A 111,054-nucleotide genomic window follows, 5' to 3' on the forward strand; every position below is an offset into this window, starting at 1 on the left:
TGCAGAAGCTGCTCGGGGATTTCTGGGCCAGTGGCCTGGACGAAGCCGCCGTCGAGGCCGACGGTGCCAAGCCGATCGCGCCGCTGCTCAGCCGTATCGACGGGATCAAGAAGACCAAGGAAGTCCCGGCCGCGATCGCCGCCCTGCACCAGGTCGGGATCCCGGTGGCCTTCAACTTCAGCCCGGACGTGGACCTCAAGGCGCTGGACCGGCACATCGGCTACTTCATGCAGGGCGCGCTGGGCTTGCCGGACCCGGCCTACTACACCCGCACCGACACCGAGACCCGTGAGCTGCTCGGCCGCTACCGCGCCTACATCAAGCAGATCCTGGCCCTGACCGGCACGCCGGCCGACCAGCTCGATGCGCAGTCCGCCCTCGTGCTGGACCTGGAGACCCGCCTGGCCCGCGCGTCGCGCCCGCTGGACCAGCTGGCCAACCCCTTCAACAACTACGCACCGGTGGCGGTCAAGGACCTCAAGAAGCAGTATCGCAACCTGCAGCTGGACGATTTCCTGGAAGCCCAGGGGGTCAAGGACGACATGGTGTCCCTGGCCGACCCGGCCCTGTTCTCCCAGATCGACGGGCTGATCAAGAGCCTCTCGCCCGAGGAGTGGAAGGCCTACCTGCGCTGGCGCGTGGGTGATGCGATGGCGCCGTACCTGGCCAAGCCCTGGCGTGATGCCTCGTTTGCATTCCGTGGCCGCATCCTGGAAGGCAAGCAGGCGCCCGATCCGCGCTGGCTGCAGGTGCTGGACGCGATCAATACCGCGGCCGGCCCGATGCTCGGCCGCGAATACACCGCGCGTTACCTGCCCAAGGACAGCCGCGACAAGGCCGAGGCCATCGCCAGCGGCGTGCGCGAGGCGCTGGGCAGGGCGCTGGAGCGCAACGCGTGGATGAGCCCGCAGGCCAAGGCCGAAGCGAAGGCCAAGCTGGCCAAGCTGGACATCGAGATCGGCGCGCCCAAGCGCGACCTGGACTACAGCGTGCAGCCGATGGGGCGCGGCAGCTTCGGCGGCAACATGCTGATCGCCAGCACCTGGCGCCACCGCGAGGAGATGAAGCGCATCGGCAAGGGCAACGCCGAGCGTCGCTGGAACGTGCTGCCGCAACAGCCCGCCCTGGCCTACGATCTGGCCCAGAACCGCCTGATCATCACCGCCGCGGTGCTGCAGGCCCCGGTGTTCGACGTCAAGCGCGACACCTCGGCGCTGTACGGCGCCTTTGGCGGTCTGGTCGGGCACGAGCTCACCCGCGGCTTCGACGCCAAGGGCCGCATGATCGACGCGGCAGGAGAGCTGCGCGACTGGTGGACCCCGGCCGACCTGAGCGCCTGGAACGCGCTGGGCGCGCGGGTGACCAGCCAGTACAACGGCTACGCCTACCCGGGCCTGACCGCGACCAACGTCAACGGCGCCCTGACCCGCGACGAGAACCTGGCCGACCTGTCCGGCGTGGAGCTGGCCTGGGACGCCTACACCGCTTCCCAGTCGGCGCCCAACACCGGCGCCAAGCAGACCTTCTTCAACAGCTGGTCGCAGCTGTGGGGCCAGCAGGTCGCGCCGGAAGAGGCCACCATCCGCCAGGCCAGCGACACCCACGCACCGGGCCCGGTGCGCAGCAATGGGCCGCTGCAGGATCTGCCCGCATTCGCCGAGGCGTTCTCGTGCAAGGCCGGCACCCCGATGGTCCGCCCGGAGGCCGACCAGATCAGCATCTGGCGCTGATCATCGCTATCGGCAAGGCAAAAAAACGCGGCCGATGGGCCGCGTTTTTTTTGGATAACCAGAGCTTTCTAGGCTACTTCACCACCCGGAATCCCGGATTGCGGCGGCGCCCGCCGCCACGCCCGTTGCGCCCGAACGGCGGCTGCCTGCGCCAGTAGCGGATCAGCAGCCAGCCGAACAGCATCCCGCCCAGGTGCACGAAATGGGCCACGCCCGGCTGGCGACCGGTGTAAGCGAAGAACAGCTCCATCGCGCCATAGATGATCACCAGGGTCTTAGCCTTGATCTCCATCGGGATGGGGAAAATGATCATCCGATGCTCGGGGAACAGCATCCCGTAGCCCAGCAGCAGGGCGAACACCGCGCCCGAGGCGCCCAGCACCGGTGCCGGGAACTGCCCCTGGTGCAGCAGCAGCGTCCCCACGATCACCTGCAGCACATTGGCTCCCACCAGGCTCACCAGGTAATAGGTGGTGAAGCGCTTCTGTCCCCATACCGCCTCCAGCGGCGAGCCGAACATCCACAGCGCAAACATGTTGAAGAAGATGTGGCCGATGTTGGCGTGCATGAAGCCGGCGGTGACCAGCTGCCAGGGCATGAAGCCGCCACCCTGCACCATCTCTCCGCTACCGATCGGCCACAGCAGCATCGGGGTGGTCACCGCGTCGGGCAACACCATCTGCAGCAGGAACACCACCACGTTGGCGATCAGAAGGGCCTTGGTGGCCGGCTGCAATCGGGGAAACATCGTCGACAACCTCGTGCATGAAAATCGGGCTGCATCATACGTGCGGGCAGCCCAACGTCCTTGCAAGGCGCGGCTTTCGATCCTGTCAGGTGCGTGGGCGGGCCATTCCCCGGCCGGCGCGCGCCAGTCGCCGTCCTCGGCTCACTCCTGGCCCCAGATCTGCTCGTCGATCGACGCGGCGGCCTTCTGGCCGATCACCCGCCCCTTGACCACCTTGACCCCTTCGGCCCGCAGCCGCTGGCTTTGTTCACGGTAGCCGCGACTGCCCTCGGGAAAGGCCACCCGGCCGCTGGACAGCAGGATCCGGTACCAGGGCAGATCCGGCGCCCCGTACTTGCGCAGCACCTGCGCCACCAGCCGCGCCCGCCCCGGCAGCCCCGCCCGGCGCGCGATCTCCCCATACCCGGCCACCTGCCCGGCCGGCACGGCACGGATGGCCTTGAGGATGGCCGCGGCGCGGGCTTCGGGGGTGGAGAGGTCGGTGGCCATGGATGGATTCTAGGCTGGGCTTGCTTTGTTGTTCGAGCGCATCCCGATTTGTTGGCTTAGTGCAGAAGCAACGGCTTTCGCGCGGCTTCGCCGCCCGACCTACCTTCTTTGCTTGTGCAAAGAAAGCTAGGCAAAGAGGCGCTTTTCAACAGACGCACGTCTGGTCAACACACTCCGGGCGGCACGCCTGCGCTTCGCGCAGGTTCGCTACGGGCCGATGGATTTTTGGATGGGACACCCTGTCCCGTCCAAAAACGACGTGCATCCATGCACGTCGCCCTGCGGGTCTTTGCCTCGCCCCTTCGCCGTGCCTCACGGAGGATTTCAGAGCGCAAGCAAAAGCCAGAGCCCTGGCTTTTGCTTTTTAGTTTTGTGTTGCAGTTGCAGTTGCTGTTGCTGTTGCTGTTGCTTCACCTGTCTGAGCCGTAAAGCGAGCCGAGCATCGCAGAAGAAGATGGCCGCAGAGTCGCCCTGTCTGAGCGAAGCGAGTTTGGGCGACGTGCCATCTTCTTCGAGAAGCACAGGGCACCGCCGCGCAGCGGCGGCGAGTGTCCGGCGAGTAGCGGTTTTGCTTCCTTTTGCCAAGACAAAAGGAAGTCGCGCCCGCAGGGCGTGAAAGCTCTTGCCTTGCCCCCAGCATCGCCACGTCAAATGTCTAAGCCGTAAAGCATGCCGAGCACCGAAGCGAAACAGTGCCGAAGAGTCTGAGCGAAGCGAGTTTGGGCGCCGCGCCCCGCTTCGCGAGTAGCACGGAGGACCGACGCATAGCGTCGAAGCGTCTCCGCTACGAGCCGCAGTTCCGCCTCCTTTTGCTAAGACAAAAGGAAGTCGCGCCCGCAGGGCGTGAAAGCTCTTGCTCCTGCCCTATCTCGAAAAACCCAATCCCCGAATGCAGAACGGGAAGCCCCAAGGCCTCCCGTCCCAGCAATCCATCAGGCGACAAGAAGGCCTACGCCCACCCCATCACCTCCAACCCCTTCAACATCAGCCACGCAATGCCCCCCGCCGCCGGAATCGTCAGAATCCACGCCCACACGATGCGCTCGATCACGCTGACCTTCAGCGCCTTGGGATTCTTGGCATAGCCCACGCCCATGATCGCCGTGGAGATGCTGTGGGTGGTCGACACCGGCATGCCGAAGTGCGCCGCGGCGGTCAGGATGGTCGCCGAGCTGACCTCGGCAGCAAAGCCGTGGATCGGATGCAGCTTGACCATCTTGTGACCCAGCGTCTTGATGATTTTCCAGCCACCCGAAGCGGTGCCTGCCGCCATCACCACCGCGCAGGTCAGCACAATCCACAAGGCGACGTCGGCGCCACTGGCCGCCGGATCGGGATGCAGGAACGACAGCCACGACGGCAGGTCGTTCAACACCCCGCCCTGCTGGGCCCCGAACAGGGTCAGGGCGATGATGCCCATGGTCTTCTGCGCATCGTTGTGGCCGTGCGCGTAGCCCATGTAGGCGGCCGAGGCGATCTGCGCCTTGCCGAAGAACGCATTGACCCAGCGTGGCCGCGCCAGCCGGCGCAGCATGCCGCCGGCGCGACTCATGCCGGCGATGATCGCCCACAGCAGCAGCATCATCAGCACGCCCAGGATGAAGCCGGCGATGGGCGAGGTGATCATCGGCACGAAGACCTTCCACAGCAGGCCCTTGTTCTTGAACCAGCTGCCGGCGTGCTGCGACCAGATCAACGCATCCCAGTTGTTGTGCGCGGCCGCCAGCGCCGCGCCGCACAACCCGCCGATCAGGGCATGGCTGGAAGAGGAAGGCAGGCCTTTCCACCAGGTGATCAGGTTCCACACGATCCCGCCCAGCAGCGCGCACAGGATGACCTGGGAGCTGGCATCCACCACCTCAGTGTTGACGATGCCAGTGGCGATGGTGGCGGCCACCGCGGTCCCAGTCAGCGCACCGATCAGGTTCATCACCGCGGCCAGAGCGACGGCCCAGCCCGGGGCTAGCACCTTGGTGGCCACCACCGTGGCGATGGAGTTGGCCGTGTCGTGGAAGCCGTTGATGAACTCGAAGACCAACGCGGCCAGGATCACCACCAGCACGAGCGTCAGCATCGCGGCGCCTCCAGGGAGCACAGGACGCGACCCGGGAGACCCCGGCCGCAGGGGGAAAGGAGCTGCCACATGGCGATCAGGAGTTCTTCAGCACGATCTGGTACACCACCGCGCCGGCTTCCTGGCAGCGGTCGATCGCCTTCTCCAGGATCTCGAAGAACTCCTTGAGCAGGAACATTTGCAGGCTGTCCAGCCGGCCCGAGTAGATGTCCCGGTACAGCTCCAGCATCAGCCGGTCGGCCTCGTTCTCCAGCGCGCGCAGCTTTTCGTAGAGCGAGGTGACCTGGTCCAGGTTCATCTTCGGCAGCACGGTGACCATCTGCTGGACCACGCCGGCGGCCTGCTCAAGCATCGCCGCGCGCGGGGCGAAGTCGATGTGCTCCAGGTGGGTCACCGCCAGCGAGTAGCGGTCGGCGAACTTCTCCACCTGCTTGGGGATCTTGTGCAGGGCCGACCCCAGCGCCTCGATGTCCTCGCGCTCGATCGGGGTGATGAAGCTGTCCACCAGCGCCTTGCCGATCTTGTCCGACGCCTGGCGCTCGCGCTGCCTGGCCAGCTTGAAGGCATCCAGCGCCGGCTGCCGGTTGGCGCCCTTCATCATGGTGTGCAGGGCCTTGGTGCTGTCGTGCGCGGCGTCGGCCGCCTCGTCGAGCAGGGTGTAGAACTGCTGGCCGGAGCCGAAGATGGTCTGCAGGGAAAACATGCGTCGGGGCACCTGTCGCCGGACGGGGCGACGTCGAAGCCGGCAATTATGACGGTTTGATGACCCCTCGTCACAGTCTGATCGCCTGACACCCTTGCAAGCGCTTGATTCACGTGAGGTTGCCCCACACTGGGTCCTTGACGCCCGCCTTTGCTAGACTCCTCCAGCGCCCTGAACGGGGCGCATCTTATGGACGACGACCCTTACCCCCCCGCGGCCCCCTCGCGCGCCGCCCTCGCCCGGATGACCTCCGCCCCCGCCACTGACCTGGAGGGCGCTTCGTGTTCGAGCTGTTGATCGTCGTTTTCCTGATCATCCTCAATGCCTTCTTCGCCCTGTCGGAGATGGCGCTGATGACCTCGCGCAAGCTGCGCCTGAAGCAGATGGCCATCGAGAGCCGCGGCGCGCGCGTGGCCCTGGCCCTGGCCGAGCATCCGGACAACCTGCTGTCGACCGTGCAGATCGGCATCACCCTGATCGGCGTCCTGGCCGGCGTGTTCGGCGGCGACGCCATCGGCGCGATCATCGCCGGCTGGCTGGCGGGCTGGTTCCCTGGCGCGGAGCACTACACCGCGCCCATTGGCGTCGGCACCGCGGTCACCCTGATCACGGCCGGCTCGGTGATCTTCGGCGAACTGATCCCCAAGCGTCTGGCCCTGACCAACGCCGAGAAGATCGCCGCCGTGGTGGCCATCCCGCTGGACTGGCTGTCGCGCTTCGCCCGCCCGGTGGTGGCCGTGCTCGGCGCGATCAACCGGGGCGTACTGCGTTTGTTGGGCATCAAGGACGACGCGCGCCATGCAGTGACCGAGGAAGAGATCCGCATGCTGGTCAGCGAGAGCCACGAGCAGGGCGTGATCGACGACGACGAGCGCAACATGGTCAACCGCGTCCTGCGCCTGGGCGACCGCACCGCCGACAGCCTGATGACGCCGCGCAAGCGCATCGTCTGGCTGGACGTGGCCGCCCCGTATGAGAACAACCTGCAGACCATGCGCCAGGCCCAGTATTCGCGCTTCCCGGTGTTCCGCGAGAACGACCAGGACGTGGTGGGCGTGCTGGAGGTCAAGTCGCTGCTCGACCGCATCGCCGACCACTCGCCGGAGCTGTTCACCGAGCTGCGCGAACCGCTGTTCGTGTCCGAATCCACCCATGCGATGAAGCTGCTGGAGATCCTGCGCGAGGAGCAGCAGTCCCTGGCGCTGGTGGTGGACGAGTACGGCGAGATCCAGGGCATGGTGACCCTGGCTGACCTGATGAACGCGGTGATCGGCCGCTACCACCAGGCCGCCGAGAATCCCGATCCGGACGCCCTGGTGGTCACCCGCGAGGACGGCTCGCTGCTGATCGATGGCTCGCTGTCCAACGACGACCTGCGCGAGCTGATGGGCGGCGTGCAGCTGCCCGGCGCGGACGAGCGCGACTACCACACCGCCGCGGGCATGGTGATCGAGCAGTTCGGTCGCATCCCGCATACCGGCGAGCACTTCGAGTGGGCCGGCTGGCGCATCGAGGTGGTCGACCTGGACGGGGCGCGCGTGGACAAGCTGCTGCTGCAGAAACTGCAGGACGAAGACGATGACGATGACGACATCGTCGGGTGACGGTTCGGCCCAATCCCACCACGCCGAGACCACCCGCAGCCTGCTCGATGACATGGCGCGTGGCGATCCGGCCGAGCGGCTGCGCCTGGTCGACCTGCTGGCCGACCTGAAGCAGAGCGCTTTCGGGATGCTGCTGTTCATCGGCGTGCTGCCCTCCTTCATCCCCATTCCCGGCGTGGCCGGCGGCCTGAGCGGGCCGCTGGTGATGCTGGTGGGTGCGCAGCTGCTGCTGGGCCTGCGCAAGCCCTGGCTGCCGCGCTTCATCGCCATTCGCGGCCCCCAGCGCCAATCGGTCGTGCGCTTCCGCAACGCCCTGGCCAAGCCGCTGCGCTGGTTGGAGAAGGTCGTGCGCCCGCGGTGGGCGGGCATGCTGGACAGTCGTCTGGCGGGCGCGTTCACCGGCCTGCTGCTGCTGCTGCTCGGCGTGCTGCTGGCCTTGCCGATCCCCTTCACCAACTACCTGTTCGGCCTGTTGCTGCTGGTGTATGTGTTCGCCCTGCTCGAGCGCGACGGGATGCTGATGCTGGGCGCGTGGGTCCTGGGCGCGGCGGCGGTCGTGGTGTTCGGCGTCTCGCTCAAGGAGCTGGGCCAGGTCGCGCTGCACTGGCTGCAAACCAGGATGTAGCGCCGTCCCGGCGCGGCGGTTAGAGCAGCAGCTGAGCGAACTCGCTGTCGTTGAGCGGATAGCCCAGCCAGTAGCCCTGGGCCAGGTCGCAGCCGCGCTCGCGCAGCAGGTCGAACTGCCCCTGCTTCTCCACGCCTTCGGCGACCACCGCGATCCCCAGCGAGTGGGCCATGGCGATGATCGCCGTGGTCAGGGCCAGGTCGTCGGGATTGCGCTGCAGGTCGGTGATGAAGCTGCGGTCGATCTTGACCCCGTCCACCGGCACCCGGCGCAGGTGGCTCAGGCCGGAAAAGCCTGTGCCGAAATCGTCCAGCCAGACCTTCACCCCGGCGCGGTGCAGCTTGGCCAGCATCAGGCTGGCGTGGGCCTCGTCGCCGATCACCGCCGTCTCGGTCAGCTCCAGATGCAGGCGGCCGGCGGACAGGCCGGTTTCCTGTAGCACGCGCGAGACCACCTCGGGCAGGTCGCCGCTGCGCAGCTGGCGTGGCGAGACGTTGACCGAGACGAACGGCAGCTCGCCCCCCGACGCGCTGGGCAGGCCCCAGCGCGAGGCCGCGTCGCATGCCGCGCGCAGGACCTGCGGGCCGAGCTGCTCGATCAGACCGCTCTGCTCAGCCACCTCGATGAACACCGACGGGGGAATCGCGCCCAGTTCGGGATGCTGCCAGCGGAGCAAGGCCTCGGCACCGACGATCAGGTTGTCGGCCAGTCGATAGAGCGGCTGGTAGACCAGCGAGAGCTCGCCGCGGTCCCACGCCCCGCGCAACTCGGCCTCCATGCGCACGCGGCGCTCCACTGCCTGATCCATCGCCCGACTGTAGAAGCGGTAGCAGTTCTTGCCCGCCATCTTGGCCTGGTACATCGCCACGTCGCCGTTCTTCATCAGCGCGGTGGCCCCGGTGGCGTCTTCCGGGAACAGGGTGATGCCCACCGAGGTGCCCAGGTAGACCTGCCGACCCTGCACGCTCAACGGCAGGCTCAGCGCCTGGACCATCTCCTCGGCCAGGGTGGAGGCCGCCTGACGGACATCGCCCCCCTGGATCAGGATGACGAATTCGTCGCCACCGAAGCGGGCCACCATGGCGTCGTCGCCGCCCAGACGCTGGACCGCTTCGCGGATGCGCGCGGCGAAATGCAGCAGCACTTCGTCGCCCGCCTCATGCCCCAGCGAATCGTTGACCCGTTTGAAGTCGTCGATGTCGGCGAACAGCAGGGCCAGGTCGCGACCAGCGACGCGACCGAGCATGATCCGGTGGTCCAGGCTTTCACGGAACGCCAGGCGATTGGTCAGGCCGGTCAGCGCGTCGGTATAGGCCATGTGCCGCACGTCGCGGTCGTGCCGGGCGATGCTGTCGCTCATTTCGGCGAAGGCGCGGACCAGTTCGCCCACCTCGTCCTGGCGGTCGCTGACCGGGCGCGGCACGTCGTAGTCGCCCACGCCGATGGCCCGCGCCGACTGCGCCAACAAGCGGATCGGCCGCACCAGACTGCGCTGCATGTAAGCCACCAGCACCACACCGACCAGCAACAGCAGGCCCAGCATGGTCGCGATCCAGCCAAAGTGGCGGCGCCCCAGCGCATCCAGCCGCGCACGCAGCACCTCGGCGGCACGCTGCTCGCTCGTACGTGCTTCGGCCAGCGAATAGCCCACCCGCACGCCGCCCAGGCGCGAGTCGCCCAACTCGATCACCTGCGAGACCTCCACCACCTTGTCCGACCACTGGGTCAGCAGCCCATTGCTGGCCAGGGCACGCGCCGCCAGCGGATCCTGCATCGGCTGCCCATAGGAGGCCATGTCCCAGGAGCCGTCGGTGACCAGGTTGCCGTCGTCGTCGTAGACCAGCACATAGGCCACGTCGGGCTGGCGGGTGGCTTCGCGCACCAGGGTGCCGATGGCGTCCAGGTCGGAGTAATACATGGGATTGGCCAGTGAATCGGCCAACTGCTGGGCCATCGCGGCACCGCGCCGGGTCAGGCCTTCGGAAGCCATCGACTGCACGGCCTGTCGACCGAGCTGGTCCACCTCTTCCTGCATGGCGCGCTGGCGCTGCAGCACCACGGCCATCAGCCCCAGGACCATGACCAGCGCCACGGACAGGCCCAGGGCCAGCTGCGCCTGCAGGCCGAAACGCGTCCGGCGCGTCATTCGATGTGCTCGCGGACGTGGGCCGCGGCCTGGCGGACCCGCTCCAGCGCGCGCAGCGACTCGGCATCCAGATCGAGGAAGCGCGTGGTGCCGAAGAAGCGCCGCAGCGCGTCGCTTGCCTGGGGATCGCGCGCGGCGTCCAGCAGCACCTCATGCAGGCGCGCACGCACCTCGACGGGAAGCCCCGAGCGCACCATCTCCACCGCGCGCGGATAATCGTCGCTGCGCGCAAGCACCCGCATGTTGCGTCGGAAGCTCTCGGGCATGCGCCGTGGGTTGTCCCAGTCCAGGTTGCTCAGCGCGCCGGCATCGACCATGCCCTTGTCCACCCAGGCGGCGATGTTCAGCTCCGAGCGCGCGAACACGTAGCCAACCGAATCGGCATCGGGCCGATCCTGCGGCGAGAGCAACAGTTCCATCGGCAGGCCGGCTTCCAGCGCCATCGAGGCCGGGACCAGATAGGCGCTGGTCGAGCCCACGCCCTGCAGCGCCAGCGCATGGCCACGCAGGTCGGCGACGGAGGTCAGCCCCGAATCGGCGCGCGCGAAGATGATCGTGTGGTAAGCGCTGGCCCCGCCACGCTCGGTCAGCAGGAACGGCTCAGCCCCGCCGCGGCGTGCCAGCTCCATGCCGGTGCCGGAGGTTTCGGTGACCCAGTCCACCCGGCCACGGCGCAGATAGCTGCTCATCTGGCGCGCGTCGCGGGCCATCAGGATGCGCCCCCCGGTGATGCCTACATCCCGCATGTGCGCCACAACGTAATCCAGCAAGGGCTTGAGCTGGGCGTAATGCGCCTTGGGGTCGTCGCTGATCCGCCCCAGGACCAGCACGTGGGGGTCGTCGCTGCCTGGCACCGGTGCCGCCATCACCGGCATCGCCATTACCGTCAACAACAGCAGGACACGGACAAACCAGGTACGCAAGGGACACATCGTGCGGCAAATGACGGGCCAGCCTAGCGGAAATACCCGCTACCCGACAGAGTTTTTCACCCCACCTTCACCCGCAAGCCTGGCCATCCTTTGGGCGTCGGCCAGGATGCCGCGCAGCAGCCGGACCTCCTTCTCGTCCAGGTCGGCGCGCAGGTACAGACGGCGCAGCTTGCGCATGGCCGAGTCTGGCGCGCGCCCCTTGTGGAAATCGATCTGCTCCAGGGTCTCGGCCAGTTGCGCGAAGAACCCTTCAAGCTGCGCATGGGTGGCCAGGTCCGTTCGCGATTCAGGGACGGCGGGCGCGGCCAATACCTCCGGCGCCGCACCACCGCGCAGCGCCAGCCGGGTCTCGTAGGAGAGCACCTGGACGGCGGCCGCCAGGTTCAGCGAGCTGTAGTCCGGGTTGGCATCGATGTGGACCGCCGCGTGGCACAGCTGCAGTTCCTCATTGGTCAGGCCCGTGCGCTCGCGGCCGAACAGTAGCGCCACCGGCGCCTCGGCCGCCACGTGGGCCAGCCGGCTCGCGGCCTGGCGCGGCGTGTGCTCCTCCAACTGCACGCGGCGACTGCGCGCGGTGCACCCCAGCACCAGGCGGCAGTCCGCTACCGCCGAGGCCAGATCATGGGTGACCACCGCGTCGGCCAGCAGATCGTCGGCGCCGGCGGCGCGACGGTAGGCCTCGTCACTGGGGAAGTCTTCCGGCTGGACCAGAATCAGCTGGGACAGGCCCATGGTCTTGAGCGCGCGCGCGGCCGCGCCGATGTTGCCGGGATGCTGGGTGCCGACCAGCACGAAACGAATGCGTGCGGCGGCGATCGGGTCGATGGAATCCATGGGCGGCAATTCTAGAGGCTGGCGTCCGCCGGCGCGTCCCTGCCCCAGGCGCCAATGCGGCGCCGGACGGCCTGGACCCGGCCGAAATGCTAGAATGCGCGGTCCGGCCGCCGCGCCGGTACTCGCTCTTTCCACCCGCCGCGTCCCGCGCCCTGCCTGTCCTCGAGGTTGTTTCGCATGTTGAATCCCGTCGTCACCGTCATGACCAAGGCCGCACGCATCGGGGGCAACGTGTTGCTGCGGAGCATCAACAAGCTCGACGCGCTCAACGTAGTCCAGAAGGGCCGCATGGACTACGCCAGCGAGGTCGATGCCGACGCGGAAAAGGCGATCATCAAGGAACTGCGCCGCGCCTACCCCGATTACGGCGTGATCGGCGAGGAAGGCGGCGTGGTGCCCGGCAAGAACCCGCGCTACCACTGGGTCATCGACCCGCTGGACGGCACCAGCAACTACCTGCACGGCTTTGGCCACTACTGCGTCTCCATCGCCCTGGTGGACAACGGCGAGCCGACCGACGCGGTGATCTTCGACCCGTTGCGCAACGAGCTGTTCACCGCCAGCCGCGGCGCCGGCGCCCAGCTCAACGAGCGCAAGATCCGCGTGGCCGACCGCAAGGACCTGGGCGCCACGATGATCCACACCGGCTTCCCGCCACGCGAGCGGGCCCGCGTCGGCGCGCACCTGGAGTGCGTGCGCGAGTTGCTCAACCACGCCGAGGACATTCGTCGTACCGGCTCGGCCGCGCTGGACTTGGCCTACGTGGCCTGCGGCCGCGCCGACGCCTACTTCGAGGCGGGCGTGAAGGCCTGGGACATCGCCGCCGGCGTGCTGCTGGTGCGCGAGGCCGGTGGCAAGGTCAGCGACTTCCGCGGCCGCACCCTGGCGCGCATGGACGACGGCACCCAGGCCGAAGGCCGCCAGGTCGTGGCCGGCAACCTGCGCGTCTCCGAGGCGCTGCAGAAGGCGGTGATGCAGTCGGGGTATGCGGCGGCGTTTGCTTGATGGGGGTTGCACGGGGCGCTTAGGCGCATCTGTTCCGGGTTGTTGATCACGTCAAAGCAAGAGCGTTCGTGCCGCTGCGCAGCCCGACCTACTTTCTTTGCTCGTGCAAAGAAAGGTAGGCAAAGAAACACGCCCCGGGCGGCACGCCTGCGCTGCGCGCAGGTCCGCTGCGGGCCGAGGGATTTTTCGAAGGAACATCCTGTCCCCTCGAAAAACGCCGCACATCCATGTGCGGCGCCCTGCGGGTCTTATCCTCGTCCCTCCGCCGTGCCTTACGGGGGACCTGGAAGCACGAGCAAAAGCGAGGAGCGAAGAACAAAGTCCCTGGATGACCAGACATTCGTCTGTTGTAGAGCACCTTCCGCTTTTGCGTGAATGACCATTTGAAAGGGCTGCTTCGGCTGTTGCTGTTGCTGTTGCTGTTGCTGTTGCTCAAGAGTTTCTGCTTTCGCTGTTGCTTTACCTGCCTGAGCCGTAAAGCACGCCGAGCACCGCGGCGAAGCAGGGCCGAAGAGGCGCCCTGTTTGAGCGAAGCGAGTTTGGGCGCCGTGTCCTGCTTCGCGAGGAGCGCAGGGGATCGGCGCGTAGCGCCGACGTGCGTCCCGGCGAGAAGCGGTTTTGGCTACTTTTGCCGCGTCAAAAGTAGCTCGCGCCCGCAGGCGCGAAAGCTCTGCTTCTGCTTCAAAGCTTCTGCTTCGGCCTTTGCTCGAAAGCCTTTGCTGCAGAGCCCTTGCCTGAAGGCCTCCAAGCGCCCAAGGCGGCGCAACGCCTCAAGCCACACCCAACCCAGGAATCGCCACGATCGCCTCCGGATCAAACCCCGCGATCCGCGCGAAATCCTTGCCGCGCTCCACGTAGTCCCGGTACATACCGAAGCTCGGCGCGCCCGGCGACAGCAGCACCACGCCCTGCCCGCCCAGCATCGCCTCGGCTTGGTGCATTGCCATCGCAAGGTCAGGCGCGGACGCCAGGGCACAACCACCCTCGCCCGCAACCTGCTCCAGCAAGGCGTGGATGCGCGGCCCGTTGGCGCCCATGGTCACGATGCCCAGCGGTGCCTGCGTACGCATCGCATCGGCAAAGCCGTGCCAGTCCAGGCCGCGATCATGGCCGCCGACCAGCAGCGCGATGCGCTGCCCGGCAAAGCACTCCAGCGCCGCCAACGTGGCGTGCGGCGTGGTGCTGATCGAATCGTTGACGTAGGTGACGCCAGCGCGCGCGCCGAGCGTCTGCAGGCGGTTGGGCAGCGGTTGGAAGCTCACCGCCGAAGGCGCCAGCGACGTGGCCTCGATATCCAGCGCCTCGATCGCCGCCAGCACCGCGCACAGGTTGCCGCGGTTGTGGCGGCCGGGCAGCGGCACCGCGCGGGTGTCGAACACCTCGGCATCACCGCGGAACAGCACATCCCCACGCAGGTGCCAGCCATCCTCGCGGTTGAACCAAATGACGCGGCTGTCGGGCAGGTCGAGCTGCGCCAGCACCGGATCGCGCGCGTTGAGCACAGCCGTGCGCGGCGCCGCGCGCGTCACCAGCGCCAGCTTGTCCTCGATGTAGCGCTGCTCGCTGCCGTGCCAGTCCAAGTGCTCGGGGAACAGGTTAAGCACCACGGCGACCTCCGGCCGCACGCCGCCATCGGCGACCGCGCCGGTCTGGTAGCTGGACAGCTCGATCGCCCACAGCTCCGGTGCGGGCTGCGGGTTCATCACCTCCAGCAGCGGCAGGCCGATATTGCCGGCCAGCGCGGTGCGATAGCCGCCAGCGCGCAGCAGGTGGGCCAGCAACGCGGTGGTCGTGCTCTTGCCCTTGGTGCCGGTCACGCACACGGTGCGCGCGTCGGGATGCTCTGCGAACCACAGCGCCGTGCCGCCCAGCAGGTGCGCACCAGCGGCCTGCGCCTCCAGGGCTTCGGGCGAATACGGGCTGATGCCCGGCGACTTGATCACCACATCGAAGCCGCCAAGCGCCGCGCCGCTGACGTCAGACCGCGGAAACAGCAGCGCGTCATCCAGCGCTGCGGCCTGCTCGGCTTCGGCGGCGCTGCAGAACAGCGTCAGCGGCTGGGCGGGCAGTCGGCGGCGCAGCAGGGCATGGGCCGCGCGACCTTCGCGCCCCCAGCCCCACAGCGCGATGCGCTGGCCCTCAAGCTGCGAAATTCGCACGCAGTTGGTCCCACAGCGCAGGCGGGATGCGGTGCTCGCCTTCGGGCTGCAGCAGCGGGGCGATCTGCAGTTCGGCTGCGTCCAGCTGCGGGGCGATCTGGCGGTTGAAGCGCGCCACCAGCGCGTCCTCGCGCCACTCCGGCCGCTGGCCCAGTGCGGCCATCGCCGCGCGCGATTCGCGCCCTTCGCCCACGCATTCGAACGGCTTGTGGTCCTGGTATTCCAGCAGCGCGTCGAAACCGGCCGTCTGCGCCACGTCGTCCAGCAGATTGCGGCCGAAGATGTTCAGCAGGCGCGGCTTGGGCATGAAGTTGCTCAGCGCCAGGAACACGAAATGGCACTTGGGGCACATGCCGCACCAGCGATTGACCGGACGCTCGCCGAGGATGTGGAAGTTGCGATTGCAGCTGGAGAAATGCGCGTCGTAATGATCGGTCTTGGCGAACTGCCGCGCCACCGCCAGCTCGGACAGCGGCCGCAGCAGCGAGTAGTACGCCAGGTTGGCGGCCACATGACGCTGCACGTGCGCGCCGAACAGCGACTCGAACGCCCAGCCCTTGGACCACTGGTGGTTCACCTCGCCCGTGCCGGGGATCAGGCTGCCGTAGCTGGCCGAGCGCTCGTTGGAAAACACCACCTGGTCCACCCCACGCAGCAGCGCGGCCACCACCAGGATCGCCGAGTTGATCGCGGTGACCGGAATGTGGCCGTTGTAGGCGCCCTGGCGATTGAGCTCGAACAGTGCCGGCGCCAGCGCGCGGGTGATGTTGAGCGTCGGCAGGCCGGTGCGTGCGGCGCAGGCGGCGATCAGCTGCGAACCGCCGACCCAACTGACGGTCTGGGCTACGCCCGCCTGGCGCAGCGCCTCGATCGTCACCAGCGAATCCTTGCCGCCGCCGATGGCCACCAGCGCATGCGACGCCAGCCCCAAGGCGGGCGCTGGCGCGGTGTCGGCGGCCTCGCTGGCCGGAAAACGAATGCGCCCGTGCAGGTCCAGCCCGTTGCGGTAGGCGAACTCACCCAGGCCGTGGGTGTAGATGTCCTCCATCATCGCCGCGGTCTCCGCGCCGATGGGCTCGCCTTCGATCACCAGTTCCGGCGGCACGGCCGCCTTGTAGTAGCTGACGCCGGCGATCAGGTGCAGCAGGCGCAGCGCCCGCTGCACGGCGCGCGCGCGCGCGTCGTCCAGCGCGAACGGCGCGCCGGGAAAGCGCACCGTCTCCACCAGCTCCGGCCCTTGGTCGAAGGCGTAGCGCAGCCGTGCCTCGCCCGTGGCCGCATCGAAGTCGCAGCCGACGAAACGGAACTGTTTGACGCTCTCGCGCTGGAAGGTCCACTCAGACATCAATGATTGCTTCCTTGGGCAGCTCGCGCTGGTTGTAGGTACTGGCCATGCTGTAGCCGTAGGCGCCGGCATCGGCGATGAGCATGACATCGCCCGGCGCGGTCGCCACCGGCAGAACGCGACGGCGGCCGAACACGTCGGAGGACTCGCAGATCGGCCCGACCACGTCGAAGGTCGTCGTATCGGCCTCGTCCAGGCGGCTGAGGTTGAGGATGTCGTGCCAGGCGTCATACAGCGCCGGGCGGATCAGCGCATTCATGCCCGCGTCCAGGCCCACGCGGCGTACGCCGTCCTTCTCGATTACCTGCGTGGCGCTGGCCAGCAGGACGCCCGACTCGGCCACTAGGTAGCGGCCCGGTTCGATAGCCAGGCGGAACGCCGGATGCACGGCCTTGACCTCTTCCAGACCGCGCGACCAGGCGTCCAGGTCGAAGGGCTCGTCATCGGCGTGGTATGGGATCGGCAAGCCGCCACCGATGTCGATCACCTCGATGGTGCCGATACGGCGGGCAAAGCCGGCCAGCTCGTCGCACATCAGGCGCCAGTGGCCCTCGGCCTCCACGCCGCTGCCCAGGTGCGCATGCAGGCCGGTGATGGTGATCCCCAGCGTCTGCGCCAGTGCGACGAACTCGTCGATGCGCGCGGCCGACAGGCCGAACTTGGACGCCTTGCCGCCGGTGTTGACCTTCTCGTGGTGGCCATCGCCATGGCCCAGGTCCACGCGCAACCACAGCGTGCGGCCTCGAAAGATCTCCGGCCAGCGCTGCAGGGCCTCGACATTGTCGAGCGTGACATTGACGCCCAGGGCGAAGGCGGCCTCGTACTCGTGCCTGGGCGCGAAGCTCGGGGTGAACAGCACGCGCTTGGGATCCAGCTGCGGCACCGAGGCGAACACCAGCTTCAGCTCGCCGTGCGAAACGCACTCCAGGCCGAAGCCTTCCTCGACCAGCGTGCGCAGGATCGCCGGGTGCGAATTGGCCTTGATCGCGTAGTAGCGATGATCGATCTGCGGCATCGCGGCCAGCGCGCGCGCGCGCTCGCGCACGGTCGGCAGGTGGTAGGCATAGGTCGGCGTGCCCGCCGGGGCCAGCGCCAGCAGCGCCTCGCGTTGATCGCGCCACCACGGCGTCGGGCGCGGGCGCACCGCGCCGTTGAGCTCGCGCCAGCGCAGGCCGAACACGCTGGTCTCCTCCACCGGCATGGCGCCGCTGTCGATCAGTTCGCCATGCAGGATCGGCAGCAGGCCGTCGGCATCGGCCTCGTCGATGACGAAGGTCAGGTTCAAGTCGTTGGACGACTGCGAGATCAGGTGCACGCGCTCCTTGCCGAACGTTGCCCAGACATCGGACAGCTTGTGCAGCAGCGAGCGCATGCCGCGCCCGACCAGGGTGATGGCCGCGCACGGCGCGATCACCTTGACCCGACAGATCTCGGCCAGATCCGAGGACAACGCGGCCAGCACGTCGGTGCTGACCAGGTTCTCGGACGGGTCCAGCGACACGGTGACGTTGGTCTCCGACGAACCGATCAGGTCCACCGACAGCCCATGCTTGCGGAAGCGATCGAACACGTCGGCCAGGAAGCCCACCTGCTGCCACATGCCGATGCCTTCCATCGACACCAGCACGATGCCGTTGCGGCGGCTGATCGCCTTGACGCCCGGCACGGTCAGCGCCTCGCCGTCGATGCTGGTCCCGGGCAGCTCGGGGCGCTCGGTGTCCAGGATCGCCATCGGCACGCCGGCGTCGCGGCACGGCTTGATCGAGCGCGGATGCAGCACCTTGGCGCCGGTGGTGGCGATTTCCTGGGCCTCGAAGTAATCCAGGCGGGTGAGCAGGCGCGCGTCCGGCACTTCCTTGGGATTGGCGCTGAACATGCCCGGCACGTCGGTCCAGATCTCCACCCGCCGGGCCTTGAGCAGGGCGCCGAAGTAAGCGGCCGAGGTATCCGAGCCACCGCGGCCCAGCACGGCCGTGCCGCCGTCGCCGTGGCGGGCAATGAAGCCCTGGCTGATCAGCAGCCGCGTAGGCTGGGTGTGGAAGCGCGCGCGCCAGTCGTCGCTGCCGCGCGGATCGCACGACACCGACAGGCGCTGCGCCCAGGCGCTCTGGTTGGGGATGGCCATGGCATCGAGCCAGTCGCGCGCATCGCACCAGCCGATATCCAGGCCGCTGGCCGCCAGGTAGGCGGCACCGATCGTGGAGGACAGCAGTTCGCCCTGGCCCAGTACCTCGGCCTGCCAATCCAGCGCACGCGCGGCCGCGCGCGGATCGACCGCCAGCGCGCGCAACGCGGCCAGGCGCTGCCCCAGCACCGCCTCGGCATCCAGTTCCAACTCTGCCAGGAACTCGCGATGGCGCAGCTCCAGCGCGGCCACCCGCGCCTCGGTATCGGCGGCGCCGTCGGCGATCGCGGTGAGCTCGTTGGTCACCCCGGACAGGGCCGAGACCACCACCAACACCCGCGCGTCATGCTCCTGCGCCCGTTTTTTCGCCAGCATCCCGATGGTGTCCCAGCGATGACGACGCGACACCGAGGTGCCGCCGAACTTGAGCACGATCCAGCGATCGTTCGGGGGGGAAGCTGACATGGGGTGAGTGGGGTTCACGATTGGGGAGGAAAACCCGCCCGCGTGGGCGGAACCCCCGATTCTAATGGAACCTCCCGACCGGGGCGTGCTATCAACCACCACAGGGCCTCTCGCGCGCCCGACCTTCCCGCTCCGCCGACAGGATCCACCGCATGATCCAACGCCGCTACCTGCAACTGGATGTCTTCGCCGACCGCCCCGGCGCCGGCAATCCGCTCGGCGTGGTGGTCGATGCGCATGGATTGGACACGGCCGGCATGCAGGCCCTGGCCGCCTGGCTGAACCTGTCCGAGACGGTGTTCTTCCAGCCGCGCGGTGGCTATGGCGCGGACTATCACGTGCGCATCTTCACTCCGAAGGGCGAGTTGCCCTTCGCCGGACACCCCAGCGTGGGCGCGGCCTGGGCCGCGCTGGAACTGGACCTGGTCAACCCACAGAATCGCCAGCCCGGCGCGACCACGGTGGATCTGGTGCAGCAATGCGGCGCCGGCCTGCTGCCGGTCCGGGTGTCGGTGGTCGACGGTGTACGCCGGATCGCCGTGCGCACGCCGCGCGCGGTGCACCGGCACGATGTCCCCACGCCGACCTGGCTGCTGGCACCGACGGTGTTTGGCGCCGCGCGTGGGTCGCTGGCGCCGGTGCTCTACAACAACGGGCCGGACTGGTGGCTGCTGGAACTGGCCAGCGAAGCGGCACTGCGCGCCCTTGAACCCGATCTGGCCCGCATCGCCCAGTTGCCCGGCAAGGGCAAGCTGGCGCTGTTCGCCCGCTGCCAGGACCAGCCCTATGCGCTGGCCGTTCGCGCCTTCGCGCCTGGGGTGGGTGTGGCCGAGGATCCGGTCACCGGCAGCGCCAATGGCGCCATTGCCGCCTATCTGCACGCTTCCGGCAGCCTGCCGGGCCAGGAGGGTCGCTATGTGGCCAGCCAGGGACGCGAGTTGGGACGCGACGGCGTTGTGCAGTTGCACGTCGATCATGAGGACGAGGTCTGGATCGGCGGCCAGGTGCAACCGGTGATCCAGGGCCAGTTGGTGTGGTGACCGCCGCGCCGCGATCCCGACGCTACCTCCAGCTGGATGTCTTCGCCGACCGGCCAGGCGCGGGAAATGCCCTGGGCGTGGTAGTGGATGCCGAAGGTCTGGAGACGGCCGACATGCAGGCCATCGCCGCGTGGCTGGCCCTGCCGGAAACCGTGTTCTTCCTGCCGCCAGGCGCGGATGCGGACTACCACATCCGTATCTTCACCCCGGGCTGCGAACTACCCTTCGCCGGGCACCCAAGTGTCGGTGCGGCGTGGGCCGCCCTGGAACTGGGGCTGGCACACGACCGCGCAGGCGCCCTGGTCCAGCGCTGCGCCAAGGGCCTGCTGCCGGTCCGCGTGCAGCGCGAGGGCGACACCCGGCGCCTGCACGTGCGCGCCCCCCGCGCGTTCCAGCGTCGAACGGGAGCCGAGCACGTCGCTGCGCTGACCCGCATGCAGCAGGCATGGCCTGCGTCGGCACATCCGCCGGCTCTGTGGGACAACGGCCCGGGCTGGTGGCTGGTGGAGCTGGCCGACGCCGCCGCGCTGCGCGCCCTGCAGCCGGACCTGGCCGCCATCGGCGCCCTCTCGCGCGCCAGCGATGCCACCGGCCTGGCGTTCTACGCGCTGGAACCGGGCGACGACCATGACATGGTCGTCCGCGCGTTCTGCCCGCTCGACGCTCCCGGCACGCCGGAAGACCCGGTCACCGGCAGCGCCAACGCCTGCATCGCCGCACGCCTGCAGGCCGAAGGCCGCCTGCCGGGCCATGCAGGCCGCTATCGCGCCAGTCAGGGCCGCGAGGTCGGGCGCGACGGCCGCGTGGACGTCCAGATCGACGACCAAGGCGAAGCCTGGATCGGCGGCCAGGTGCAACTGGTCCTTCAGGCCCGGCTGACTTGGTAGAACGCCCGGGTGCGTCCGGCTTGCTACCCTGCACGCCCGTTCCAAACCGATCATCCCCCCGATGCCTCTGCGCCGTTTTCTCCAGGTCGATGTGTTCTCGCCGCGTGCGGGCTGCGGCAATCCCCTGGCCGTGGTGCTCGATGCCGAGGGGCTGGACGAGGCCGCCATGCAGGCCATCGCCCGCTGGACCAAGCTGCCGGAAACGACCTTCGTCTTCCCCGCATCCGACGACGGCGCCAGCTATCGGCTGCGCATGTTTGCCCCGCAGAAGGAAGTCCCCTTCGCCGGGCATCCCAGCGTCGGCACCGCGCATGCCGCGCTGGCCGCGGGCATCGCCCAGGTGCGGGACGGAATGCTGGTGCAGGACGGCATCGCCGGGCGCCTGCCCTTGCGGGTCGACACGATCGACGGCATGCAGCGCATCGCCATCCGCGTGCCACGTGCCTCGGTGGCGGAAATCGTCGATGCGGGCGACGCGCGTCTGGTCCCGGCCATCGCCGGCTGGCCGCTGGGTGCACTGTCGCCCGCGCTGATGGACGGCGGCCGCAAATGGTGGGTCGTGGAACTGGCCGATGAGGCCACCCTGCGCGGCCTGGCGCCGGACTGGGACGCCATCGCCACGCTGGCCGAGTCCACCGGTGCGATGGGCGTGTTCGCCTACGCCCGCGTCCCCGGCAACGCCGACTATCAGCTGGCGGTGCGCGCCTTCGTCGGCAATGGCCGGCGCTTCGAGGATGCGGCCTCAGGCGCGGCCAACGCGGTGCTGGCTGCGTGGCTGGACAGCCGCGGCGCGCTGCCCGGGCGCGATGGCCGCTACGTGGCCAGTCAGGGCCGTGAGGTGGGCTTCGATGCCCTGTTGGAACTGCACATCGACACCGACGGCGAGGTCTGGTCCGGCGGACAGGTGCAGACCGTGGTCACCGGCCACCTGGACTGGTAATCCGCCGCGCAGTGCCCCGCCTGCATGCCCGATTCGACGGTCACGATGCCGAAGACGCATCGCCAACACCCGGCGATTTCGCCCACAATGCGCACCGCCCCATGACCCGCGGGCGCCCCTTCACTGCCCCACATCGGCCAATCGGCCAGGATGACCGGCGACATGAGTGATCACCCGCGCAAGGCGACCGGCACCATCGAGCGTGCGCTGGACGTGCTGGAGGCCATCGGCACCTCGCCCAAGGGTGTCACCTTCGCCGAGATCGCCCAGCAGGTGCAGCTGCCGCGCACCACCGCCTACCGCATGCTCAGTGGCCTGATCGAGCGCAACCTGGTCCGGCGCGAGTCTTCGCGCCGCGCCTACCGGCTGGGTTTCGGCGCATTGCAACTCAGCCGCGAGTCGCATCCGGCGCCGCAGCTGGTGGTGGCCGCCAACATCGAACTGAACTACCTGCGCGCCATCACTGGCGAAACGACCTGCCTGTGGGTGCGCGATGGCGTGGAAGTCATCGCGCTGGAGCGCACCCCGGGCGCGCACCGCTCGCAGGGCGACACCCACGTCGGCCAGGGCCGGCTGCTGCACGTCACCGCCGCCGGCAAGGCCTTGCTGGCCGCGATGCGCAACGGCGAGCGCAACCCGCTGCTGGCGCGCCTGGACATGACCCCGTTCACGCCCAACAGCGCGACCAGCCGCGACCAGGTCGCCGCGATGATCGCCAAGGTCAAGGACGCCGGCTACGCCATCGACGACGAGGAGAGCCGCCTGGGCGCCCGCTGCGTGGCCACCGTCGTGCGCGACATGCAGGGCCAGGTGCGCGGCGCGCTGAGCCTGTCCGGGGCCACCGCGCGCTTCACGCCCGAACGCATGGCCCAGTTCGGGACCGAGCTGATGGAGGCCGCGCAGCGCATCGGCGAACGCCTGGCCGGCACGGTGGAAGTCACCTATGACGATCAGGTTCAGCGCGTCGCCGGCGCGCCGGCACGCGGGGCGGACTTCGTCACCTGGTCGGCGAGCCGCGGCTGCTGGTACTGGGTCGATGTCCACAGCGGCACCCTCCATCGCGCCGATGCCGGCGGCGACCGGATCCTGGCCTCGCTCCCGGTCCAGGCGCGTGGCCTCAATGCGACGCCGAGCGGACTGGAAGTGATCCACGGCGAAGGCATGCTGCGCCTGGACTTCGAAGGTGCGCTGGCGCAGCGCCAGCTCGAATCCCGCGGCCATGCCGCCCCCATCGCCGCGTGCGTGCAACCGGACGGACGCGAATGGCAGGTCACCCCCGATCCGGCCGGCGGCTATCGCATCGCTACCTGGCTGCATATCGGCATCGCCGTCCCCGGCTGGCGGATCGACGACCGCATCGACGCGCTGTGCTGGAATCCCGACGGCACCCGCCTGTTCGCCGCCAGCGCCACCTCCGGCACGCTCTACGAGATGCGCCCGGGCGATGCACGCATCCGCCGCCTCGCCGTCATCCCCAAGGCGTCGGGCGAAGTGCGCGGCCTGGCGGCCGACGCACACGGCGATGTCTGGGTGGCCCTCTACGGGGGTTGGGCCGTGGCCCGGTTCTCTGCAGAGGGCGGCATGATGCAGGAAGTGGTGGGCTTGCCGATGGCGTGGCCGACCAGCCTGGCCGTGGGTGGCGATCGCCAGCTGGCCATCACCGCTGCGGCGGGACCGGACCCGGACGCGCCCGAGGAGGCCACCGGGTTATATCTGCTGGCCCGCCCGGCTCCCTGAGACGGGCAAAAGCAAGGGGCCTTGCGGCCCCTTGGTACGGCAGATCCCCCGTACTTGCTGGAGTTGCTCAGTCCTGCACGGCGACGACGTCCACGTGGACGCGGATGCGGTTGCCCGGGTGATAGGCGGTGCGAGTGTGGTACTGACGGCCGGCGTATTCGTAGGTGACATCATAGCCTTCGACCTCGCCATCGCGGCGATCGGCGACCGGCTCACAGACCCGAACGGTGCCGCGAGAGGTGTGGGTATTGTCGTAGACCGATTGCCCCGCCACGGTGCCGGCGGCAGTGCCCACGGCCGTGCCGAGCAATTGACCGGTGCCGCCACCGAAGCGGCTGCCCACCACGGCGCCGACCACACCGCCGAAGATGGTCGCCGCGGTCCGCCCACCCTGGGTGGGTTGGCGGTCATTACCGCCATCGTAGTAATCCCCGCCGCGCGTGTAGGTGTCGTCCGCAGGCCGGTCGTAGCACTGCTGGGAGGGCGGAGGCGGCGGCGCGATGATCGGGTCCACACGCACCACGCGGGCGTAGTCGTCGGCGCCGCTGTCACGATCGTCATACCCATCGCGTGCGTCGCCGCGTTGCGCGTCGCCGGCCACGTAATGCTGGCTGTAGTAATCGGCGTAGCGAGACTGGGCCGATGCCGGGCCAATGCACACCAGGCCAAGCAGGAGAACGGAACAGGTCGAGCGGATCATGATGGAGTCTCCAGCGCCAGCGTGGCGCCGGAGCATCGTCGATCCAGCGGGGTGAAACGGTCCTGAACCGGCCAGGCCCGCGTTGCCGCATTCAACCCTGCGACAGCTGCCTGGGCCTGGCAGCGTGGTTTGCCTTAGCTGGCGAACTCTGTTTCCAGGCTCATCGGCACCGCCTTGAGCGCCTTGGAAACCGGGCAGTTCTCCTTGGCGTTCTCGGCGATCTCCTTGAACTTGGCCGCATCGATGCCTGGCACCACGCCCTTCACCTTGAGCCGGATGTGCGACACCGTCGGCCCGCCTTCCATCGACAGATCGACCTCGGCACGGGTATCCAGCGAGGTCGGCGGCGAGCCTGCCTCGGTCAGCATGTTGGACAGCGCCATGGTGAAGCAGCCCGCGTGCGCTGCAGCAATCAGTTCTTCGGGATTGGTGCCCTTCTGATCACCGAAGCGGCTATTGAAGCCGTACGGGGTTGCGCCCATCAGGCCGCTCTGCGGCGTGGAGATGCTGCCCTTGCCGGACTTCAGATCGCCTTCCCAATGTGCGGTGGCCGGACGTGAAATACCCATGGCGTTACTCCTGTTTGGAACGAGAGAAAGGAGCGGCAGGCTAACGCCCAGGATGTGAGTACACCGTGCGCCGCGCGTGGCATCGCACATGCGCGGCGCGATGCTCCTGGCGCGCCGCGGTCACGACCATGCACGTGCTGCGCGCGCCGGCGATTGCCCCATTGGTCGAAAAATCGCTGGAAAGACCCGAAAAAAGCCGTTTTTCCCCTTGGCGCGCGCGGACTCTTGCCCTACATTCCGCATGCCGACCGTTTCGGCCCGAATACTTCACCCAACACGGGACATCAGGACACATATGGCAAAGACCACCAAGAAGGTAGCGCCGAAGAAGGCCGCCAAGACCGCCGCCAAGACCGCCGCCAAACCCGCCGCTCCCAAGCCCATCAAGGAAACCCTGACCAAGTCCGGCCTGGTGGCGCACATCGCCGAGACCAGCGGCGTGGCCCCGAAGGACGTCCGCGCGGTGATGAGCTCGCTGCAGGCCACCGTCCAGGGCTCGGTCAGCAAGAAGGGCGCAGGCAGCTTCACCCTGCCAGGCCTGCTGAAGATCAAGACCGTCAGCGTCCCGGCCAAGCCCAAGCGCAAGGGCATCAACCCCTTCACCAAGGAAGAGCAGTGGTTCGCCGCCAAGCCGGCCTCCACCAAGCTCAAGTGCACCTTCCTGAAGACCCTGAAGGATTCCGCCGCCTGATCCACAGGCGCGTTTCCAACAGGCTTCCAGAACGGGATGGCGCGAGCCGTCCCGTTCTTCGTTTGGGCGGCGCTACAACGGATTGATCGGGCACTCATCGTCCCTGGGCCAGGCTGTGGCGCATGTCCACCGTCTCTCACGACACCTCCCCGGCCCGACAGGCGTGGCGCGCCATTCGCCCGCTGCTGTTGATGGGCGCGCTGGGTCTGGCCGCTGCGTGGGCCTGGCGCCAGCCGTTCCTGGAGACCCCGCGCATGCTCTGGCGCATCTCGCGCATGGAACCGGCCTCCGCCCTGCCCTCCCCGGTCGATGGCGTCATCGCCCGCCGTATCGCGGACACCTTCGGCGCGCCGCGCGGCCGCACGCGCACCCATGCCGGCGTGGACATCTTTGCCCCACGCGGGACGCCGGTGCGCAGTGCGACACCCGGCGTGGTCACCTCGATCCGCGATGGCGGACTCGGTGGGCGCCAGGTCTGGGTGCTGGGGCCCGGCCGCGAGCGCTATTACCACGCGCATCTGCAGGGATGGGCCGATGGCCTGCATGAAGGACAGAGCGTCCTGCCGGGGACTTTGCTGGGTTACGTCGGCGACAGCGGCAACGCGCGCGGTACGCCGACCCACCTGCATTACGGCATCTACGGTGCCGCCGGCGCGCGCAACCCGCTGCCCGCGCTGCGTGCCGGCACGGAGCAGGAAGGGCTGGAACACTGAGTCGCGCCCCGCCCGCTCGCCGCCGGCTCTGCGGTTTCCTAACGTGGGCGCATGCCTTCACCGCCGTGAGCGCCATGCACGAGCAACGCCCCCATCGCTACCGCATCACCATCACGCCCGTTCAGGACGACGGTTATCCCTGCGTCGACCGCTGCAGCATCGAGTTCGAACACCGCGCCAGCCAGGACTGGCTGCGGCTGATGCACCACTCCCAGCGCCACCGTCAGCTCAGTGCCGATGAGCGCGCCGCGACGCTGGTCGCCAGTCGCGTCCTGCGCGACCTGGCCCATGCCCATCGGAACGCGCAGGAAGATCCGTTCGACACCCTCGAACCGGTGCTCGACCGCTTCATCGCCGGGATCGACCCACGCCGTTGAACCCAGCGCGGCGGCGCCACGCCGCTGCCGCTAGACTGCGCCGCATCGTCGCTGACGGAACTTTCGATGCGCATCGCGCTCTTCCTTGCCTTGAGCCTGTCGTTTGGCGCCTGCTCATGCAGCCGCAAGCCCGACCCGGACGCCATCCACCGCGAGGCGAGCCCACAGCCGCCAGCGGCCGCGCCGCATGCCGTCGACGCAGCTGAACTCAAGGCGCGCCAGGCCCGGACCGAGGCCCTGCAAGCGCAACGCAGCGCGATGTCGGAAGCCGGCGATCTGATGCAGCGCTACCTCGGTGCCCTGGCGACCGGTGACACGGTGGCCGCAGACGCGCTCTGGGTGGGCGGCAAGCCGCCGCCCGTTCCGGATGATGCCGCTCTGCGCGCGCTGGGGCCGCGCTCGATGCGCATCAACACCGACGCACCGGTTCCGCTCGATCCGGACCAGGTTCCGTCCCAGTCATTCGAGGTCCCGGTGCGGCTTCGCGTCGCCGATCGCGATGGTGGCGTGCAGCAGTGGCGCGGCTGGTATCGCGTACGCCGTGCGGCGGACGCCAGCCACTGGGAAATCACCACGGCCTCCCTCCATCCGCAGCTCGATTGAGGCCCGGTTCACCGCGCGTGCTTATCGTGTCCAGCACGAATCCAAGCGCAGCCACTCGGGATACTCGCATGAAGCCATCGATCGTCACGCGCATCCGCGCCGGCGTTGTCGCCTTGGCGCTGGTGGCCGTCAGCACTGCGGCGGCCGCCTGGGCACAGGGCAAGCCTTCCCAGGATCTGGCCGTCTCGGCCGAGCAGGTGCAGGGCTACCTGCAGTCCGAGTTCCCACGGCAGTTCCAGGCCCTCGGCGGGCTGGTCTCAATGACGGCGAGCAACCCGCAGCTCACCATCCCCGAGGGAGGCGATCGCGTCCAGATGCAGTTCGACGCCAGTGCCAGCGGCAATCCGCTGGGCCGGGTGTGGCTGAGCAGCGGCCTGCGCTATGACGCCGACAAGATGGCCGTCTTCCTGGACGCGCCCAGTGTCGATCGCGTGGTCCCGACCCATGGCGGCGAGCTGCGAAGCCGCGATCGCCAGCTGGTCAGCCTGTTCCTGCAGGACTACGCGAGCACTGAACCGCTATATCAGCTCGATCCAAAGCTGCTGGCCAACTTCGGCAACCTGCGCGTGGAATCGACGCGCGTGGAGGGCGGAAAGATCGTGGTCCATTTCAACCAGCCTGTCGGCATGCCGGAGTTGAGCGATGCGCCGTGACCGAATCCGGGGGCGTCTGGCCCTGCTTGCCGTGGGCGCGACGGCGCTGATTGCGCTTGCCGCGTGCGGCCCGTCCGCCAACACCGCCAGTCCGACATCGACGCCCGCAGGGCCCGATGCGTCCGTCGCCGCGATCACCGAGCCGCAGGCCTCGCCGGTGCCTGCGGCCATCATGGACAAGGCCGAGGGCGACCTCACCGCTCCCGACCAGGATCCCAAGGCCGCAAGCATGGCCGCCACGCCCGAGGCGGCCGAGGACACGGTGCGGCGCTACTACGAGGCGATCAACGACAAGGACTACCCACTGGCCTACGCCCAATGGGGCAACGATGGCGCGGCCAGCCGCCAGAGTTATGAGGTCTTCTCCAAGGGCTATGGCAAGACCGCGTCCGTGCAGGCGCAGGTCGGCAAGGCGTTCGACCAGGAAGGCGCGGCGGGATCGCGCTATATCCGGGTACCGGTGGAACTGGCCGCCGCCCAGACCGACGGAAGCGTGCGTCATTACCGGGGCAGCTTCACCCTGCGCGCAGTGATGGCAGATGGCGCCACGCCCGAACAGCGCCGCTGGCACCTGGACTCAGCCGAACTGGAAGGCTTCGAGCCGGACGCCGTCGCCTCGGCTGCTTCCTCGAAGGAAGCAGCGCAGTAGTTTCGGGCGAAAGTTGGAGCAAAGAAAAGGCGCGATCGGAAGATCGCGCCTTTTGGCTTCTGGGGGCATCGCGTTCCGGTCGGCACGCCCCTATCCCGATTCAGCTCGCCAATGCGTCGGCGATCGCCTTGCTGAAAGCAGGGATATCGTCGGGATTGCGGCTGGTGATGAGCTTGCCGTCGACCACCACCTCACTGTCCTCCCAGCGTCCGCCGGCGTTGGTCAGGTCGGTCTTCAACGACGACCACGAGGTCAGCCGACGCCCCTTGGCCAGCCCAGTCTCGGCCAACATCCACGGGCCATGGCAGATCGCCGCCACCGGCTTGTCATCTGCCGCGAATGCCTTGACGAAGGCCACCGCCGCCGCCTCACGACGCAGGTGGTCAGGATTGATCACCCCGCCCGGCAGCACGAGCGCGTCGTAATCGCCTGCATTGGCCTTGCCGAGCTGTCGATCGACCTTGACCGACTCGCCCCAGTCCTTTTTGTCCCAGCCACGGATGCTGTCCTGCCCGTCCAACGCCACCACATCGACCTTCGCGCCCAGCGCTTCCAGGCGATGCTTCGGCTCGGTGAGCTCGGATTGCTCGAAGCCATCGGTGGCCAGCATGGCGACGGTCTTGCCTGTCAGGTCGGTCATGGGAAAACTCCGGTTGAAAGAGGATCTCCATGCTGGTCCTGCCGGCATTCGATACCCATGAACGTCCGCGCCACGCGCGCAGACGCGGCCTGAACGTCTGCGCTCACCCCATGTGCCAGCCGTGGCTGACCAGGATGCTCTGCCCGGTCAGCGCATTGCTGGGGAATGCACACAGGAACTCCACCGTGGTGGCCACGTCTTCCAGGGTGGTGAACGTGCCATCGACGGTGTTGCCCAGCATCACCCGCTTGATCACCTCGTCCTCGCTGATGCCCAGGCTCTGTGCCTGTTCGGGGATCTGCTTTTCCACCAGCGGAGTCCGCACGAAGCCCGGGCAGACCACGTGGCTGCGCACGCCGTGCGGCCCGCCTTCCTTGGCCAGGGTCCGCGCCAGGCCCAGCAGGCCATGCTTGGCGGTGACGTAAGCCGACTTGAGCGGCGAGGCCTCGTGCGAATGCGCCGAGCCCATGTAGATCACCGTGCCGCGCTTGCGTGCGTACATGCCGGGCAGCACCGCCTTGGTGGTCAGGAAGGCGCCATCCAGATGGATCGCCAGCAGCTTCTTCCATGCCTCGAAAGGAAACGCCTGGATCGGATGGACGATCTGCACACCGGCATTGGCGATGAGGATGTCCACTGGCCCCAGCGCCTGCTCGACCTGGGCCATGCCGGCGTTGACGGCCGCCTCGTCGGTCACGTCCATCGCCACGCCCAGCGCACGACCGCCATCGGCCTGGATCTGCGTGGCGGCTTGCTGCGCGCCTTCCAGGTTGAGGTCGGCGATGGCAACGGCGGCACCGGCGCGCGCCAGGGACTGCGCCAGGGCCTTGCCGATGCCGCTGGCAGCACCGGTGATGACGGCGACCTGGCCTTCGAGGGAACGGGACATGGCACGACTCCAAGAGGGATTGCGCCGCAGTGTCGCGCATGCAACGCCGCCCGCCTATGACAGGCGTGCCGGCCTAGAGTTCGAAGCGGTAGCTGAACTTCACCAGCAGCTGCTCGTCGTCGTGCAGCCGCAGCGCGTCGCTCAGCAGGCTTCCGATGGCATCGCTACGATCGGTCTCGTCGTAGCCACCGCGGGCATAAACCACGTACAGGTCCGACATGGGCGCCACTTCGTAGCGATAGCGCACTTGGAAGCCCAGGTTGCGCACGCTGAAATCCGACACGTCCTCGTCGCTGCGCAACGCCCGCGTTCCCACGACGCGGTAGGCACCGCTGGCGTCGGCGTCGATGGCCAGCGCCTGCAGCTTCACCCGCAGTTCCTGGCGGTTGGCCAGGTTCCAGGTCAGCCCGGCGTTGAGATGCCACTCGCGCCCGCTGTATAGGCCAACCAGATTGTCGCGCTGCCACACTGACCAGGCCGGCGTATGGTCGGCGTAGCCCCCCAGGTACACGCTGAAATCGTCATTGATGAAATAGGTCGCCGTGTAATCCACGCTATAGCTCAAGGCGCCCGGATCGGAGATGGCACCGCGCCTGGTCCACAGCTCCAGCTCATGCGCCCAGGGTCCTTTTCGCGGACGGCTGTACTCGTAGACCAGCTGGGTATTGAACGGCTGCTCGACCGAACCATGCCCGCGGGTCAGCAGGTCGTCGACGCCGGCATCGTTGAAATTGGCCTGGACGTATTCGACGCTGCCATCGCGCAGGCGCCCCTGGCGGCTGATGCGCAGCTGCTTGTTGAGCACCTCGCCGTGGTCGTTGTTGACCTGGCTGATCCGCCAGCGCCAGTCCTTGGACGAATAGCGCGAATCGGCCGGCTGGTCCGGGAAGCGTCGACGCACCTCCCAGTGCGCGTAGTTGAGGCTGTTCTGCGACAGGTAGCCCGCGTCGTTGAGCTGCAGGTCGTTGCCGAAGTGCATGGCGATCCACTGCTGTCGCCAGCCATGGTCCATCTCGTAATCGGCCCACACCGTGGCCCCGCTGTCGCGGCTGGTCGCGCCCTGCTGATCGATCTGGCTGCCGATCAGGCGCGTGCGCACGTTCCAGCGCGCGTTGGGCCGCCAGTTGTGGTCCACGCCCAGCACCGTCGCCTTGCGATCCAGCCACGGACGATCGACCTGGGTCAGCATCAGCCCGAGGTTCTGGTCGGAGAAATCGCGCACCAGCCGCAGCGCGCGGAAACTGCGCCCTGCCTCCCCGTCCTCGTCGGCGTAGAACACGCCGTACTTGGTCGCCCCCAGGCTGCCATTGATCTTGACCGCCGCGGTGATGTCGGCCGCCCCGCGCCCATCGTCCGAGGGACCGCCGATGCGCCGGGTATAGAGCAACTGACTGAAATCCGAGGGGGTGGTGAATTCGAACAGCCCCTGGTTCTCGGTGAAGAACGGGCGCTTGTCGCTGACGTAGGTTTCGGTGGCGCCAAAGTTGACCACCAGGTCGTCGCTCTCGACCTGGCCGAAGTCCGGGTTGACCGTGGCGGTCATCTGAAACTGCCCGTTGGGCTTCCAGAACACGTCGACTCCGCCGTCGAATGCCGTGTCCCCGTGCGCGCGGTCGTACAGGCCCGAGACATAGGGCGTGACCGCCAGCAGCGATTGCGCGTAGTCGGCGACCTCCACCGGGGCGAACTCGGACAGGAAGCGCGGCCGGTCGAAGCTGGCCGCCGGCCACGCCATGCGCTCGCCGGTCGCGCCGATCACCCGGTCCACGTAGAGCTTCATCCGGCGCGTATCACCGGAGGCCTTGTGCATCGGCGCGGTGTACCAGGGGATCAGCACCTCCACCGACCAGCCCTGCGCGTCCTCGCTGACGGCATGACGCCAGCTACCGTCCCAGTCGTCGCTGAAGGTGTTCTCGTTGGTGATCACCGCGTCCTTGATGCCATCGGTGGAGGAGACCACGAAGTTGTAGCCGGTCCTGCCATCGCCATCGAAGTCGATCATCAGGTTGACCCGGTCGACCTGGTCCTCGAAGTCGCGGCGCACCTTCTGGTGGGTGCGCGGCACGCCTGGCGGCTGCACGCAGCGCACGGCCACGGCCAGTCCATCGGGGGTGGCCAGGATCCACGCCTCGGTCGGCTGGCTGCCCGGCGCGCGCGTCAGCGGCTGCACCTGGCGGAAATCGGTGACGTGGCGGGCCCCGGCCCACTCGTCCGGATCGATCCGTCCGTCGATCTCCACGGCGCCGGCCTGCCAGGCCAGCGCCAGCCCGATCCCAACAGCCAACATTGCAATGCGCATGCGCGCCTCCTCCCTTTGGGCCGATGCCCGTCGGAGGTGAAGACTAGGCACCGGTCGGCAGGGCGCCGACTGGCATCAGTCATTGCAACCTTTTACGGTCCCGACGCATCTGTGCGGTCACGGCAGGCCAAAGGCCGGCGCCGGATGGCAAGCAAAGTCCCTACTCAGCGCTTGGGCTGGAGCATGGTCCCGGTGCAGTTCTTGGAGCCGCAGCGACAGGCCCAGATCTTCTTCAGGCGCGCGGTGTGCGGCTCTTCCAGGGTGATGCCGTAGTTGTAGGTCAGCTCTTCGCCGGCCTTGATGTTGCGCAGCGCCTCGACCACCACCTGATCCTTGCGCCGGTCCTTGCCATCGTGCTCGACGATCAGTGCCTCGCAGTTGGGGTCGCAGCTGTGGTTGATCCAGCGTGCGCTGTTGCCGCCGCGCGCGCCGTCGATGACGTATTTGTCGTTGAGCGTGAACAGGAAGGTATGGCCGCTCTCCACGTCACCGCCACTGTCGCGGTCCGCCTGTGCATGGGTCCGCCGCTCGCCCTTGTATTCGATCAGCCGCTCCCCCTTCTTGATCGGGGCCACGGCGAACATGCCGTTGCCGTGGATAACGGATTTGCGGGTGGCGATCTTGCGCGGCATCGAAAGGTCCGAAGGTGTAAGTGACCGGGGCATTGTGGCTGCGGTGCCCGCTTCGTGCCACTGGCGCCCCCTTTGGCCGCTCACAACCGTGCGCCGCGTCTTGAGTTTCGACAATCCGGCCGAGACCGCGCCCATGCAGACACGTCAGATCTTCGCTCTCATCGTGGCCCTGGCCAGCGTCCTGTGCCTGGCTGCCTGCCACCAAAGCGCCGCAACTCCCCAGCCCGACACGCAGGCGCAGGCCAGGGACCTGGCCGCACGCGGCGAATACCTGGTCCGCATCGGCGGCTGCAACGACTGCCACACTCAGGACTACGGCGCGCGTGGCGGAGACATTCCGACATCGCAATGGCTGCTGGGCAACCGCGAGGGCTTCGTCGGCCCCTGGGGCACCAGCTACGGCACCAACCTGCGTCTGACGGTGGACCGGCTCGACGAGGCCGGATGGCTCGCCTACACCGCCACCCTGCAGGCGCGCCCGTTGATGCCGGCCTACATGCTGCGGCAGATGCATGAAGAGGACCGGCGCGCGATCTATCACTTCATCCGCGCGTTGGGCCCGGCCGGGACGCCGGCGCCTGCTGCGCTTCCGCCTGGCCAGACCCCCGCCCCGCCCTATCTCCAGTTGGTGCTGCCGACGCGGGAAGCGCCCGCCTCCTGAACGGGCCCGACCCCGCCGTTTGAGCCGCGCGGACCGAAAGCGTACAATTTCGGTCCAGTTTCGATCTGTCGCCCCGCGCGACCCACTCCCATGCTGCGCGTCACCAAACTCACCGATTACGCCACCGTACTGCTGACCGTCCTGGCCGGCCGTACCGGCGAAGTCCTCAGTGCCACCGAACTGGCCGAGGCGTCCGGCCTGGAAGCCACCACCGTGAGCAAGGTGCTCAAGCCGCTGGCCCAGGCAGGCCTGGTCGAAGGCCTGCGTGGCGTGCATGGCGGCTACCGGCTGGCGCATCCGGCCGTCGACATCTCCCTGGTCCAGATCATCGAGGCCATGGAAGGACCGCTGGCCATCACCGAGTGCAGCCAGCAGGACAGCCAATGCGGCATCGCCCACCAATGTGGGGCGCGCGCCAACTGGCGCCTGATCAACGACGTGGTCGCCGACGCCCTGCGCGGCATGACCCTGGCGCAGATGCTCCAGCCTGCGCCGCCCTCCCCTTCCACCGAGACACGCCGGCGCTCCATCGCCGCGCGCGTCGCCAGCTGAAACCGTAGGCAGCCCACATGGCCACCGAAGCAACCCAACTTCCCGAAGCGCCGCTGCGCAACGCCGAGATCGTCCAGCAGCTCGGCCGCCGCTATGACGCCGGCTTCATCACCGACATCGAGTCCGACTCGCTGCCCGCCGGCCTGGACGAGGACATCGTCCGTGCCCTGTCGGCGAAGAAGGACGAGCCGGAGTGGATGACGCAGTGGCGCCTGGAGGCTTACCGCCACTGGCTGAAGATGCCGATGCCCGAGTGGGCCAAGCTCAAGATCGCCCCGATCGACTTCCAGGCGCTGAGCTACTACTCCGCGCCCAAGGGTCCCAAGTACAAGTCGCTGGACGAGGTGCCGCAGGAGCTGCTGGATACCTACGACAAGCTGGGCGTGCCGCTGCACGAGCGCGCCAGGCTGGCCGGCGTGGCGGTGGACGCGGTGTTCGACTCGGTCTCGGTCGGCACCACCTTCCGCAAGGAACTGGCCGAGAAGGGCGTGATCTTCTGCTCGATGTCCGAGGCGATCAAGGAACATCCCGAGCTGGTCAAGCAATACCTGGGCTCGGTGGTGCCGGTCGGCGACAACTACTTCGCCGCGCTCAATTCGGCGGTGTTCTCCGACGGCAGCTTCGTGTTCATCCCCAAGGGCGTGCGCTGCCCGATGGAGCTGAGCACCTACTTCCGCATCAACGCCGGCCACACCGGCCAGTTCGAACGCACCCTGATCATCTGCGAGGACAAGGCCTACGTCTCCTACCTGGAAGGCTGCACCGCGCCGATGCGCGACGAGAACCAGCTGCACGCCGCGGTGGTCGAACTGGTCGCGCTGGAAGACGCCGAGATCAAGTATTCCACCGTGCAGAACTGGTATCCGGGCGACGAGGAAGGCCGTGGTGGCATCTACAACTTCGTCACCAAGCGTGCCGAATGCCGTGGCGATCGCAGCAAGGTGACCTGGACCCAGGTCGAGACCGGTTCGGCGATCACCTGGAAGTATCCGTCCTGCGTGCTCCTCGGCGACGATTCGTCCGGCGAGTTCCACTCGGTGGCGCTGACCCACCACCGCCAGCAGGCCGACACCGGCACCAAGATGATCCACATCGGCAAGCGCACCAAGTCCAAGATCGTCAGCAAGGGCATCAGTGCCGGCCGCGGCCAGAACACTTACCGCGGCCTGGTCAAGGTGGACAAGGGCGCCGACGGCGCGCGCAACTACACCCAGTGCGATTCGTTGCTGATCGGCAAGCAGTGCGGCGCCCACACCTTCCCCTATATCGAGGTGAAGAACCCCGGCGCCACCGTCGAGCACGAGGCGACCACCTCCAAGATCAGCGACGACCAGCTGTTCTACTGCCGCGCGCGTGGCATCAGCGAGGAGGACGCGGTGTCGATGATCGTCGACGGCTTCTGCAAGCAGGTCTTCCGCGAGCTGCCAATGGAGTTCGCCGTCGAGGCCAAGAAGCTGCTGGAAGTCTCGCTGGAAGGCAGCGTCGGCTGACGTGTTTCCTTCTCCCTGAGGGACTCGGTGCCCTCGGAGCAGAAGGTGGCGCGAGGTGAGCCTGCAATTGCAGGTTCGGGATGAGGACACGGGCCAAGCCTCGTGATCCGATTCCGCCAGACTTCGCCCGACCCCTCACCCCAACCCCTTCCCGCCGGGAGAGGGCCAAAAGAATCAGATGGACATCATCATGCTGAAGATCGACAACCTCCACGCCGCCGTTGCCGGCAAGGACATCCTCAAGGGCCTCTCGCTGGAGGTGAAGCCGGGCGAAGTGCACGCCATCATGGGCCCCAACGGCGCGGGCAAGTCCACGCTGGGCAACATCCTGTCCGGGCGCGATGGCTATGACGTGACCGCCGGCAGCGTGCAGTTCGAAGGCGCCGACCTGCTTTCGCTGGAGCCGGAAGAACGCGCCGCGGCGGGCATCTTTCTGGCCTTCCAGTACCCGGTCGAGATTCCGGGCGTGAACAACACTTACTTCCTGCGCGCGGCGCTCAATGCCCAGCGCAAGGCGCGCGGGGAACCTGAGCTGGATTCGATGCAGTTCCTCAAGCTGGTGCGCGAGAAGCTGGCCGTACTGCACCTGAAGGACGAGCTGCTGCACCGTGGCGTCAACGAGGGCTTCTCCGGTGGCGAGAAAAAGCGCAACGAGATCTTCCAGCTGGCCGTGCTGGAGCCGAAGCTGGCAATCCTGGACGAGACCGACTCGGGCCTGGACATCGATGCGCTCAAGGCTGTGGCCGAAGGCGTCAATGCGCTGCGCAGCGCCGGCCGCTCGTTCCTGGTCATCACCCACTACCAGCGCCTGCTGGACTACATCAAGCCGGACGTGGTGCATGTGCTGGCCGACGGGCAGATCGTCCAGACCGGCGGTCCGGAACTGGCCCTGGAGCTGGAAGCCCACGGTTACGCCTGGCTGAAGGACCGCGTGACCCCGGAAACAGCGGCATGAGCGCCTTGCTGGACTCCCTGGCAGCTGCCTTCGCGGGCGATGCCGCGCGCCGTTCTGTGCTGGATGACGCCCTTGCCGTCGGCCTGCCGAGCCAGCGCGACGAGGCGTGGAAGTACACCTCGCTGCGCATGTTGGAGCGTCGCAGCTTCGCGCCGGTCGAGACGGCGCCGGAGGTGGATGCCGCGCTGCTCGCGCACATCCCCACCCCGCGCCTGGTGTTCGTCAATGGTTGCCACGCCGAATCGCTGTCCGACCTGACGGGCCTGGGCGACGGCGTCAGCGTGCAGCGTTTGTCGCAGGCGCTGGCCGACGGCGGCGATGCCGCGCGCTTCCTCGCGCGCCGGTTCGAGCGCAACGACGAGATCTTCGCCCGGCTCAACGCCGCGCTGGCCGCCGAAGGCGTGCTGCTGCGGGTCGAGGCCGGGGCGCAGGTCGCCACGCCGCTGCAGCTGGTCTTCGTGGGCGCGAGTGACACCACCGACCGCGCCTGGCACCTGCGCAACTTGATCGAACTGCGCGCCGGTGCGCGCCTGCGGGTCGTCGAGCATCACCTCGCCGCCGGCGAGCACGCGCACCTGTCCAACGCGCTGACCCACGTGCATCTGGCCCAGGGTGCGCAGCTGGTCCACGCGCGCGCCCAGCACGAGGCCGAAAAGGCCACCAGCCTGCTGCGCACCGATGCGGTGCTGGCACGTGAGGCGGTCTACAAGCGCGTCGATCTGGAACTGGGCGCGGCGCTGTCGCGACATGAGCTCAACGTGCGCCTGGAAGGAGAAGGCGCGCGTCTGGATGCCAACGGCGTGCTGCTGGCCGGTGGCCGCCGCCACGTCGATACGCGTCTGGGCATCGACCACATCGCCCGCGACACCAGCTGCGGCCTGACCTGGCGCGGCCTGGGCGCCGGCCGCGGTCGCGCGGTGTTCCATGGCGGCATCCTGATCCGCGAAGGCGCCGACGGCACCGACGCCCGCCTGTCCAACAAGAACCTGCTGCTATCCGACACCGCCGAGATCGACACCCAGCCGGTGCTGGAAATCCACGCCGACGAGGTCCAGGCCGCGCACGGCGCGACCGTGGGCCGGATGGATGCCAATGCGCTGTTCTACCTGCGCTCGCGCGGGCTGCCGCAGGCCGATGCGCAGCGCCTGCTGACCGCGGCCTTCTGCCGCGAGCCGCTGGCCGTGCTGGAAGATGAAGCCCTGGGCGCGCAGTTGACCAGCATCCTGGACACGGCGCTGCGCCAGGCTGGTGCCGCGTGAACATCGTGCAGCAACCCGCCGCAGCCACCACCGCGCAGTCCCGGGCGCCGGACTGGAATCGCATCCGCCTGGATTTCCCGCTGCTCACCCGCGCAGTCAACGACAAGCCACTGATCTACTTCGACAACGCGAACACCTCGCAGAAGCCGGTCGAGGTGATCGCGGCGGTCGATGGCTTCTACCGCCGCCAGAACGCCAATGTCAGCCGCGCCGTGCACGCACTGGGCACCGAGGCCACCGACGCCTACGAGGGCGCACGCAAGACGCTGGCGCGTTTCATGAGCGTGCGCGCCGACGAGCTGGTGCTGTGCAGCGGGACCACGTTCGCCATCAACCTGGTAGCCTATTCCTGGGCGCTGCCGAACCTGAAGGAAGGCGACGTCATCCTGGTCTCGCGCATGGAGCACCATGCCAACATCGTGCCGTGGCAGCTCATCGCCCAGCGTACGGGCGCCAGGCTGGAGGTGGCGGAGATCCTGCCCGATGGCAGCCTGGACCTGGACGCGCTGTACAAGGCCATGACCCCGCAAGTGAAGCTGCTGGCGGTGGCCCACGTCTCCAACGTCCTGGGCACAGTCAACCCGGTGCGCGAGATCTGCAGGGCCGCGCGCAAGGCCGGCATCGTCACCGTCGTCGACGGCTCGCAGGCCGCCCCGCACATGGCGCTGGACGTGGCCGCGATCGGCTGCGACTTCTATGCGATGACCGGGCACAAGGTCTGCGGCCCCACCGGCACCGGCGCGCTGTGGGCGCGGCGCGAGCTGCTCGATGCGATGCCGCCGTTCATCGGCGGCGGCGAGATGATCAAGGAGGTCAGCTTCGAGCGCACCACCTTCAACGAGGTGCCACACAAGTTCGAGGCCGGCACGCCCAACATCGCCGGCTTCGTCGGCCTGGGCGCGGCACTGGACTACCTGGGCGCCATCGGCATGGACGCGATCCGCGCGCGCGAGGCCGAGTTGCTCGCCCACCTCACCGAAGAACTGCAGCGCATCGACGGCCTGCGCATCTTCGGCACCGCGCCGGACAAGGCCGCGGTGGTGTCCTTCCTGATCGATGGCGCCCACGCGCACGACCTGGCCACCCTGCTCGACCTGGATGGCGTGGCCGTGCGCTCGGGCCAGCACTGCGCGCATCCGCTGCTGCAGTATTTCGGCGTAGCCGCCACGCTGCGCGCCTCGCTGGCCTTCTACAACACCCACGAGGAGATCGAGGGCTTCGTGGCCGCACTGAAGAAGGCACGCACGCTGCTGGGCTGAGCGCAGGCGCCGTTTGCGCCTGTCGAGGAAGGCTCTCGTAGAGCGGAGCTTGCTCCGCTGGAGCTTTCTTCCTGACTTGGTCGGTGAGAAGCGGAGCTAGCTCCGCTCTACAGGCTGGGGACTTTCCTGTGACCCGGTCGGAGAGCAGCGGAGCAAGCTCCGCTCTACGGATCCGCCTGGCCTCAGGGCGTCATCGATGCGGCTGTTCGCCAGCCGGCGTTTTACAATGCGCCCATGCACACCCTGACCTTCCGCGACGCCACCGTCGCCGATATCGACGCCATCACCGCGCTGGTGACCTCCGCCTATCGTGGCGAGGCGAGTCGCGTCGGCTGGACCACCGAGGCCGACCTGCTCGACGGCAACCGCATCGACCGCGAGGTGCTGGCCCACGACCTCACCCGCCCCGACAGCCGCGTGCTGCTCGCCCATCGCGACGGCGCGCTGGTCGCCTGCGTGCATGTCGCGCGCGAGGACGGGGCCGGCTATTTCGGCATGTTCTCGGTGCGACCGGAGCTGCAGGGCGCGGGCATCGGCAAGGACGTGATGATCGAGGCCGAGCGCGTGGCGCGCGAGGAGTTCGGCGTGGACCGCATGCGCATGACCGTGATCGACGTGCGCGAGAGCCTGATCGCCTTCTACGAGCGCCGAGGCTACGTGCGCACCGGCACCTTCAAGCCCTTTCCCTACGGCGATGCGCGCTTCGGCACGCCGCTGCGCGATGACTTGCGCTTCGAAGTCCTGGAAAAATCTCTTGCCTAGGAGCGGCCTGTGAGCGAGACCTGGACTTTCGTTTGTTCCACCGAAGAGCTGCTGCCCGGGGAGATGCGCAGCACCTTCGACGAGGTGACCGGCACGCCGATCGTGGTGTTCAACCTGGACGGTGACCTCTATGCGCTGGAGGACCGCTGCAGCCATGCCGAGTTCGAACTGAGCGCGGCGGGCACCTTCGATGCGGAGGCCGGCAGTGTGGAATGTGTGCTGCATGGCGCACGCTTCGACATCCGTGACGGCGCCCCGCTGTGCGCGCCGGCCTATGCGCCGGTGCCCAAGTTCCCGGTCAAGGTGGAACACGACGGCGTCTGGTCGCGCGACGACCGCGACTAAACCAGGCCCAACAAGACTGGATCCGCCAACGCCTCGGAAACGGTGTCTGGCGGCGCCGTCGGAGCGACGCATGCGCGCCTTCGACCGGGCGCCTGCCAAGGCAGGCCAGCGCGATGCGTGACATCTTGTTAACGCTAATCATTCTCATTACAATTCGATCCGGCAGCGGCGGCCACCTGCCTGCGCCCCGGTCCACGGGAGTCCGCAGGCCACGGCCCGCCCGCCACTCGTGCCATCACGCCACCGGGCAGTGCCCGGCTTGCGACGGCGCGCCGCACTCCCGTCAGCCATCGCCAATGGGGGAAATTCGATAGAGCCATTGGACGACCACCACCCATGTCGCAGATCCGTTCCCGCAAGCACGCGCCTGACGCGCGTCCGCTTGCCGCCGCTACCCTCTTCACCAGCCTGGCCTTGTGCCTGCCGGCCGCCGCCGCCGAAGCCCCGTTGCCGGCCGAGGCCGCACGGGATACGCAGACCCAGCGCGCTGACGCCACCACGCTGCGCGAAGTGCAGGTCACCGCGTCCAAGGTGAAGGACTACGCGGCCCGCAACGTATCCTCGCCCAAGTTCACCCAGCCGATCCTGGACACGCCCCAGACGCTGCAGGTGATCACCAACGATCTGTTCACCGAGCAGGGCGCGACCACGCTCACCGAGGCCCTGCGCAATTCGCCCGGCGTGGGCACCTTTTACGCCGGCGAGAACGGCAGCACCACGACCGGCGATGCGATCTACATGCGCGGGTTCGACACCTCCAACAGCATTTTCGTGGACGGCATCCGCGACCTCGGCTCGATCTCGCGCGACGTGTTCAACACCGAGCAGATCGAGGTCGAGAAAGGTCCGGCCGGCACCGATACCGGTCGCTCGGCGCCGACTGGTTCGATCAATCTGGTCACCAAGGAGGCCTTCCTGCGCAACGCGGCCGCCGGCACGGTCACCGGCGGCATCGACGGACAGCGCCGCGTGACCGGCGACACCAACCTGGTCCTCGACGATGCATCCGGCACCGCGCTGCGGCTCAACGGCCTGTGGCAGGACAGCGACGTCCCCGGCCGCGACAAGGTGGTCAACAAGCGCTGGGGCTTCGCGCCCTCGCTGGTGACCGGCCTGGGCAGCGACACCCGCATGATCCTCAATCTGCTCTACGTCAAGCAGGACAACATTCCCGACGGCGGCGTGCCGACCATCGGCCTGCCCGGCTGGGAGCCGCAGGCGGGGCTGGAGCAGCTCGCCGGTCATCCGGTGGATCCGGAGAACTTCTATGGGACCCGCGCCGACCACGACGATGTGACCGCGCAGATGGCCACCTTCCGCTTCGAGCATGACTTCTCCGACACGCTCAAGCTGACCAACACCGCACGCTGGGGCAAGACCCGGCAGGATTACCTGCTGACCGCGTTCATGACCACCGGTGGGGCCACCGGCAACGTGCAGTACGGCGATGCCGACGACCTGTCCAGCTACACGGTCAACCGCAGCCTGCCCACCTTCAAGGACCAGAAGAACACCATCCTCACCGACCAGCTCAACCTGCGTGCGGACTTCACAACCGGCGCGGTCGTGCACAACCTCAGCACCGGGCTTGAATTCACCCGCGAGGAGCAGGATCAGCGTGGCCAGGCCGTCACCAACGGCAGCAGCTGGACGGCAGCCAACCTCTACGACCCGGACTGGAACACCACCGGCTTGACCTGGGAACACAACGGTGCCGACAGCCAGGGCAAGACCACGACCAGCTCGCTCTACGTGTTCGACACCTTGAAGTTCGGCGAGCGCTTCCTGCTCACCGCCGGCCTGCGTGCCGACCATTACCGGACCGAATTCGACAGCCTGGCGGTGTGCGGTGGCCGACGCGGCCCGGACTGTGGCGACGCGCCCACCGGCACGGTGGTCCCGTCCGCGGACGCCAAGGCCTCCGACACCCTGGTCAACTGGAAGCTGGGAGGCGTGTACAAGGTCGGCAACGTGGTCAGCCTGTATGCGAACTACGCGCTGTCCCAGCAGCCTCCAGGCGGCAGCTCGTTCCAGCTGAGCAGCTCGGCCAGCAGCGCTGACAACCCCAACCTGGACCCGCAGAAGGCCCGCACGGCCGAGATCGGCAGCAAATGGAACCTGCTCCAGGACAAGCTGCTGCTGACCATGGCATTGTTCCGCACCGAGGTCACCAACGAAATCAACACCACCGTCCTGGACGACCTGGGCAATCCCACCCAGACCGGCGAGAAGCGCGTGCAGGGCATCGAGGTCTCCGCAGTGGGCAAGCTGACCGACAACTGGGCGATCTCGGCCGGATATACCAGCATGGACACCCGCGTGGTCGAAGGCGCCAACACCGCCCAGGACGGCAGCAACAACCTGACCTACACGCCGGGCGATGCCTTCACCGCCTGGAGCACCTACCGGCTGCCCTTCGGCCTGACCCTGGGCGGTGGCGTGCGCTATTCCGGACGGATGCACCGCGGCACCGATGGCGCGGCGGGCACGCCAGAGTTCACCAAGTCCTACACGGTGTGGGACACGGTGGCCACCTACGCGGTCAACGATCACCTGGACCTGCGCCTGAATGGCTACAACGTGTTCGACAAGCGCTATGTGGCGGCGATCAACAAGAGCGGCTATCGCTATACACCCGGTGCGCCGCGCACGGTGATGCTCAGCGCGGACTTCCGCTTCTAAGCGGTGGTCTTGCCGCCGAGATGACACCACCGCACGGGAAGGCGCGCCTTCCCGTGCCTCATTGCAACAAGGTCCACCACGATGCTGCTGCACATTCCCCATGTTCTCGATGCCGGCCAACTCCGGCAGATGCGACAGGCGCTGGCCGCGGCGGACTGGACCGACGGGCGCGAGACCGTCGGCGCGCAGGGCGCGCAGGTCAAGCGCAACGAACAATTGCCCGATGCATCACCGCTGCGCGAGCAGCTGGGGCAGCAGGTGCTCGACGCGGTCGGACGCAACCCCTTGTTCTTCGCCGCCGCGCTGCCGCTGCGCATGCTGCCGCCGCGTTTCAACCGCTATGCCGGCGGGGGCGAATACGGCTTCCACGTGGATGGTGCAATCATGGCCCTGGACCGGCCTGGCCAGGCACGCACGCAGGTGCGCTCGGACCTGTCGTGCACGCTGTTCCTGTGCGAGCCGGACGAATACGACGGTGGCGAACTGGTGGTCAGCGACACCTACGGCGAGCACGAGGTCAAGCTGGCGGCGGGCGACCTGATCCTGTATCCGTCCAGCAGCCTGCACCGGGTCACGCCGGTCACCCGCGGGGCACGGCTGGCGGCGTTCTTCTGGATCCAGTCGATGGTGCGCGACGAAGCGCAGCGTCGCCTGCTGCTGGAGATGGACACCGCCATCCAGACCCTGTCGCGCACCGGCGGCGATGCGCAGGCGGTGCTGCAACTCACCGGCGTCTATCACAACCTGCTGCGTGGCTGGGCCGAGACCTGACCTGTGTGGGCCCGCGCTGCCATCGCGTCAATTGAGACCGATTCTCATTCGTGATGTAATCCAGATCCGTTTCGTCCCGAGCATCCCTCCCCCTTGTCCCAGGCTTCCCCCCCTCTGTCGGCCCAGCAGCGCCGCGGCTTCTGGCTGCGCACGCTGCATCAGTGGCACTGGATCAGTTCGGCGGTGTGCCTGATCGGGATGCTGCTGTTCGCAGCCACCGGCATCACCCTCAACCACGCGGCCAGCATCGAGACCCAGCCGGTCGTGACCCAGCGCACCACCACGGTGCCGGCGGCACTGCTGAAGTCGCTGGGCGATCGTCAGGACGGCAACGCGCCCCTGCCGCGCGTGCTGGCCGACTGGCTGGACAGCGAGCTGGGGACCAGCACGGTGGGACGCAGCGCCGAATGGTCGGCCGACGAGGTGTACCTGTCCCTGCCCCGTCCCGGTGGCGACGCCTGGCTGGCCCTGACCCGTGACACCGGTCAGGTGGAGTACGAATCCACCGACCGCGGCTGGATCTCCTACCTCAACGACCTGCACAAGGGCCGCAACGCCGGAACCGCGTGGAGCTGGTTCATCGACGTGTTCGCCGTGGCCTGCCTGGTGTTTTCGCTCACCGGCCTGCTGCTGTTGCAACTACATGCGCGCCAGCGGCGCCTGACCTGGCCGATGGTCGGCCTGGGCCTGTTGCTGCCGCTGTTGCTGGCGCTGATCTTCATCCACTGATTCGACAAGGACTGGCGTGCCATGACAAAGACCGTTCCGATCACCCTGACCATCGCGTTGAGCGGTGCGCTGGCCCTTCCGGCGTATGCGGCCGAGCTGCAGATCAAGGTGGAGATTCCCACGCTCAACGTCGCCGAGTACCACCGCCCCTATGTGGCCGTATACGTGGAAGGCGCCGACGGCAAGGCAGCCGCCGATCTGGCAGTCTGGTACCAGAACAAGGACACCAAGGAAGGGCATGGCACCAAATGGCTGCCGGACCTGCGCCAGTGGTGGCGCAAGTCCGGGCGTGCGCTGGACCTGCCCGTCGACGGCGTGACCGGCCCGACCCGCCCGGCCGGCGTGCAGACCCTGGACTTCGCCAGCGATGCGCCGCAGCTCAAGGGCCTGACGCCTGGCCAGTACAGCCTGGTGGTGGAGGCCGCGCGCGAGGTCGGTGGACGCGAGCTGCTCAAGATCCCCTTCACCTGGCCGGCGACCGCCGCCCAGGCCGGCAAGGCCCAGGGCAAGACCGAGCTGGGCACGGTGTCGCTGGCGCTCAAGCCCTGAGCTCATCCCTTTTCCGTTCCTGCTTTCCTCTAGGAGTCATCCGCATGAAGCGTCCCCTGATCCTGGCGTTGGCCCTGGCTGCGGCCACGGCCTCGTTCTCTGCCGCCGCACACAAGGTGTGGCTGCTGCCCTCGGGCACCACCTTCGCCGGTGCAGATCCGTGGCTGTCGGTCGATGCGGCGGTGTCCAACGACCTGTTCTACTTCGACCACGTGCCGTTGCGCCTGGACGAACTGTCCATCACCGCCCCGGACGGCAGCACGGTGCAGGCGCAGAACGAGAGCACCGGCAAGTACCGCAGCGTGTTCGATGTCCCGCTCGCGCAGGAGGGCACCTACCGGGTGGCCATCGCCGGCGACGGTCTGTTCGCCACCTGGCAGGACGCTGATGGCAAGCGCAAGCGCTGGCGCGGCGATGCGGCCGGTTTCGCCACCGAAGTCCCCAAGAACGCCAAGAACCTGCAGGTCTCGGAGAACGCGATGCGGGTGGAGACCTTCGCCACCCGCGGTGCGCCCAGCGACACCGCGCTCAAGCCCAGTGGCAAGGGCCTGGAGCTGGTCCCGGTCACCCACCCCAACGACCTCTACGCTGGGGAGGCCGCGACCTTTTCCCTGCAGATCGACGGCAAGCCGGCCGCAGGCCTGGAGGTTTCGGTGATCCGCGGCGATACGCGCTACCGCAACGCCCAGGAAGAAATGAAACTCACCACCGACGCACAGGGCCGCTTCACGGTGACCTGGCCGCAGGCAGGCATGTACTGGCTCAACGCCAGCAGTGAGGACGACAAGCCGTCCCTGAAGCAGGCCAGCCGACGTCGGCTCAACTACGTGGCCACCCTGGAAGTGCTGCCGCAGTAGAACCGCACCGCGCATGCCTGCCATCTGCTCCCCCCACGCGCCCGTCTCGATGCCCGCCGTGCCTGCCGATGTCCGTCCCCGGGAACTGGTCCGGCTAGGGGGCCACACCATGGGCACGACCTGGTCGGTGCGCGTGGCCGTGCCGGTGGGACATGACCTGCACGCGCTGCATGCGGCGCTGCAGGTGCCGCTGGACCGGGTCATCGCGCAGATGAGCACCTGGGTTTCCGACTCGGACCTGTGTCGCTTCAATCGCGCCGCGCCGGGCACCTGGCACCCGCTACCGGACGAATTCGCCAAGGTCATGCGCTGTGCGCTGCGCATCGCGCAGGCCACGGACGGCGTGTTCGATCCCACCTGCGGGGCGCTGGTACAGGCCTGGGGGTTCGGCGCCGGTGGCGGCACGCCAGGCGTGCCGTCGCAGGCACGCCTGGCCGCCGCGCGCGCCCGGCCCGGCTGGCGACAACTGGCCTGGCAGACAGACGAGCAGGACATCCTGCTGCAACCCGGCGACGTGCAGCTCGACCTGTCGGCCATCGCCAAGGGCTATGCGGTGGACCTGGTGCTGGACACGTTGCAAGCCCGCGGCCTGCCCGATGCGCTGGTCGAGGTCGGCGGCGAACTGGCCGGCCGCGGTCGCAAGCCCGATGGCACGCCGTGGCGCGTGCTGGTGGAAACCGGCAGTGACGAGGACGCCTTGCTACCGCCGCGCGTGCTGGCCCTCGACCACGCCGCGGTCGCCACGTCTGGCGATCGCTGGCATCGCTTCGATCAGGCAGGCAGGCGCTACGCACACACGCTCGACCCGCGCCGCGGCCATCCCGTCGAGCACACAGCCGCGGCCGTCACCGTGCTCGGCAAGAGCGCCATGGAAGCCGACGCGTGGGCCACCGCGCTGACCGTGATGGGCCCGGAGGCCGGCCTGGCCTTCGCCCGGGCGCACGGGCTGGCCGCGCGTTTTGTGGTCCGCGGCCGGCAAGGGGTGGAAGAACACCTGAGTCCGGGTTTCGAAGCGGCGCTGGCCCCGTGACCCCGGCCGCGCGCGCCTCCGGCCCGTGGGCGGCGCTGGGCAATGGATTGGTCCTGCTCCTGCTCGTCGCCCTGGCCGTGGCCTTGTCGCGCTGGCAACCCGGTGCATGGTGGCAAGGACCGCCGCCGCCGAGCCGTTGGGCCTGGGCAGCGCTGGGCCTGGCGGCGTATGCCGCCTTTGCCGGCTGGACGCTCTGGCGCACGCGCCGTGCGCCACTGCCGCAGGCCGACACCATCGACGCGCAGACGCTGCTGCTCGTCCATGCCAGCCAGACCGGCTTCGCCCTGCAACTGGCCGAGCGCAGTGCGCAGGCGCTGCGCTCGGCCGGCCTGGATGTGCATGTGCAGCCGTTGTCAGTCGTGGACGCCGCAAGCCTGGGCCGCTATCGCCGTACGCTGTTCGTGGTCAGCACCACTGGAGAAGGCGACCCGCCTGACCCGGCCCTGCGCTTCGTGCGCGAGGTCATGGGCACGCAGGTGCCAATGCCGCACCTGGCGTACGCCGTCCTGGCGCTCGGCGATGCCAGCTATGCGCAGTATTGCGGCTTCGGACGGCAGCTGGACCAGTGGCTGCGGGCGCAGGGCGCGACCCCGCTGTTCGACCGGGTCGAGGTCGACAACGCCGATGACGGCGCCCTGCGCCATTGGCAACACCATCTGGCGCGGCTGTCCGGCAGCGAGGAACCCGCCGACTGGCTTGCCCCCCGCTATGGCGCCTGGACGCTGTCGGCGCGCACGCATCTCAATCCGGGCAGCCTGGGCGGCGCGGTGCACCACGTGGCGCTGCGCGCCGAAGGCCCGTGCCCCGACTGGCAGGCCGGCGACCTGGTGGAACTGGGACCCGAGCACCCGGCCGCCGAGGTACAGGCCTGGCTGGGTGCCCATGGCCTGGACGGCACGCAACCCGTCCATGTCGATGGACTCACCGTGCCGCTGGCGCGCGCGCTGGCCCGTCGCCAGCTGCCGGCGCAGCCGCCGACCCGCGTCCCCCAGGCCCTAGTCGAAGCCCTGCCGCTGCTGCCGCACCGCGAATATTCGATCGCCTCTTTGCCCGCCGACGGTGAGGTCCACCTGCTGGTGCGCCGGATGCTGCGGCCCGATGGACGTCCAGGCCTAGCCAATGGCTGGCTATGCGAGTCCGCGCCGCTGGGTGCCACCATCGCGCTACGCCTGCGCGCCAATCCCAATTTCCATGCCCCCGCTCCCGACGTGCCGCTCATCCTGATCGGCAACGGCACGGGCATGGCCGGACTGTTTGCCCTGCTGAAGGCGCGCATCGCCGCAGGCGCCCGGCGCAACTGGCTGCTGTTCGGCGAACGCAGCGCCGCCTGCGACCTGCACTGCGGGCAGGCGCTGCGGGCCTGGCAGGAGGACGGCTGGATCGAACGCCTGGACCTGGCGTTCTCGCGCGACCACGACGCCCCGCACCACTACGTGCAGGACGCGCTGGCGGCCTCCGCGGAGCCCCTGAAGGCCTGGCTGGACGCGGGCGCGTGCGTGATGGTCTGCGGCAGCCTCAAGGGCATGGCGCCGGCGATCGATGCCTGCCTGGAACGCCTGATCGGGGCGGATGGCAGGCAGGCGCTGATCGAACAGGGACGCTACCGGCGCGACGTCTACTGATCCGCAGGAAATTCACCCACACGCGGCCGATCTGTCACAGGCAAACGGCTGGTCGCTTCACCCGCCGGCCGAGACCGCCCCGGGACCACTCCGACGCCAACTGCAGGCGCGTGCCCAGCCCATGCGTGGGCGCGTCCAGGATGCGGGCCGCCGCGCAGCGCTCGCCGCCATGCGCCTGCCTCAGGCGGGCGTGCTGAACTTGATCGCGATCAGTTCCCCGCCCCCTTCCAGGGCATAGCGCACCCGGCCCGGCGTGCCGTACAGCAGCGCGGTGTCACCCGCCCACAGCGGTGGGAGGCCTGAGGCGGCATCGAAGCGCGCCTGGCCGGCCAGCAGGTGGATCGCCCAGTGCGTGCACGCATCGGCGAAGAAGAACATCGACCCGACCAGTGGCCGCAGCAGCAATTCGGCATCCACCGCTTCGGGGCGCCACATCAGGTTGAAGTCGTGCGTCGGCCCATCCACCAGTTCACCCCGCAATGGGCGCGCCCCACTGAAGCGATGGCGGTCGTGCGGAGGCAGCAATGCGACCTGCTCGCCATCGTCAAAGCACAGGCGCACGCCGTTGCCGTGCAACAGGACCAACTCGCGTTCGACACCGGGGAAGGCCGAAAATCCGGCATCCCGCTCGATCTCGGCGATGGACAGGCGCCAGTCCCAGGCCTCACCCGGATGCGAGGCGGCGATCTGCCGCGTCCAGCCCTGGCCGTTGCGCCAGCGCTCGCGACGGTATTCGTTGGCAGGGATCACCCGTGTGACCTGCGCGGGAAACGGCGTCTGGATCATGCCTGCCAGTGTAACGACGGTCCACAAACGCAGAACCGCCCGGGTGCGTGCGGCGCACCCGGGCGGCGTACTTCCCTGTCGGCATCCAGCCTGTCTTCCGGCATCCAGCCTCCCCTCTTCCGCCATCCAGCCGGTGGCGTCGAGGTCCTACTTCCCTGTCGGCATCCCTGCCCTGTCAATCAGGCGTCCTGCCCCATGCAGGGTGACGTCGGTGCATCCTGCTCCCGCCACCCTTGACTCGTCCGTGGATCAGCGGCGCGCCACCGGCTTGGCCGGGGCTGCCGTGGCAGCAGCGGCCGGACGCTTGGGCGCCGCGGCCGAACGACCCACTTCAATGCGATCACGGTTCTTTTCCACGGTCTTCAGACCGATGCCCTTGACCATGGCCAGTTCCTCGGCGCTCTTGAACGGGCCGTTGGTCTTGCGGTAATCGACGATGGCCTGCGCCTTGCTCGTGCCGACGTTGACCAGGACGGCATCCAGCGTGGCCGCATCGGCGGTATTGATATTGACGCGGTCGGCTGCCTGCGCGGCGGTGGCCAGCAGCAGGGACAGCAACAGCGACTTGATGAGGATCGAAACGGACTTCATGGCAACACTCCTTGTAAGCGATGAGGTGATGGGACCGCGTCCGGGCGAGGTGTGACCGTGTCCCGGTGTGCACAGTCTCCGCCTCACCCAGGTCCCACCCTATCGGCGCAAGGCGTCCACCGCTGCCGGACGACGCCCCGTGCGCGGGTAGGAAAACCCCTACACCGGCGCTTTGCGAACGCCTTGTCCGGAGGGCGGGCGTAAACTGGGCCGCATTTCCCGTTTCAGGATTCCCATGGACAGCGCCCGCCTTGATCAGTTCGTCGACGGACTGTGGGACGAGCAAATCGTTCCACAGCTGGTCGACTACATCCGTATCCCCAACAAATCCCCGATGTTCGACACCGACTGGGTCAAGCACGGCTACATGGACCAGGCCGTGCGCCTGATGGAATCCTGGGCCCGTGCGCAACCGATCGAGGGCCTGCAGGTCGAGGTGGTGCAACTGGAAGGGCGCACGCCGCTGATCTACCTGGAGATCCCGGCCTCGGGCGCCGAGACGGGCGAGGACTGCGTCCTGCTCTACGGGCACCTGGACAAGCAGCCGGAGATGACCGGTTGGGACGATGACCTGGGCCCCTGGACGCCGGTGATCAAGGGGGACAAGCTCTACGGGCGCGGCGGCGCGGACGATGGCTATGCGATCTTCGGCTCGCTGGCCGCGGTCATGGCGCTGCAGGCGCAGGGCCTGCCACATGCACGCTGCGTGGTGCTGATCGAGGCCTGCGAGGAATCGGGCAGCTACGACCTGCCTGCCTACGTCGATCACCTGGCCGAGCGCATCGGCAAACCGTCGCTGGTGGTCTGTCTGGACTCGGGCTGTGGCAACTACGAGCAGCTGTGGTGCACGACCTCGCTGCGTGGGCTGGCCGGCGGCAACCTCACGGTCAAGGTGCTCAGCGAAGGCGTGCACTCCGGCGATGCTTCCGGCGTGGTGCCCTCCAGCTTCCGCCTGCTGCGCCAATTGCTCTCGCGCCTGGAGGACGAGGACACCGGCCGGATCGTGATCGAAGACCTGCACGTGGAAATCCCGGCCGAGCGCCTGGAGCAGGCCGCCAAGGTGGCCGAAGTCCTGGGCGATGAAGTCTTCACCAAGTTCCCGTTCCTGCCCGGCATGTCCCCGATGAACCCGGAACGCACCGAACTGGTCCTCAACCGGACCTGGCGGCCCGCCCTGTCGGTGACCGGCGTGGACGGCATGCCGCCGCTGGCCTCGGCCGGCAACGTGCTGCGCCCGCATACGGCGGTCAAGCTCTCGCTGCGCCTGCCCCCGACACTGGACGGCAAGCGCGCCGGCGAAATCCTCAAGGAGGTGCTGCTGCGCGACCCGCCCAACGGCGCCAAGGTGGAGCTGACCCTGGAGAAATCATCTTCGGGCTGGAACGCACCGGCGCAGGCGCCGTGGCTGAGCGCGGCCATCGAAGCCGCCTCGCAGGCGACCTTCGGCAAGCCGGCGATGTACATGGGCGAAGGCGGCTCGATCCCGTTCATGGGCATGCTGGGCGAGAAGTTCCCCGGCGCGCAGTTCATGATCACCGGCGTGCTGGGCCCGCACTCCAACGCGCATGGCCCCAACGAATTCCTGCACATTCCCATGGGCAAGCGCGTGACCGCCTGCGTGTCGCACGTGATCCACGCCCACCACGCCGCCAGCGTGGCAGGCCTGACCACCGGCGTGGCGGCGGCGGCCAGCACCCAGGAGCGCGGGGAACACGGCTGCTGCTGAGTCCGACAGCAACCGAGGAATGACGAACACGGCCGCTGCCAGCGCGGCCGTTTTCACATCCCGCAGGCACCGCGCTGGGCACCCTCCGCCTCGGTGACACCGGAAGGAGACCGCGACAGATGGATTCCCTCTTCGGCAGCGACAGCTGGCTCTACATCATCCTGGTGGGCTTCGTCGTCGGCCTGCTCGCGCGCGTGATCACGCCGCACAACGCCCGCATGGGCTGCCTGCTGACCATCCTGCTCGGCATCGCCGGCGCGGTGCTGGCGGGATGGTTCGGCCGCAGCATGGGCTGGTATGCGCCAGGCGAACCGGCCGGCTTTATCGGGGCGCTGATCGGCGCGGTGGTGATCCTGGGACTGACCAGCCTGTTCACCCGCCCCATCCGCAACGGCCGGCGCTGACGCACCGATGCCGTATACACAACAACAAAAGGGCCATCCCTGACGGATGGCCCCTCGTGCGCGTGCTTGGCCGTGCGATCGCTAGTGATCGTTGTGCAGATAGGACGGGGTCTTGGGCAGGCGCAGACTGACCAGGAAGGCAATCAGCATCATCACGGTGACATAGACGAAAAACCCACTCTCGTGGCCCAGGTCCTTGAACTGCAGGCCGACATATTCGGCCGAGCCCCCGAAGATCGCGTTGGCCACCGCATAGGACAGTCCCACCCCCAGCGCACGCACTTCCGGCGGGAACATCTCGGCCTTCACCAACCCGCTGATGGAGGTGTAGAAACTCACGATCGCCAGCGCCAGCACGATCAGCGCAAAGGCCACCACCGGGCTGTGGGTGCCCTTGATCACCGCCAGGATCGGATAGGTCGCCAGCGTGCCGAGCCCACCGAACAGCATCATCGAATGCCGGCGCCCAATGCGGTCGGCGATCATGCCGAACAGCGGCTGCATGCACATGTAGAGAAACAGCGCGCCGGTCATCACCAGGCTGGCGGTCTTCGCCTCCAACCCGGTGGTGTTGACCAGGTACTTCTGCATGTAGGTGGTGAAGGTATAGAAGATCAGCGAGCCACCGGCGGTGTAACCCAGCACGGTGAAGAAGGCGCCCTTGTGATGGCGGAACAGGCTGCGCAGGGTGCCGGCCTCCTTGTTGTCGCGGTCCTCGGCGCGGCTGGTCTCATGCAGCGAGCGGCGCAGCATCAGCGACACGACCGCGGCGATAGCGCCCACCACGAATGGCAACCGCCAGCCCCAGGCCTTCAATTCGGCCTCGCTGAGGAATTGCTCCATGATCACCACCGTCAACACCGCCAGCAGCTGGCCGCCGATGAGCGTGACGTACTGGAAGGAAGCAAAGAATCCGCGTTGGCCACGCAGGGCGACTTCGCTCATGTAGGTGGCGGTGGTGCCGTACTCGCCGCCGACCGACAGTCCCTGGAACATGCGGATGACCAGCAGCAGGATCGGCGCGGCCACCCCGATGCTGGCGTAGGTCGGCAACACCGCGATGCCCAGGGACCCGGCGCACATCATCAGCACCGAGATCAGCATCGCGCGCTTGCGGCCCAGCCGGTCGGCGATGCGCCCGAACATCCAGCCGCCAATGGGTCGCATCAGGAAGCCGATCGCGAAGACGCCGGCCGTCTTGAGGTACTGCACGGTGCTGTCGCCACCGGGGAAGAACGCGCTTGCGAAATACAGCGATGCGAAGGCGTAGACGTAGAAGTCGAACCATTCGACCAGGTTGCCGGAGGACGCGCCGATGATGGCGAAGACGCGCTTGCGCTTCTCCTCGGCCGAGTAATGCGGATGGGAAGTTGCTGTCATACAGTGCCTCGTGGAGGTGTTGCAGGAAGCGACGCTCGCGGCAGCCAACGCCAGTCTTGCGCCATGCCTGGCTGAGAAATGCGCGCATGATCGAGCGCGCTGGGTGAGCGCGCCGCGACGATGGGCAGCGTAAACGTTGAAGGCCCGCCAATTGGCGGGCCTTCGACCATCAGGTGATTCGATCTTCGAAAAATTCCGGGCGATGTTCGCACATCGCCACGGACATTCGCGGATCAGCCTCCGGCGCGGCCGTACTGGTCCTCGAAGCGCACGATGTCATCCTCACCCAGGTAGCTGCCGGACTGCACTTCGATCAGCTCCAGCGGCAGGCGACCGGGATTCTTCAGGCGATGCGTCACGCCCAGCGGGATGTAGGTGCTTTGGTTCTCGGTCAGCAGGATGACCTCATCGCCGCGCGTCACCTCGGCGGTGCCACTGACGACGATCCAATGCTCGGCACGGTGGTGGTGCATCTGCAGGCTCAGCGTTGCACCGGGATTGACCGTGATGCGCTTGACCTGGAAGCGCGCGCCCATGTCGATCGAATCGTAGGCGCCCCAGGGACGATAGACCTTGCGATGCAGGACCGCCTGACTGCGCTGGTCATGCTTGAGCTGGGCCACGACCTTCTTGACGTCCTGCACGCGGTCCTTCTTGGCCACCAGGATGGAATCGTCGGTCTCGACCACGACCACGTCATCCAGGCCCACCAGCGCGACCAGGCTTTCGGCGTAGACATAGCTGTTGTGCGTGTCGATGGTGATGACATCGCCTTCGCAGGCGTTGCCATTGTCGTCCTTGTCGGTCACGTCCCACAGCGCCGACCAGGAGCCGACGTCGTTCCAGCCAACGTCCAGCGGGAGCACCTTGGCATCGGCGGTCTTTTCCATCACCGCGTAGTCGATCGAATCGGACGGCGAGGCGGTGAAGGCCTCCTTGTCCAGGCGGATGAAATCGCCATCGCGCTTGGCCTGCTCAAGCGAGTCCCTGACCGCGGCCACCATCTCCGGGTTGAACTTCTGCAGTTCTTCGATGTAGCGGCTGGCCTTGAACAGGAACATGCCGCTGTTCCAGTAATAGCCGCCCTCGGCCAGGTACTTGGCCGCCGTCTCTGCATCGGGTTTCTCGACGAAGCGCTGCACCGGCTGGACGCCGGTGCCACTGGCCGCCTGGATGTAACCGAAGCCGGTTTCCGGATGGCTGGGCACCACGCCGAAGGTCACCAGCGCGCCGGACTCGGCCTCAGGGGAGGCCTGCTCCACTGCATTGCGGAAGGCCTCCGGATTGGTGATCACGTGGTCCGAAGGAAGCACCAGCAGCAGCGGATCCTCGCCGTCCTCCAGCGCGCACAGCGCGGCGGCGGCGATGGCCGGTGCAGTATTACGCCCGACCGGTTCGAGCAGGATGCGCGGCTGCGGTGCGCGGATCTCGCGCAGTTGCTCGGCCACCAGGAAGCGGTGGTCCTCGTTGGCTACCACCAACGGCGGCAGCGAGGTCAGCGGCTCCACCCGGCGCCACGTCGCTTGCACCATGGTGTCCTCGCCGCCCAGCGGCAGGAACTGTTTTGGATAGGCCTCGCGCGACAGCGGCCACAGGCGTGTACCGGAGCCGCCCGAGAGCAGCACGGGTTGAAGCTTCGTCATGTTCAGGAATCTCTCGCGTGGGGGGATGCGACTGCGCAGTGTACCCTGCGCACCCGAACCTTAATGCGACATGGCGCATGAACAACATGTCATTCCCCCCGCCAGACAGCGCGCGCCAGGCGCAGCGACTGGCCTGGGCGCGCGGTGCGCTGGATGCATCGGACGCCGGTCTGATCCGCGCCAGTATCGACGCAGGCCAGCGCAGCTACTGGCGCACCATCGGCCCCCCCACATCCCGCATCGTGATGGATTCCCCGCCGGGCCTGGAGGATGTCCGGCCATGGCTGCACTGGCACGCGGTGCTCGATGCCGGCGGCGTGCGCGTGCCGCAGATTCTCGCCCGTGACGTGGAGGCCGGTTTCCTGCTGCTGGAAGACCTTGGCCAACCGACGCTGGCCCAGCGCCTGGCCGCCGATCCGGCCGATGCCGACGCGTGGTTCGACGCAGCCATTGACCAGTTGCTGCGCCTGCAGACGATCACGCCACCAGAGGGCACCGGCGTCTTCGGCGAGGCCCTTCTGCAACGGGATGCGGGACTGTTCGAGGAATGGTTCCTTGGCCGGCATCTGGGCCTCACCCTGGACTGCGCCGCCAGCGACGGCCTGGAGCTGGTGCAGCGGCGCCTGATGGACAACGCGCTGTCCCAGGCCCAGGTGTTGACCCACCGCGATTTCATGCCGCGCAACCTCATGCCCGTAACGCCGGGACCGGCGATGCTGGATTTCCAGGACTGCGTCCGGGGCCCGGTGGCCTACGACGCGGTCAGCATGCTCAAGGACGCCTTCCTGAGCTGGCCGCTGGCGCGCGCCGACGGCTGGCTGCTGCGCTACCACGCGCGCGCCGTGGAGGCCGGCGTTCCCGTGCCGGCCTCGCCGGAGGTCTTCCTGCGCGATGCGGACTGGATGGGGATCCAGCGTCATCTGAAGATCCTGGGCATCTTCTGCCGGCTGCACTATCGCGACGGCAAATCGCAGTACCTGCCGGATCTGCGACGCTTCATCGCCTACCTGGACGAAGTGCTGCCGCGACACCCACAGCTCGCCCCGCTGCAGGCACTGCTGGACACGCAGATCCGCCCCGCCCTGGAGCGCCGCCCCGCATGAAGGCGCTGGTGTTTTCCGCCGGGCTGGGCGAACGCATGCGGCCACTGACCGACACCACGCCCAAGCCGCTGCTGCAGGTCGGGGGTCAGCCCCTGATCGCCTGGCACCTGCGCAAGCTGGCGGCGATGGGCATCACCGAGGTGGTGATCAACCTGAGCTGGCTGGCCGAGCAGTTCCCGCAGGTCCTGGGCGACGGCAGCGAGTACGGCGTGCGCATCGCCTGGTCGCACGAAGGCCTGGTGCCCCTGGAAACCGGCGGCGGCATGCTGCACGCCCTTCCGCTGCTGGGCCACGCGCCCTTTCTGGCGGTCAATGGCGATGTCTGGACCGACCTGGACTTCACCACCCTGCCGCGCGAACCAGCCGGCGAAGCGCACCTGGTGATGATCGACAACCCGCCGCACCACCCCCGCGGGGATTTCCATTTCGAAACCGGCGACCGGCTGCTGCCCCGCCGCGATGGCGCGGCGAACTTCACCTATTCCGGGATCGGGGTCTATCGTCCCAGCCTGCTGCGCGACTGGCACAAGGTCTTCGAGGCCAGCACCAGCCCAGGCCTGGACGGGCAACCGCCGCGCTTTCCCCTGGCGCCCCTGCTGCGCGCGGCCATGCAGCGCGGCGCGGTCAGCGGCCAGCATCACCGTGGACGCTGGACCGATGTCGGCACGCCGCAGCGCCTGGCCGAACTCGACATGCAATTGGCTTCGGAGACCGGCGACAGGGTCACGCCGCCAGGCTGATCTTGGCCCATCGGGTCAGCCAGCAAAGCGCTGAAGGGCTCAGCCCTCGGCGAGCACCTGGCGCAGGAACGGGACGGTGACCCGCCGCTGGGCGGCCAGCGAGGCGCGATCCAGGCGTTGCACCAGGTCGACCAGCTGGGCGGCTTCGCGCGGGGTGCGGGTCAGCATCCAGTCGACTGCGGCGTCTTCCAGCACGAGCCCGCGACGCGATGCACGGTCGCGCAGGAGAGCCGCGCGGCCCACATCGTCCAACGGGCGCAACACGATGCGCGCGCATTGGGACAGACGCGAACGCAGGTCCGGCAGCAGCAGACCGATCGCATCGGGGAGATCGGCAGCGGTGTAGAGCAGGCCGATCCCGGCACTCCGGGCACGATTGTGAAAATCGAACAGGGCGACCTCGTCGGCGCGCTCACCGGCCACGGCTTCCAGGCCATCGAGCACCACCAGGGCGTTGCCTTCCAGTCCATCGAGCGCCTGTTGGAGACGACCGCGTGCCGCCTGCAGTGGCAGGTAGGCCGCCGCGCGCCCGACCTCGGCGGCGGCGGCGCAGGCCGCCAGCGCCAGATGGGTCTTGCCGGCACCGGCAGCCGCGGACAGATAGAGCCAGTCCGACTCCGGCGCCTGGGCCAGCGCCGCCACCTGCTCCAACGCGCCGGCCGGTGCGCCGATGAAACTGTCCAGGCGCTGGTCCGGCGGCGTGCGCAGGGCCAGGGGCAACTGTGGAACGGTCATGGCGTGTTCGCGTCGTCCACGGGTTCGGCCACGACCTGACCAGCATCGAGCAGGATCGTCGGCGTGCCGCCCGCGTAGAGTTGGCTGTGGGTATAGCGCTCGTGCGCATAGCGCAACAGCACGTTGACCACGGCGGCGATCGGCAGCGCCAGCAGCATGCCGAGGAAGCCGAACAGCTGCCCGCAGGCCAGCACCGCAAAGATCACGGCTACCGGATGCAGGCCAATGCGGTCGCCGACCAGCTTGGGCGTCAGCACATAGCTTTCGATTACCTGGCCAACGCCGAACACGATGGACACCAGCACCAGGTGCTTCCAGTCGCCGTACTGCATCAGCGCGGCGATCAGGCCCATGAGCACACCGCTGATCGGCCCCAGGTAGGGCACGAAGGTCAACAGGCCGGCGACGATGCCGATCAGGATGCCCAGATCCAGCCCCACCGCCCACAGGCCCGCGCCGTACAGCACGCCCAGGATGATCATCACCAGCAGCTGTCCGCGCAGGAAGCCGCTGAGCACCGCGCTGGACTCGGCCGCCAGCCGGCTGACCGTGCCGATGTGGTTGCGCGGCACCATCGAGGCGACGCGGCCGACGATCAGGTCCCAGTCGCGCAGGAAGAAGAAGGCGATGACCGGGATCAGCACCAGGTTGGCCATCCAGCCAAACAGGGCGAAGCCCGAGCGCGAGACATAGCCCCACACCGTCTTGGCCACGCCGCCAGCACGCTCCCAGTTGCTGCGCAGCAGCTCCCAGATGTGGCTGAAATCCAGGTAATCGGCGATGCGAACGCTGAACCTGTTCTCGATCCACGGCACGGCGGTGTCGTAGAACCACTGCTGGTAGCGCGGCAGCGAGCGGACCAGCGTTGCCACCTGGTCCTGGATGGTTGGCACCAACAGCAACATCACCACCACGACCGCCAGGGTCATCACGCAGAACACCACCACCACCGAGGTGTTGCGCGACCAGCCGCGTTCCTCGAGCCGGTCCACGAGCGGATCGCCCATCCAGCCCAGGATCGCCGCGCAGGCGAACGGGGTGAGCACCGGCGAGAGCAGCCACATCAGCCACACCACGGCCACGCCGAGCGCCACCCACTGCAGGCGGCGCAGGAACTGGGCGATTTCCTGCTGCGGGTCTTCGATGATCATCTGGGTACCGTCCTGGTCGCGCGAGGGCTTACTTGATGTAGAACACCGGTGGGTCGCCGTCGCCGCCGACCACCGGGCCGTCATCGCCCAGCATGCGCTTGAGCCCGTCGATGCCGCTCAGCAGGTCCAGGTCGACCTCCATCCGGTCCCCATCCACGCGCACCGGCGCGATACGCCGCACCACCGGCGCCTGCTGCAGCGCAGCCGACAGCCGCAGGTAGTCCTCGGTGCTGCGGATGCCGGCGAACACCACCCGATAGGTACCCGCCTGTCCACCCACCGCCTGCTTGGCGTAGCGCTTGACCAGCGCATCGGCGGCGCCATCGGCGCCGCTGGCCATCGCCTGCCGTGCATCGGCGTTGTCGGCCGACCAGGTCGCCAGGACCTTGCCGTTATCGACGAAATTCCAGTCGGCGACCCAGCCGGACTTGCCCCGGTAGAGCTTGCCGATCAGCTGCATCGGCGGCGCATAGCGCGCCGAGGCCCGCGCCACCGCCGCGGTATCCCCACGCCCGATGGCGCCGACCAGCGCTGTCTCGGCGGCCGTCCCCTGCGGCAGTCCCAGCCTGAAGCCGCGATCCACGGCCCGATCCAGCAGCGAGCGCACCGCGGCCGACTCCTTGACCGTCACCAGGCGCGGGCCGCTGCCATCGTCGATGGACAGCCATACCACTGGCTTGGGCCGCGGCTGCGGCCACACCGACAGTCCCAGGACGCTGGCCAGCACATCGACCTTCTGCTGATCGAAGCGCACCACCAGGGTGGTCCGGAAGGTCGGCGCGCCGCTGGCCGAGGTGCCCTGGTCCTGGCGATAGTCGTAACTTTCGACGTAATCCTTCGCATCGCGCAGGCCGGCGGCCACGCCCGGGCGCGAGATGGCCCCGGCATCGCCACTGACCTTGGCCAGCACCTGGCCCAGGGCGCGGGAGAACCCGCCATTACGGTCCGCCTCGCCCTGGCTGGCGACCGTCGCCTCGGCCTCGTACAGGCCCTGGGCCTTGGCGACGTCGCCCTCGGTCCGCAGGCCGTCCTGCGCCGAGGCGGCAAACGCGCAGAAAAAGAGAAAAACGGCGGCGGCGAAAGCGGGGAGACGGCGCATCGAGCGTCCTGTAGTCGGCAAATCCGGGGGAATTGTTGCCCGAATGGCCCATCGCCGCCAGCACGGAACGTTCACGCGGGCAGCGAAGCGACCCATGCATCCCTTAAAATGCGCGCCCGACCTTCTTTCACCGGCCCGCCTCGTGACCCAGTCCAACCCGCCCGCCTCCACGCCCCTGACCTACCGCGACGCGGGAGTGGACATCGATGCCGGCAACGAAGTGGTCGAGCGCATCAAGCCCCTGGTCAAGCGCAGCTTCCGCCCGGAGGTGATGGGCGGCCTGGGCGGCTTCGGAGCGCTGTTCAACCTGTCGGGTAAGTACGCCGAGCCGGTGCTGGTCTCCGGCACCGACGGGGTGGGCACCAAGCTCAAGCTGGCCCAGCAGTTGGGTCGCCACGACACGATCGGCATCGATCTGGTCGGCATGTGCGTGAACGACGTCCTGGTCCAGGGCGCCGAGCCGCTGTTCTTCCTCGACTATTTCGCCACCGGCAAGCTGGACGTGGAGACCACCGTGGCCGTGGTCGGCGGCATCGCCAAAGGCTGCGAGCTGTCCGGCTGCGCCCTGATCGGTGGCGAGACCGCCGAGATGCCCGACATGTACGCCCCGGGCGACTACGACCTGGCCGGCTTCACCGTGGGCGCGGTTGAAAAGGCCGACATGCTCGACGGCAGCGCGGTGAGCGAGGGAGACGTGCTGATCGGCCTGGCCTCTTCGGGCGCGCATTCCAACGGCTATTCGCTGATCCGCCGCATCTACGACCGCGCCGGCCGGCCGGGCACGCTGGACATCGGCGGGGTCAGCCTGGAAGACGCGCTGATGGCGCCCACCACCCTGTACGTCAAGCCGGTGCTGGAGTTGCTGCGCACGCACGGCGCCGGGACCGGCAAGCCGATCCACGCCATGGCCCACATCACCGGCGGCGGCCTGACCGAAAACATCATCCGCGTGGTCCCCGAAGGCCTGGGCCTGGACATCGATGCCTCCTCTTGGCCCCTGCCGCCGCTGTTCCAGTGGCTGCAGCGCGAAGGCGCGGTGGCCGATGCGGAAATGTGGCGCACCTTCAACTGTGGGATCGGCTTCGTCCTGATCGCCGATCCGTCGAGCGTGGCGGCGTTGGAGGCCAGCCTGCAGGCCGCCGGCATCGGGCACTGGCAGATCGGCAAGGTCGTCCAGGCCGGCACCGGCGAGCGCGTGCGGATCGGCTGAGTCGCTGCTTGCCTAACCGCTTCTTCCTCCAGGCATGGCAGGCCCTGCACACGTGAGCCATCCGCGCATCGCCGTGCTGGCCTCCGGCCGTGGCAGCAACCTGCAGGCGATCCTCGATGCGATCGCCTCCGGGGCGCTGCGGGCGCGACTGGCCGGGGTGTTTTCCGATCGCCCGCAGGCTGCGGCCCTGCACCGCGTGCCGGCGGCACTGCGCTGGAGCGCCAAGCCGGCCAGCTTCGAAAGCCGCGACGCTTACGAACAGGCCCTCGGCGATGCCATCGCCGCCTCCGGCGCCGACTGGATCGTCTGCGCCGGCTACATGCGGATCCTGGGCGATGCCCTGATCCAGCGCTTCGCCGGACGAATGCTCAACATCCACCCTTCCCTCTTGCCGCGCCACCGGGGGCTGGGGACCCATGCCGCCGCGCTCGCCGCCGGCGATGCCGAACACGGCTGCAGCGTGCATTTCGTCATCCCTGAACTGGATGCCGGTACGGTCATCGCGCAGGCGCGCCTGGCCATCGCGCCCGGGGAAACCCCCGAGCGCCTGGCGCAGCGTGTGCTGGCGCTGGAACATCTGCTGCTGCCGGCGACGCTGAAGCTGGCGGTTTCCGGACGCCTTGCTGAACGTGGCGGCACGGCCCTTGTCGATGGTCAGCCGATGTTTACGCCGCTGACACTAGATTCCACCAACGGGCTCGCGCCCCTTCCTCGACCGATTCCGTGATGACCAAGCTGTTGAGCGGCCTCGTGTTCCTTGCCTGCGCCGCACCCGCCTTTGCCCAGCAAGCCCCCGCCAGCCCTTCCCCGGCCACGCCTGTCGAGGTCGGGGCCGCGCCATGGAAGCTGGAGCCGTTCACCGCGACCTATGAGGCCTGGTACAAGGGCAAGCGCGCCGGTGATGCGACGCTGCAGGTCGTCCATAAGGCCGGCAACCAGTGGCGCATGGACCTGGAGATTCATGGCGATCGTGGCGTAGCCAGTCTGCTGCGGCTCAACATCCAGCAAAGCACCGTCTTCGATGTCACCGAGCTGCCCACCACCACCGTGCTGCGCCCGCTCAGTCAGAGCACGGTGCGCAAGGCCATCTTCGGCGACAAGGAGATGACCGGTGCGTATGACTGGTGGAAGAATCAGGCGACCTGGACCGGCAAGATCGATCCGGACCGTCAGGCACCCGTACCGCTGCAGCAGGGCGACATGAGCTCGCTCCTGCTGGACCTGGCCATCATGCGTGACGCCCGCCCCGGCGCGGCGCTCGATTACCGCGTCGTCGACAACGGGCGCGCCAAGGAATACACCTACAAGGTCGCCGCAGACACCGAGATCGTGCCGGTCGGCGAACTGAGTTATGACGCCATGCGCGTCGAACGCACCAATGCCGGCGACCGCGAGCAGGTGTTCTGGGTCGCCAGCGGCGTGCCCACGCCGGTCCGCATGCTCCAACGCAATGATGGCGAGGATGCCATCGACCTTCGCCTCATCGACTACCAGGGAGTGCAATGACCATGAACCCCGCCATCTCGCGTCCACTCCAGGCCCTCGCCGCCACTGCCGTGCTGGCGCTGACCGCCGTGCCCGCCTTTGCCATGGACGCCTTCACCGCGACCTACCAGGCCAGCGCCATGGGCATGCAGGGCAATGGACAGATGACCCTGGCGCCGCAGGGCGCCGGCAAGTGGAAGTACGACATGTCCGTGCGCAACCAGCTGGTCAACCTCAGCCAGTCCACCACGTTCGAGGAGAAGAATGGCCAGCTGCGCCCGTTGACGTCCAGCGACTCGTCGGTGGTCCTGGTCAAGAGCAAGTCGGTCAAGACCAACTACAACTGGGACAGCAAGCAGGCGACGTGGAGTGGCGACATCAAGGACAACCGCAAGGGACCGGTGCCGCTGCAACAGGGCGACATGGACGCCCTGCTGATCAACCTGGCCATCGTGCGCGATGTGCACGCGGGCAAGCCGCTGCGCTATCGCATGCTGGAGAACGGCAAGGCGCGCACGCTGAGCTACCAGATGGATGGCAAGGAAACCATCAACATCGCCGGCAAGCAGGTCACCGCCACCAAGGTCAGCCAGGCCGATGGCGACAAGCAGATGATCGTCTGGGTAGTGCCGGACATGCCCGTGCCGGCGCGTATCCTGCAACGCGAGGACGGTCGGGATTCCTACGAGCTGACCCTGACCTCGTTCAGATAGCGCGCGGCCGCCACTCAATAAAGAAACGCCGGGCAATGCCCGGCGTTTTTCATTCCTTTTTTTCCGCCTCGGCCGGCTGCACCTCGGTCCGGCACTCGACCCGGATTTCCTTGCCGCTGCCGCGCCAACGGTAGGTGGTGCAGGTGCGGTTGCCGTCGACCTGCTTGTCGGCCACCACCGCGTAGTACGCCTGGGCAATCTCCATCCCGGTGACCTGGCCATCGCCATCCCAGTCCATGTCCTTGGTCTGGATGCCGCTCAGGCCGGCCGCGCCGATCCAGCCCATCCACGTCACCGCCAGCAGCGCGATCACCAGCAGGACGATCAGCGCCCGCCGCCGGCGCGAGACATGCAGTCGCGAGCGCAGCGTGCTCATGCGCCTGCTCCGCGTGGTGACGATGGAATCGATGGGAAACGGACCAGTGACATGCGAAGCACTCCAGAAACAAGAATTGGCCTGCGCCCAGGAAGCGCCGACCGATATTCTAGAGCCTGAGCCTTACCGCGAGCGGCAAGCGCCGCTGCGGCTCACAGCCGGGTGATGCGGATCCAGTTGAGATTCCAGCCGCCCTGGGCCGCGTAGACGCCCAGGCTGTAGGTGCCCGCGGCGACGTTGACCGTCTGCGAGATCGTGGTCCAGTTCTGCCAACCTCCGGTGGCCGGTACCTGAGCCTGGCCCAGCAGGATGCCGCCGGCATTGAGATCCAGCGACACCGTGCCGCCGGATGGACTGGCCACGCGATACTCGACGAGATAGTTACCCGTGGCCGGGAAGGTGACATCCCCGTAGGCCATCCAGTCGCCCTGGTCGATCCAGCCCACATTCAGCCCGCCCTCACTGCAGGCTTCGGTCTGCACGCCCTGCTGGGCGGTGAAGTCCTCCGCCTCGATGCCCTTCGACCACGCCTGGGACACGGGCGCGACCACGAGGGAGGAGGCCTTGTCGTTGAACCCGTCGGCCACCAAGCAGGCAGTGTCCGCCGTCTTGGTCAGGCTGGGGCCGCTGAAGTTGTCGTCCTGGTACAAGGTGACCTGGTAACCGGCATTGACCCGCAGCGAGGACAGGTCGTCATTGCGCACACCACGCGCCTGCAGCTGCGACAAGGAATAGCGACCTTCCGGCAGGGCGACGCCGCTGCCGGCGTAGTTGCAGTCGCGATAGACGGTGGCCACGCCAGCCGGCGCGTCGCCCGCCGAGTACACCCGCACGTAGTCCACCGACATGGTGGCCGGCAGCTTGCTCTCATCGACCTCGAAGCCCGGCCAGTTGCCGCCGATGGCGAAGTTCAGCAGCAGGAAGAACGGGCGATGGAATTCGTCGGTGCCGTTGACCGAATTCTGGATGTTGGCTTCGTGGTATTTGGTCCCGTCCACGTACCAGCGGATCGCATTGGCGTCCCACTCCACCGCGTACACATGCCAGTCGCCTACCGTGGTGGCCAGATTGCCGCCGTACTGGGCATAGGTGTTGTTGGCATCGCTCCAGTGGATCGTGCCGTAGACACGGTTCTCGTCGTTGACGTGCTCCATCACGTCGATCTCGCCCGAGGCGGGCCATCCCACCTGCGGCAGATTGGCACCCAGCATCCAGAACGCCGGCCAGGCACCCTTGAAGGCCGGGAGCTTCATCCTTGCCTCGATGCGTCCGTAGCGGAAGCTCGCCAGATCCTGGGTCTTCATCCGCGCCGAGGTGTAACGGAATCCCCCCACGTCCTCGCGACGCGCGGTGATTACCAACGCCCCGTTCTGCACGCTTGCGTTGGCGCGCTGGTAGTACTCCAGTTCGTTGTTGCCCCAGCCACCTGATCCATTGCCGGTCTCGAACGTCCAGTCCGGCCCGATCGCGCCGTTGAACTCGTCGTTCCACACCAGTTGCCAGTTCTGCGCGTGCGCATTGGCGGCCAACAGCGTGGCCGACGCCAGCAGAATCCTCCATCCCAGTGCCTTCATGGCATCTCTCCTTGTCCCGGGCCGGCAAGGCGACGTGTGCCACCTAGCCCTCCCCGGGAGCCAGGACATCCACGGATCACACGACGGCTCCGCGCAGGCGGCCCATTGCTGCATGCCGGAGCGCGCCGACCTTACCCGAGGTCATTGCACGGATTGTTGCGCGTCGCAGCATCGCCTGCAGCGCATGGCCGCAGGCGGCGTGGACTCAGGACATGCGCTTGATCTGGGCGCCAAGCGCGCCGAGCTTGGCTTCGATGTTCTCGTAGCCGCGATCCAGGTGATAGATCCGGTCGATGGTGGTCTCGCCCTGCGCCACCAGGCCGGCCAGGATCAGCGAGGCCGAAGCACGCAGGTCGGTGGCCATCACCGGCGCACCGCTGAGTTCAGCCGAGCCGCGCACGATGGCGGTGTGGCCCTCGACGCGAATGTCCGCGCCCAGGCGCAGCAACTCGTTGACGTGCATGAAGCGGTTCTCGAAGATCGTCTCGTTGATCACGCCCACGCCCTCGGCCACGCAATTGAGCGCCATGAACTGCGCCTGCATGTCGGTCGGGAACGCCGGATACGGCGCGGTGGTCAGGTCCACCGCCTTGGGACGCCGGCCCTGCATGTCCACGGTGATGCTGTCCTCGGTGGTCTCGACCTGCGCGCCCGCTTCCCTGAGCTTGTCCAGCACGGCCTCGAGCGTGTCGGCGCGGGCGCGACGCGCGGTGACTCTGCCGCCGGTCATGGCCGCGGCGACCAGGAAGGTCCCGGTCTCGATGCGGTCAGGCACCACGGCATGGGTGCCGCCTTCCAGGCGCTCGACGCCGTGGATGACGATGCGCGAGGTCCCGGCGCCTTCGATCTTCGCGCCCAGTGCGTTGAGGCACTCGGCCAGATCGGTGACTTCCGGCTCCATGGCCGCGTTTTCCAGGACAGTGGTGCCCTCGGCCAGCACGGCGGCCGCCATGACGTTCTCGGTGCCGGTCACGGTCACCATGTCGAACACGAAGCGCGTGCCCTTCAGCCGCGCGGCGCGCGCCTTGATGTAGCCATTTTCCACGGTGATGTGGGCACCGAGGGCCTGCAGCCCCTTGATGTGCTGGTCGACGGGGCGCGAGCCGATGGCACAGCCTCCGGGCAGCGAGACCACCGCCGCGCCATGGCGAGCCACCAACGGCCCAAGCACGAGGATCGAGGCGCGCATGACCTTGACCAGCTCGTAGGGCGCCACGAACCGGCTCACCGTGGTCGGATCGACCGTGACCACGCGGCCATCGGCGCCCTGGCCTTCCTCGACCTCCACGCCCGCCCCCAGTTCGCCCAGCAGCTTGGTGGTGGTGACCACGTCGTGCAGGTTGGGCACGTTGCGGATGCGCACCGGGCCGTCGGCCAGCAGGGTCGCGCACAGGATGGGGAGCACGGCGTTCTTGGCGCCGGAGATGGTGACGTCGCCCTTGAGCGAGGCGCCACCGGTGACGATGATCTTCTGCATGGAACTTGGAGTTTCCCTTCGGGCAGGACGCAGCGCTTAAGCGGCTTCGTCGGGGGTGACGGTCTTGAGTTGGAGCGCGTGGATCGCCCCGCCCATCAGTTCGCCCAGCGTGGCGTAGACCATGCGATGGCGTGCCAGCGGCAGTTTGCCCTGGAAGACCTCGCTGACGACGGTGGCCTCGAAATGCACGCCGTCATCGCCCTGCACGCGCGCCTGGGCGCCAGGCAGGCCCTTCTCGATGAGTTCACGGATGGTTTCGGCGTCCAACGGCCTTTCCTCCTAAAATGGCCGACCATTCTACGCCCACGGCACCTGACCTGATGCCCTCCACCGCGCAGTCCAGCGTTCCAGTCGACGATGCCGCCCTGGCTGCCAGCGGCCGTCGCGCCGTGCAGATCGAAGCCGAGGCCCTGCACGCGCTGGCCCAGCGCATCGATGGTCCATTCTCGGCGGCCTGTCGGCTGATCCTGGCCGGGACAGGCCGGGTGGTGGCGATGGGCATGGGCAAGTCGGGCCATATCGCACGCAAGATCGCCGCAACCCTGGCTTCCACCGGCACCCCGGCCTTTTACGTGCACCCGGCCGAGGCCGGCCACGGCGACCTGGGCATGATCACCGACGCGGACATCGTGCTGGCGGTGTCCTATTCGGGCGAGTCCGACGAGATCCTGATGCTGTTGCCGGTGCTCAAGCGGCAGGGCAATGCGGTCGTGGCGATGACCGGACGCCCGGCGTCCACCCTGGCCCGCGAAGCGGATGTGCATCTGGACGTCAGCGTGCCGGCCGAGGCCTGTCCGCTGCACCTGGCCCCGACCTCCAGCACCACCGCCACCCTGGCCATGGGCGACGCGCTGGCCGTGGCCCTGCTGGAGGCGCGCGGCTTTACCTCCGAGGATTTCGCCCGTTCCCATCCTGCCGGCAGCCTCGGGCGCCAGTTGCTGCTGCACATCGCCGATGTGATGCACGTGGGCGAGGAGATCCCCTGCGTGCCGCAGGACGCCACGCTGGCCCAGGCGCTGGTGGAAATGAGCCGCAAGCGCTTGGGCATGACCGCCGTGGTCGATGCTGGCAACATCCTGCGCGGGATCTTCACCGACGGTGACCTGCGCCGGGCGCTGGACACGGCCGGACTGGATATCCATGCCACGCGCATCGACCAGGTCATGACCCGCAACCCGGTGACCATCGGCGCCCAGGCGCTTGCGACCGAAGCGGCGCGGCTGCTGGAGACGCGCAACATCGGCTCGGGCCTGATCGTCGTCGACGCACGGAATCAGGTCATCGGCGCGCTTAACATTCACGACCTGTTGCGAGCCCGCGTGGTGTAAGACCGGTTGCGCCGCGTTCCATCCCCCTTTCTTTCGCAAGTCCCGCAGGATGCATCTGAGCCATCTCCACAACATCACCGACGAACTGCTGGACCGAGCCTCACGCGTGCGCCTGGCCTGCTTCGATGTCGACGGCACGCTGACCGACGGCGGGCTGTTCCTCGACGCCGACGGCCGCGAAGCCAAGACCTTCCACGTGCAGGACGGACTCGGCCTGGTCCTGCTGCGCCGCCACGGGATCGAGGTGGCGCTGGTGACCGCCCGCAGCGGCCAGGTCGTCGAGCACCGTGCGCGCGAGCTGGGCATCGGCGTGCATCAGGGCGTCAAGGACAAGCTGACAAAACTGCAAGCCCTGTGCGCCGAACGTGGCCTCGGCCTGGACCAGGTGCTCTTCATGGGCGACGACCTGGCCGACCTGACCAGCCTGCGCAACGTCGGCCTGGCGGTGGCGCCGGCCAATGTCCATCCATGGGTCGCGCCTGCCGCCCACTGGACCACCCGCGCCGCCGGTGGCCGCGGCGCCGCGCGCGAAGTCTGTGACCTGGTGCTGGCGGCCCAGGGCCACGTGGACAAGCTGCTGCAGGAGGGGGCCGCGTGAGCTGGCGCGCCGGCTTGGGCTGGTGCCTGCTCGCAGGCGTGCTGGTGTTCGGCTGGCTGGCCTGGAACAACCGGCACAAGCCCGCAGCGGTCGCGGTGGACCCCAACAAGTACGACTACATCATGCACGACTTCACCATGGTCGCCCTGGACAAGGAGGGCCAGGAGTCGGTCACGCTGGAGGCGCCGGAGATGCGACGGCTGGCCAGTGACGAGACCTACACCATCACCGACCCGACCTTCCTGATGCCCGACAAGGAGGGCGCGCACTGGAAGATGGTCAGCAAGACCGGCTGGGTCGCGGCCAAGGGCGAGAAGCTGCGCATGGAAGGCGACGTGGTCGGCACCAGTCCACCCGGCACGGCCCCGTCCACGTTCAAGACCACGCTGCTGGATATCTATCCGGATCAGCACCTGGCCTCGACCGACCGCGAGGTGGTCCTGACCCAACCCGGCGCCACCATGAGCGGCACGGGTTTCGAAATCGATTCGCAGACCCAACAATACAAGTTCAAGTCCAAGGTGAGATCGCGCTATGTCCCCAAATCTGCGCAGTAATGCAGGCCCGCTGCTGCTGATGACTGGTCTGGCGATGGCCTTGCTCGCCGGTGGCGCGCTGGCCAAGACCTCCGATCGCAATCAGGAGATGAACCTGGATGCCGGTTACCAGGACGGCAACGTCACCCAGGATGGCGTGATCCACCTGGACCAGGGCGTGCACCTGACCCAGGGCACGCTGGACATCCAGGCCACCAAGGGCCAGATCGTGCGCAAGAACGGCGAGATCACCCAGGTCACCTTTACCGGAGGACCGGTGAAGCTGAAGCAGATCAACGACGATGGCACCCCGATGAACGCGCAGGCCGACCTGATCGTCTACGACCTGATGAAGGAAATCATCACCCTGACCGGCGATTACACCGTCACCTCGCCCAAGGGCTCCAACTCCGGCCAGAAGATGGTCTACAACACCAAGACCGGCAACATGCAGAGCGGCGGCGATGGCTCGCGCGTGCATACGGTGATCCAGCCCAAGAACAAGTCCCCCGGGGCCACGGTGGGCTCGCCCACCCAGGTGCCGCCGGCCAAGCCGGGGAACAAGTAATGCTGTCGGCACAGGGCCTGCGCAAGAGCTACAAGCAGCGCCAGGTGGTCGCCGATTTCGGCCTGACCCTGGAACCGGGCGAAGTGGTGGGCCTGCTCGGCCCCAACGGCGCCGGCAAGACCACCTGCTTCTACATGATCGTCGGTCTGGTGTCCTCCGACGCCGGCCAGATCACCCTCGACGGCAAGGACATCACAGGCGAGCCCATGTACCGCCGCGCCAAGCTCGGCGTGGGCTACCTGCCGCAGGAGCCCTCGGTGTTCCGCAAGCTCACCGTGGCCGACAACATCCGCCTGGTGCTGGAACTGCGTGAAGACCTGGACAGTGCATCGGCGGAGAAGGAACTGGCCTCGCTGCTGGATGAGCTGCAGATCACCCATGTGGCCGACCAGTTGGGCGCCAGCCTCTCCGGCGGCGAGCGCCGCCGGGTGGAAATCGCACGCGCCCTGGCTGCCAAGCCGCGCCTGATGCTGCTGGACGAACCCTTCGCCGGCGTGGACCCGATCTCGGTCGGCGAGATCCAGCGCATCATCACCCACCTCAAGGACCGCGGGATCGGCGTGCTGATCACCGACCACAACGTGCGCGAAACCTTGGGAATCTGTGACCGGGCGTATATTCTCGCGGAAGGCAGCGTGCTGGCGCAGGGGGCACCAGACGCGCTACTGACCAATGCCGACGTCCGTCGCGTGTACCTGGGAGACACCTTCCGGCTCTGACGTGCAGCTGCGTGCGGGTGGCGGTCGCACCTGTCGTACTCGGGCCCTCGGATGAAACCACGCCTCCAGACATCGTTGGGACAGCAACTGGTCATGACGCCCCAGTTGCGCCAGGCCATCCGCCTGCTGCAGATGTCCACCGCCGAACTGGAAGCCGAGATCGCCGAGGCAGTCGAGACCAATCCCCTGCTGGACTGGGAAGAGAACGCCCCTCCGGAAGCGCAGCCGGGCAGCGATGCGTCGGACCGGGCACCGGACGAACAGGCCGAGCGCAGTCCTGAGAGCGACGACTGGCAGCCGGATGAAGCGCCCTGGAGCAACGAGTCGGGAAGCGCATCCGGCGGATCATTCGACGACGACGAACAGGGCAGCGCGGCCGAGCGCGTGGCCGAGTCCAACAGCCTGCAGGACCACCTGCTTTGGCAGCTGCACCTCTCCCACCTGTCCCCGCGCGACCGCCGCATCGGCGCGGCGGTGATCGATGCGATCGAGGACGATGGCTACCTGCGCACGCCGTTCTCGGAAATCGCACAGACCCTGCGTCCCGAAGTCACCGCCGGCGAGGACGAGATCCAGACCGTGCTGCGCCAGTTGCAGCGCTTCGACCCTGTGGGCGTCGGGGCGCGCTCGTTGGGCGAGTGCCTGCGCCTGCAGCTGGACGTGCTTTCGGAACAGACCGCCGGCCGCGACCTGGCCCTGCGTATCGCCGAAGGGCCGCTGCTGGAGAAGCTCCCGCGCAGCGGCGCGGCGGGCCTGGCCAGCGAGCTCAAGCGCGGCCTGGACGAAGTCGAGGAAGCCGTCGCCCTGCTGCGATCGCTCGATCCCAAGCCCGGCGTGCAGATCGGCGAATTGACCCAGGACACCTATGTGGTCCCCGATTGCGTGGTCTGGCGCCAGAAAGGCGTCTGGCGTGCCGCGCTGGCCAGCCAGCACCTGCCGCGGGTGACCATCCACCGCGGCTACGAGTCGATGATCCGGCGCTGCAGCGAGTCCGATGCCGGCTACCTGCGCGGGCACCTGCAGGAAGCCCGCTGGCTGCTCAAGAGCCTGGAGGCCCGCGGCGATACGCTGCTCAAGGTCACCCGCTGCCTGATCCACCAGCAGGCCGGCTTCCTGGAGTTTGGCGAGCAGGCCCTGCGCCCGCTGACCCTGCGCGAGGTCGCCGCCGAGGTGGGGCTGCACGAATCCACCGTCTCGCGCGCCATCGCCCGCAAGTACGTGCGCACGCCGCGTGGCACCCTGCCCCTGCGCGCGTTCTTCGCCTCGGGCGTCAGCACCGAGGGCGGCGGCGAGGCCTCCAGCACGGCCATCCAGTCGATGATCCGCAAGCTGATCGACGCGGAAAACCCGCGCAAGCCCCTGTCCGACGCCAAGCTCGCCGACCTGTTGAAATCGTCAGGCGTGCCAGTGGCGCGGCGCACGGTCGCCAAGTATCGTGAAGCCATGGACATCCTGTCCTCGCACGAACGCGTCAGGATGGGATGAACTGCCCGATTGGTGGTCGGTTCATCGTCCACCTGCCAGCTTGAAAGCCGGACCTTCCGGTGCGTTACTTGAACCCAACCCAGCCCATAGAGGAGTCGACGAGGAACCCCACGCAGCCCGGTTTGTCCGAACAACCGAAAGCAACAACAACTGCAGGAGACAACGCGATGCGAATTGAGACCTACGGCCAGTCGATGGAAGTCACCCCGGCACTGCGTGACTACGTCGAGACGAAACTCAAGCGCCTTGAACGACACTTCGACCAGCCGCTCGAATGCCGCACGCAACTGGGATTCTCCAAGCCCGACTACGTGGCCGAAGCCACGCTCAACCTCTCCGGTCGCACCCTGCACGCCGATGCCGGCGCCGAGACCATGTATGCGGCCATCGACATCCTGGCCGATAAGCTCGACCGCCTGGTGCTCAAGCACAAACGCAAGCAGATCGACCGGCAGCGTGGCCGCGGCGAGAACGCCGACTGATTCCTCGCCCGCCCTGGCAATCTCACTGCAACGGCGACCCGATCGGGTCGCCGTTCGCGCAAAGAGGCCGGGCATGACGGTTCGGCGATGGCGGCTCGCGTCGTATCATGCGGTGTCGACGCCGCCGATCAGGACGCCATGAACTCCAGCATCTCCGCCAGCGAGCTGTTCGACCAGATGAAGGACAAGCTCGGCCTGCGCTGGCTGGCCGGCCGCGCCGGCGCCAAGCGCCAGATCGATACCGCCGGCAAGGTCAAGCGCCGGCCGTCGCTGGCGGGTTACCTCAACGCGATCTATCCCAACAAGGTGCAGATCCTGGGCACCGAGGAACTGTCCTGGCTGGACGGCCTGGACTCGCGCCTGCGCTGGGAGACCATCGAGAAGATGGTCGCCGCGCGCCCGCTGGCCCTGGTCATCAGCAAGAACCAGTCCTGCCCGGAAGACCTGCGCGCGGCCGCGGAGGAGTCCGAAACCCCGCTGTGGTCCTCGCCCAGGCGTGGCCATGAACTGCTCAACTTCCTGTCCTACCACCTGGCCCGCACCCTGGCGCCGCGGGTCACCCTGCATGGCGTCTTCATGGAGATCTACTCCATCGGCGTGCTGATCACCGGCGAGGCGGGCTCGGGCAAGAGCGAGCTGGCCCTGGAACTGCTGACCCGTGGACACCGCTTGGTCGCCGACGATGCCCCGGAGTTCACCCAGATCGCTCCCGATGTCCTGGATGGCACCTGCCCGGAACTGCTGCAGGACCTGCTGGAGGTCCGCGGCCTGGGCGTACTCAACGTGCGCGACATGTTCGGCGACACGGCGGTGAAGAAGAACAAGTACCTGCGCCTGATCGTGCACCTGACCCGGCCGATGACCGAGCCTGGGGTGCATGGCTACGACCGGCTCACCGGCGACTCGGGCACGCGCCACGTGCTCGATCTCGATGTGCCCTTGATCACCTTGCCGGTCATGCCCGGGCGCAACCTGGCGGTCCTCACCGAGGCGGCCACGCGCCTGCACATCCTGCGCACCAAGGGCATCGATCCGGCGGCAATGTTCATCGCCCGCCACAGCAACCTGCTTGAGCGCAGCACGCCATGAGCGAGGCGACGCACCCGGACGCGCCCGCGCCGGCCACTGGCCCGCAGCCGCCCTTCGTGCTCATCGTCAGCGGCCTGTCCGGCTCGGGCAAGTCGGTAGCGCTCAAGACGCTCGAAGACCTGGACTACTACTGCGTGGACAACCTGCCCATCGAGCTGCTGCCGGAGTTCATCCGCAGCATGATGCGCGAGGATGTCCTGCGGCAGAAGGTGGCCGTCGGCATCGACGTGCGCAACCGGCACAGCGACCTGTCCAAGCTCGCACAGTGGCGTGCGGCGGTGGTGCGCCTGGGACTGACCGCCAAGCTGGTGTTCTTCGATTCGGACGACGAGGTGCTGCTGCGCCGCTATTCGGACACCCGCCGCCGCCACCCGCTCAGCTACCTGGGCCTGTCCCTGCCCGAGGCCATCGTCCAGGAACGGGCGATCACCCAGCCCCTGCGCGCCGAGGCCGATGTCCTGATCGATACCGGCCAGCTCAACGTGCACCAGTTGCGCAGGCGGATCGTCGGCGAGTTCGCCTTCGACAGCCGCGATGCGCCGTCGCTGTTGTTCGAATCCTTCGCCTACCGGCGTGGCGTGCCGGCCGATGCGGACTTCGTGTTCGACGCCCGCGTCCTGCCCAATCCGCACTGGCAGCCGGAACTGCGCCCGCTGACCGGTCGCGACGGACCGGTGCGCGACTATCTGGACGCGCAGGAAGACGTGGTGCGCTACGTCGAGCAGGTCAGCGGGTTCCTGGACACCTGGCTGCCCCGCCTGCGCGGCGAAACGCGCAGCTACGTCACGGTTGCCTTCGGCTGTACCGGCGGCAAGCACCGTTCGGTTTATCTGACCGAACGCCTGGCCGCGCACGCACGCACACAAGGCTGGGACCAGGTGGCGACCTTCCATCGCGAACTGGACTGAGACACGCTGCACATTGCCAAGGACCAGGCATGGCAACACACGGATGACCGCATCCGCATCTGGCCACCACCTCCACGGCACCGCGCGCCCGCCGTCCCGCGCATCATCGATGCCGACTTGGCCAGCCGCTGGCAACCCCTGTTCAATGTGCTGATCGATGCGGCTGGGCATCTCGCGCCCTACGTGGCCTTCCTGTGGGGGTGCCAATCGAAAGCCCGCCATTGGACTACCGCATCCAGCGCATGGACCCTGATCGAACGCCATCTGACGAGCACGATCATCATGGGCATCTACGCCGCCTCCCGGGCGTCGCTGTCCCGGATGACGCTGGACAAGCCGATCACCGGCACCCCGCGTGGTCGACGAGCAGGGTGAGCGCCCGACGTTGGTCCAGATCAGCGTGCATGCGCTATGCCGCTTCATCCCCTTTGAGACTTTCTCGGCGCTGTTCGTGCACAGGGACGCGGATTCACGACTGCCCCTCGCAGACCCGGGTCATCTAGCGCGACTGACCGGCAGGTAGCGCGCGGCGCGCGGGACAGAGAAACCCGCACCTTCTTCTCGATGCGTGCATGCCTGGCCTGTTAATGTTGCGCCCATGACCTGCGGCGTCCTGCTCATTACCCATCCTGGCATCGGCACGTCACTCCTGACGGTGGCCCAGGGCCTGTTGCGCTCCTTGCCCCTGAAGGCCGAAGCCTTCGAAGTGCCGCTCGATGCGGACCTGCCTGCACTACTGCCGCAGGCCTCTGCTGCGCTGCGGCGTGTGGACGACGGTGACGGCGTGCTTGTGTTGACCGATGTGTATGGCGCGTCTCCCAGCAATCTGGCCGCCCAGGTCGCGCGGCTCGGGACGCCCGTACGCCGGGTGTCGGCGCTGAGCCTGCCGATGTTGTTGCGGGTGATGAACTATCCGGAACAGGGACTGGACGAACTCCCGGCCACCGCGGCGGCCGGCACACGAAACGGAGCCATCCTCGACGATGCTTGAACGCGACCTCACCGTGACCAACAAACTGGGCCTGCATGCCCGCGCCACCGCCAAGCTGGTGCAAGTGGTCGCGCCCTTCCGAAGCAACGTGACCCTGGCCGCCAAGGGGCGTCAGGTGAACGCCAAGAGCATCATGGGCGTCATGCTGCTGGCCGCCGGCCAGGGCACCGCGGTGACGGTGCGGACGGAGGGCGAGGACGAGGGCGACTGCATGGAGGCGATCGTGGGCCTGTTCGAGCGCCGGTTCGACGAGGAAGGCTGACGCCTACTGCCCCGCCCAAACGCCAGGCGGCCACGGCCTGGCCCGGAGCAAGGAGCAAGCCGATGCACACCCGCGCCACCGCCATGACACGGCCATCGATCCGCCAACGCCAAGCCAAGCGCGCGGCGCGCACGTCCATGGCCGGGCCACGCTGATGCGCAAGCTGCTGCCAGGACACGGCGCCTCGCGCGGTAGCGCCCTGGGCCGTGCCCGCGTACGTCTGCCCCATGCGCTGGACGTGGCCGAGCAGCGCATCCGCGCGCGCGAGGTCGACGACGAACTCGCGCGGCTGCACCAGGCCGTGGACGCGGCCCGCGCCGAGATGCACGACCTGCGCGCGCGCCTGCACGGCGCACTCGCGCGCGAAGTCGGTGAATTCATCGACCTGCATGCCCTGCTGCTGGACGATCCGGAACTCCTGCAGGGCCTGGATGACCTGATCCGCAAGGGGCGCTACGGCGCCAACTATGCGCTGCGCCTGCAGCGCGACCGGCTTGCGGCAGTGTTCAAGGACATGGACGACGCCTACCTCAAGAGCCGCATGGACGATCTGGACCATGTGATCGGGCGCATCCATGCGCACCTGCACAGCCGCCCCAGCGACGCCGAGGGCTTGGCCGGCGAGATTCTGGTGAGCGACACCGTGGCCCCGTCCGAACTGGCCCAACTGCAGGCCCAGGGCGTGGTCGCGGTAGTGACCGCGACCGGCAGCACGCTGTCGCACAGCGCGATCCTTGCCCGCAGCCTGCACATGCCGCTGGTGGTCGGCGCCAGCCAAGTGCTGGCCAAGGTCAACGATGGCGATGCCCTGATCGTCGACGGCGACAGCGGCGAGGTGATCGTCGATCCGTCGGCTGCGGACCTGCGCGCCTTCCGCCAGCGGCTCAAGGACGCCGCGCGCGAACAGCGCGAACTGGGCCGCCTGCGCACCAAACCCACGCGGACGCGCGATGGCGTGGACGTGGCGCTGCATGCCAATGCCGAATCCCGCGAGGACGTAGCGCGCGCCCACGCCCTGGGGGCGGCAGGCATCGGCCTGTACCGCACCGAATTCCTGTTCCTGCAGCGCCAGGAGCTACCGGACGAGGAAGAGCAGTTCCGCGCCTATCGCGATGTGGTGCTGGGCATGAGCGGGCGACCGGTCACCATCCGCACCCTCGATCTGGGGGCCGACAAGGCCGACCGCACCGGCCTTGCGTTGCGTGGCGAGGACAATCCCGCGCTGGGGCTGCGCGGCGTGCGTCTGTCGCTGGCCAACGGCGCGGTGTTCGACACCCAGCTGCGCGCCATCCTGCGGGCCTCCGGATATGGCCCGGTGCGGGTCCTGGTGCCCATGGTCAGCGTGCGCGAGGAACTGGTCCTGGTCCGCCGCCGGCTCGCACGCCTGAAGGCGCAGCTGCGCAAGGCCGGTCACGAAATCGCCGCCGAGGTCCCCCTGGGCGCGATGATCGAGGTCCCGTCGGCGGCGATCTGCGTGGAGCACTTCATCGACCTGGTGGATTTCGTGTCGGTGGGAACCAATGATCTTGTGCAGTACCTGCTGGCGGCGGACCGCAACAACGATGCGCTGGGCGAGCTCTATTCGCCGCTTCGGCCTTCGCTCTTGCGGCTGCTGGATCTGGTGCTGCGCACGGGGCGCGCACATGGAAAACAGGTGACCGTCTGCGGCGAGATCGCGGGCGATCCGGCCATGGCGCCAATCCTGCTGGCCCTCGGCCTGGCGCATTTCAGCCTGCATCCGTCCAACATGCTCGAACTGCGGCGCGCGATCCGCGCCTACGACCAGGCCGAACTGCAGGCGGCCGCAGGAAAACTGCTTGGCGCACGCGACCGCGCCGGCATCGAACGCTGGCTCGCACGCGTCGCGCATTGACGTGTTCCCGGCGCAATGCCGCTGACTGGCGCCACGCCATGTGTTCCTGGGTGATGCATGAGGGTGTCCTTTCCCTGGATGCAGGGGGATAATGCGCGGATGAACATCTGACCTGCAGCGCATCGTCCAGTGGCGAAGCGGTGCGACCACCGACCGCACAGGGGCCAAGCGCATGGCTGAAGCCGTCCGCCACGACAAGACCGCGCGCCAGCTCCGGCTGCTGTCCGATGCACTGGACAGCGGGCGCCTTGGCCCGGTCCGCAGGCTGGTCAACACCCTCTCTCCGGCCGAGATCGGCAACCTGCTCGAGTCGCTGCCCCCGGGCAAGCGCGAGGTGGTGTGGGGCCTGGTCGATCCGGAAGACGATGGCGAGGTGCTGGTCCACGTCGGCGACGAGGTGCGCGAAAGCCTGCTGGCCGAGATGGACCCCGACGAGATCATCGCGGCGGTCGAAGACCTGGATATCGACGACCTGGCCGACCTGGTCGAGGACCTGCCCGACACGGTCATCGACGAGGTCCTCAAGTCGATGGACCGCGAGAACCGCGAGCGTCTGGAGCAGGTGCTGTCCTACCCGGAGGACTCGGCCGGCCGCCTGATGAACCCGGACGTGGTCACGGTGCGGGCCGACGTCAACATCGAGGTCGTGCTGCGCTACCTGCGCCTGCGCGGCGAGTTGCCCGACCACACCGATTACCTGTTCGTGGTCAGCAAGAAGCACCAGTACCTGGGCCGCGTGCCGTTGGCCGCGCTGGTCACCCATGAGCCGTCCACGCCGATCAACCGCCTGATCGACGACGAGCAACCGGCCATCGACGTGGACGAGCACTCGGAAGGCGTCGCGCGCAAGTTCTCCGACCACGACTGGGTGTCGGCGCCGGTGGTGGACGACAACAACATCCTGCTCGGCCGCATCACCATCGACGACGTGGTGGACATCATCCGCGAACAGGCCGAACACCAGGCCTTGAGCGCGGCCGGCCTGGACGAGGACGAGGACCTGTTCTCGCCGATCCGGCGTGCCTTCCGCCGGCGCATGCTGTGGCTGGGCATCAACTTGGGCACGGCCTTCATCGCCTCCAGCGTGGTCCAGCAGTTCGAAGGCACCATCGCCAAGCTGGTCGCACTGGCCGCGCTGATGCCCATCGTGGCCGGCATGGGCGGCAACGCCGGCACCCAGGTGCTGGCGCTGATGATCCGTGGCCTGGCCCTGGGCCAGATCGGTGGGTCCAACGTCTATGTCCTGTTGCGCAAGGAACTGGGCGTAGCCCTGATCAACGGGCTGGGGCTGGGCACGCTGCTGGGCTTGATCGTGCTGGTCTGGTTCCGCCAGCCGGGGTTGTCGCTGGTGATCGGGATCGCGCTGACCCTCAACCTGCTGACCGCGGCGGCCGGCGGCGTGGGCGTGCCGCTGCTGCTCAAGCGCATGGGGTTCGACCCCGCCCTGGCCGGCAGCGTCATCCTGACCACGCTGACCGACGTGATGGGCTTCATGAGTTTCCTCGGCCTGGCCACGCTGGTCCTGCTGCACTGATCGCTGCGCTGCGGCGTGTGCCAGCGGCCGCGGCACACCATACTGGCGACCTCGCATGTAAACGATTCCAGTCATGTCCCTTCGCCTGTTGCTGCTCCTGCTCAGCGCCCTGATGCTCACGGCCTGCGCCCATGTCCGCCACGCCACGCCCGGACATTTCGTCGCACGCCAGGTCCAGGTCGACGGCGCCTGGCATCGCTATCAGGTCTTCGTTCCGGCACGGTCGGCCTACCCCGGCAAACCCGCGCTGGTGCTGTTCCTGCACGGCTCGGGCGAGCGCGGCAGCGACAACGCCTCACAGCTCAAGGCCGGCCTTGGGCCTTACCTGAAACAGCACACAGCCGACTTCCCCGCCGTGGTGGTGATGCCGCAGGTGCCCGATGGCGAAGAATGGACCGGCACCAACGCGCGCGTGGCCCTGGCCGCGCAGGCGGCCGCCCTCGATGAGTTCGGCGCCGACCCGGACCGGGTCTACCTGACCGGCATGTCGATGGGGGGCTACGGGACGTGGGAGGTCGCGCTGATGGACCCGGACCGCTTCGCCGCACTGGTGCCGGTCTGCGGCGCGGTGCATCCCAACCGTCCCGATCGCCCTAGCCTGCGTGTCACCGAGGTGGACGGCGTGGCCGACCCGTACGCGGACATCGCCCGGCGACTGGGCGGCAAACCGATCTGGATCTTCCACGGCGCGCTGGACGATGTGGTCCCGCTGGAAGACGACCACCGCCTGGTCGCCGCGTTCAAGGCCCAGGGCACGCCGGTGCGTTACACCGAACTGCCACAGGCCAACCACAACGCCTGGGATCCGACCTATGCCGACCCGGCCATGTGGTCCTGGCTGCTGGCCCAGCACCGCCACTGAGCAGCACGGAACGCCGCGGCGCCGCTTGCCACGGACCTGATGATCGGCGACATTCGCCGCACATCGGCTGGGACGTCGAATCATGCACGCGTCGTGGAAGACCTGGCTGCTTGCGTTGTCCTGTGCATCGCCCGCCATCGCGCAAGCGCAGGTGGAGATGGTCGAGAGCCGCCTCTATTACCAGGCCGAACCCGCGACCGGGTTTGCCTACCGCGATGACGTCGGCAAGGCCACCAAAGCCATGCTCGCCGGCGACATGGCGACCGCCGCCCCGCTTCTCGAGCGAGCCATCAAGTACTGCGATGCCCAGCGCAACCAGCCAGGCCGCAAGAGCGTGAGCTTCTCCAGCCGCCGCGAATACGAGCAGTACATGGAGGGGCCCGGCAAGGGCCAGCCGACCGAATGGCTGGACATCGCCTGTGCCTCGGCCTACCAGCAGGCCGGTTATGCGCTGGCGGGCGCGCGCCGGCCAGCCGAGGCGCTGACCTATCTGGAAATTGCCACGCAGGTCGGACCGTACTATCCGGTCGCCTGGACCGAGAAAGGCTTCGTCCTCAACCAGTTGGGACAGCCTGCACAAGCGCTGGAGGCCTATACCACCGCCCTTGAAGTCGCCCGCGCGCATCCGGAGGCCGCCTACGTCAGCGCCGTCGCCTGGCGCGGCATCGGCTACTCCAAGGTGGAACTGAAGGATCTGGAAGGCGGACGCGAAGCCTACCAGCAGTCGCTGCAGCTCGAGCCGGGCAACGCCACCGCCGTGCGCGAACTGGACTACATCGCACAACGGCAAGCGACCGGGAACCCACCTGCGCCTTGAGACAGCCGACGCCGCGTACGGCGAGCAGGCAAACAGGCGTATAACGGTCGCCGTTCTCGTCTGGAGCCTATTGCCATGAAAACCCGCTTCAAGTTTGCTGCCGGCCTGATCGGCACGCTGGCCCTGGCCTGCACGGCGTCGGCCGCGCTGAAGGAAGGCGCCAAGGCCCCGGAATTCAGCCTGCCGGCCTATCTGGCGGGCAAGCCGTTCACCTTCGACCTGGATGGCGCGCTGAAGAAGGGCCCGGTGGTGGTGTACTTCTTTCCGGCCGCCAACACTTCTGGCTGCAACCTGGAGGCGCATCTGTTCTCCGAGGCGGTCGACAAGTTCAAGGCACACGGTGCGACGGTCATCGGCGTGACCGCGGGCAACACCGACCAGCTGGCCGAGTTCTCGAAGAACACCGAGACCTGCGGCGGCAAGTTCCCGGTCGCCGCCGATGACGGGGCGAAGATCGCCAAGGAATACGACGCCGTGCTGCCGATGAAGCCCGGCTGGTCCAACCGCACCTCGTATGTGATCGGCCAGAACGGCAACGTCGTCCATGTCTATTCGGACATCAACCCGAAGCAGCACGTGACCGAAACCCTCAGCGCGGTCGAGTCGCTCGAGCACGCCGGGCATTGAACCAGCGCGCGCGATGGTCCCGCATGGAGGCGGGTGCGATCTGACGGCATGTCCTCGCTGAAATACCTCGCCGGCTATCCCACGCATCTGCAGGACCAGGTGCGTGCTCTGCTCGATGCCGGCAAGCTCGGCGACGTAATCGCCCGGCGCTACGGGCAAGCGCATGCCGTGCGCAACGACCGCCAGCTCTACGACTACACCCAGGCGCTCAAGGAGCGCCACCTGCGCTCGGCCCAGCCGCTGCACAAGGTGGTCTACGACGGCAAGCTGCAGGTCATCAAGCACGCCCTGGGCACGCACACCACGCTGTCGCGCGTGCAGGGCGCCCGTCTCAAGGCCAGCCGCGAGATCCGCATCGCCAGCGTCTTCCGCGATGCGCCGGCCGCCTTTCTGGAGATGATCGTGGTCCACGAGCTGGCCCACATGCGCGAGGCGGAGCACAACAAGGCCTTCTACCAGTTGTGCACGCACATGACCCCGGACTACCACCAGCGCGAGTTCGACCTGCGCCTGTATCTAACCGAGCTGGAGCATCGCTGAACCGGCTTGCCACGCGAGGCGTGGCAAGCAGCGACGGCGTTGTTCCGCCCTCGCTGCGACCATCCCGATCCGCCCTGGGCCGCCGCGTCCAGGTTTGATGGACGCGTCGCCTTGGCAGCGCCGGCCGGCTCCTGACGTCCACAGCGCCGGGACCGGCATTACCGCGACAGCGGCGGGAGGCACGGTACTGCGCGTGACAGGACAGAAGTGCTCCTGCGCGGCGCCCGATAGCGATCCCGATCACGCGACCTGGACGGACCAGTGCAAGACCGTCACCCATTTCCGGATCGACCTGACCCAGGCAAGCCAGACACCGCGCCTCACGCGCAACGCCGGCGTCGACTCCGCTCGAATGGAAACCACCAAGCGGGTCGACTGTCGACTGCCCCACGCCGTGCCGCACCCAGCATGAAGGTCGCATCGACGCGCCAGTCCGCCTCCTGAAACTGGGGGCCAGGCCTGAGGCCGCGCCTGGGCGATGCGGGCCGCTCGGGTTCCTGCATAATCGGTCCTTAGGGGAACCACACCAGATGAATCGACTCGGCGCAGTGCTTGTAGGCCTGCTGTGCTGTGCCATGGCCACCGCCCAGGCGGCGACCGGCACGGGCACCCCGGCCCGTGCGCTGGATCTGGCCGACCTGGAATCGCCTGCGTTTACCAATTTCACCACCACCGACGGGCTGCCCGACGCAGGCGTGCTGTCCATCGCCGTGGACCGCGAAGGCTTTGTCTGGGGCGCCTCCGGCGCAGGCATCTACCGCTACGACGGACGTCGCTGGTCCGCCAGCCCCGATCCTGCCGTCGCGCATCCGGCGACCAGCGTCTTCGTCGACCGTACCGGAAGACTCTGGGCGGCCTTCCGCAACACCGGGCTGGCGTTCTACGACGGCCAGCAGTGGCATGCCAAGACCACGGCCAACGGCCTGCCGTCCAATCAGATCCACCGGTTCGCCGAGACCGTCGATGCGTCCGGTACGGTGACCCTGTGGGCGCTGACCTGGGACCGCGGCCTGATGCGTCTGGCCAGCGAGCATTGGGAACTGGACCCCGGCAACGCCTCGCTACCGGCCGATCCGCTGCGCTCCCTGGCCCAGACCCGGCAACTGGGCGCGCCCGGCCGACAGTGGCTGGGCACCAACGCGCGCGGGCTGTGGTACCGCGATTCCGGCCAAACCGATTGGCGACCGTGGGAAGGCCACCAGCTGGATGCCAACCAGGTGGAGGACCTGCTGCCGGTCATGCAGGACGGCCACGAAGCGCTGTGGATTTCCACCTATACCGGCGGCCTATGGCGCATGCGCGCCGACGACATGCGCCACTGGAGCGCGAAGACCGGCGACTTCCCCAGCAAGATCGTCTACACGATCGCCAGCACGGCCATGTCCGACGGCAGCCGGGCGATCTGGGTGTCCAGCCGGGCCGGCCTGCTGCGCGTCCACGGGGACACCTTCCAGCTGTTCGATCGGCGCGACGGTCTGCGTTCCAACCTGGTCCGCGATGTCGTGGCCTGGCACACCCCCGACGGCCTGGACGTGCTGTGGATGGCGACCGATGACGGCGTGGCCCGCACCGTCCTGGGCGCGAACCCCTGGGCCGTGGCCTCGCGGATGGGCGCCGACGCGCTGGGCGTGTTCGGGTTCCTGGTCGAGCCGGACGGCAAGGGCGGCGAGCGCCTGTGGGTGAGCTCGTCCGGCGAGGGCCTGGCGCTCTACCAGGACCAGCGCTGGCACCGCTTCACCACCGAAGAGGGCGTGCCGCCGGACGCGAACATCGGCTCGGTCATGCGCACCCTCGATGCCGAGGGACGTAGCACCCACTGGGTCAGCCTGCGCGGCGGTGCACTGCTGCGACGTGGCCCGGCGGCTCAGCGCTTCGAGCCGATGACCACGCCGTGGCGCCAGACCACCGGCGAGATGGTGTACGACACGCTGGTGCGCCCGTTCGAGGGATCGCGTGAACAGTGGTTCGCCACGCGCGAGACCGGCCTGTACCGCCTGCGGGAGGATCGCTGGACGCACTACCCCTCACCGGATCCGCGCGTGCCGTGGCGGGCCATGCGTATCCGCGAGGTCATCGATGCGCATGGACGGGCCTGGCTGTGGGCGGCCACCAGTCAGGGACTGGCCCGGTTCGACGGCGACCGCTGGACCGTCATGTCCCACGATATCGGCATGCCGGAGACCAACACGATCGGGATGACCCTGATCCCCGACCGGCATGGACGCCAGATTCTCTGGGTCGGCACCAGCAGTGCCGGCGTCACCCGCGTGGATGTCAGCGTGCCGTTGGCACCGCGCGTCTTGCCCAACGACCTGCCGCCGCCGCCGGATCCGAGCATCTACAACCCGGCCCCCGACAGCGCCGGCCGCGTCTACCTGTGCACCAACAATGGCGTGCAACTGCTCACGCCCGATGGCGACGGCTACACGAGCCGCGTGTTCACCCGGCACGACGGCCTGCTGCACCAGGAATGCAACTACGTCCATACCGTCGATGCGCACGACCGCTTCTGGGCCGGCACCCTCGGCGGTCTTGAGGTCTACGACCCGCGGCGCGAACTGCACGACACCCAGCCCAAGCGCCTGAAACTGACCGGACTGGCGGTCGACGGCACGCCGGCCGAAGGACGTCCGCTGCGCGTCCCCGCCGACGCCCGCGAGATCCGCGTGGACTTCGCGCTGCTGTCCTGGTTCCGCGAGGCGGATTCGCGCTTCAGGACCCAACTGCTGGGCTACGAGTCCGCGCCCACGGCCTGGAGCGAACAGAATTTCCGCACGTTCAATGCGCTGCCGCCCGGCCGCTACCGCCTGCGGATCGAGGCCCACGATCATGCGGACAACCCCAGCGTGCCGGTGGAACTGCCCATCGTCATCGCCGCGGCCTGGTGGCAAACCCAATGGACGGTGGCTGCGGCGGCAATGCTCCTGGCGGCGCTGATCTACGCGCTGGTGCGGTGGCGCACCTATCACCTGCGCGCGCGCCAGTCGGTGCTGGAACAGCATGTGGCCGAACGCACCGCCGAACTGCATGCCGCCAACGCGCGCCTGCACGCCCTGTCCTATCGCGACGAACTGACCGGCCTGGACAACCGCCGACGTCTGCTCGAGGTGCTTGCGCCGCCCGCCGAAGGCAGTCAGCCCAGCAGCCTGATCCTCTTGGACGTGGACCACTTCAAGGCCTTCAACGACCGCCACGGCCACCCTGCCGGCGACGAGGCCCTGCGCCGGGTCGCCGAGGCACTGCGCACCTGCATTCCGAGCGACGCCCACGTGGCCCGTCACGGCGGCGAGGAATTTGCCTGCGTGCTCCCCGAGGCCGACCTGCCGCGCGCGCTCCGGGTGGCCGAGTGCATCCGCGCCGCCGTGGCCGCTTGCCCGATCCCAGTGCCAGGCCACAGCGCACCGCGCCACGTCACCATCAGCGCCGGCGTGGCCGCCCTGGAGATCACCACGCGCGAGGACATGTTGCGCCTGTTCAACGATGCCGACCTGGCGCTCTACCAGGCCAAGGCGCAGGGACGCGATCGCGTCCAGGCCTACGTGACGCCCTGAGCGCCATCCGCGGAACGCTCACCACCGGGCTGCTAGGCTCGAGGCTCTCCCCCAATCACCCACGCATATGCCCAGCCACATGCCGTCGGTGCTGTTCGTCTGCACCGGCAACATCTGCCGCTCCCCGACCGCCCAGGCACTGTTGCAGCACAAGGCCGCCGCCCTTGGCCTGCAGGTCACCACCGACAGCGCGGCGGTCACCACCGAAGAAGTGGGCAATCCCCCAGATCGCCGCGCCCTGGCCGAACTGCGCCGGCGCGGCGTTCCGATGCCCGACCATCGCGCACGCCAGGTGCGCGACGAGGACTTCACTGCCTTCGACCTGGTGCTCGGCATGACCGCGCACCACGTGCATGCGCTTGAGCGCATGGCACCGGCGCACGCCACCGCGCGCATCGGGCTGTTGATGGATCACGCCGACGGACCACGGGCGCGCGATGTGCCCGATCCCTGGTACGGCGGCCAGCAGGAGTTCGTGGAGGCCTTCGACATGATCGAAGCCGGGGTCGAGGGCCTGCTGCACCAACACAAGGCGCGCGGTCGCTGAGCCGTGCACGACGCCGATCGCATCGAGGCGCTGCTCGGGCGGCGTCCCGACCGGCTGACGCCCTTGTCGGGCGGCGACATCGCACGCAGCCTGTGCGCGGAGCTGGACGAGGGCACGCGGGTGATGGCCAAGTTCGCCCGTCCCGGCCAACCCTCGCTGACCCTGGAGGCGCGCATGCTGGCCGATCTGCGCAAGGCGGGCCTGCCGGTCCCCGACACCCTGGCCGTCGCCGATGACCTGATGCTCCTGGCGTGGATCGATCCTGGCCAGCGCGGCTGGGATGCGCACGCCGAGCACGCCGCAGGCCGTGCCATCGCCACCCTGCACATGCAGCCGGTCGGAGCGGCCTTCGGCCATGACTACGACACCGTGATCGCCAGCCTGGCCCAGGGCAATCCGTCGGTCGCGGACTGGAGCGTCTTCTATGGCGAGCACCGCCTGCTGGCCAGGGCCCGCAGCGCGCATGCCATCGGGCGACTACCGTCGGCGCTGTTGACACGCATCGAGACACTCAGCGACCAACTGGCGCGCTGGGTGCCTGCGCGTGTCCGACCCAGCCTGCTGCATGGCGATCTGTGGGGCGGCAACATGCTGCCAGCGGCCGACGGTGAGGCCTGCTTCATCGACCCGGCAATCTATCGCGGTCATGGCGAGGTCGACCTGGCCATGGCGCTGCTCTTCAACAGCGTGGGCGAGGCCTTCTTCGAGGGCTATCGCACGGTTGCCCCGGTGGATCCGGAGTTCTTCCGACATCGCTGCACGCTCTATCAGCTCTACCCCCTGCTGGTGCATGTGGAGCTGTTCGGCGCGTCATACCTGGACGCGGTGGCACGCGCGCTGGACCGCCTTGAGGTGTAGCACGCAGATGCGCGATGCAGTGCAGCATCCACGGCCGCAAGATGCGGCCTTTCCACAACAAAGCTGAATCACCATGTCGCGGCATGCACGGCCGGCGCTGGATCTGCCCGGACTTTCATGAATCCGACCCCGCACGTACACCACCCTTGAACACATCGCACTCGATCATGCGCGCCCGCTCGGCACCCCGGCAGAACCGCACCATGAACGACCCGATCCTGATGTCCCGCACCACCACCATCGCCCTCGACCGCAATGCCCAGATCGAAGACAGGATCTTCCGGCGTGGCGTCAGCGACCAGGATGTCAGGACCGCAGTGGAACTGATCCGCGAATACGTCTCCAACCGCCTGGACAGCGAGGCCGATGAGCACGCGTGGTGGATGGCGTTCGGCGAGATTTTCGAGGATCTCTCGCGCAACTTCACGCCGGCCCAGCTGGCGGCCTTCGAGATCGCGACCGATACCATCCTGGTGGGGTACGGCTGCCCATCGTGGACACGCTCACGTGCAGGCCTGTCCACGCGCGTGAGCGACGCACCTGGCTGCGAAGCCGCCTGAGGCATTGCGCGCACGGCCGCTAAGCGGCGGCCGAGGCCGGCAGGCGCATCGCCATCAGCGCGCGGTGTGCCGAGGCAGCGGCGAGCGTGCCACCCGCAACCGCCAGCGCTGCGCTCTGCATCGGATTGGCCATGTCGCCAGCGGCGAACAGGCCTTGGACGCAGGTCGCGCCCACCGGATCGACGACGACACGCGGCCCCAGCGGCCCTTCGACGATCTCGCATCCCAGGTTGCGCGCTAGGTCGCTCGCGAAGGCCTGCCTTGGCGCGGTGAACAGCGCGGCCAAAGCGACGCGGCGCCCGTCGGCCAGCCGGACCGACGACAGGGAACCGCCCTCGCCTTCCAGTGCCACGACCGGCTGGCGCTCGGTCGAGACATCCAGCGCCTGCAGTCGCTGCAGCGCTTCGGTGGTGGGCTCGAAGGCCCCCTGGGTGAAATACGTCGTGGGTCCCCACTCGGGAATCATCTCGCCTTGATGCGGACTCATGGGGCCGGTGGCGAGCACGCCAAGGGCCTGCCCAGCGAACTCGTACCCGTGGCAATAGGGACAGTGCAGCACACTCTGGCCCCAGCGTTCGGCCAGGCCAGGAAGCGGTGGTAATACATCGCGCATGCCGGTGGCCAGCACCAGGGTGCGGCCCTCCACCGGCGCGCCCTCGTCCAGGTGCAGACGAAAGCCATCGTCCACCCGGCTGCCGTCGCGTGCGAAGGCGATGCGCAATTCTACGTTCGGATAGGCCATGAGCTGGTCGATGGCTTCGCCCAGCAGCATCGCCGGAGGCTTGCCGTCGTGGCCAATCAGGTTGTGCGCGTGGTTGGCAAAGCGGTTGCGCGGCTGGGCGTTGTCGACCAGCAGCACACGCTTGCGTGCACGGGCCAGCATCAACGCGGCAGACAAGCCGGCAAAACTCCCGCCCACGATCAGTGCGTCATAGCGGTTCGATGGAGGAAAGGTCATGGATGAGCGCTCCGTTTCTGGTCGCCGTCGGCGTGCCTGCACACAGCGGCATGCCCTTCGGCCTGGGGCACAATCTTAAGGTACTTTTATTGTTACTTTAAAAGGCGTCGGACAACACTCTGTTGACGGACGCGCGTGGCGCGACCCCGGATCCTGGATTGGAGGGCTACGGCAAGTGGGCGCGGGCCGTCCTGCGCTTCCAGCCGCCGGATTCGCACAACGCGTCGAAGTCCGCTGCCAGGTCGGCGAGTGAAACCTCGCCCAGGCGGGCCAGCAGCAGCGCCTCGGCCTGCTGCAGGGCATCGTCGATGGCGGCGTTGACCACCCGTTCGACACCGCAGTCCGGGTTGTCGTGCTCGTGGCCGAGGGCGAACAGTCGGTTGCCGCCGACCGCCCGGTGGACGTCCAACAGGCTGACCTGGTCCAGGTCGCAGGCAATCTCCCATCCGCCGCCATGTCCCCGGGTTGCGCTCACATAGCCGGCATCGCGCAATCCGGCCATCGTGCGCCGGACAACCACGGCGTTGGTGCGCAGCATCGCGGCGATCTGCTCGGAGGTCATGGGCGATGCGTGGCGCGCCATGTGCAGCAGCACATGCAGCATGCGGGAGAGTCGGCTGTCGGTTCTCATCGTCGGGCAGCGCAGCAGCGGGACACCGGTCCATGCCCGGCGCGGCGCAGGCTAACACGGCACCCCGGCGTCTCTCGCGCAGCATGCACCCAAACGCAGACGACTGATCTATGCTTGTCTCCTGTTCGCGGAAGCCTGCGGACTTTGCTCGCTCACAAGGAAGTTGTGCCATGCGTCCATCCCACCCCGCCCTCGCGTTCGCGCATGTCGTGCTCGGATTGATGCTGCTCGCGCGCGGGCTCAGGCATCTGTCCGACGCGCATCCGGCGCTGTCCACCGCCCTGGCCTCGCCTTCCGCCTTTGGCTATGCCTGCGGACAGGCGCTGGCGAGCACCCTCATGCTGGCGGCGGGCATCGCCCTGCTCTGGCTGGGGGCGCGGCGTCGCCCGATCAATCCCGCTGGATGACCTGTGGGTCAGGTCCAATTGGACCTGACACCACGTCGGGAGGCGGCTTGCTATGTTGCGCGCTCCGTCCTGCCGCAGGAGCCCGCCATGCCCCGTCTGACCGCCAAGGATTTCGCGCCGGAACTGCTTGAGCTCTACGACGGCTACGTCCACGGACGCCTGAGCCGGCGGCAGTTCCTGGATGGCGCCGCGGCCTTCGCCGTGGCGGGTCTGTCGGCCACGGCCATCCTGGCCTCGCTCAGTCCCGACTACGCGCTGGCCACCCAGGTCGAATTCACCGATCCGGACATCGTGGCCGAGTACATCACCTATCCCGCGCCCAAGGGGCATGGCCAGGTGCGCGGCTACCTGGTGCGTCCGGCCAAGGCCACTGGGCTGGTGCCAGGGGTGGTGGTGGTGCACGAGAACCGCGGCCTGAACCCCTACATCGAAGATGTCGCCCGGCGCGTGGCCAAGGCCGGCTACCTGGCCCTGGCGCCGGATGGCCTGAGCTCGGTGGGCGGCTACCCCGGCAACGACGACAAGGGCCGTGCGCTGCAGGCCGGCATAGATCCGGAGAAGCTGATGAACGACTTCTTCGCCGCGGTGGAATATCTGCTGAGCCCTGCGCGCACCACCGGCAAGGTGGGCATCACCGGCTTCTGCTACGGCGGCGGGGTCGCCAATGCCGCGGCGGTGGCGTATCCGGAGCTTGCCGCGGCCGTGCCGTTCTACGGCCGCCAACCCCGTGCCGAGGAAGTCCCGGCGATCAAGGCGCCGCTGCTGCTGCACTACGCTGAGAAGGACGAACGCATCGACGCCGGCTGGCCGGCCTACGAGGCCGCGCTGAAGGCCCAGCACAAGGTCTACGAGGCCTATCTCTATCCCGGCACCCAGCACGGCTTCCACAACGATTCCACGCCGCGCTACGACGAGGCCGCCGCCAAACTGGCCTGGGAACGCACGCTGGACTGGTTCGGCAAATACCTGGCCTGACCCCACCGGCGCGCGGTGTGCTGCGGCAGGCCGCGCCCAGTACGCGGTCCCCGCCTGCGTGGGTTTCACGACAAGCCGACGCGGTGGCTGTCAAACATGGACGTGCACCCGCAAGAGACGCCCATGACGACACTGCGCAGCACCAAGGCCATGCCGCCTGATTCGCTTTTTTCCCGCCCGCGCGAAGACAAGCGCGCCGCCCAGCAGACCCTGCAGGACCAGTTGGACGCCTTCGAGCGGTCCGGTGGTCGTATCGAGCGACTCGGCACCACGCCGCTGCGAAAGCCCGGATAGCCTCGCTTCCACCCTTCCCGACCATCCTCCACACAAGCCTCGCCCCGCATCCTGCAGCGAGGATGCGCGTGGAGGAAGAGACCTCTGCATGGCGACCTGCGGCTGCGGAGCGGGATCGACGACCTGCACACACCATTAGCTGCCGGCACGGCAATGCCCTGCCACACGGTTTCATGAGGCGGCACCTGTCAGTCCTTTGTTAGAGTGCCGGCCGCTTTTCAAAGACGCCACCGCGCACGAGGACTGCCATGCACCCCACCACCGACCCGACCACCATCGGCACACCCGGCCAGCCCTGGGGCCCGGCGGAAAAGGCGCAGTGGCGCGCACAGCAGAGCCGGCGCCGCAGCTATGAAGACGAGGTGGCCAGCAAGATCCGGGCGCTGGGGGATCGCTTCGACATCGCCGCCTATGGCGAGCTGGACTACGCGCCGGACGGGCGCTACCCGCTGCTGGCCGTCCGCAGCCGCGACTGGGACGAGCGCCTGCCCTGCGCGGTGGTCACCGGTGGCGTGCACGGTTATGAGACCAGCGGCGTGCACGGCGCGCTGCAGTTCGTCGCTCGGCACGCCGCCGCCTATGCGGGCAAGGTGAATCTGCTGGTGGCTCCGTGCGTGAGTCCATGGGGGTACGAGCGCATCCATCGCTGGAACCCCGACGCGCTGGATCCCAACCGCTCCTTCAGCGCGGGCAGCCCCGCCGGCGAGTCGGCCGCGCTGTTGGACCTGGTCGCGCCACTGCGCGGCAAGGTGCTGGTCCACATCGACCTGCACGAAACCACCGACAGCGACGAAACCGAGTTCCGTCCAGCGCTGGCCGCGCGCGACGGCAAGCCCTACGAACCCGGCGAAATCCCGGACGGCTTCTACCTGGTCGACGACAGCGAACACCCGCAGCGCGGCTTCCAGGCCGCGATCATCGAGGCGGTCTCCAAGGTCACCCATATCGCCCCGGCCGACGCGCGCGGCGAGATCATCGGCTCGCCCGTGGTCTCGCCCGGCGTCATCGAATACGCCGTGGGACCGTTGGGCCTCTGCGCGGGCATCACCGGCGCGCGCTACGTCACCACCACCGAGGTCTATCCCGACAGTCCGCGCGCCACGCCGCAGCAGTGCAACGACGCCCAGGCTGCCGCGGTGTGCGCTGGGATCGACTACGCCCTGGCCCACCAGGCCTGAACCAGCACCACCCAGGTCCGGTGCCCGCACCTTGCAGGCATTCCGGCATCGCCCGGCGCGTGCCATGCATTAACACGTGATCCGAACGGCACATCCCTAGAATGGCGCGCTCACGCTGCGCCGCCGGCCGCTGCTCGCCCTGCCTTCGTTTCAAGAGTTTTCATGAACCACCTTGCCCAGTGCGTCTTCCACTACGCGCAATGCCTGTGGGAGACCCAGGCGCTGCTCGCTCCCGCGGTGGACGAACCCGCTGCCACTGCGCCTAGCGTCGTGCTGGCCGACCGCTACCTGGTCAGCCTGTCTACCTCACTCATGCGGCTTCCCCATGCCGAACGCGCCGCCGTGGCCCGCGCCGCGCGCCACGGCTGGCAGCTGCGCGCCAGCGGCGCGCCCGCGCCAGACCCGGTGCGCGAGGCCTTGATCCAGGGGCATGGACTGCACGCGGTCCGTGCGCTGCCGCGCGGCCTGCGCCGCTGGGAAGACCCCTCCCTGGCGGCGCTGACCCTGCGCAGCCTGCGCTACGCCCTGGACCTCAGCCAGGCCCTGCCCGATCCCGATGCGCCCCTGGCTTCCTCCGGCCCGGCCACGGCCTTGCATGCCACCCTGTGGCGCACCGCCCACGCGATCGACGATCAGCAGGCAAGGCTCTGGGATGCCGTCGAATCCATCACCCGCGCCGAAGCCGATGCCCTGGCCGAGGTCGCGCGCGCGCAGGTGCCACACGCCCCATCCGGCACTCAACACGCCGACCTGCTGGCCTACTTCGCCAGCGGCATCTTCGTGGAACGGCTGAAGGCGCGCGGCTAACCCGCCGCGGCACCTCCACCGGCCCGGCCAGGCCTGCCCGGGCATGCACGACCCCGAAGCCTCAGCTGCCCAGGCTGGACGTGTTGTTGCCGCGGTCAGCGTCGGGCAGCGCGTGGTCCGGGTCCAGCTCCAGACGCGCAATCGGCTTGGTGGTCGGGAAGGTCAGCTCGGGCGCGCTACGCTGGATCCAGGTTTCCACCGGGATGCGGCGATCCTCGTGGGTGCCGTCGGTGTAGTCGATGCGCAGGGTCACCGGCATCACCAGCTTCTGTTCGCTCTCCAGGGTCACCGCCACGCCCTTGGCCACGTCACCGTCGACGTAGTGCGCCGCCTGGATGCCCATGTCCAGCTGCCAGTTGTTGAAGTACCAGCCGCGCCACCACCACGACAGGTCCTCGCCCGACTCGCTCTCCATGAAGCGGAAGAAGTCCGACGGGGTGGGATGCTTGTAGGCCCAAGTGGCGATGTACTTGCGGAACGCCGGGTCGAAGCGCGCCGGCCCCAGGATCTGCTCGCGCAGCAGCACCAGGCCCAGCGCACCCTTGAAGTAGGTCACCGGGTGGCGGTACTTCTCGCTGGTCGCATCGGCCAGGTCCATCAGCGTCGGCGCGTCCTGGTCGGCCAGCACCGGCAGGATCTCGTCGACCGGGTTGCCGCCCTTGGGCGCGTACTCGCCATCGCGCTTGGGACCGTATTCGCCGTGGTTGAATTCGTCCGAGGCGTAGACGTCGATGAAGGTGTTGAAGCCCTCGTCCATGAACGCGTGGCGGCGCTCGTTGGAGCCGACGATCATCGGGAACCAGCCATGGCCCAACTCGTGCGCGGTGATCCAGAACAGCTTGTCGTCCTTGTCGTCATAGCCATCGAACACGATGCCCGGGTATTCCATGCCCGCGCCGTGCCCGCCCAGGTTGACCGCGACCGGCCACGGGTAGCTGTACCACTTGTTCGAGAAGTGCTCGATCGCGCCCTTGACGTATTCGGTCGAACGCACCCAGTTGCTCGCGCCCTCCACCGGATACACCGACATGGCCAGCGCGTGCTTGCCCTGCGGCAGGTCGATGCGCGCGGCATCCCACACAAAGGCCGGCGAGGCGGCGAACGCCACGTCGCGGGTGTGGTCCATATGGAAGCGCCAGGTCTGCGTGCCGCTGGTCTTGGGCCGACTGGCCGGATCGGTGACTTCGGCCGGGGTCCGGATCATCACCGTCTTGTCGCTGCCATCGGCCTGCTTCAGGCGCGCGCGCTGGGTGGCGGTGAGCACCTCATCGCCATTGGTCAGCGCACCGGACCCGGCGACGATGTAGTCCCACGGCACCGTCACGGCGTAGTCGAAATCGCCGTATTCCAGGTAGAACTCCGAACCCAGGTAGGGTTGAGTGTCCCAGCCGCGCACATCGTCGTAGACGGCCATGCGCGGGTACCACTGGGCGATCTCGTAGATGTCGCCGTTCTTGGTCGGGGTCACCGCGGTGCGGCCGCCCCAGGTGCCAGGCACGGTGTAGCGATAGTTGATGTGCAGCTTGACCGTGCCGTCCTTGGCGGCCAGTGCGGTCGGCAGGTCCACGCGCATGCGGGTGTCGTCGACCAGATAGTCGGCCTTGGTGCGCTTGCCGCCCTGCTCCACCTCGATGCTGGCGATCTCGAAGCCCTGGGTGGACGGGGTCGGCGTGGCCGGCTGGCCCGGCCGCCGCCATGGCGCGCGCACGAACTTGGCCCTGGCATCGTCGCGGTAGATGTTCTGGTCCAGTTGCACCCACAGCACGTCCAGCGCGTCGGGACTGTGGTTGGTGTAGGTGATGGTTTCCTGCCCGGTCAGGGTGTGGCTGGCCGGGTCGATGGTGGCATGCAGGTCGTAATCGGCGCGGTTCTGCCAGAACAGGGCGCCCGGCTTGCCACCGCCATCGCGGATGGCATTGGCCGGCGCCGGCAGTTGCAGCGGCGCAAAGAATTCCAGTGGGTTGAAGCCTGCATCCTGCGGCTTGGCGGTTTCGGCCGCCTGGGCCGTGGCGGCACAGGCGATGGAGGACAGCAGCAGGACCGGGACGCGCAGGCCCCGGTAATGGCGCAGGTTCATGGGCGCAAGGGTTCCACGATGACGAGGGGGGACCTTGATCCTACCGCGCACGTCCCCGCGCGCATGGGCCGTTTGGCATGGTCGGGCGCCCTGGACTGACGGGACTTCGGCCAGGCCCGCGGCCTCCCGTCGCGCTGGAACGCGGCGCGGCGCTCAGCCCAGCAAGGTCTCCAGCACCGCCATGCGGATGGCCACGCCGTTACCGACCTGACGCAAGACCAGCGATTGCGGGCCATCGGCGACCTCGTCGGTGATCTCCACGCCACGATTGATCGGGCCGGGATGCAGCACCACCGCGTCGGGTGCGGCGCGGGCCAGGCGCGCGGCATCGAGGCCGTAGTCGCGGTGATAGTCCTCCAGCGAGGTCACCAGCCCTTCCTCCATGCGCTCGCGCTGCAGGCGCAGCATCATCAGCACGTCGGCCCCTTCCAGCGCGGCGTCGAAATCGCCGGTGGTCTTGCAGCCGACGCTGATGGCCGCCTCGGGCATCAGGCTCTCCGGCGCGCACAGGGTGATGTCGGTCGCGCCCAGCGTGCGCAGGGCCTGCAGGTCCGAGCGGGCCACGCGCGAATGCTTGATGTCGCCCACCATCACCACCTTGAGCCGGCCGAAGTCCGGCCCCTTGGCCTGGCGGATGGACAGCATGTCCAGCAGGCCCTGGGTGGGGTGCGAGGCGCGGCCGTCGCCGGCGTTGATCACCGTGGTGCCCTCGTGCGCGTGGCGGGCCAGCATCTCGGCCGCGCCATCGTCGGGGTGGCGCACCACGAAACCGCGCACGCCCATGGCCTCCAGGTTGCGCATGGTGTCCAGCGCGGTCTCGCCCTTGCGCGCCGACGAGGTGGACGCGTCGAAGTTCACCACGTCCGCGCCCAGGCGCTGGGCGGCGATCTGGAACGAGCTGCGGGTGCGCGTGGAGGGCTCGAAAAAAAGCGTGCAGACCGTGCGCCCGAGCAGCGTGTCGCGCTTCTGGGTCCGCCCCAGCGCGGTGTCGCGGATCATGCCCGCGCGATCCAGGAGGCGACACAGCGTCTCCTTCGGCAGGCCCTCCAGGGTCAGCAGGTGCAGCAGGCGTCCGTCGGAATCCAGTTGGCTCATGGTGTGCTCGTGATGGTGCAGGAAACGACGACCGCGACGCGATCGCCCGGGGAAGGAATCAGGCAATGGCAGGCCAACGCCCTACTCGACATGCGTGGCGTCCTGCGGCGCAGCCAGCCAGCGCTCGACGATGACCGCCGCGGCCACGGCGTCCAGCGCGGCGGCATCGCGTTTGCGCTTGCGCCCCTGTGCGCGGTCGACCGCGAAACGCTGCGCGGCCTCGACCGAACTGGAACGCTCGTCGACCAGGACCACCGGCAGCTTGTAGCGCATGCGCAGCTCGCGCGCGAAGGCATGGGCCCGCTTGCGGATCGGCTGGTCGCCGCCGTCCAGGGTCAACGGGTCGCCGACGACCAGGCCATCGGGCGACCATTCACTGCGCAGCCGGTCAATGGCGGCCCAGTCCGGCCCGGCCGGATGCACGTCCACCACGGCCAGCGCACGCGCGCCGGTCCCGAAGGCGCTGCCCACCGCCACGCCGATCCGCCGCGCGCCCACGTCGAACCCCAACACGGTGCCGTCCAGCTTCATGGCCGACTCCGATCGAGGAAACAAGCGAGAAAAGGCAGGACCAGCCCGGGCAGGCGCCGCTGTGGGGCGCGCGGAGGCGGGGTCCAGGAACTCATGCGTGGCCGCTGTAGTCCGTCATGCGGGTCATGTCCACGCCGATGCGCCCGCCGGCCGCTTGCCAGCGCTGCTCCAGCGGCAGGTCGAACAGCAGCTCGCCATCGGCCGGCGCGGTCAGCCAGCTGTTCTCGCCCAGCTCGAACTCCAGCTGCCCGGCACCCCAGCCGGCGCACCCAAGTGCCACCACCGCATGGGCCGGGCCGTGGCCGCCGGCCATGGCCTCCAGGATGTCGCGCGAGGTCGTCAGGTACAGGCCCTCGGCGATCTCCAGGGTCGAGTCCCACTCACCGCTGCCGTCATGCAGGACGAACCCGCGCTCGGGATGCACCGGTCCGCCATAGAGCACCACGCGGTTGCGCAGCGCCTCGTCGTCGGTTTCCAGCTGCATCTGGCGCAGGACTTCGCCCAGGGTGTACTCGGAAGCGCGGTTGACCACCACGCCCATGGCGCCGTCGTCGTCGTGCTGGCAGATCAGGGCCACGCTCCGGGCGAAATGGGGATCGTCCAGGGCAGGCAGTGCGATCAGCAGCTGGTTGGCCAGGTTGTCGGACAGCGCGGGCATGGCCCCATTCTAGCCCGAGCCCTGCCGTCAGCCGCGCGCCGCGTTCACGCCATGGTCTTCCCGACACGGCAATCACCCCGTTTTTCAGGCGTTTGCCGACAATCGTGTCCATCTTCTGGAACAGGGATCCGGCCAATGAGCACGATCGCAGTGGTGATGATCGACGGCGTCGCAGACTGGGAAATCGGCGTGATCCTTCCCGCCGCACGCGAATGGTTCGGCGATACGGTGGAGATCGCGAGCATCGATGGCCAGCCGGTGAGCTCCATCGGCGGCCTGCACATCGTGCCGCCCAGCGCGCTGTCCGACCTGGATCCGATGGCGGCCGACCTGTGGATCCTGCCGGGTTCGGAGCGATGGCAGGCCGGCGAGATTCCCGGGCTGAGCGGGCTGTTGCAGGCGCGCATCGAGGCGGGGCGTCCGGTTGCCGCCATCTGCGGCGCGACCCTGGCCCTGGCCTATGCCGGCTTGCTGGACGCGCGCCCGCACACCAGCAACTCGCTGGAGTTCCTGCAGGACCGGGTGGGTGCGGTCTATGCCGGGCAGGCGTCGTATCGCGAACAACCGGTGGTCAGCGACGGCCTGGTGGTGACCGCACCGGGGACCAGCCCGGTGGGATTCGCCCAGGCCTGCCTGCGCCTGCTGCACCCGGAGCGCGAGGACGATATCGCCCGGACCGGCGAGATGTTCGCCGCCGAATTCGCCGCCTGACGCCCTGCGCGCTCAGTACACGCCCAAGGCCAAGGCGGCCGCCAGCGTGGCCCCGAGCTCGGCGCAGCGCGCCCGGTCGCCCTCGCCCAGGGTCTTGGGCGCCAGAATGGCCTCGGGCGTCTGCGCACCGGTGCGCACCAGCACCGGCTCGGCCACCTCGACCAGGCGCCAACCTGCCACCACACGGCGCAGCTGCGCGATCGCAGCCTGCCCGTCGTTGCCGGCGCACACCATCAGCGCACAGGGCTTGCCCGCACAGCGCTCCAGCAGCGGGTAATAGCAGCGATCCAGGAAATCCTTCAGCCGCCCGCTGACCGCCGCCAGGCACTCCGGCGTGGCCAGGACCAGCAGGTCGGCCTGCAGCACATCCGCTGGCCCGGCCTGGTCGGCATGCAGGCTGCGCACGTGGACGTCCGTGCCTGACTGCGCCCGCGCCGCGCCCACCGCGGCTTCGACCATGGCCGCCGTGCCCCCAGTCTGGCTATGCCAGACGAACAGCAACGTCTTGGCTTGCGCCGGCTCAGGCATCCAGGCCGATGGCGCAGCTCACCCCGGTGCCCCCCAGCCCGCAATAGCCATTGGGGTTCTTCGCCAGATACTGCTGGTGGTAGTCCTCGGCGAAGTAGAACGGCGGCGCGGGATAGACGATCTCGGTGGTGATCTCGCCGTAACCGGCCTCGCCCAGGCGGCGCTGATAGGCATCGCGGCTGGCGATGGCCGCATCGTACTGGGCCTGGGTTTGGCAATAGATCGCCGACCGGTACTCGGTCCCGCGATCGTTGCCCTGGCGCATGCCCTGGGTGGGATCGTGGTTTTCCCAGAAGGTGCGCAGGATGTCCTCGCGCGAGACCTGCGCCGGGTCGAACACCACCTGCACCACTTCGGCATGTCCGGTCAGGCCGGTGCAGCTTTCCTCATAGGTCGGATTCGGCGTGGTGCCGCCTTGGTAGCCGGCCGCCGTGGTGTAGACCCCCGGCAACTGCCAGAACTTGCGCTCGGCGCCCCAGAAGCAGCCCATGCCCACGCCAATGACCTCCATGCCCGGGAATTCCCCCTTGAGCGGATGGCCGTTGACGAAATGCACGTTGTGCAGCGGCAGGGGCTCGGCGCGGCCCGGCAGGGCTTCTTCGGCGCGCGGCAGGCGCTGCTTGAAAGCGCCAATGCCCAGACGGCTGGTCAGGTTATCGAACATGGGGAACCTCCTTCTTGAGAAGTGGCCCCGCCGCAATCAGGCGGGCAGCAGCCCCGGATCGGGTAGCTCCTCGGAAATGGGGGCGGGCGGCTCGTCCAGCAAGCCCGAGGCCTGCAGCGCGTCGCGGGCCTGCGGCAAAGCCACGTCCGGCACACAGACCCGCAGCACGCCGAACAGCGGCAGTTCGCCACCGGCCCCCAGCAAGGACTCACCGAACACGAAGGCCGGGATGCCGGCATCTTCCAGCGCGTGCCTGGCCAGATGGGCATCGAACAGGTTGTCAGCGCGATAGGCGACTTGCATGAGCGTCCTTTTCGGCGTGTGGGCTGGCCGCGAGCATACGCCCGGCCGCGACGCTGCATTGTCGACACGGCAAGCCGTGGGAGCCGCTACAGCGGCGATGGGGCTTGACGGAAGTGCCTCATCGCCGCTGTAACGGCTCCCACAAGGGAGGCGCGGCACGGGAAGACGTTGAGCCATCGGCTAAACTTGTCGTTCATTCGACGTCCCTGATGCCCTCATGTCCGACACGCCTGCCCTGCCCGCCGATTCCGCACCGGAAAAACGGGATTTCATCCGCCAGATCGTCCGCGAGGATCTGGCCCAGGGCCGGCACCAGGGCATCCGCACCCGCTTTCCGCCCGAGCCCAACGGCTACCTGCACATCGGCCATGCCAAGGCGATCTGCCTGGATTTCGGCGTGGCGGCCGAGTTCGGCGGGGTCTGCAACCTGCGTCTGGACGACACTAACCCGGCCAAGGAAGACCCCGAGTTCGTCGCCGCCATCCAGGACGATGTGCGCTGGCTGGGCTTTGACTGGGCCAACCTGCGCCATGCCTCGGACTACTTCGAGGTGCTGTACCTGGCCGCCGAGAAACTGGTCCAGCAGGGCGATGCCTTCGTCTGCGATCTGTCGGCCGAGGAAGTGCGCGAATACCGCGGCACCCTGACCGAGCCGGGCCGCAACTCGCCCTACCGCGACCGCAGCGTGGAGGAAAACCTGGACCTGCTGCGGCGCATGCGCGCCGGCGAGTTCCCCGATGGCGCCCGCACCCTGCGCGCCAAGATCGACATGGCCAGCGGCAACATCAACCTGCGCGACCCAGCGCTGTACCGAATCAAGCACGTCGAGCACCAGAACACCGGCAACGAATGGCCGATCTACCCGATGTACGACTTCGCCCATAGCTTGAGCGATTCGGTCGAGGGCATCACCCACTCGCTGTGTACGCTCGAGTTCGAGGACCACCGCCCGCTGTACGACTGGTGCGTGGACAAGGTGGACCTGGTCGGCCATCCCGAGCTGCTGCAGCCGTTGCTGGACAAGGGCCTGCCCAAGGAAGCGGCCAAGCCGCGTCAGATCGAGTTTTCGCGGTTGAACATCAATTTCACCGTAATGAGCAAGCGCAAGCTGACCCAACTGGTGACCGAAGGCCTGGTGGAAGGCTGGGACGACCCGCGCATGTACACGCTGCAGGGCCTGCGCCGCCGCGGCTATACGCCAGCATCCTTGCGCCTGCTGGTGGACCGGGTGGGCATCTCCAAGCAGAACTCGGTGATCGACTTCTCCGTGCTGGAAGGCTGCCTGCGCGACGACCTGGACGCCAGCGCGCCGCGGCGCATGGCCGTGGTCAGCCCGCTCAAGCTGGTGCTGACCAACGTGGCCGAAGACCACGTCGAGTCGCTGACCTTCTCCAACCATCCCAAGGACGAGACTCAGGGCACGCGCCAGGTGCCGTTCTCGCGCGAGCTGTGGATCGACCGTGAGGATTTCGCCGAGGTGCCGCCCAAGGGCTGGAAGCGCCTGATCCCCGGTGGCGAAGTGCGCCTGCGCGGCGCCGGCATCATCAAGTGCGACGAGGTCATCAAGGACGCCGACGGCCAGATCGTCGTCCTGCATGGCACGCTGGACCCGGAATCGCGCCCGGGCATGGAAGGCGCCAACCGCAAGATCAAGGGCACGATCCACTGGGTCGACGCCCAGGCGGGCGTGGAGGCGGAGATCCGCCTGTTCGACCGCCTGTTCTCGGTGGCCAAGCCGGACGATGAAAGCGAGGGCAAGACCTATCGCGACTACCTCAACCCGGAGTCCAAGCGCGTGGTGACCGGTTATGTCGAACCGGCCGCCGCGCAGGCAACGCCGGAAACCTCGTTCCAGTTCGAGCGCACCGGCTACTTTGTCGCCGACCGCCGCGATCACAGCGCCGACAAGCCGGTGTTCAATCGCAGCGTGACCCTGCGCGATACCTGGGCGGCCCAGGCCTGATGCGTCTGCGGCGCGCCCTGCTCGCCCCGCTGCTGGCGGTCGCCGTGCTGCTGGTCGGCTGCGCCGCACCGGCCCAGACGCAGACCGCGCCTTCGGAGATGCCCGCGCCGGCCACCGGCGTGCGCGAGCCGCCGCCGCCCATGTCGACGCCGTTCCCAGCACGCAAGACGCCGATCAAGGTCGACACGCATTGCACACGCGATGCGCAGTGCATGGTCAAGAACGTCGGCAGCTGCTGCGGGCAGAAGCCCGCCTGCGTGAACGTCGACAGCCCCACCGATCCGGCCGCCGTCCAGGCCCAGTGCCAGGCCAGCGGCCGCATGGGCATCTGCGGCTTCCGCCAGATCACCGCCTGCCAGTGCCAAGCCGGCACCTGCATGCCCGCCGACGATGGTCCCGGCGTTTCCAATGGATCGATCCCCGCACCGGAGCCGATCCGTTGATGCTGTACGCGCAAGTCCACCTCACCCTGCCCGCCTGGGTCCACGACGCGGTGGACATGGCCCGCACCTACGACAGCGACGCCGACAAGGTGGCGCTGGCGATCGACCTGGCGCGCCTGAACGTCGAGCACGCCAGCGGCGGCCCGTTCGGCGCGGCCGTGTTCGATGCGCAGCACCGCATCGTCGCGGTAGGCGTCAACCGCGTGGTGCCGCAGAACACCTCGCTGGCACATGCCGAGAACATGGCCTACATGCTGGCCCAGCAGCGCGTGCAGTCCTTCCGCCTCAACGCGGTGTTGCCCGGCCCGGTGACCCTGGCGACCTCGGCCCAGCCGTGCTGCCAGTGCTTCGGCGCCACGGTGTGGGCCGGCGTGGACCGGCTGCTCATCGGCGCGCGGGCCGAGGATGTGGAGGCGCTGACCGACTTCGACGAAGGCCCGCTGCCGGCCGACTGGATCGGTGAACTCAACAAGCGCGACATCGAGGTCTTGCGGGATCTACACCGTGACGACGCGTGCGCGGTCCTGGCCCATTACGGCCAGCACGGCCCGCAGTACTGAACGCCGTGACCGGCCTGCTGTGCACCTGCCGCCAGGGCTTCGAGCCGGAACTGGCCGGCGAGCTGACCCAGCGCGCGGCCGAGGCGGGTTGTGCCGGCTACGCGCGCACCCAGCGCAACGACGGCTACGTCGTGTTCGCCTGCGATGACATCGGCCTGGCCGCCGCCCTGCCCTGGCGCGGGCTGGTCTTCGCCCGACAGAAGCTGGCCCTGGTCGCCGAACTGCGCGACCTGGACCCAGCCGACCGCATCGCCCCGATGCTGGCCGCGCTGGCCGGTGCGCCGCGCTTGGGCGATGTGTGGGTGGAGCATCCGGACACCGACGCGGCCAAGCCCCTAGCTGGGCTGGCACGCAGCTTCGGCAATGCGCTGCGTCCGGCGCTGCGCAAAGCCGGCTTGCTGACGCCCAAGGAAGACGCGCGCCTGCCGCGCCTGCACGTGCTGTTCGTCGAAGGCACCCACGCCCTGCTCGGCATCGCCCAGCCGGCCGATGCGGCGCCCTGGCCGCTGGGCATCCCGCGCCTGCGGCTGATGCCCGATGCCCCGTCGCGCTCGGCCCTGAAGCTGGAAGAAGCCTTCCTGGCCCTGCTCGCCCCCAGCGAACGCGAGACTCTGCTGCACCCCGGTATGACCGCAGCCGACCTAGGCGCCGCGCCGGGCGGCTGGACCTGGGTGCTGACCCGGCAGCAGTTACACGTGACCAGCATCGACAACGGCCCGCTGCGCCAGCACGTGCTCGATACCGGCCTGGTGACCCACCTGCGCGCCGATGGCTTCCGCTGGCAACCCGCCCAGCCGCTGGACTGGATGGTCTGCGACATGGTCGAACAGCCGCGCCGCGTGGCCGAACGCATGGCCACCTGGCTGCGCGAAGGCTGGTGCCGGCACACCGTGTTCAACCTCAAGCTGCCGATGAAGAAACGCTGGGACGAGACCGTGTTGTGCCTGGAGATCCTGCGCGAACAGGCCGGCGGCCTGCGCACGCTGCGCGCCAAGCAGCTCTACCACGACCGCGAGGAGATCACGGTCTTCGCGACCAAGGGCCCGCGCTGAGCGCAGGCGTGGGAGCCGCCATGGCGGCGAGGGGCATTGGCGGCAGAACCCCATTGCTGCTGTAGCAGCTCCCACACAGATCGCCGCAATCCCTCGTCGAGCAGGCGGCCATCGCCGCGTCGATCGCGCACGCCGCTCTCGCTGCGGAATAGCGCCAGCGTGTACCAGCCATCAACGCAGTCGGCGCGCTTCGACACTAAGAGGATCGGCTGAGGCTTGTCGAAGCAACGGCCTCAAATCCGGTCAACGCCGTCCCGTAGAGCGGAGCTTGCTCCGCTGCCCTTCGACCGGTTCGCGGGGAAAGCCCCAGCGGAGCAAGCTCCGCTCTACGAGCCGCTCCCCCATCATTTACAGGGTGATCCGCCGCCCATTCTCCTTGGCCGAGCGGAAGATCGCGTCCATCACCCGCAGGTCGCGCAGGCCTTCCTCGCCGGGCACGAGCAGCGGCCGGCCCTGCAGGATCGCCAGTGCGTCGTCATCCATCTGCAGCGCCTGCTGGTGGCGCACCGTGGCGTCCAAGCGGCGTCCATCACTGGCCTGCCCACGCACTCCGCTGTAGCTCTGGAACGGCTCCAGCGCGTACCAGCCATCGGCGCAGTCGGCGCGCAAGGTATTCATCGAGCGCCCGAAGCTGGTGGCGCACTCGGCCACCACGCCATCGGGGAACTCCAGGGTGAAGTCCATGTGCTCCTCGACCTGGTCGAACACCTCAGGCCGGTCCACGCGGCTGCGTGCGCTGACCGCCAGCGGTTCGACGCCGGTGGTGTAGCGCGCGGCGTTGAGCGGATAGATGCCCATGTCGTACATCGGCCCGCCCCCGAACGCGCGCGCCAGCCGCCAATTGCGCGGGTGCAGGTCACCGGTGTCGTAGCCGCGATAGCCGGCCTGCGCGGTGACGCGCTGGATGCGGCCGAACGGGCGCGACGCCGCGTAGCCCATCAGCGTGCGCGTATTGGGTTCGTGCTGCATCCGGTAGCCGATGGCCAGGGTGACCTTGTTGCGGCGGCAGGCGGCGATCATCTGCTCGCATTCGGCCGCGTTCATCGCCATCGGCTTTTCGCACCACACATGCTTGCCGGCATTGGCCGCGCGCACGGCCAATGCAGCGTGCAGGTGTGGCGGGGTGATGATGTAGACCACGTCGATGTCGGGGTTGTCGGCGATCCGGTCGAAGCTCTCGTAGCTGTAGACATTGCGGTCAGGCAGCCGATGACGTGCCTGCCATACCGGGATCTTGGCCGGCGTACCGGTCACGATGCCGGCCAGGCGGCAGTGCCGGGTCAGCGCCAGGCCCGGGGCGATGCGTCCCTGCGCGTAGTTGCCCAGCCCGGCGATGGCCACGCCCAGCCTCCGATCGGGTGTGGCGGCCAGCGCGCTCGGCAGCGCCATCGACACAGCGGCCGCGCCCAATCCGGCCAGCACGCGCCGGCGTCCAAATGACATGCTGGTCATCGCGTCTCCACACAGGATTCCGCAGGAATCTCGACTCTAGCGCCGCCATGCGAAGGCCAGGTCAAGCCGGCGGGCCCGCCCTGCGGAACTGTGGTCGACATCGCGCTGGGTCTCAGACCGCGTGACAGGCCCATGGCATCCTGATCGTCAACGGAGGGAATGCCATGTCACCGATCCAACTCAAGGACCCGGCCGGGTTCGCCGAGCAATTCCTGCAGCTGTCGTTGATGCAGGGCTTTGGCTCGCTCAACAAACGCGACCTGGAACTGCTGATGTTCGTGCTGCTGGAGCGAGACGGCGCCGTCTCGCGCGCCAGCTCCAATGCGGCCGCCGCCCTGCAGCTGCGGATCACGCCGGCACGGGTCAAGAGCCTGCGTCGTGACGGTTATGCGCGCTGGCGGGCGCTGGTTCCGGAAGAATCCGACGCGGCCCTGCAACGCATCGTGGCCACCGTGCTGACCGAGGACAACCTGCGTTCGGGCGCCAAGCACGTCAGCGAACGGGCCAAGAAGGACGGCTTTCTCGCCATCCGCGTCGAGCATCCCGACGATGCGCAGCAGTTCGAGCAGGCCATCCTGGAGGTCGGCGCCCTGCCGGTGTACGAGCGCAACCGCGAGGTCGTCGCCGTGCGCTTCGACACCTTGCTCAGGATCGCCGAGAAGTGGGGTTACCTGCAGCCAGACCCAACCGCGATCACCCGCGAACTGAAGAAACTGCAGCCCACCGCCAGCGAGGTCGCCGACCTGCTGCAAAAGGACCTCACCAAGCTGCGCTGGGAGGACGCCCGCAACGCCCTCAACAGCCTGGGCGCCAAGGCCATCGCCTCCACAGCCGAGGGCGGACTCAAGGGACTGCTGAAGGTGGTGTTTCCGTTCCTGCCCTGACCGGGCGGCAACTTAGCAGCCGCTGCAAAGCCACGAGGCACGCGCTCTGGCCAGGATCGATGGCGAGCGTGCTCGATTCAGCGCGGCAGATGACGAACCCATTCGCTGGGTCAAGCGTCGCCTGATCTGCACGGATCTCACCCTCCAGCTTCGTGGGTGGTCAAGAGCACGCCGCTCACGCCGTCGCCCGCCGCAGGTTGGCGCGTGCCGCGGCGTCCAGGCGGGCGTGGAAGAAATCGCTCAGATAGATCCGCTGACCCGCCAGCACGCCGGCCAGGAACTGGCGGCGCTTGCGTCGGAACAGCCAGCCCGGCACCACGTGCCGGTATTCCTCGGCGATGGCCCGGTCGTAGGCGTCGAAGGCCGCCGGTTCGGCCCCCAGGATCGCCATGTCGCAGTCCAGAAACAGCGCAGCCTCGGCATCGACATCACCCGGCGACAGGCTGCCGTGGCGCGCGGTGAGCTGGATCAGCGTGGCGACGCGATCGACATCCAGTCCTGCATCGGGCAGCCAGCGGGCGATATGGGCCCGCGCCAGGTCGGCCGAGCGCGCCTCGTTGTCGGCGTGGCCGGCCTCGTAGATGGCGTCGTGGTAGAGCGCGGCCAACCGCACTTCCCGCGGATGCTGCCACCCAGGGCCAGCGGCGACCTCATCGACATGGTGCAGGACTTCGCGCACGTGGCCAAAATGGTGATAGGCGCGCGGCGGCTGCGCGTAGGCGGCTTCCAGCGCGACCTGCTGGTCCGGCGGAAGCTGCAGCGGCAAGATGGAATCGACCATACCGGCAAGGCTACACCGCATCGCCCGGCGCCCGGCCTCGCCGGAAAACGGACCAGGCGAGCATGCCATTAGCGCTTGACGTCACAGTTTTGAAACGCCAACCCGGTCCGGCGCCAGATTCCCCTCAAGAATCGCCTGGCCCGGCCGATGCGCGGTTATCTCCCAGCTGGACACGTCCCCATGAAGCTCGATCCCTGCGTTCCCTATCTGGGCTCCCTGCTGGTCCTGGTGCTGAGCGCGGCCACGGCCCTTGGTGCGCTGGTATTGGGCAAGTTCAGTCTGCTGATGGGCTCGCCGACCTTCCTGCTGGGCAACGCGACCGCGCTGCTGGTGCTGCTGGGTTCCTACCACGCGCTGGGCGCTCCGCTGGAGCCCGAACCCAAGCGCCTGCCGCTGGGCATGCGCACGCACAACCACTGAGCAACGCGGCGCGAAAAAACGCGCCAGCACCGTCGGCCCAAACAACGCCGCCCCGTGACTGACGAGGCGGCGTTGTCATGTCCGAGCGCGGCGTCTCAGCCCGCGATCCGGGCCACCAGCGCGTCGTAGTGCGGGTCGATCAGGTCGGCATGGGCCGGGCGCTGCAACAGCTCATTCAAGGCTGGCGGCACCGCGACCGCGCCGACCAACGGCTCGACCACGCTCTCGAACTTGGCCGGGTGCGCGGTGGCCGCCACCGCCCAGTCACCATCCGCGCCCTGGTTGCGCAGATCCTCCAGCACCTTGATCGCCGTGGCGGTGTGCGGGCAAAAGACCTCGCCGAAGTGGCGAAACCGCCGGGCGATGACCAGGCGGATCGCCTCGTCATCCACGCTGGCCGAGGTGAAGGCCTCACGCAGCGCCGCGTCGTCGCCCTGGTAGAGCCAGCGCAGGCGCTCGAAGTTGCTTGGCGCGCCCACATCCATCGCGTTGGCGATGGTCGCCACGCTGGGCTGCGGCGCGTAGTCACCGCCGTCGAAGTAGTCAGGCAGTACGCGGTTGGCATTGGTGGCCAGCACGATGCGGCCGATCGGCACGCCCAAGGCGCGCGCCAGGATCGCGGCCATCGCATTGCCCAGGTTGCCGGTGGGGATGACGAAGTTCAGCACGTTGCCGGTCTGCGCGTGGTGGCGCAACGCCGCGTGCGCGTAATAGCTCATCTGCGGCAGCAGCCTCCCCAAGCTGATGCTATTGGCCGAGCTCAGCGGCGCACGCGCCTGCAGCCCCTCGTCGCCCAGCGCGCGTTTGACCAGCGCCTGGCAGTCGTCGAACCAGCCGGCCACGCGCAGCGCGGTGATGTTGTCGCCGAAGCAGCCCAACTGGTGCGCCTGGCGCGGCGACACGCGCCCGTCCGGATACAGCACCACCACGCGCAGGCCCGGCTGCTGGTGGAACGCGGCGGCCACCGCCGCGCCGGTGTCGCCCGAGGTGGCGACCAGGATGGTGAGCGGCTTGGCCTGCGCGCCACGCAGGCGAGTCAGGCACTGCGCCAGGAAGCGCGCGCCGAAATCCTTGAACGCCGCCGTCGGCCCATGGAACAGCTCCAGCACGTGGTCGCCCGGTGTGGCCAGTGGCAGCAACGGCGCGGGGAAGCCGAAAGCGGCCTCGCAGATCGCGGACAGCTCGCCTTCCAGGCCGTCACCGGCGAAGAATGGCTGCAGCAGCGTGGTCGCGGTCTGCGCCAGGGTGTCGCCAGCGACCAGCGTGCGCGCGGCCGGCATGACCTGCGGGACGTACAGGCCTCCGTCGGGCGCCAGGCCGGCGGCGATGGCCGCGCTCAGGGAGGCTGCGGGGGAGGCGTTGCGGGTGGAAACGAAGTTCATGGGTGGATTCCAGAATGAAGCGGTGATCTTGATGGGGCGGTGGTGGGAGCCGCCATGGCGGCGAGGGCTTTACCGGAAAGCCTCATCGTCGCCGTGGCGACTCCCACAACAACCGATCTCACAGGACATGCGCGCCAGGCGCGGCGATGCGCGACACCCAGGCCTGCGAGCTGAAACCGGCCTGGTCGAAGGCCGCCTGCACCGCCGGCGCGGCGGCCTGCGCCTCGGCCCGGCTCTCGAACCAGCCGAAGAGGCTGGGCCCGGCGCCGGAAATGCTGGCGCCCATCGCACCGCCCGCCAGCATCGCCGCCTTGGCCGAGTCGAAGCCGACGATCAGCGGCGAGCGACGCGGCTCGACCAGCACGTCCTTGAGGCCCGCACGCACCAGCGTGGCATCGCTGGCATGGCAGCCGGCCAGGACCAGGGCCAGGTTGGCGCTTTGGTGGACGAAGTCCTTCAACTCGTACGCGCCCTGCAAGGCGGCGCGGGCGCGACGGGTTTCCAGGATCGCATCCGGGTGCACCAGCAGGCTGTGCCAGCCTTGCGGCACCGGCACGCTGGCCAGGTGTTCGGCCGTGGCCAGGACCAGGCCGCCCAGCAGCATCGGCCCCAGGTTGTCGCCGTGCTTGCCGCCACTGGCGACCGCCTCGCCTTCCAGCGCGAACGGGTACAGCGCCTGCGGCGTCAGCGGCGCATCGAGCAGCGCATTGGCCGCCACCAGCGCCGCGACGCACGAAGCGGCCGACCCGCCCATGCCCGAGCCCAGCGGAATGCCCTTGTCGATCTCCATCTCGAAGCCGAACGACAGCCCCAGCGCCTCGCGCATCGCGATCAGCGCCGCGCCGGCGGTGTTGGACGGCGCGTCCAGCGGCAGGTCGACGGTGGTGCCGCGGATGGCGACGATGCGCACTGTCGCCGCATCGATGCGACGCACGGTGACCGTGTCGCCCGGACCTTCGATGACGTGACCGAGGATGTCGAACCCGACCCCGACATTGCCGACCGAAGCCGGCGAGAAGGCGCGCGCTTCCCGCCTCACAGGCGCGCCCCCTGCCCGGCCGCCACACGCAGCAGGTCGGCGAACACGCCGGCGGCGGTGACTTCCGGGCCGGCGCCTGGGCCCTGCACGATCAACGGATTGTCGCAGTAGCGGCGGGTGGTGAACTGCACGATGTTGTCGGTCAGACGCAGGTTGGCGAAGGCATGGTCGGCCGGCAGCTCGACCAGGCCGACGCTGGCGCCGGCGTCATCCAGGCGCGCCACGTAACGCAGCACCTTGCCGGCGGCCTTGGCATCGGCCAGGCGCTGGGAGAAGGCGGCGTCCACCTCGTGCAGACGCGCCATGAAGTCCTCGACGCTGGCCTGGCGCAGCGCCTCGGGCACCAGGCTTTCCACCTGCACGTCCTCCAGCGACAGCGCCCGGCCGGCTTCGCGCGCCAGGATCACCAGCTTGCGGCCGACATCGGTACCGGACAGGTCATCGCGCGGATCCGGCTCGGTATAGCCCATCGCGCGCGCCTGGATGACCAGGTCGGAGAACGGCACCGAGCCATCGAACTTGTTGAACAGCCAGGCCAGCGTGCCCGAGAAGATGCCCTCGATGCTGGTGACCGTGTCACCAGTGTCGACCAAGTCGCGCAGCGTGGTGATCACCGGCAGGCCCGCGCCGACCGTGGCCTCGTAGCGGAAGCGCGCGCCGCTGCTGGCGGCGGCTTCCTCGATGGCCTCGTAACGCTGCAGCGAGCCGGCGCCGGCCTGCTTGTTGGGCGTGACCACGTGGATGCCGGCGGCCAGCCAAGCCGCGTAACGGTCGGCAACTTCCGGGCTGGCCGAGCAATCGACGATCACCGTATGCGGCAGGTGCGAGGCCAGCAGGTGCTCGGTGAAGCGGTCTAGGTCCAGCGGCTCGCGCGCCTGCTGCAGCTGCGCCTGCCAGTCGCCTTCGATGCTGCGCCCGGACAGCAGCATGCGCCGCGAGGAAGCGATGGCGCGCAGGCGCAGGTCCACATCGGCCTTGCCCAACAGCTGCGGCTGGGCGGCCTGCAGCTGCTGCAGGAAGGCCCGGCCCACATTGCCGGGGCCGATCACGCCCACCGCGAAGGTCTGCGCCGAGAGCCAGAAGCCGGCATGCGCCGCGCGCAGGGCCTTGGTTGCATCGCTGCTGGCGATGGCCACCGAGATGTTGCGCTCGGACGAGCCCTGGGCGATGGCCAGGATGTTCACCCGCGCCCGGCCCAGCGATTCGAACAAGCGCGCGGCCACGCCGGGCATGCCGGCCATGCCGTCGCCCACCGCGGCCAGCACGCTGACCCCATCGGTGAGCTGCACGCGCTGGATCTGGCCGATGCCCAACTCGTGGGCGAAGGCGCTCAGCAGCGCAGTGCGCGCCCGCACCGCGTCGGCGGATTTCACCACGCAGCAGATCGAATGCTCCGAGGAGCCCTGCGAAATCATCACCACCGACACCCGCGCGGCGCGCAGCGCGGAGAACACGCGCTCGGCCGTGCCCGGCACGCCGATCAGGCCGGTGCCCTCCAGGTTGACCACCGCCAGCTCGGGCGAGAGCGTCAGACCCTTCACCGGCCCGTTGGCGTCCTTGCGCGCGGTGATGCGCGTGCCCGGATGCTCGGGCTGGAAGGTGTTGCGGATGATGATCGGCAGGCCACGCTCGATCGCCGGCGACATGGTCTGCGGATGCACGACCTTGGCGCCGAAGTAGGCCAGCTCGCAGGCCTCGTCGTAGCTCAGGGTTTCCAGCTGCACCGCTTCGGGCACCACGCGCGGATCGGCCGAGAGCACGCCATCGACATCGGTCCAGATGTGCAGCTCGTCGGCGTTGAACAACG

At 68.2% G+C, this 111,054-nt stretch carries 113 protein-coding genes (2 of these 113 cut by a window edge); 72 read left to right on the forward strand and 41 right to left on the reverse strand.

Annotated features, from left to right (window positions below; translation table 11 throughout):
• A protein-coding gene (locus PJ250_RS19970; RefSeq protein WP_271646378.1) for a M13 family metallopeptidase crosses the window boundary here: on the forward strand, positions 1 to 1,730 show its 3' portion. It extends 295 nt beyond the left edge of the window; 1,730 of the gene's 2,025 nt are visible here — the last part of the coding sequence; its start codon lies beyond the left edge, outside the window; the stop codon is at positions 1,728 to 1,730.
• Positions 1,731 to 1,803: 73 nt separating this feature from the next.
• Here the strand turns inward: PJ250_RS19970 and PJ250_RS19975 are convergent, their stop codons facing one another.
• Entirely contained in the window at positions 1,804 to 2,478 is a 675-nt protein-coding gene (locus PJ250_RS19975) for a rhomboid family intramembrane serine protease (RefSeq protein ID WP_271646379.1), read from the reverse strand.
• Between the two features lie 141 nt (positions 2,479 to 2,619).
• Positions 2,620 to 2,967 carry an MGMT family protein gene (locus PJ250_RS19980; protein ID WP_271646380.1) on the reverse strand — a complete coding sequence of 116 codons (348 nt, stop codon included), beginning with the start codon at positions 2,965 to 2,967 and terminating at the stop codon, positions 2,620 to 2,622.
• A gap of 267 nt (positions 2,968 to 3,234) precedes the next feature.
• Here PJ250_RS19980 and PJ250_RS19985 point away from each other — a divergent pair, with 267 nt between their 5' ends.
• Positions 3,235 to 3,396, forward strand: coding sequence for a hypothetical protein (locus PJ250_RS19985; protein ID WP_271646381.1), 162 nt, complete (start codon positions 3,235 to 3,237; stop codon positions 3,394 to 3,396).
• Between the two features lie 520 nt (positions 3,397 to 3,916).
• Here the strand turns inward: PJ250_RS19985 and PJ250_RS19990 are convergent.
• On the reverse strand, positions 3,917 to 5,041 hold the full coding sequence (locus PJ250_RS19990) for an inorganic phosphate transporter (RefSeq protein WP_271646382.1): 1,125 nt from the start codon (positions 5,039 to 5,041) through the stop codon (positions 3,917 to 3,919).
• Between the two features lie 76 nt (positions 5,042 to 5,117).
• Positions 5,118 to 5,744: a DUF47 domain-containing protein gene (locus PJ250_RS19995; protein WP_271646383.1), complete on the reverse strand. Its 627-nt coding sequence runs from the start codon at positions 5,742 to 5,744 to the stop codon at positions 5,118 to 5,120.
• Positions 5,745 to 6,025: 281 nt separating this feature from the next.
• Here PJ250_RS19995 and PJ250_RS20000 point away from each other — a divergent pair, with 281 nt between their 5' ends.
• Both PJ250_RS20000 and PJ250_RS20005 read left to right on the forward strand, forming a co-directional pair.
• Positions 6,026 to 7,348 (forward strand): hemolysin family protein, encoded by a 1,323-nt coding sequence (locus PJ250_RS20000; RefSeq protein ID WP_271646384.1) that lies wholly within the window; start codon positions 6,026 to 6,028, stop codon positions 7,346 to 7,348.
• Entirely contained in the window at positions 7,323 to 7,973 is a 651-nt protein-coding gene (locus PJ250_RS20005) for an exopolysaccharide biosynthesis protein (protein ID WP_271646385.1), read from the forward strand. The genes PJ250_RS20000 and PJ250_RS20005 overlap by 26 nt, the downstream gene beginning before the upstream one ends.
• Before the next feature lie 19 nt (positions 7,974 to 7,992).
• Here the strand turns inward: PJ250_RS20005 and PJ250_RS20010 are convergent, their stop codons facing one another.
• The 3 genes from PJ250_RS20010 to PJ250_RS20020 form a co-directional block, all read right to left on the reverse strand.
• Entirely contained in the window at positions 7,993 to 10,119 is a 2,127-nt protein-coding gene (locus PJ250_RS20010; protein WP_271646386.1) for a putative bifunctional diguanylate cyclase/phosphodiesterase, read from the reverse strand.
• Positions 10,116 to 11,000, reverse strand: a complete 885-nt coding sequence (locus PJ250_RS20015; protein ID WP_271648716.1) for a phosphate/phosphite/phosphonate ABC transporter substrate-binding protein — start codon at positions 10,998 to 11,000, stop codon at positions 10,116 to 10,118. The genes PJ250_RS20010 and PJ250_RS20015 overlap by 4 nt, the downstream gene beginning before the upstream one ends.
• Before the next feature lie 90 nt (positions 11,001 to 11,090).
• Positions 11,091 to 11,885 (reverse strand): RNA methyltransferase, encoded by a 795-nt coding sequence (locus PJ250_RS20020; RefSeq protein ID WP_271646387.1) that lies wholly within the window; start codon positions 11,883 to 11,885, stop codon positions 11,091 to 11,093.
• 177 nt (positions 11,886 to 12,062) lie between these two features.
• Between PJ250_RS20020 and PJ250_RS20025 the strand changes: the two genes are divergently transcribed.
• The gene (locus PJ250_RS20025; RefSeq protein WP_271646388.1) at positions 12,063 to 12,890 is read left to right on the forward strand and encodes an inositol monophosphatase family protein; all 828 of its coding nucleotides are present in this window, start codon (positions 12,063 to 12,065) and stop codon (positions 12,888 to 12,890) included.
• A 770-nt stretch (positions 12,891 to 13,660) separates the two neighbouring features.
• On the opposite strand, the gene murD is transcribed toward PJ250_RS20025, so the two are convergent.
• Genes murD through PJ250_RS20040 form a run of 3 tightly spaced genes read right to left on the reverse strand, consistent with a single transcriptional unit; the run spans position 13,661 to position 18,984 of the window.
• Positions 13,661 to 15,049, reverse strand: a complete 1,389-nt coding sequence (murD, locus tag PJ250_RS20030) for a UDP-N-acetylmuramoyl-L-alanine--D-glutamate ligase (protein ID WP_271646389.1) — start codon at positions 15,047 to 15,049, stop codon at positions 13,661 to 13,663.
• On the reverse strand, positions 15,030 to 16,394 hold the full coding sequence (gene murL, locus PJ250_RS20035; RefSeq protein WP_271646390.1) for a UDP-N-acetyl-alpha-D-muramoyl-L-alanyl-L-glutamate epimerase: 1,365 nt from the start codon (positions 16,392 to 16,394) through the stop codon (positions 15,030 to 15,032). Before murL ends, murD begins: the two co-directional genes overlap by 20 nt.
• On the reverse strand, positions 16,387 to 18,984 hold the full coding sequence (locus tag PJ250_RS20040) for a bifunctional aspartate kinase/diaminopimelate decarboxylase (RefSeq protein WP_271646391.1): 2,598 nt from the start codon (positions 18,982 to 18,984) through the stop codon (positions 16,387 to 16,389). Before PJ250_RS20040 ends, murL begins: the two co-directional genes overlap by 8 nt.
• 152 nt (positions 18,985 to 19,136) lie before the next feature.
• Between PJ250_RS20040 and PJ250_RS20045 the strand changes: the two genes are divergently transcribed.
• From PJ250_RS20045 to PJ250_RS20060, 4 genes are all read left to right on the forward strand, one after another.
• Positions 19,137 to 20,024, forward strand: coding sequence for a PhzF family protein (locus PJ250_RS20045; RefSeq protein WP_271646392.1), 888 nt, complete (start codon positions 19,137 to 19,139; stop codon positions 20,022 to 20,024).
• Positions 20,021 to 20,911 (forward strand): PhzF family protein, encoded by an 891-nt coding sequence (locus PJ250_RS20050; protein ID WP_271646393.1) that lies wholly within the window; start codon positions 20,021 to 20,023, stop codon positions 20,909 to 20,911. Before PJ250_RS20045 ends, PJ250_RS20050 begins: the two co-directional genes overlap by 4 nt.
• Before the next feature lie 61 nt (positions 20,912 to 20,972).
• A complete protein-coding gene (locus PJ250_RS20055; RefSeq protein WP_271646394.1) occupies positions 20,973 to 21,851 on the forward strand; it encodes a PhzF family protein in 879 nt (292 codons plus the stop codon).
• 162 nt (positions 21,852 to 22,013) lie between these two features.
• Complete coding sequence (locus tag PJ250_RS20060; protein WP_271646395.1) at positions 22,014 to 23,588, forward strand: IclR family transcriptional regulator domain-containing protein; 1,575 nt, start codon at positions 22,014 to 22,016, stop codon at positions 23,586 to 23,588.
• Between the two features lie 67 nt (positions 23,589 to 23,655).
• On the opposite strand, the gene PJ250_RS20065 is transcribed toward PJ250_RS20060, so the two are convergent.
• Both PJ250_RS20065 and PJ250_RS20070 read right to left on the reverse strand, forming a co-directional pair.
• Positions 23,656 to 24,288, reverse strand: a complete 633-nt coding sequence (locus PJ250_RS20065; RefSeq protein WP_271646396.1) for a glycine zipper 2TM domain-containing protein — start codon at positions 24,286 to 24,288, stop codon at positions 23,656 to 23,658.
• Between the two features lie 134 nt (positions 24,289 to 24,422).
• Complete coding sequence (locus PJ250_RS20070) at positions 24,423 to 24,857, reverse strand: OsmC family protein (protein WP_271646397.1); 435 nt, start codon at positions 24,855 to 24,857, stop codon at positions 24,423 to 24,425.
• A 295-nt stretch (positions 24,858 to 25,152) separates the two neighbouring features.
• Here PJ250_RS20070 and PJ250_RS20075 point away from each other — a divergent pair, with 295 nt between their 5' ends.
• From PJ250_RS20075 to PJ250_RS20100, 6 genes are all read left to right on the forward strand, one after another.
• Positions 25,153 to 25,548: an HU family DNA-binding protein gene (locus PJ250_RS20075; protein WP_271646398.1), complete on the forward strand. Its 396-nt coding sequence runs from the start codon at positions 25,153 to 25,155 to the stop codon at positions 25,546 to 25,548.
• A gap of 191 nt (positions 25,549 to 25,739) precedes the next feature.
• Positions 25,740 to 26,261: a M23 family metallopeptidase gene (locus PJ250_RS20080; RefSeq protein WP_271648717.1), complete on the forward strand. Its 522-nt coding sequence runs from the start codon at positions 25,740 to 25,742 to the stop codon at positions 26,259 to 26,261.
• Positions 26,262 to 26,335: 74 nt separating this feature from the next.
• Positions 26,336 to 26,638 carry a DUF3861 family protein gene (locus PJ250_RS20085; protein ID WP_271646399.1) on the forward strand — a complete coding sequence of 101 codons (303 nt, stop codon included), beginning with the start codon at positions 26,336 to 26,338 and terminating at the stop codon, positions 26,636 to 26,638.
• 66 nt (positions 26,639 to 26,704) lie between these two features.
• A complete protein-coding gene (locus PJ250_RS20090; protein WP_271646400.1) occupies positions 26,705 to 27,241 on the forward strand; it encodes a hypothetical protein in 537 nt (178 codons plus the stop codon).
• Positions 27,242 to 27,309: 68 nt separating this feature from the next.
• Complete coding sequence (locus PJ250_RS20095) at positions 27,310 to 27,894, forward strand: YceB family lipoprotein (protein ID WP_271646401.1); 585 nt, start codon at positions 27,310 to 27,312, stop codon at positions 27,892 to 27,894.
• Positions 27,884 to 28,543 (forward strand): hypothetical protein, encoded by a 660-nt coding sequence (locus PJ250_RS20100; protein ID WP_271646402.1) that lies wholly within the window; start codon positions 27,884 to 27,886, stop codon positions 28,541 to 28,543. The genes PJ250_RS20095 and PJ250_RS20100 overlap by 11 nt, the downstream gene beginning before the upstream one ends.
• A 100-nt stretch (positions 28,544 to 28,643) precedes the next feature.
• On the opposite strand, the gene PJ250_RS20105 is transcribed toward PJ250_RS20100, so the two are convergent.
• The 4 genes from PJ250_RS20105 to PJ250_RS20120 form a co-directional block, all read right to left on the reverse strand.
• Complete coding sequence (locus PJ250_RS20105) at positions 28,644 to 29,183, reverse strand: type 1 glutamine amidotransferase domain-containing protein (RefSeq protein ID WP_271646403.1); 540 nt, start codon at positions 29,181 to 29,183, stop codon at positions 28,644 to 28,646.
• 103 nt (positions 29,184 to 29,286) lie between these two features.
• Positions 29,287 to 30,072 (reverse strand): 3-hydroxybutyrate dehydrogenase, encoded by a 786-nt coding sequence (locus PJ250_RS20110; RefSeq protein WP_271646404.1) that lies wholly within the window; start codon positions 30,070 to 30,072, stop codon positions 29,287 to 29,289.
• A 73-nt stretch (positions 30,073 to 30,145) separates the two neighbouring features.
• Positions 30,146 to 32,371, reverse strand: coding sequence for a DUF5916 domain-containing protein (locus PJ250_RS20115; RefSeq protein WP_271646405.1), 2,226 nt, complete (start codon positions 32,369 to 32,371; stop codon positions 30,146 to 30,148).
• A 164-nt stretch (positions 32,372 to 32,535) separates the two neighbouring features.
• Complete coding sequence (locus PJ250_RS20120) at positions 32,536 to 33,003, reverse strand: SET domain-containing protein (RefSeq protein WP_271646406.1); 468 nt, start codon at positions 33,001 to 33,003, stop codon at positions 32,536 to 32,538.
• 133 nt (positions 33,004 to 33,136) lie between these two features.
• Between PJ250_RS20120 and PJ250_RS20125 the strand changes: the two genes are divergently transcribed.
• The 15 genes from PJ250_RS20125 (at position 33,137) to PJ250_RS20195 (ending at position 48,526) form a co-directional block, all read left to right on the forward strand.
• Positions 33,137 to 33,664 (forward strand): cytochrome C, encoded by a 528-nt coding sequence (locus PJ250_RS20125; RefSeq protein WP_271646407.1) that lies wholly within the window; start codon positions 33,137 to 33,139, stop codon positions 33,662 to 33,664.
• 90 nt (positions 33,665 to 33,754) lie between these two features.
• Positions 33,755 to 34,216 carry an SUF system Fe-S cluster assembly regulator gene (locus tag PJ250_RS20130; RefSeq protein WP_271646408.1) on the forward strand — a complete coding sequence of 154 codons (462 nt, stop codon included), beginning with the start codon at positions 33,755 to 33,757 and terminating at the stop codon, positions 34,214 to 34,216.
• A 17-nt stretch (positions 34,217 to 34,233) separates the two neighbouring features.
• A complete protein-coding gene (gene sufB, locus PJ250_RS20135; RefSeq protein ID WP_271646409.1) occupies positions 34,234 to 35,706 on the forward strand; it encodes a Fe-S cluster assembly protein SufB in 1,473 nt (490 codons plus the stop codon).
• A gap of 190 nt (positions 35,707 to 35,896) precedes the next feature.
• Positions 35,897 to 36,661 carry a Fe-S cluster assembly ATPase SufC gene (sufC, locus tag PJ250_RS20140; protein ID WP_271648718.1) on the forward strand — a complete coding sequence of 255 codons (765 nt, stop codon included), beginning with the start codon at positions 35,897 to 35,899 and terminating at the stop codon, positions 36,659 to 36,661.
• The gene (sufD, locus tag PJ250_RS20145) at positions 36,658 to 37,920 is read left to right on the forward strand and encodes a Fe-S cluster assembly protein SufD (RefSeq protein ID WP_271646410.1); all 1,263 of its coding nucleotides are present in this window, start codon (positions 36,658 to 36,660) and stop codon (positions 37,918 to 37,920) included. The genes sufC and sufD overlap by 4 nt, the downstream gene beginning before the upstream one ends.
• A gap of 5 nt (positions 37,921 to 37,925) precedes the next feature.
• Positions 37,926 to 39,179, forward strand: a complete 1,254-nt coding sequence (locus PJ250_RS20150) for a cysteine desulfurase (protein ID WP_271648719.1) — start codon at positions 37,926 to 37,928, stop codon at positions 39,177 to 39,179.
• 234 nt (positions 39,180 to 39,413) lie between these two features.
• Positions 39,414 to 39,941 carry a GNAT family N-acetyltransferase gene (locus PJ250_RS20155; protein ID WP_271646411.1) on the forward strand — a complete coding sequence of 176 codons (528 nt, stop codon included), beginning with the start codon at positions 39,414 to 39,416 and terminating at the stop codon, positions 39,939 to 39,941.
• Between the two features lie 9 nt (positions 39,942 to 39,950).
• On the forward strand, positions 39,951 to 40,286 hold the full coding sequence (locus PJ250_RS20160) for a non-heme iron oxygenase ferredoxin subunit (protein ID WP_271646412.1): 336 nt from the start codon (positions 39,951 to 39,953) through the stop codon (positions 40,284 to 40,286).
• A gap of 336 nt (positions 40,287 to 40,622) precedes the next feature.
• Positions 40,623 to 42,968 (forward strand): catecholate siderophore receptor Fiu, encoded by a 2,346-nt coding sequence (locus tag PJ250_RS20165; protein ID WP_271646413.1) that lies wholly within the window; start codon positions 40,623 to 40,625, stop codon positions 42,966 to 42,968.
• Positions 42,969 to 43,049: 81 nt separating this feature from the next.
• Complete coding sequence (locus tag PJ250_RS20170; RefSeq protein ID WP_271646414.1) at positions 43,050 to 43,739, forward strand: Fe2+-dependent dioxygenase; 690 nt, start codon at positions 43,050 to 43,052, stop codon at positions 43,737 to 43,739.
• 93 nt (positions 43,740 to 43,832) lie between these two features.
• Positions 43,833 to 44,468 (forward strand): PepSY-associated TM helix domain-containing protein, encoded by a 636-nt coding sequence (locus tag PJ250_RS20175; RefSeq protein ID WP_271646415.1) that lies wholly within the window; start codon positions 43,833 to 43,835, stop codon positions 44,466 to 44,468.
• Between the two features lie 21 nt (positions 44,469 to 44,489).
• Positions 44,490 to 45,017, forward strand: a complete 528-nt coding sequence (locus tag PJ250_RS20180) for a DUF2271 domain-containing protein (RefSeq protein ID WP_271646416.1) — start codon at positions 44,490 to 44,492, stop codon at positions 45,015 to 45,017.
• Between the two features lie 44 nt (positions 45,018 to 45,061).
• A complete protein-coding gene (locus tag PJ250_RS20185) occupies positions 45,062 to 45,874 on the forward strand; it encodes a DUF4198 domain-containing protein (protein WP_271646417.1) in 813 nt (270 codons plus the stop codon).
• Positions 45,875 to 45,923: 49 nt separating this feature from the next.
• Positions 45,924 to 46,904, forward strand: a complete 981-nt coding sequence (locus tag PJ250_RS20190; RefSeq protein ID WP_271646418.1) for an FAD:protein FMN transferase — start codon at positions 45,924 to 45,926, stop codon at positions 46,902 to 46,904.
• Positions 46,901 to 48,526, forward strand: a complete 1,626-nt coding sequence (locus tag PJ250_RS20195) for a flavodoxin domain-containing protein (protein WP_271646419.1) — start codon at positions 46,901 to 46,903, stop codon at positions 48,524 to 48,526. The genes PJ250_RS20190 and PJ250_RS20195 overlap by 4 nt, the downstream gene beginning before the upstream one ends.
• A 180-nt stretch (positions 48,527 to 48,706) precedes the next feature.
• On the opposite strand, the gene PJ250_RS20200 is transcribed toward PJ250_RS20195, so the two are convergent.
• Positions 48,707 to 49,312 (reverse strand): HutD/Ves family protein, encoded by a 606-nt coding sequence (locus PJ250_RS20200; RefSeq protein WP_271646420.1) that lies wholly within the window; start codon positions 49,310 to 49,312, stop codon positions 48,707 to 48,709.
• 249 nt (positions 49,313 to 49,561) lie between these two features.
• Complete coding sequence (locus PJ250_RS20205; protein WP_271646421.1) at positions 49,562 to 49,903, reverse strand: ComEA family DNA-binding protein; 342 nt, start codon at positions 49,901 to 49,903, stop codon at positions 49,562 to 49,564.
• 235 nt (positions 49,904 to 50,138) lie between these two features.
• Between PJ250_RS20205 and PJ250_RS20210 the strand changes: the two genes are divergently transcribed.
• Both PJ250_RS20210 and PJ250_RS20215 read left to right on the forward strand, forming a co-directional pair.
• Positions 50,139 to 51,629, forward strand: coding sequence for a M20 family metallopeptidase (locus tag PJ250_RS20210; protein ID WP_271646422.1), 1,491 nt, complete (start codon positions 50,139 to 50,141; stop codon positions 51,627 to 51,629).
• A 119-nt stretch (positions 51,630 to 51,748) separates the two neighbouring features.
• Positions 51,749 to 52,033 carry a GlsB/YeaQ/YmgE family stress response membrane protein gene (locus PJ250_RS20215; protein WP_271646423.1) on the forward strand — a complete coding sequence of 95 codons (285 nt, stop codon included), beginning with the start codon at positions 51,749 to 51,751 and terminating at the stop codon, positions 52,031 to 52,033.
• Positions 52,034 to 52,114: 81 nt separating this feature from the next.
• On the opposite strand, the gene PJ250_RS20220 is transcribed toward PJ250_RS20215, so the two are convergent.
• The gene (locus PJ250_RS20220) at positions 52,115 to 53,413 is read right to left on the reverse strand and encodes an MFS family transporter (RefSeq protein ID WP_271646424.1); all 1,299 of its coding nucleotides are present in this window, start codon (positions 53,411 to 53,413) and stop codon (positions 52,115 to 52,117) included.
• Between the two features lie 233 nt (positions 53,414 to 53,646).
• Positions 53,647 to 55,056, reverse strand: a complete 1,410-nt coding sequence (locus PJ250_RS20225; protein ID WP_271646425.1) for a mannose-1-phosphate guanylyltransferase/mannose-6-phosphate isomerase — start codon at positions 55,054 to 55,056, stop codon at positions 53,647 to 53,649.
• An 86-nt stretch (positions 55,057 to 55,142) separates the two neighbouring features.
• On the opposite strand from PJ250_RS20225, the gene PJ250_RS20230 reads away from it, so the two are divergent.
• Both PJ250_RS20230 and murU read left to right on the forward strand, forming a co-directional pair.
• The gene (locus tag PJ250_RS20230) at positions 55,143 to 56,159 is read left to right on the forward strand and encodes an aminoglycoside phosphotransferase family protein (protein WP_271648720.1); all 1,017 of its coding nucleotides are present in this window, start codon (positions 55,143 to 55,145) and stop codon (positions 56,157 to 56,159) included.
• The gene (gene murU, locus PJ250_RS20235) at positions 56,156 to 56,899 is read left to right on the forward strand and encodes an N-acetylmuramate alpha-1-phosphate uridylyltransferase MurU (protein ID WP_271646426.1); all 744 of its coding nucleotides are present in this window, start codon (positions 56,156 to 56,158) and stop codon (positions 56,897 to 56,899) included. The genes PJ250_RS20230 and murU overlap by 4 nt, the downstream gene beginning before the upstream one ends.
• 39 nt (positions 56,900 to 56,938) lie before the next feature.
• Here the strand turns inward: murU and hda are convergent, their stop codons facing one another.
• The 3 genes from hda to PJ250_RS20250 are packed head-to-tail and all read right to left on the reverse strand — an operon-like array spanning position 56,939 to position 59,884.
• A complete protein-coding gene (gene hda / locus PJ250_RS20240; protein WP_271646427.1) occupies positions 56,939 to 57,634 on the reverse strand; it encodes a DnaA regulatory inactivator Hda in 696 nt (231 codons plus the stop codon).
• Entirely contained in the window at positions 57,631 to 58,782 is a 1,152-nt protein-coding gene (locus PJ250_RS20245; RefSeq protein ID WP_271648721.1) for an AI-2E family transporter, read from the reverse strand. Before PJ250_RS20245 ends, hda begins: the two co-directional genes overlap by 4 nt.
• A gap of 31 nt (positions 58,783 to 58,813) precedes the next feature.
• The gene (locus PJ250_RS20250) at positions 58,814 to 59,884 is read right to left on the reverse strand and encodes a DUF2066 domain-containing protein (protein WP_271646428.1); all 1,071 of its coding nucleotides are present in this window, start codon (positions 59,882 to 59,884) and stop codon (positions 58,814 to 58,816) included.
• Between the two features lie 175 nt (positions 59,885 to 60,059).
• On the opposite strand from PJ250_RS20250, the gene purM reads away from it, so the two are divergent.
• Genes purM through PJ250_RS20270 form a run of 4 tightly spaced genes read left to right on the forward strand, consistent with a single transcriptional unit; the run spans position 60,060 to position 63,292 of the window.
• On the forward strand, positions 60,060 to 61,094 hold the full coding sequence (gene purM / locus PJ250_RS20255; RefSeq protein ID WP_333909529.1) for a phosphoribosylformylglycinamidine cyclo-ligase: 1,035 nt from the start codon (positions 60,060 to 60,062) through the stop codon (positions 61,092 to 61,094).
• A gap of 52 nt (positions 61,095 to 61,146) precedes the next feature.
• On the forward strand, positions 61,147 to 61,821 hold the full coding sequence (gene purN / locus PJ250_RS20260; protein ID WP_271646430.1) for a phosphoribosylglycinamide formyltransferase: 675 nt from the start codon (positions 61,147 to 61,149) through the stop codon (positions 61,819 to 61,821).
• The gene (locus tag PJ250_RS20265; RefSeq protein WP_271646431.1) at positions 61,821 to 62,600 is read left to right on the forward strand and encodes a DUF3108 domain-containing protein; all 780 of its coding nucleotides are present in this window, start codon (positions 61,821 to 61,823) and stop codon (positions 62,598 to 62,600) included. Before purN ends, PJ250_RS20265 begins: the two co-directional genes overlap by 1 nt.
• Before the next feature lie 2 nt (positions 62,601 to 62,602).
• A complete protein-coding gene (locus PJ250_RS20270) occupies positions 62,603 to 63,292 on the forward strand; it encodes a DUF3108 domain-containing protein (RefSeq protein ID WP_271646432.1) in 690 nt (229 codons plus the stop codon).
• Positions 63,293 to 63,341: 49 nt separating this feature from the next.
• Here PJ250_RS20270 and PJ250_RS20275 read toward each other — a convergent pair whose 3' ends face one another.
• The 4 genes from PJ250_RS20275 to PJ250_RS20290 all read right to left on the reverse strand — a co-directional run bounded on the left by PJ250_RS20275 (position 63,342) and on the right by PJ250_RS20290 (position 66,986).
• On the reverse strand, positions 63,342 to 63,668 hold the full coding sequence (locus PJ250_RS20275; protein WP_271646433.1) for a hypothetical protein: 327 nt from the start codon (positions 63,666 to 63,668) through the stop codon (positions 63,342 to 63,344).
• A 152-nt stretch (positions 63,669 to 63,820) separates the two neighbouring features.
• Positions 63,821 to 65,242, reverse strand: coding sequence for a carbohydrate-binding protein (locus PJ250_RS20280; protein WP_271646434.1), 1,422 nt, complete (start codon positions 65,240 to 65,242; stop codon positions 63,821 to 63,823).
• A gap of 205 nt (positions 65,243 to 65,447) precedes the next feature.
• Entirely contained in the window at positions 65,448 to 66,719 is a 1,272-nt protein-coding gene (gene murA / locus PJ250_RS20285) for a UDP-N-acetylglucosamine 1-carboxyvinyltransferase (protein ID WP_271646435.1), read from the reverse strand.
• Between the two features lie 36 nt (positions 66,720 to 66,755).
• Complete coding sequence (locus PJ250_RS20290) at positions 66,756 to 66,986, reverse strand: BolA family protein (protein ID WP_271646436.1); 231 nt, start codon at positions 66,984 to 66,986, stop codon at positions 66,756 to 66,758.
• 53 nt (positions 66,987 to 67,039) lie between these two features.
• Here PJ250_RS20290 and PJ250_RS20295 point away from each other — a divergent pair, with 53 nt between their 5' ends.
• The 22 genes from PJ250_RS20295 (at position 67,040) to PJ250_RS20400 (ending at position 87,454) form a co-directional block, all read left to right on the forward strand.
• Positions 67,040 to 68,047 (forward strand): KpsF/GutQ family sugar-phosphate isomerase, encoded by a 1,008-nt coding sequence (locus tag PJ250_RS20295; protein WP_271646437.1) that lies wholly within the window; start codon positions 67,040 to 67,042, stop codon positions 68,045 to 68,047.
• A 49-nt stretch (positions 68,048 to 68,096) separates the two neighbouring features.
• Positions 68,097 to 68,645, forward strand: coding sequence for a KdsC family phosphatase (locus PJ250_RS20300; protein WP_271646438.1), 549 nt, complete (start codon positions 68,097 to 68,099; stop codon positions 68,643 to 68,645).
• Positions 68,642 to 69,202: an LPS export ABC transporter periplasmic protein LptC gene (gene lptC, locus PJ250_RS20305; RefSeq protein ID WP_271646439.1), complete on the forward strand. Its 561-nt coding sequence runs from the start codon at positions 68,642 to 68,644 to the stop codon at positions 69,200 to 69,202. The genes PJ250_RS20300 and lptC overlap by 4 nt, the downstream gene beginning before the upstream one ends.
• Positions 69,180 to 69,749, forward strand: a complete 570-nt coding sequence (lptA, locus tag PJ250_RS20310) for a lipopolysaccharide transport periplasmic protein LptA (RefSeq protein WP_271646440.1) — start codon at positions 69,180 to 69,182, stop codon at positions 69,747 to 69,749. The genes lptC and lptA overlap by 23 nt, the downstream gene beginning before the upstream one ends.
• Positions 69,749 to 70,468 (forward strand): LPS export ABC transporter ATP-binding protein, encoded by a 720-nt coding sequence (gene lptB, locus PJ250_RS20315; RefSeq protein ID WP_271646441.1) that lies wholly within the window; start codon positions 69,749 to 69,751, stop codon positions 70,466 to 70,468. Before lptA ends, lptB begins: the two co-directional genes overlap by 1 nt.
• A gap of 51 nt (positions 70,469 to 70,519) precedes the next feature.
• The gene (locus tag PJ250_RS20320; protein WP_271646442.1) at positions 70,520 to 71,953 is read left to right on the forward strand and encodes an RNA polymerase factor sigma-54; all 1,434 of its coding nucleotides are present in this window, start codon (positions 70,520 to 70,522) and stop codon (positions 71,951 to 71,953) included.
• Positions 71,954 to 72,120: 167 nt separating this feature from the next.
• A complete protein-coding gene (gene raiA / locus PJ250_RS20325; RefSeq protein WP_271646443.1) occupies positions 72,121 to 72,435 on the forward strand; it encodes a ribosome hibernation-promoting factor, HPF/YfiA family in 315 nt (104 codons plus the stop codon).
• A gap of 138 nt (positions 72,436 to 72,573) precedes the next feature.
• The gene (hprK, locus tag PJ250_RS20330; protein WP_271646444.1) at positions 72,574 to 73,524 is read left to right on the forward strand and encodes an HPr(Ser) kinase/phosphatase; all 951 of its coding nucleotides are present in this window, start codon (positions 72,574 to 72,576) and stop codon (positions 73,522 to 73,524) included.
• Entirely contained in the window at positions 73,521 to 74,432 is a 912-nt protein-coding gene (gene rapZ / locus PJ250_RS20335) for an RNase adapter RapZ (RefSeq protein ID WP_271646445.1), read from the forward strand. The genes hprK and rapZ overlap by 4 nt, the downstream gene beginning before the upstream one ends.
• Positions 74,433 to 74,549: 117 nt before the next feature.
• The gene (locus PJ250_RS20340) at positions 74,550 to 74,807 is read left to right on the forward strand and encodes a hypothetical protein (RefSeq protein WP_271646446.1); all 258 of its coding nucleotides are present in this window, start codon (positions 74,550 to 74,552) and stop codon (positions 74,805 to 74,807) included.
• A 223-nt stretch (positions 74,808 to 75,030) separates the two neighbouring features.
• Positions 75,031 to 75,423 carry a PTS sugar transporter subunit IIA gene (locus PJ250_RS20345; RefSeq protein WP_271646447.1) on the forward strand — a complete coding sequence of 131 codons (393 nt, stop codon included), beginning with the start codon at positions 75,031 to 75,033 and terminating at the stop codon, positions 75,421 to 75,423.
• Complete coding sequence (locus tag PJ250_RS20350; protein ID WP_271646448.1) at positions 75,416 to 75,685, forward strand: HPr family phosphocarrier protein; 270 nt, start codon at positions 75,416 to 75,418, stop codon at positions 75,683 to 75,685. The genes PJ250_RS20345 and PJ250_RS20350 overlap by 8 nt, the downstream gene beginning before the upstream one ends.
• Before the next feature lie 154 nt (positions 75,686 to 75,839).
• The gene (gene ptsP, locus PJ250_RS20355; RefSeq protein WP_271646449.1) at positions 75,840 to 77,558 is read left to right on the forward strand and encodes a phosphoenolpyruvate--protein phosphotransferase; all 1,719 of its coding nucleotides are present in this window, start codon (positions 75,840 to 75,842) and stop codon (positions 77,556 to 77,558) included.
• Between the two features lie 172 nt (positions 77,559 to 77,730).
• Positions 77,731 to 79,092 carry a magnesium transporter gene (gene mgtE / locus PJ250_RS20360; protein WP_271646450.1) on the forward strand — a complete coding sequence of 454 codons (1,362 nt, stop codon included), beginning with the start codon at positions 77,731 to 77,733 and terminating at the stop codon, positions 79,090 to 79,092.
• Positions 79,093 to 79,165: 73 nt separating this feature from the next.
• Positions 79,166 to 79,954, forward strand: coding sequence for a carboxylesterase family protein (locus PJ250_RS20365; RefSeq protein ID WP_271646451.1), 789 nt, complete (start codon positions 79,166 to 79,168; stop codon positions 79,952 to 79,954).
• 82 nt (positions 79,955 to 80,036) lie between these two features.
• Positions 80,037 to 80,771, forward strand: coding sequence for a hypothetical protein (locus PJ250_RS20370; protein WP_271646452.1), 735 nt, complete (start codon positions 80,037 to 80,039; stop codon positions 80,769 to 80,771).
• Between the two features lie 75 nt (positions 80,772 to 80,846).
• Positions 80,847 to 81,398 carry a peroxiredoxin gene (locus tag PJ250_RS20375; protein WP_271646453.1) on the forward strand — a complete coding sequence of 184 codons (552 nt, stop codon included), beginning with the start codon at positions 80,847 to 80,849 and terminating at the stop codon, positions 81,396 to 81,398.
• 48 nt (positions 81,399 to 81,446) lie between these two features.
• The gene (locus tag PJ250_RS20380; RefSeq protein WP_271646454.1) at positions 81,447 to 81,938 is read left to right on the forward strand and encodes a M48 family metallopeptidase; all 492 of its coding nucleotides are present in this window, start codon (positions 81,447 to 81,449) and stop codon (positions 81,936 to 81,938) included.
• A 530-nt stretch (positions 81,939 to 82,468) separates the two neighbouring features.
• Positions 82,469 to 85,489 carry a diguanylate cyclase domain-containing protein gene (locus tag PJ250_RS20385; RefSeq protein WP_271646455.1) on the forward strand — a complete coding sequence of 1,007 codons (3,021 nt, stop codon included), beginning with the start codon at positions 82,469 to 82,471 and terminating at the stop codon, positions 85,487 to 85,489.
• 67 nt (positions 85,490 to 85,556) lie between these two features.
• Positions 85,557 to 86,036: a low molecular weight protein-tyrosine-phosphatase gene (locus tag PJ250_RS20390; RefSeq protein ID WP_271646456.1), complete on the forward strand. Its 480-nt coding sequence runs from the start codon at positions 85,557 to 85,559 to the stop codon at positions 86,034 to 86,036.
• A 3-nt stretch (positions 86,037 to 86,039) separates the two neighbouring features.
• Positions 86,040 to 86,894, forward strand: coding sequence for a fructosamine kinase family protein (locus tag PJ250_RS20395; RefSeq protein WP_271646457.1), 855 nt, complete (start codon positions 86,040 to 86,042; stop codon positions 86,892 to 86,894).
• Positions 86,895 to 87,097: 203 nt separating this feature from the next.
• Positions 87,098 to 87,454 (forward strand): hypothetical protein, encoded by a 357-nt coding sequence (locus tag PJ250_RS20400; RefSeq protein WP_271646458.1) that lies wholly within the window; start codon positions 87,098 to 87,100, stop codon positions 87,452 to 87,454.
• A gap of 19 nt (positions 87,455 to 87,473) precedes the next feature.
• Here PJ250_RS20400 and PJ250_RS20405 read toward each other — a convergent pair whose 3' ends face one another.
• Positions 87,474 to 88,412 carry an NAD(P)/FAD-dependent oxidoreductase gene (locus tag PJ250_RS20405; protein ID WP_271646459.1) on the reverse strand — a complete coding sequence of 313 codons (939 nt, stop codon included), beginning with the start codon at positions 88,410 to 88,412 and terminating at the stop codon, positions 87,474 to 87,476.
• Between the two features lie 166 nt (positions 88,413 to 88,578).
• Positions 88,579 to 89,043, reverse strand: a complete 465-nt coding sequence (locus PJ250_RS20410; RefSeq protein WP_271646460.1) for an Rrf2 family transcriptional regulator — start codon at positions 89,041 to 89,043, stop codon at positions 88,579 to 88,581.
• Positions 89,044 to 89,213: 170 nt separating this feature from the next.
• On the opposite strand from PJ250_RS20410, the gene PJ250_RS20415 reads away from it, so the two are divergent.
• From PJ250_RS20415 to PJ250_RS20435, 5 genes are all read left to right on the forward strand, one after another.
• On the forward strand, positions 89,214 to 89,450 hold the full coding sequence (locus PJ250_RS20415) for a hypothetical protein (RefSeq protein ID WP_271646461.1): 237 nt from the start codon (positions 89,214 to 89,216) through the stop codon (positions 89,448 to 89,450).
• An 87-nt stretch (positions 89,451 to 89,537) separates the two neighbouring features.
• Positions 89,538 to 90,425 (forward strand): YghX family hydrolase, encoded by an 888-nt coding sequence (gene yghX, locus PJ250_RS20420; RefSeq protein WP_271646462.1) that lies wholly within the window; start codon positions 89,538 to 89,540, stop codon positions 90,423 to 90,425.
• 123 nt (positions 90,426 to 90,548) lie between these two features.
• Positions 90,549 to 90,719, forward strand: a complete 171-nt coding sequence (locus PJ250_RS20425; protein ID WP_271646463.1) for a hypothetical protein — start codon at positions 90,549 to 90,551, stop codon at positions 90,717 to 90,719.
• Between the two features lie 248 nt (positions 90,720 to 90,967).
• Entirely contained in the window at positions 90,968 to 91,897 is a 930-nt protein-coding gene (locus PJ250_RS20430) for a M14 family metallopeptidase (protein ID WP_271646464.1), read from the forward strand.
• A gap of 162 nt (positions 91,898 to 92,059) precedes the next feature.
• Complete coding sequence (locus PJ250_RS20435; protein WP_271646465.1) at positions 92,060 to 92,704, forward strand: hypothetical protein; 645 nt, start codon at positions 92,060 to 92,062, stop codon at positions 92,702 to 92,704.
• A 61-nt stretch (positions 92,705 to 92,765) separates the two neighbouring features.
• Here the strand turns inward: PJ250_RS20435 and PJ250_RS20440 are convergent, their stop codons facing one another.
• From PJ250_RS20440 to PJ250_RS20455, 4 genes are all read right to left on the reverse strand, one after another.
• Entirely contained in the window at positions 92,766 to 94,781 is a 2,016-nt protein-coding gene (locus PJ250_RS20440) for a M1 family metallopeptidase (RefSeq protein ID WP_271646466.1), read from the reverse strand.
• A gap of 153 nt (positions 94,782 to 94,934) precedes the next feature.
• Positions 94,935 to 95,876 carry an aspartate carbamoyltransferase catalytic subunit gene (locus PJ250_RS20445; protein ID WP_271646467.1) on the reverse strand — a complete coding sequence of 314 codons (942 nt, stop codon included), beginning with the start codon at positions 95,874 to 95,876 and terminating at the stop codon, positions 94,935 to 94,937.
• An 81-nt stretch (positions 95,877 to 95,957) separates the two neighbouring features.
• On the reverse strand, positions 95,958 to 96,407 hold the full coding sequence (ruvX, locus tag PJ250_RS20450) for a Holliday junction resolvase RuvX (RefSeq protein WP_271646468.1): 450 nt from the start codon (positions 96,405 to 96,407) through the stop codon (positions 95,958 to 95,960).
• A 91-nt stretch (positions 96,408 to 96,498) separates the two neighbouring features.
• Positions 96,499 to 97,065, reverse strand: a complete 567-nt coding sequence (locus tag PJ250_RS20455; RefSeq protein WP_271646469.1) for a YqgE/AlgH family protein — start codon at positions 97,063 to 97,065, stop codon at positions 96,499 to 96,501.
• Positions 97,066 to 97,200: 135 nt separating this feature from the next.
• On the opposite strand from PJ250_RS20455, the gene PJ250_RS20460 reads away from it, so the two are divergent.
• Positions 97,201 to 97,776 carry a type 1 glutamine amidotransferase family protein gene (locus PJ250_RS20460; RefSeq protein ID WP_271646470.1) on the forward strand — a complete coding sequence of 192 codons (576 nt, stop codon included), beginning with the start codon at positions 97,201 to 97,203 and terminating at the stop codon, positions 97,774 to 97,776.
• 12 nt (positions 97,777 to 97,788) lie between these two features.
• Here PJ250_RS20460 and PJ250_RS20465 read toward each other — a convergent pair whose 3' ends face one another.
• From PJ250_RS20465 to PJ250_RS20475, 3 genes are read right to left on the reverse strand one after another with little or no spacing between them, the layout of a single operon-like run.
• Positions 97,789 to 98,304: a flavodoxin family protein gene (locus PJ250_RS20465; protein ID WP_271646471.1), complete on the reverse strand. Its 516-nt coding sequence runs from the start codon at positions 98,302 to 98,304 to the stop codon at positions 97,789 to 97,791.
• Positions 98,297 to 98,968: a peptide-methionine (S)-S-oxide reductase MsrA gene (gene msrA / locus PJ250_RS20470; protein WP_271646472.1), complete on the reverse strand. Its 672-nt coding sequence runs from the start codon at positions 98,966 to 98,968 to the stop codon at positions 98,297 to 98,299. Before msrA ends, PJ250_RS20465 begins: the two co-directional genes overlap by 8 nt.
• 36 nt (positions 98,969 to 99,004) lie before the next feature.
• Positions 99,005 to 99,271, reverse strand: a complete 267-nt coding sequence (locus PJ250_RS20475) for a putative signal transducing protein (protein WP_271646473.1) — start codon at positions 99,269 to 99,271, stop codon at positions 99,005 to 99,007.
• Positions 99,272 to 99,488: 217 nt separating this feature from the next.
• Here PJ250_RS20475 and PJ250_RS20480 point away from each other — a divergent pair, with 217 nt between their 5' ends.
• From PJ250_RS20480 to rlmM, 4 genes are read left to right on the forward strand one after another with little or no spacing between them, the layout of a single operon-like run.
• Positions 99,489 to 101,234: a glutamine--tRNA ligase/YqeY domain fusion protein gene (locus PJ250_RS20480; protein WP_271646474.1), complete on the forward strand. Its 1,746-nt coding sequence runs from the start codon at positions 99,489 to 99,491 to the stop codon at positions 101,232 to 101,234.
• Complete coding sequence (locus PJ250_RS20485; RefSeq protein WP_271646475.1) at positions 101,234 to 101,677, forward strand: hypothetical protein; 444 nt, start codon at positions 101,234 to 101,236, stop codon at positions 101,675 to 101,677. The genes PJ250_RS20480 and PJ250_RS20485 overlap by 1 nt, the downstream gene beginning before the upstream one ends.
• On the forward strand, positions 101,677 to 102,237 hold the full coding sequence (locus PJ250_RS20490; RefSeq protein WP_271646476.1) for a nucleoside deaminase: 561 nt from the start codon (positions 101,677 to 101,679) through the stop codon (positions 102,235 to 102,237). The genes PJ250_RS20485 and PJ250_RS20490 overlap by 1 nt, the downstream gene beginning before the upstream one ends.
• A 5-nt stretch (positions 102,238 to 102,242) precedes the next feature.
• Positions 102,243 to 103,289 (forward strand): 23S rRNA (cytidine(2498)-2'-O)-methyltransferase RlmM, encoded by a 1,047-nt coding sequence (gene rlmM, locus PJ250_RS20495; RefSeq protein ID WP_271646477.1) that lies wholly within the window; start codon positions 102,243 to 102,245, stop codon positions 103,287 to 103,289.
• A 348-nt stretch (positions 103,290 to 103,637) separates the two neighbouring features.
• Here rlmM and PJ250_RS20500 read toward each other — a convergent pair whose 3' ends face one another.
• A complete protein-coding gene (locus PJ250_RS20500; protein ID WP_271646478.1) occupies positions 103,638 to 104,741 on the reverse strand; it encodes a Gfo/Idh/MocA family protein in 1,104 nt (367 codons plus the stop codon).
• Between the two features lie 164 nt (positions 104,742 to 104,905).
• Here PJ250_RS20500 and PJ250_RS20505 point away from each other — a divergent pair, with 164 nt between their 5' ends.
• The gene (locus PJ250_RS20505; RefSeq protein ID WP_271646479.1) at positions 104,906 to 105,625 is read left to right on the forward strand and encodes a hypothetical protein; all 720 of its coding nucleotides are present in this window, start codon (positions 104,906 to 104,908) and stop codon (positions 105,623 to 105,625) included.
• Between the two features lie 175 nt (positions 105,626 to 105,800).
• Here PJ250_RS20505 and PJ250_RS20510 read toward each other — a convergent pair whose 3' ends face one another.
• Positions 105,801 to 106,406: an HD domain-containing protein gene (locus tag PJ250_RS20510; RefSeq protein WP_271646480.1), complete on the reverse strand. Its 606-nt coding sequence runs from the start codon at positions 106,404 to 106,406 to the stop codon at positions 105,801 to 105,803.
• Between the two features lie 180 nt (positions 106,407 to 106,586).
• On the opposite strand from PJ250_RS20510, the gene PJ250_RS20515 reads away from it, so the two are divergent.
• Positions 106,587 to 106,826 (forward strand): hypothetical protein, encoded by a 240-nt coding sequence (locus tag PJ250_RS20515; RefSeq protein WP_271646481.1) that lies wholly within the window; start codon positions 106,587 to 106,589, stop codon positions 106,824 to 106,826.
• A 95-nt stretch (positions 106,827 to 106,921) separates the two neighbouring features.
• Here the strand turns inward: PJ250_RS20515 and thrC are convergent, their stop codons facing one another.
• The 3 genes from thrC to thrA form a co-directional block, all read right to left on the reverse strand.
• The gene (gene thrC / locus PJ250_RS20520) at positions 106,922 to 108,208 is read right to left on the reverse strand and encodes a threonine synthase (RefSeq protein ID WP_271646482.1); all 1,287 of its coding nucleotides are present in this window, start codon (positions 108,206 to 108,208) and stop codon (positions 106,922 to 106,924) included.
• A 118-nt stretch (positions 108,209 to 108,326) separates the two neighbouring features.
• Positions 108,327 to 109,247: a homoserine kinase gene (locus PJ250_RS20525; RefSeq protein WP_271646483.1), complete on the reverse strand. Its 921-nt coding sequence runs from the start codon at positions 109,245 to 109,247 to the stop codon at positions 108,327 to 108,329.
• A protein-coding gene (thrA, locus tag PJ250_RS20530) for a bifunctional aspartate kinase/homoserine dehydrogenase I (protein WP_271646485.1) crosses the window boundary here: on the reverse strand, positions 109,244 to 111,054 show its 3' portion. It continues 685 nt past the right edge of the window; the window shows 1,811 of its 2,496 coding nt (coding positions 686–2,496); its start codon lies off the right edge, out of view; its stop codon occupies positions 109,244 to 109,246. Before thrA ends, PJ250_RS20525 begins: the two co-directional genes overlap by 4 nt.

This window comes from Pseudoxanthomonas sp. JBR18 (assembly GCF_028198165.1).
Lineage (GTDB): Bacteria > Pseudomonadota > Gammaproteobacteria > Xanthomonadales > Xanthomonadaceae > Pseudoxanthomonas_A.

Bases quoted from the DNA above. Each gene is read 5' to 3' on its own strand.
- rapZ (WP_271646445.1), top strand. From the start codon at position 73,521: ATGAGCGAGGCGACGCACCCGGACGCGCCCGCGCCGGCCACTGGCCCG.
- PJ250_RS20200 (WP_271646420.1), bottom strand. From the start codon at position 49,312: ATGATCCAGACGCCGTTTCCCGCGCAGGTCACACGGGTGATCCCTGCC.
- sufB (WP_271646409.1), top strand. From the start codon at position 34,234: ATGGCCACCGAAGCAACCCAACTTCCCGAAGCGCCGCTGCGCAACGCC.
- PJ250_RS20280 (WP_271646434.1), bottom strand. From the start codon at position 65,242: ATGAAGGCACTGGGATGGAGGATTCTGCTGGCGTCGGCCACGCTGTTG.
- PJ250_RS20445 (WP_271646467.1), bottom strand. From the start codon at position 95,876: ATGAGCCAACTGGATTCCGACGGACGCCTGCTGCACCTGCTGACCCTG.
- PJ250_RS20090 (WP_271646400.1), top strand. From the start codon at position 26,705: ATGCGCATCGCGCTCTTCCTTGCCTTGAGCCTGTCGTTTGGCGCCTGC.
- PJ250_RS20345 (WP_271646447.1), top strand. From the start codon at position 75,031: ATGACCTGCGGCGTCCTGCTCATTACCCATCCTGGCATCGGCACGTCA.
- PJ250_RS20115 (WP_271646405.1), bottom strand. From the start codon at position 32,371: ATGCGCATTGCAATGTTGGCTGTTGGGATCGGGCTGGCGCTGGCCTGG.
- PJ250_RS20205 (WP_271646421.1), bottom strand. From the start codon at position 49,903: ATGAAGTCCGTTTCGATCCTCATCAAGTCGCTGTTGCTGTCCCTGCTG.
- PJ250_RS20440 (WP_271646466.1), bottom strand. From the start codon at position 94,781: ATGAACCTGCGCCATTACCGGGGCCTGCGCGTCCCGGTCCTGCTGCTG.
- PJ250_RS20045 (WP_271646392.1), top strand. From the start codon at position 19,137: ATGATCCAACGCCGCTACCTGCAACTGGATGTCTTCGCCGACCGCCCC.
- PJ250_RS20070 (WP_271646397.1), bottom strand. From the start codon at position 24,857: ATGGGTATTTCACGTCCGGCCACCGCACATTGGGAAGGCGATCTGAAG.
- PJ250_RS20230 (WP_271648720.1), top strand. From the start codon at position 55,143: ATGTCATTCCCCCCGCCAGACAGCGCGCGCCAGGCGCAGCGACTGGCC.
- PJ250_RS20435 (WP_271646465.1), top strand. From the start codon at position 92,060: ATGAACCACCTTGCCCAGTGCGTCTTCCACTACGCGCAATGCCTGTGG.
- lptA (WP_271646440.1), top strand. From the start codon at position 69,180: ATGTCCCCAAATCTGCGCAGTAATGCAGGCCCGCTGCTGCTGATGACT.
- PJ250_RS20210 (WP_271646422.1), top strand. From the start codon at position 50,139: ATGGACAGCGCCCGCCTTGATCAGTTCGTCGACGGACTGTGGGACGAG.
- PJ250_RS20080 (WP_271648717.1), top strand. From the start codon at position 25,740: ATGGGCGCGCTGGGTCTGGCCGCTGCGTGGGCCTGGCGCCAGCCGTTC.
- murL (WP_271646390.1), bottom strand. From the start codon at position 16,394: ATGTCTGAGTGGACCTTCCAGCGCGAGAGCGTCAAACAGTTCCGTTTC.
- PJ250_RS19995 (WP_271646383.1), bottom strand. From the start codon at position 5,744: ATGTTTTCCCTGCAGACCATCTTCGGCTCCGGCCAGCAGTTCTACACC.
- PJ250_RS20500 (WP_271646478.1), bottom strand. From the start codon at position 104,741: ATGACCAGCATGTCATTTGGACGCCGGCGCGTGCTGGCCGGATTGGGC.
- PJ250_RS20400 (WP_271646458.1), top strand. From the start codon at position 87,098: ATGAACGACCCGATCCTGATGTCCCGCACCACCACCATCGCCCTCGAC.
- PJ250_RS20100 (WP_271646402.1), top strand. From the start codon at position 27,884: ATGCGCCGTGACCGAATCCGGGGGCGTCTGGCCCTGCTTGCCGTGGGC.
- PJ250_RS20005 (WP_271646385.1), top strand. From the start codon at position 7,323: ATGACGATGACGACATCGTCGGGTGACGGTTCGGCCCAATCCCACCAC.
- sufC (WP_271648718.1), top strand. From the start codon at position 35,897: ATGCTGAAGATCGACAACCTCCACGCCGCCGTTGCCGGCAAGGACATC.
- PJ250_RS20410 (WP_271646460.1), bottom strand. From the start codon at position 89,043: ATGAGAACCGACAGCCGACTCTCCCGCATGCTGCATGTGCTGCTGCAC.
- PJ250_RS20350 (WP_271646448.1), top strand. From the start codon at position 75,416: ATGCTTGAACGCGACCTCACCGTGACCAACAAACTGGGCCTGCATGCC.
- PJ250_RS20270 (WP_271646432.1), top strand. From the start codon at position 62,603: ATGAACCCCGCCATCTCGCGTCCACTCCAGGCCCTCGCCGCCACTGCC.
- PJ250_RS20215 (WP_271646423.1), top strand. From the start codon at position 51,749: ATGGATTCCCTCTTCGGCAGCGACAGCTGGCTCTACATCATCCTGGTG.
- PJ250_RS20225 (WP_271646425.1), bottom strand. From the start codon at position 55,056: ATGACGAAGCTTCAACCCGTGCTGCTCTCGGGCGGCTCCGGTACACGC.
- PJ250_RS20390 (WP_271646456.1), top strand. From the start codon at position 85,557: ATGCCCAGCCACATGCCGTCGGTGCTGTTCGTCTGCACCGGCAACATC.
- PJ250_RS20020 (WP_271646387.1), bottom strand. From the start codon at position 11,885: ATGGATTCCATCGACCCGATCGCCGCCGCACGCATTCGTTTCGTGCTG.
- PJ250_RS20265 (WP_271646431.1), top strand. From the start codon at position 61,821: ATGACCAAGCTGTTGAGCGGCCTCGTGTTCCTTGCCTGCGCCGCACCC.
- PJ250_RS20190 (WP_271646418.1), top strand. From the start codon at position 45,924: ATGCCCGCCGTGCCTGCCGATGTCCGTCCCCGGGAACTGGTCCGGCTA.
- PJ250_RS20120 (WP_271646406.1), bottom strand. From the start codon at position 33,003: ATGCCGCGCAAGATCGCCACCCGCAAATCCGTTATCCACGGCAACGGC.
- PJ250_RS20370 (WP_271646452.1), top strand. From the start codon at position 80,037: ATGCACGCGTCGTGGAAGACCTGGCTGCTTGCGTTGTCCTGTGCATCG.
- raiA (WP_271646443.1), top strand. From the start codon at position 72,121: ATGCGAATTGAGACCTACGGCCAGTCGATGGAAGTCACCCCGGCACTG.
- PJ250_RS20365 (WP_271646451.1), top strand. From the start codon at position 79,166: ATGTCCCTTCGCCTGTTGCTGCTCCTGCTCAGCGCCCTGATGCTCACG.
- hda (WP_271646427.1), bottom strand. From the start codon at position 57,634: ATGACCGTTCCACAGTTGCCCCTGGCCCTGCGCACGCCGCCGGACCAG.
- hprK (WP_271646444.1), top strand. From the start codon at position 72,574: ATGAACTCCAGCATCTCCGCCAGCGAGCTGTTCGACCAGATGAAGGAC.
- PJ250_RS20385 (WP_271646455.1), top strand. From the start codon at position 82,469: ATGAATCGACTCGGCGCAGTGCTTGTAGGCCTGCTGTGCTGTGCCATG.
- PJ250_RS20405 (WP_271646459.1), bottom strand. From the start codon at position 88,412: ATGACCTTTCCTCCATCGAACCGCTATGACGCACTGATCGTGGGCGGG.
- PJ250_RS20155 (WP_271646411.1), top strand. From the start codon at position 39,414: ATGCACACCCTGACCTTCCGCGACGCCACCGTCGCCGATATCGACGCC.
- PJ250_RS20010 (WP_271646386.1), bottom strand. From the start codon at position 10,119: ATGACGCGCCGGACGCGTTTCGGCCTGCAGGCGCAGCTGGCCCTGGGC.
- PJ250_RS20415 (WP_271646461.1), top strand. From the start codon at position 89,214: ATGCGTCCATCCCACCCCGCCCTCGCGTTCGCGCATGTCGTGCTCGGA.
- PJ250_RS20060 (WP_271646395.1), top strand. From the start codon at position 22,014: ATGAGTGATCACCCGCGCAAGGCGACCGGCACCATCGAGCGTGCGCTG.
- PJ250_RS20375 (WP_271646453.1), top strand. From the start codon at position 80,847: ATGAAAACCCGCTTCAAGTTTGCTGCCGGCCTGATCGGCACGCTGGCC.
- PJ250_RS19985 (WP_271646381.1), top strand. From the start codon at position 3,235: ATGCACGTCGCCCTGCGGGTCTTTGCCTCGCCCCTTCGCCGTGCCTCA.
- yghX (WP_271646462.1), top strand. From the start codon at position 89,538: ATGCCCCGTCTGACCGCCAAGGATTTCGCGCCGGAACTGCTTGAGCTC.
- PJ250_RS20465 (WP_271646471.1), bottom strand. From the start codon at position 98,304: ATGCCTGAGCCGGCGCAAGCCAAGACGTTGCTGTTCGTCTGGCATAGC.
- PJ250_RS20025 (WP_271646388.1), top strand. From the start codon at position 12,063: ATGTTGAATCCCGTCGTCACCGTCATGACCAAGGCCGCACGCATCGGG.
- PJ250_RS19975 (WP_271646379.1), bottom strand. From the start codon at position 2,478: ATGTTTCCCCGATTGCAGCCGGCCACCAAGGCCCTTCTGATCGCCAAC.
- PJ250_RS20510 (WP_271646480.1), bottom strand. From the start codon at position 106,406: ATGGTCGATTCCATCTTGCCGCTGCAGCTTCCGCCGGACCAGCAGGTC.
- PJ250_RS20180 (WP_271646416.1), top strand. From the start codon at position 44,490: ATGACAAAGACCGTTCCGATCACCCTGACCATCGCGTTGAGCGGTGCG.
- thrC (WP_271646482.1), bottom strand. From the start codon at position 108,208: ATGAACTTCGTTTCCACCCGCAACGCCTCCCCCGCAGCCTCCCTGAGC.
- PJ250_RS20130 (WP_271646408.1), top strand. From the start codon at position 33,755: ATGCTGCGCGTCACCAAACTCACCGATTACGCCACCGTACTGCTGACC.
- murU (WP_271646426.1), top strand. From the start codon at position 56,156: ATGAAGGCGCTGGTGTTTTCCGCCGGGCTGGGCGAACGCATGCGGCCA.
- PJ250_RS20065 (WP_271646396.1), bottom strand. From the start codon at position 24,288: ATGATCCGCTCGACCTGTTCCGTTCTCCTGCTTGGCCTGGTGTGCATT.
- PJ250_RS20015 (WP_271648716.1), bottom strand. From the start codon at position 11,000: ATGGCGATGCCGGTGATGGCGGCACCGGTGCCAGGCAGCGACGACCCC.
- PJ250_RS20275 (WP_271646433.1), bottom strand. From the start codon at position 63,668: ATGAGCACGCTGCGCTCGCGACTGCATGTCTCGCGCCGGCGGCGGGCG.
- PJ250_RS20320 (WP_271646442.1), top strand. From the start codon at position 70,520: ATGAAACCACGCCTCCAGACATCGTTGGGACAGCAACTGGTCATGACG.
- sufD (WP_271646410.1), top strand. From the start codon at position 36,658: ATGAGCGCCTTGCTGGACTCCCTGGCAGCTGCCTTCGCGGGCGATGCC.
- murA (WP_271646435.1), bottom strand. From the start codon at position 66,719: ATGCAGAAGATCATCGTCACCGGTGGCGCCTCGCTCAAGGGCGACGTC.
- PJ250_RS20105 (WP_271646403.1), bottom strand. From the start codon at position 29,183: ATGACCGACCTGACAGGCAAGACCGTCGCCATGCTGGCCACCGATGGC.
- PJ250_RS20430 (WP_271646464.1), top strand. From the start codon at position 90,968: ATGCACCCCACCACCGACCCGACCACCATCGGCACACCCGGCCAGCCC.
- PJ250_RS20480 (WP_271646474.1), top strand. From the start codon at position 99,489: ATGTCCGACACGCCTGCCCTGCCCGCCGATTCCGCACCGGAAAAACGG.
- PJ250_RS20300 (WP_271646438.1), top strand. From the start codon at position 68,097: ATGCATCTGAGCCATCTCCACAACATCACCGACGAACTGCTGGACCGA.
- PJ250_RS20515 (WP_271646481.1), top strand. From the start codon at position 106,587: ATGAAGCTCGATCCCTGCGTTCCCTATCTGGGCTCCCTGCTGGTCCTG.
- PJ250_RS20125 (WP_271646407.1), top strand. From the start codon at position 33,137: ATGCAGACACGTCAGATCTTCGCTCTCATCGTGGCCCTGGCCAGCGTC.
- PJ250_RS20185 (WP_271646417.1), top strand. From the start codon at position 45,062: ATGAAGCGTCCCCTGATCCTGGCGTTGGCCCTGGCTGCGGCCACGGCC.
- PJ250_RS20040 (WP_271646391.1), bottom strand. From the start codon at position 18,984: ATGTCAGCTTCCCCCCCGAACGATCGCTGGATCGTGCTCAAGTTCGGC.
- lptB (WP_271646441.1), top strand. From the start codon at position 69,749: ATGCTGTCGGCACAGGGCCTGCGCAAGAGCTACAAGCAGCGCCAGGTG.
- PJ250_RS20380 (WP_271646454.1), top strand. From the start codon at position 81,447: ATGTCCTCGCTGAAATACCTCGCCGGCTATCCCACGCATCTGCAGGAC.
- PJ250_RS20170 (WP_271646414.1), top strand. From the start codon at position 43,050: ATGCTGCTGCACATTCCCCATGTTCTCGATGCCGGCCAACTCCGGCAG.
- PJ250_RS20475 (WP_271646473.1), bottom strand. From the start codon at position 99,271: ATGCAAGTCGCCTATCGCGCTGACAACCTGTTCGATGCCCATCTGGCC.
- PJ250_RS20220 (WP_271646424.1), bottom strand. From the start codon at position 53,413: ATGACAGCAACTTCCCATCCGCATTACTCGGCCGAGGAGAAGCGCAAG.
- PJ250_RS20490 (WP_271646476.1), top strand. From the start codon at position 101,677: ATGCTGTACGCGCAAGTCCACCTCACCCTGCCCGCCTGGGTCCACGAC.
- ruvX (WP_271646468.1), bottom strand. From the start codon at position 96,407: ATGAAGCTGGACGGCACCGTGTTGGGGTTCGACGTGGGCGCGCGGCGG.
- PJ250_RS20085 (WP_271646399.1), top strand. From the start codon at position 26,336: ATGCACGAGCAACGCCCCCATCGCTACCGCATCACCATCACGCCCGTT.
- PJ250_RS19980 (WP_271646380.1), bottom strand. From the start codon at position 2,967: ATGGCCACCGACCTCTCCACCCCCGAAGCCCGCGCCGCGGCCATCCTC.
- PJ250_RS20460 (WP_271646470.1), top strand. From the start codon at position 97,201: ATGAGCACGATCGCAGTGGTGATGATCGACGGCGTCGCAGACTGGGAA.
- ptsP (WP_271646449.1), top strand. From the start codon at position 75,840: ATGCGCAAGCTGCTGCCAGGACACGGCGCCTCGCGCGGTAGCGCCCTG.
- PJ250_RS20110 (WP_271646404.1), bottom strand. From the start codon at position 30,072: ATGTCCCGTTCCCTCGAAGGCCAGGTCGCCGTCATCACCGGTGCTGCC.
- PJ250_RS20455 (WP_271646469.1), bottom strand. From the start codon at position 97,065: ATGCCCGCGCTGTCCGACAACCTGGCCAACCAGCTGCTGATCGCACTG.
- PJ250_RS20485 (WP_271646475.1), top strand. From the start codon at position 101,234: ATGCGTCTGCGGCGCGCCCTGCTCGCCCCGCTGCTGGCGGTCGCCGTG.
- PJ250_RS20295 (WP_271646437.1), top strand. From the start codon at position 67,040: ATGCCCTCCACCGCGCAGTCCAGCGTTCCAGTCGACGATGCCGCCCTG.
- PJ250_RS19990 (WP_271646382.1), bottom strand. From the start codon at position 5,041: ATGCTGACGCTCGTGCTGGTGGTGATCCTGGCCGCGTTGGTCTTCGAG.
- msrA (WP_271646472.1), bottom strand. From the start codon at position 98,968: ATGTTCGATAACCTGACCAGCCGTCTGGGCATTGGCGCTTTCAAGCAG.
- PJ250_RS20425 (WP_271646463.1), top strand. From the start codon at position 90,549: ATGACGACACTGCGCAGCACCAAGGCCATGCCGCCTGATTCGCTTTTT.
- mgtE (WP_271646450.1), top strand. From the start codon at position 77,731: ATGGCTGAAGCCGTCCGCCACGACAAGACCGCGCGCCAGCTCCGGCTG.
- PJ250_RS20055 (WP_271646394.1), top strand. From the start codon at position 20,973: ATGCCTCTGCGCCGTTTTCTCCAGGTCGATGTGTTCTCGCCGCGTGCG.
- PJ250_RS20165 (WP_271646413.1), top strand. From the start codon at position 40,623: ATGTCGCAGATCCGTTCCCGCAAGCACGCGCCTGACGCGCGTCCGCTT.
- PJ250_RS20250 (WP_271646428.1), bottom strand. From the start codon at position 59,884: ATGCGCCGTCTCCCCGCTTTCGCCGCCGCCGTTTTTCTCTTTTTCTGC.
- PJ250_RS20095 (WP_271646401.1), top strand. From the start codon at position 27,310: ATGAAGCCATCGATCGTCACGCGCATCCGCGCCGGCGTTGTCGCCTTG.
- PJ250_RS20075 (WP_271646398.1), top strand. From the start codon at position 25,153: ATGGCAAAGACCACCAAGAAGGTAGCGCCGAAGAAGGCCGCCAAGACC.
- PJ250_RS20505 (WP_271646479.1), top strand. From the start codon at position 104,906: ATGTCACCGATCCAACTCAAGGACCCGGCCGGGTTCGCCGAGCAATTC.